This window comes from Dactylosporangium sp. NPDC006015, from assembly GCF_040614215.1.
GTDB classification, from domain to species: Bacteria; Actinomycetota; Actinomycetes; order Mycobacteriales; family Micromonosporaceae; genus Dactylosporangium; species Dactylosporangium maewongense.
Genome location: NZ_JBEXUD010000014.1, coordinates 1 through 114,540 on the forward strand (window position 1 = coordinate 1; position 114,540 = coordinate 114,540).

At 72.4% G+C, this 114,540-nt stretch carries 103 protein-coding genes, 2 tRNA genes and 3 pseudogenes (1 of these 108 only partly in view); 51 read left to right on the forward strand and 57 right to left on the reverse strand.

Features of this window, described 5'->3' with window-relative positions; all coding sequences use genetic code 11:
• The first annotated feature begins 559 nt into the window (after positions 1–559).
• The gene (locus ABZ321_RS25025; RefSeq protein WP_354895183.1) at positions 560–1,018 is read left to right on the forward strand and encodes a hypothetical protein; all 459 of its coding nucleotides are present in this window, start codon (positions 560–562) and stop codon (positions 1,016–1,018) included.
• A 280-nt stretch (positions 1,019–1,298) separates the two neighbouring features.
• Complete coding sequence (locus ABZ321_RS25030) at positions 1,299–1,850, forward strand: nucleoside monophosphate kinase (protein ID WP_354895186.1); 552 nt, start codon at positions 1,299–1,301, stop codon at positions 1,848–1,850.
• A gap of 109 nt (positions 1,851–1,959) precedes the next feature.
• Here the strand turns inward: ABZ321_RS25030 and ABZ321_RS25035 are convergent.
• Positions 1,960–2,118, reverse strand: a pseudogene (locus tag ABZ321_RS25035) (helix-turn-helix domain-containing protein); the annotation flags it as partial.
• A gap of 321 nt (positions 2,119–2,439) precedes the next feature.
• Positions 2,440–2,940 (reverse strand): hypothetical protein, encoded by a 501-nt coding sequence (locus ABZ321_RS25040; RefSeq protein WP_354895189.1) that lies wholly within the window; start codon positions 2,938–2,940, stop codon positions 2,440–2,442.
• Between the two features lie 705 nt (positions 2,941–3,645).
• On the opposite strand from ABZ321_RS25040, the gene ABZ321_RS25045 reads away from it, so the two are divergent.
• A complete protein-coding gene (locus ABZ321_RS25045; protein WP_354895192.1) occupies positions 3,646–4,587 on the forward strand; it encodes an ADP-ribosylation family protein in 942 nt (313 codons plus the stop codon).
• Positions 4,588–4,634: 47 nt separating this feature from the next.
• Here the strand turns inward: ABZ321_RS25045 and ABZ321_RS25050 are convergent, their stop codons facing one another.
• Complete coding sequence (locus ABZ321_RS25050; RefSeq protein WP_354895195.1) at positions 4,635–5,822, reverse strand: FAD-dependent monooxygenase; 1,188 nt, start codon at positions 5,820–5,822, stop codon at positions 4,635–4,637.
• 113 nt (positions 5,823–5,935) lie between these two features.
• Here ABZ321_RS25050 and ABZ321_RS25055 point away from each other — a divergent pair, with 113 nt between their 5' ends.
• The gene (locus tag ABZ321_RS25055) at positions 5,936–7,105 is read left to right on the forward strand and encodes a DUF2786 domain-containing protein (protein WP_354895197.1); all 1,170 of its coding nucleotides are present in this window, start codon (positions 5,936–5,938) and stop codon (positions 7,103–7,105) included.
• A gap of 71 nt (positions 7,106–7,176) precedes the next feature.
• Positions 7,177–7,704 (forward strand): hypothetical protein, encoded by a 528-nt coding sequence (locus ABZ321_RS25060; protein WP_354895200.1) that lies wholly within the window; start codon positions 7,177–7,179, stop codon positions 7,702–7,704.
• Here ABZ321_RS25060 and ABZ321_RS25065 read toward each other — a convergent pair.
• Positions 7,682–8,311, reverse strand: coding sequence for a DUF998 domain-containing protein (locus ABZ321_RS25065; RefSeq protein WP_354895202.1), 630 nt, complete (start codon positions 8,309–8,311; stop codon positions 7,682–7,684). The genes ABZ321_RS25060 and ABZ321_RS25065 overlap by 23 nt on opposite strands.
• Positions 8,312–8,419: 108 nt before the next feature.
• Between ABZ321_RS25065 and ABZ321_RS25070 the strand changes: the two genes are divergently transcribed.
• Entirely contained in the window at positions 8,420–9,529 is a 1,110-nt protein-coding gene (locus ABZ321_RS25070; protein WP_354895205.1) for a glycosyltransferase, read from the forward strand.
• A 228-nt stretch (positions 9,530–9,757) separates the two neighbouring features.
• Here the strand turns inward: ABZ321_RS25070 and ABZ321_RS25075 are convergent, their stop codons facing one another.
• From ABZ321_RS25075 to ABZ321_RS25085, 3 genes are all read right to left on the reverse strand, one after another.
• A complete protein-coding gene (locus tag ABZ321_RS25075; RefSeq protein ID WP_354895208.1) occupies positions 9,758–9,982 on the reverse strand; it encodes a hypothetical protein in 225 nt (74 codons plus the stop codon).
• A 949-nt stretch (positions 9,983–10,931) separates the two neighbouring features.
• The gene (locus tag ABZ321_RS25080) at positions 10,932–13,961 is read right to left on the reverse strand and encodes a hypothetical protein (RefSeq protein WP_354895211.1); all 3,030 of its coding nucleotides are present in this window, start codon (positions 13,959–13,961) and stop codon (positions 10,932–10,934) included.
• Positions 13,962–14,017: 56 nt separating this feature from the next.
• On the reverse strand, positions 14,018–16,693 hold the full coding sequence (locus ABZ321_RS25085; protein WP_354895214.1) for a CHAT domain-containing tetratricopeptide repeat protein: 2,676 nt from the start codon (positions 16,691–16,693) through the stop codon (positions 14,018–14,020).
• Between the two features lie 76 nt (positions 16,694–16,769).
• On the opposite strand from ABZ321_RS25085, the gene ABZ321_RS25090 reads away from it, so the two are divergent.
• The 3 genes from ABZ321_RS25090 to ABZ321_RS25100 all read left to right on the forward strand — a co-directional run bounded on the left by ABZ321_RS25090 (position 16,770) and on the right by ABZ321_RS25100 (position 19,993).
• On the forward strand, positions 16,770–17,939 hold the full coding sequence (locus tag ABZ321_RS25090) for a S8/S53 family peptidase (RefSeq protein WP_354895217.1): 1,170 nt from the start codon (positions 16,770–16,772) through the stop codon (positions 17,937–17,939).
• Between the two features lie 283 nt (positions 17,940–18,222).
• Positions 18,223–18,828, forward strand: coding sequence for a hypothetical protein (locus ABZ321_RS25095; protein ID WP_354895220.1), 606 nt, complete (start codon positions 18,223–18,225; stop codon positions 18,826–18,828).
• Positions 18,829–18,904: 76 nt separating this feature from the next.
• Positions 18,905–19,993 (forward strand): hypothetical protein, encoded by a 1,089-nt coding sequence (locus ABZ321_RS25100; protein ID WP_354895223.1) that lies wholly within the window; start codon positions 18,905–18,907, stop codon positions 19,991–19,993.
• Positions 19,994–20,327: 334 nt separating this feature from the next.
• Here ABZ321_RS25100 and ABZ321_RS25105 read toward each other — a convergent pair whose 3' ends face one another.
• From ABZ321_RS25105 to ABZ321_RS25120, 4 genes are read right to left on the reverse strand one after another with little or no spacing between them, the layout of a single operon-like run.
• Entirely contained in the window at positions 20,328–20,933 is a 606-nt protein-coding gene (locus ABZ321_RS25105; RefSeq protein WP_344503393.1) for a response regulator transcription factor, read from the reverse strand.
• On the reverse strand, positions 20,930–22,045 hold the full coding sequence (locus ABZ321_RS25110; RefSeq protein ID WP_354895226.1) for a histidine kinase: 1,116 nt from the start codon (positions 22,043–22,045) through the stop codon (positions 20,930–20,932). The genes ABZ321_RS25105 and ABZ321_RS25110 overlap by 4 nt, the downstream gene beginning before the upstream one ends.
• Positions 22,046–22,086: 41 nt before the next feature.
• On the reverse strand, positions 22,087–22,824 hold the full coding sequence (locus ABZ321_RS25115; RefSeq protein WP_354895229.1) for an ABC transporter permease: 738 nt from the start codon (positions 22,822–22,824) through the stop codon (positions 22,087–22,089).
• A 5-nt stretch (positions 22,825–22,829) separates the two neighbouring features.
• Entirely contained in the window at positions 22,830–23,723 is an 894-nt protein-coding gene (locus tag ABZ321_RS25120; protein ID WP_344503389.1) for an ABC transporter ATP-binding protein, read from the reverse strand.
• Between the two features lie 104 nt (positions 23,724–23,827).
• Here ABZ321_RS25120 and ABZ321_RS25125 point away from each other — a divergent pair, with 104 nt between their 5' ends.
• On the forward strand, positions 23,828–24,688 hold the full coding sequence (locus ABZ321_RS25125) for a Dyp-type peroxidase (RefSeq protein WP_354895233.1): 861 nt from the start codon (positions 23,828–23,830) through the stop codon (positions 24,686–24,688).
• Between the two features lie 47 nt (positions 24,689–24,735).
• Here the strand turns inward: ABZ321_RS25125 and ABZ321_RS25130 are convergent, their stop codons facing one another.
• The 4 genes from ABZ321_RS25130 to ABZ321_RS25145 all read right to left on the reverse strand — a co-directional run bounded on the left by ABZ321_RS25130 (position 24,736) and on the right by ABZ321_RS25145 (position 29,604).
• Positions 24,736–25,836 carry a serine hydrolase gene (locus ABZ321_RS25130; RefSeq protein ID WP_354895236.1) on the reverse strand — a complete coding sequence of 367 codons (1,101 nt, stop codon included), beginning with the start codon at positions 25,834–25,836 and terminating at the stop codon, positions 24,736–24,738.
• A 167-nt stretch (positions 25,837–26,003) separates the two neighbouring features.
• Entirely contained in the window at positions 26,004–28,118 is a 2,115-nt protein-coding gene (locus ABZ321_RS25135; protein ID WP_344503385.1) for a xanthine dehydrogenase family protein molybdopterin-binding subunit, read from the reverse strand.
• On the reverse strand, positions 28,115–29,101 hold the full coding sequence (locus ABZ321_RS25140; RefSeq protein ID WP_344503383.1) for a xanthine dehydrogenase family protein subunit M: 987 nt from the start codon (positions 29,099–29,101) through the stop codon (positions 28,115–28,117). The genes ABZ321_RS25135 and ABZ321_RS25140 overlap by 4 nt, the downstream gene beginning before the upstream one ends.
• Positions 29,098–29,604 (reverse strand): 2Fe-2S iron-sulfur cluster-binding protein, encoded by a 507-nt coding sequence (locus ABZ321_RS25145; RefSeq protein WP_354895585.1) that lies wholly within the window; start codon positions 29,602–29,604, stop codon positions 29,098–29,100. Before ABZ321_RS25145 ends, ABZ321_RS25140 begins: the two co-directional genes overlap by 4 nt.
• 117 nt (positions 29,605–29,721) lie before the next feature.
• On the opposite strand from ABZ321_RS25145, the gene ABZ321_RS25150 reads away from it, so the two are divergent.
• On the forward strand, positions 29,722–30,393 hold the full coding sequence (locus tag ABZ321_RS25150) for a class I SAM-dependent methyltransferase (RefSeq protein WP_344503382.1): 672 nt from the start codon (positions 29,722–29,724) through the stop codon (positions 30,391–30,393).
• A gap of 43 nt (positions 30,394–30,436) precedes the next feature.
• Positions 30,437–31,372, forward strand: coding sequence for a zinc-binding dehydrogenase (locus tag ABZ321_RS25155; protein ID WP_354895240.1), 936 nt, complete (start codon positions 30,437–30,439; stop codon positions 31,370–31,372).
• On the opposite strand, the gene ABZ321_RS25160 is transcribed toward ABZ321_RS25155, so the two are convergent.
• On the reverse strand, positions 31,358–31,789 hold the full coding sequence (locus tag ABZ321_RS25160) for a rhodanese-like domain-containing protein (RefSeq protein ID WP_354895243.1): 432 nt from the start codon (positions 31,787–31,789) through the stop codon (positions 31,358–31,360). The genes ABZ321_RS25155 and ABZ321_RS25160 overlap by 15 nt on opposite strands.
• A 71-nt stretch (positions 31,790–31,860) precedes the next feature.
• Here ABZ321_RS25160 and ABZ321_RS25165 point away from each other — a divergent pair, with 71 nt between their 5' ends.
• The 5 genes from ABZ321_RS25165 to ABZ321_RS25185 are packed head-to-tail and all read left to right on the forward strand — an operon-like array spanning position 31,861 to position 35,956.
• Positions 31,861–32,829 carry a helix-turn-helix domain-containing protein gene (locus ABZ321_RS25165; protein ID WP_354895246.1) on the forward strand — a complete coding sequence of 323 codons (969 nt, stop codon included), beginning with the start codon at positions 31,861–31,863 and terminating at the stop codon, positions 32,827–32,829.
• Between the two features lie 11 nt (positions 32,830–32,840).
• A complete protein-coding gene (locus tag ABZ321_RS25170) occupies positions 32,841–33,635 on the forward strand; it encodes an ABC-2 family transporter protein (RefSeq protein WP_344503378.1) in 795 nt (264 codons plus the stop codon).
• On the forward strand, positions 33,628–34,410 hold the full coding sequence (locus tag ABZ321_RS25175; RefSeq protein WP_354895249.1) for an ABC-2 family transporter protein: 783 nt from the start codon (positions 33,628–33,630) through the stop codon (positions 34,408–34,410). Before ABZ321_RS25170 ends, ABZ321_RS25175 begins: the two co-directional genes overlap by 8 nt.
• Positions 34,407–35,327 (forward strand): ATP-binding cassette domain-containing protein, encoded by a 921-nt coding sequence (locus ABZ321_RS25180; protein ID WP_354895252.1) that lies wholly within the window; start codon positions 34,407–34,409, stop codon positions 35,325–35,327. Before ABZ321_RS25175 ends, ABZ321_RS25180 begins: the two co-directional genes overlap by 4 nt.
• Positions 35,324–35,956: a maleylpyruvate isomerase N-terminal domain-containing protein gene (locus tag ABZ321_RS25185; protein WP_344503375.1), complete on the forward strand. Its 633-nt coding sequence runs from the start codon at positions 35,324–35,326 to the stop codon at positions 35,954–35,956. Before ABZ321_RS25180 ends, ABZ321_RS25185 begins: the two co-directional genes overlap by 4 nt.
• On the opposite strand, the pseudogene ABZ321_RS25190 reads toward ABZ321_RS25185, so the two are convergent.
• A pseudogene (locus tag ABZ321_RS25190) lies at positions 35,953–36,141 on the reverse strand (hypothetical protein); the annotation flags it as partial. The gene ABZ321_RS25185 and the pseudogene ABZ321_RS25190 overlap by 4 nt on opposite strands.
• Before the next feature lie 348 nt (positions 36,142–36,489).
• Here ABZ321_RS25190 and ABZ321_RS25195 point away from each other — a divergent pair.
• From ABZ321_RS25195 to ABZ321_RS25220, 6 genes are read left to right on the forward strand one after another with little or no spacing between them, the layout of a single operon-like run.
• Positions 36,490–37,455: a LacI family DNA-binding transcriptional regulator gene (locus ABZ321_RS25195; protein WP_344503374.1), complete on the forward strand. Its 966-nt coding sequence runs from the start codon at positions 36,490–36,492 to the stop codon at positions 37,453–37,455.
• Complete coding sequence (locus ABZ321_RS25200; protein WP_354895257.1) at positions 37,452–39,056, forward strand: FAD-dependent oxidoreductase; 1,605 nt, start codon at positions 37,452–37,454, stop codon at positions 39,054–39,056. The genes ABZ321_RS25195 and ABZ321_RS25200 overlap by 4 nt, the downstream gene beginning before the upstream one ends.
• Positions 39,057–39,083: 27 nt before the next feature.
• A complete protein-coding gene (locus tag ABZ321_RS25205; protein WP_354895260.1) occupies positions 39,084–40,364 on the forward strand; it encodes a sugar ABC transporter substrate-binding protein in 1,281 nt (426 codons plus the stop codon).
• Positions 40,361–41,245 (forward strand): sugar ABC transporter permease, encoded by an 885-nt coding sequence (locus tag ABZ321_RS25210; RefSeq protein WP_344503371.1) that lies wholly within the window; start codon positions 40,361–40,363, stop codon positions 41,243–41,245. Before ABZ321_RS25205 ends, ABZ321_RS25210 begins: the two co-directional genes overlap by 4 nt.
• Positions 41,235–42,065: a carbohydrate ABC transporter permease gene (locus ABZ321_RS25215; protein WP_344503370.1), complete on the forward strand. Its 831-nt coding sequence runs from the start codon at positions 41,235–41,237 to the stop codon at positions 42,063–42,065. The genes ABZ321_RS25210 and ABZ321_RS25215 overlap by 11 nt, the downstream gene beginning before the upstream one ends.
• A 13-nt stretch (positions 42,066–42,078) precedes the next feature.
• Positions 42,079–43,068, forward strand: coding sequence for a LacI family DNA-binding transcriptional regulator (locus ABZ321_RS25220; protein WP_354895264.1), 990 nt, complete (start codon positions 42,079–42,081; stop codon positions 43,066–43,068).
• 153 nt (positions 43,069–43,221) lie between these two features.
• Here ABZ321_RS25220 and ABZ321_RS25225 read toward each other — a convergent pair whose 3' ends face one another.
• Together ABZ321_RS25225 and ABZ321_RS25230 are read right to left on the reverse strand one after the other, a co-directional pair.
• Positions 43,222–43,578, reverse strand: a complete 357-nt coding sequence (locus ABZ321_RS25225; RefSeq protein ID WP_344503368.1) for an Lsr2 family protein — start codon at positions 43,576–43,578, stop codon at positions 43,222–43,224.
• A gap of 289 nt (positions 43,579–43,867) precedes the next feature.
• Positions 43,868–44,200 (reverse strand): TIGR02611 family protein, encoded by a 333-nt coding sequence (locus ABZ321_RS25230; RefSeq protein ID WP_354895268.1) that lies wholly within the window; start codon positions 44,198–44,200, stop codon positions 43,868–43,870.
• 455 nt (positions 44,201–44,655) lie between these two features.
• On the opposite strand from ABZ321_RS25230, the gene ABZ321_RS25235 reads away from it, so the two are divergent.
• Positions 44,656–45,087, forward strand: a complete 432-nt coding sequence (locus ABZ321_RS25235; RefSeq protein ID WP_344503366.1) for an SsgA family sporulation/cell division regulator — start codon at positions 44,656–44,658, stop codon at positions 45,085–45,087.
• Between the two features lie 237 nt (positions 45,088–45,324).
• Here ABZ321_RS25235 and ABZ321_RS25240 read toward each other — a convergent pair whose 3' ends face one another.
• On the reverse strand, positions 45,325–45,612 hold the full coding sequence (locus ABZ321_RS25240; protein WP_344503365.1) for a DUF4873 domain-containing protein: 288 nt from the start codon (positions 45,610–45,612) through the stop codon (positions 45,325–45,327).
• A 47-nt stretch (positions 45,613–45,659) separates the two neighbouring features.
• Here ABZ321_RS25240 and ABZ321_RS25245 point away from each other — a divergent pair, with 47 nt between their 5' ends.
• Entirely contained in the window at positions 45,660–46,559 is a 900-nt protein-coding gene (locus tag ABZ321_RS25245; RefSeq protein WP_344503364.1) for a diiron oxygenase, read from the forward strand.
• Positions 46,560–46,870: 311 nt separating this feature from the next.
• Here ABZ321_RS25245 and ABZ321_RS25250 read toward each other — a convergent pair whose 3' ends face one another.
• The 4 genes from ABZ321_RS25250 to ABZ321_RS25265 all read right to left on the reverse strand — a co-directional run bounded on the left by ABZ321_RS25250 (position 46,871) and on the right by ABZ321_RS25265 (position 50,375).
• A complete protein-coding gene (locus tag ABZ321_RS25250; RefSeq protein WP_354895273.1) occupies positions 46,871–47,515 on the reverse strand; it encodes a class F sortase in 645 nt (214 codons plus the stop codon).
• Between the two features lie 18 nt (positions 47,516–47,533).
• The gene (locus tag ABZ321_RS25255; protein ID WP_354895276.1) at positions 47,534–48,403 is read right to left on the reverse strand and encodes a DUF4397 domain-containing protein; all 870 of its coding nucleotides are present in this window, start codon (positions 48,401–48,403) and stop codon (positions 47,534–47,536) included.
• 300 nt (positions 48,404–48,703) lie between these two features.
• Entirely contained in the window at positions 48,704–49,657 is a 954-nt protein-coding gene (locus ABZ321_RS25260; RefSeq protein WP_354895278.1) for a CAP domain-containing protein, read from the reverse strand.
• A gap of 106 nt (positions 49,658–49,763) precedes the next feature.
• Positions 49,764–50,375, reverse strand: coding sequence for a TetR/AcrR family transcriptional regulator (locus ABZ321_RS25265; protein WP_344503360.1), 612 nt, complete (start codon positions 50,373–50,375; stop codon positions 49,764–49,766).
• Positions 50,376–50,483: 108 nt separating this feature from the next.
• On the opposite strand from ABZ321_RS25265, the gene ABZ321_RS25270 reads away from it, so the two are divergent.
• Positions 50,484–51,152 (forward strand): pentapeptide repeat-containing protein, encoded by a 669-nt coding sequence (locus ABZ321_RS25270; protein ID WP_344503359.1) that lies wholly within the window; start codon positions 50,484–50,486, stop codon positions 51,150–51,152.
• Here ABZ321_RS25270 and ABZ321_RS25275 read toward each other — a convergent pair.
• From ABZ321_RS25275 to ABZ321_RS25285, 3 genes are all read right to left on the reverse strand, one after another.
• The gene (locus ABZ321_RS25275; protein WP_344503358.1) at positions 51,097–51,555 is read right to left on the reverse strand and encodes an STAS domain-containing protein; all 459 of its coding nucleotides are present in this window, start codon (positions 51,553–51,555) and stop codon (positions 51,097–51,099) included. The two genes, ABZ321_RS25270 and ABZ321_RS25275, sit on opposite strands and share 56 nt — an antisense overlap.
• Before the next feature lie 73 nt (positions 51,556–51,628).
• Complete coding sequence (locus ABZ321_RS25280) at positions 51,629–52,129, reverse strand: hemerythrin domain-containing protein (protein WP_344503357.1); 501 nt, start codon at positions 52,127–52,129, stop codon at positions 51,629–51,631.
• Between the two features lie 67 nt (positions 52,130–52,196).
• Positions 52,197–52,751, reverse strand: a complete 555-nt coding sequence (locus tag ABZ321_RS25285; RefSeq protein WP_354895283.1) for a class I SAM-dependent methyltransferase — start codon at positions 52,749–52,751, stop codon at positions 52,197–52,199.
• A gap of 51 nt (positions 52,752–52,802) precedes the next feature.
• Here ABZ321_RS25285 and ABZ321_RS25290 point away from each other — a divergent pair, with 51 nt between their 5' ends.
• A complete protein-coding gene (locus ABZ321_RS25290; protein WP_344503355.1) occupies positions 52,803–53,516 on the forward strand; it encodes a hypothetical protein in 714 nt (237 codons plus the stop codon).
• A gap of 15 nt (positions 53,517–53,531) precedes the next feature.
• On the opposite strand, the gene ABZ321_RS25295 is transcribed toward ABZ321_RS25290, so the two are convergent.
• From ABZ321_RS25295 to ABZ321_RS25320, 6 genes are all read right to left on the reverse strand, one after another.
• The gene (locus ABZ321_RS25295; protein WP_344503354.1) at positions 53,532–54,785 is read right to left on the reverse strand and encodes a serine hydrolase domain-containing protein; all 1,254 of its coding nucleotides are present in this window, start codon (positions 54,783–54,785) and stop codon (positions 53,532–53,534) included.
• Positions 54,786–54,971: 186 nt separating this feature from the next.
• Positions 54,972–55,547, reverse strand: a complete 576-nt coding sequence (locus tag ABZ321_RS25300) for an ATP-dependent Clp protease proteolytic subunit (protein ID WP_344503353.1) — start codon at positions 55,545–55,547, stop codon at positions 54,972–54,974.
• A gap of 316 nt (positions 55,548–55,863) precedes the next feature.
• Complete coding sequence (locus ABZ321_RS25305; RefSeq protein ID WP_354895287.1) at positions 55,864–57,741, reverse strand: AMP-binding protein; 1,878 nt, start codon at positions 57,739–57,741, stop codon at positions 55,864–55,866.
• 10 nt (positions 57,742–57,751) lie between these two features.
• The gene (locus ABZ321_RS25310) at positions 57,752–58,030 is read right to left on the reverse strand and encodes a DUF6295 family protein (protein ID WP_344503351.1); all 279 of its coding nucleotides are present in this window, start codon (positions 58,028–58,030) and stop codon (positions 57,752–57,754) included.
• Between the two features lie 2 nt (positions 58,031–58,032).
• On the reverse strand, positions 58,033–58,782 hold the full coding sequence (locus tag ABZ321_RS25315; protein ID WP_354895289.1) for a dienelactone hydrolase family protein: 750 nt from the start codon (positions 58,780–58,782) through the stop codon (positions 58,033–58,035).
• 1,811 nt (positions 58,783–60,593) lie between these two features.
• Positions 60,594–63,170, reverse strand: coding sequence for an FHA domain-containing protein (locus ABZ321_RS25320; protein ID WP_354895292.1), 2,577 nt, complete (start codon positions 63,168–63,170; stop codon positions 60,594–60,596).
• Between the two features lie 106 nt (positions 63,171–63,276).
• On the opposite strand from ABZ321_RS25320, the gene ABZ321_RS25325 reads away from it, so the two are divergent.
• From ABZ321_RS25325 to ABZ321_RS25400, 16 genes are all read left to right on the forward strand, one after another.
• On the forward strand, positions 63,277–64,449 hold the full coding sequence (locus ABZ321_RS25325) for a S8 family serine peptidase (RefSeq protein ID WP_344503348.1): 1,173 nt from the start codon (positions 63,277–63,279) through the stop codon (positions 64,447–64,449).
• A gap of 130 nt (positions 64,450–64,579) precedes the next feature.
• A complete protein-coding gene (locus ABZ321_RS25330) occupies positions 64,580–65,149 on the forward strand; it encodes a sigma-70 family RNA polymerase sigma factor (protein ID WP_344503347.1) in 570 nt (189 codons plus the stop codon).
• Positions 65,150–65,228: 79 nt separating this feature from the next.
• Positions 65,229–65,675, forward strand: a complete 447-nt coding sequence (locus ABZ321_RS25335) for a hypothetical protein (protein WP_354895295.1) — start codon at positions 65,229–65,231, stop codon at positions 65,673–65,675.
• Positions 65,676–65,725: 50 nt separating this feature from the next.
• The gene (locus ABZ321_RS25340; RefSeq protein ID WP_344503345.1) at positions 65,726–66,133 is read left to right on the forward strand and encodes a VOC family protein; all 408 of its coding nucleotides are present in this window, start codon (positions 65,726–65,728) and stop codon (positions 66,131–66,133) included.
• Positions 66,124–66,196: transfer RNA gene (locus ABZ321_RS25345), tRNA-Ala, on the forward strand. The genes ABZ321_RS25340 and ABZ321_RS25345 overlap by 10 nt, the downstream gene beginning before the upstream one ends.
• Positions 66,197–66,217: 21 nt before the next feature.
• A tRNA-Gly gene (locus ABZ321_RS25350) sits at positions 66,218–66,293 on the forward strand.
• A gap of 35 nt (positions 66,294–66,328) precedes the next feature.
• On the forward strand, positions 66,329–67,588 hold the full coding sequence (locus ABZ321_RS25355; protein WP_354895297.1) for an SDR family oxidoreductase: 1,260 nt from the start codon (positions 66,329–66,331) through the stop codon (positions 67,586–67,588).
• Complete coding sequence (locus tag ABZ321_RS25360) at positions 67,582–68,703, forward strand: gala protein (RefSeq protein ID WP_354895299.1); 1,122 nt, start codon at positions 67,582–67,584, stop codon at positions 68,701–68,703. The genes ABZ321_RS25355 and ABZ321_RS25360 overlap by 7 nt, the downstream gene beginning before the upstream one ends.
• Positions 68,700–70,298 carry an ankyrin repeat domain-containing protein gene (locus ABZ321_RS25365; RefSeq protein ID WP_344503342.1) on the forward strand — a complete coding sequence of 533 codons (1,599 nt, stop codon included), beginning with the start codon at positions 68,700–68,702 and terminating at the stop codon, positions 70,296–70,298. The genes ABZ321_RS25360 and ABZ321_RS25365 overlap by 4 nt, the downstream gene beginning before the upstream one ends.
• Entirely contained in the window at positions 70,295–71,716 is a 1,422-nt protein-coding gene (locus ABZ321_RS25370; protein ID WP_354895302.1) for a hypothetical protein, read from the forward strand. The genes ABZ321_RS25365 and ABZ321_RS25370 overlap by 4 nt, the downstream gene beginning before the upstream one ends.
• 27 nt (positions 71,717–71,743) lie before the next feature.
• On the forward strand, positions 71,744–73,132 hold the full coding sequence (locus tag ABZ321_RS25375) for a hypothetical protein (protein ID WP_354895305.1): 1,389 nt from the start codon (positions 71,744–71,746) through the stop codon (positions 73,130–73,132).
• Between the two features lie 138 nt (positions 73,133–73,270).
• The gene (locus ABZ321_RS25380) at positions 73,271–74,458 is read left to right on the forward strand and encodes an AAA family ATPase (RefSeq protein WP_344503339.1); all 1,188 of its coding nucleotides are present in this window, start codon (positions 73,271–73,273) and stop codon (positions 74,456–74,458) included.
• 287 nt (positions 74,459–74,745) lie between these two features.
• Positions 74,746–75,921, forward strand: coding sequence for a VWA-like domain-containing protein (locus ABZ321_RS25385; RefSeq protein ID WP_354895308.1), 1,176 nt, complete (start codon positions 74,746–74,748; stop codon positions 75,919–75,921).
• Between the two features lie 65 nt (positions 75,922–75,986).
• Positions 75,987–76,667 (forward strand): hypothetical protein, encoded by a 681-nt coding sequence (locus tag ABZ321_RS25390; protein ID WP_354895311.1) that lies wholly within the window; start codon positions 75,987–75,989, stop codon positions 76,665–76,667.
• The gene (locus ABZ321_RS25395; RefSeq protein WP_354895314.1) at positions 76,664–78,193 is read left to right on the forward strand and encodes a histidine kinase; all 1,530 of its coding nucleotides are present in this window, start codon (positions 76,664–76,666) and stop codon (positions 78,191–78,193) included. Before ABZ321_RS25390 ends, ABZ321_RS25395 begins: the two co-directional genes overlap by 4 nt.
• A complete protein-coding gene (locus ABZ321_RS25400) occupies positions 78,190–78,849 on the forward strand; it encodes a response regulator transcription factor (protein WP_344503334.1) in 660 nt (219 codons plus the stop codon). The genes ABZ321_RS25395 and ABZ321_RS25400 overlap by 4 nt, the downstream gene beginning before the upstream one ends.
• 105 nt (positions 78,850–78,954) lie before the next feature.
• On the opposite strand, the gene ABZ321_RS25405 is transcribed toward ABZ321_RS25400, so the two are convergent.
• Entirely contained in the window at positions 78,955–79,884 is a 930-nt protein-coding gene (locus ABZ321_RS25405; protein WP_354895317.1) for an SDR family oxidoreductase, read from the reverse strand.
• Positions 79,885–79,967: 83 nt separating this feature from the next.
• Between ABZ321_RS25405 and ABZ321_RS25410 the strand changes: the two genes are divergently transcribed.
• Positions 79,968–80,585 (forward strand): TetR/AcrR family transcriptional regulator, encoded by a 618-nt coding sequence (locus ABZ321_RS25410; RefSeq protein WP_344503332.1) that lies wholly within the window; start codon positions 79,968–79,970, stop codon positions 80,583–80,585.
• A 58-nt stretch (positions 80,586–80,643) separates the two neighbouring features.
• Entirely contained in the window at positions 80,644–81,558 is a 915-nt protein-coding gene (locus ABZ321_RS25415) for a PAC2 family protein (RefSeq protein ID WP_344503331.1), read from the forward strand.
• Between the two features lie 244 nt (positions 81,559–81,802).
• Here ABZ321_RS25415 and ABZ321_RS25420 read toward each other — a convergent pair whose 3' ends face one another.
• The 7 genes from ABZ321_RS25420 to ABZ321_RS25450 all read right to left on the reverse strand — a co-directional run bounded on the left by ABZ321_RS25420 (position 81,803) and on the right by ABZ321_RS25450 (position 91,214).
• The gene (locus tag ABZ321_RS25420; protein WP_344503330.1) at positions 81,803–81,955 is read right to left on the reverse strand and encodes a hypothetical protein; all 153 of its coding nucleotides are present in this window, start codon (positions 81,953–81,955) and stop codon (positions 81,803–81,805) included.
• Between the two features lie 1,803 nt (positions 81,956–83,758).
• Positions 83,759–84,562, reverse strand: a complete 804-nt coding sequence (locus ABZ321_RS25425; protein ID WP_344503329.1) for a hypothetical protein — start codon at positions 84,560–84,562, stop codon at positions 83,759–83,761.
• 625 nt (positions 84,563–85,187) lie between these two features.
• On the reverse strand, positions 85,188–85,508 hold the full coding sequence (locus tag ABZ321_RS25430; RefSeq protein ID WP_354895322.1) for a hypothetical protein: 321 nt from the start codon (positions 85,506–85,508) through the stop codon (positions 85,188–85,190).
• A 965-nt stretch (positions 85,509–86,473) separates the two neighbouring features.
• Positions 86,474–87,484 carry a hypothetical protein gene (locus ABZ321_RS25435; protein ID WP_354895325.1) on the reverse strand — a complete coding sequence of 337 codons (1,011 nt, stop codon included), beginning with the start codon at positions 87,482–87,484 and terminating at the stop codon, positions 86,474–86,476.
• A gap of 292 nt (positions 87,485–87,776) precedes the next feature.
• The gene (locus ABZ321_RS25440; RefSeq protein ID WP_344503326.1) at positions 87,777–88,601 is read right to left on the reverse strand and encodes a S8 family serine peptidase; all 825 of its coding nucleotides are present in this window, start codon (positions 88,599–88,601) and stop codon (positions 87,777–87,779) included.
• A 149-nt stretch (positions 88,602–88,750) separates the two neighbouring features.
• Positions 88,751–88,906 carry a hypothetical protein gene (locus ABZ321_RS25445; protein WP_344503325.1) on the reverse strand — a complete coding sequence of 52 codons (156 nt, stop codon included), beginning with the start codon at positions 88,904–88,906 and terminating at the stop codon, positions 88,751–88,753.
• A 316-nt stretch (positions 88,907–89,222) separates the two neighbouring features.
• Positions 89,223–91,214 (reverse strand): FAD-dependent oxidoreductase, encoded by a 1,992-nt coding sequence (locus ABZ321_RS25450; RefSeq protein ID WP_354895328.1) that lies wholly within the window; start codon positions 91,212–91,214, stop codon positions 89,223–89,225.
• Positions 91,215–91,289: 75 nt separating this feature from the next.
• Here ABZ321_RS25450 and ABZ321_RS25455 point away from each other — a divergent pair, with 75 nt between their 5' ends.
• Positions 91,290–92,129, forward strand: coding sequence for a phosphoribosylaminoimidazolesuccinocarboxamide synthase (locus ABZ321_RS25455; protein ID WP_344503644.1), 840 nt, complete (start codon positions 91,290–91,292; stop codon positions 92,127–92,129).
• A gap of 58 nt (positions 92,130–92,187) precedes the next feature.
• On the opposite strand, the gene ABZ321_RS25460 is transcribed toward ABZ321_RS25455, so the two are convergent.
• The 5 genes and pseudogenes from ABZ321_RS25460 to ABZ321_RS25480 all read right to left on the reverse strand — a co-directional run.
• Positions 92,188–92,838, reverse strand: a complete 651-nt coding sequence (locus ABZ321_RS25460; protein ID WP_344503323.1) for a hypothetical protein — start codon at positions 92,836–92,838, stop codon at positions 92,188–92,190.
• Positions 92,839–92,944: 106 nt separating this feature from the next.
• Positions 92,945–94,015, reverse strand: a complete 1,071-nt coding sequence (locus ABZ321_RS25465; protein WP_344503322.1) for a D-alanine--D-alanine ligase family protein — start codon at positions 94,013–94,015, stop codon at positions 92,945–92,947.
• On the reverse strand, positions 94,008–95,120 hold the full coding sequence (gene alr, locus ABZ321_RS25470; protein ID WP_354895332.1) for an alanine racemase: 1,113 nt from the start codon (positions 95,118–95,120) through the stop codon (positions 94,008–94,010). Before alr ends, ABZ321_RS25465 begins: the two co-directional genes overlap by 8 nt.
• A gap of 57 nt (positions 95,121–95,177) precedes the next feature.
• Complete coding sequence (locus ABZ321_RS25475) at positions 95,178–95,534, reverse strand: ABC transporter permease (RefSeq protein WP_344503320.1); 357 nt, start codon at positions 95,532–95,534, stop codon at positions 95,178–95,180.
• A gap of 64 nt (positions 95,535–95,598) precedes the next feature.
• A pseudogene (locus ABZ321_RS25480) lies at positions 95,599–95,703 on the reverse strand (ABC transporter ATP-binding protein); the annotation flags it as partial.
• A 133-nt stretch (positions 95,704–95,836) separates the two neighbouring features.
• On the opposite strand from ABZ321_RS25480, the gene ABZ321_RS25485 reads away from it, so the two are divergent.
• Both ABZ321_RS25485 and ABZ321_RS25490 read left to right on the forward strand, forming a co-directional pair.
• Complete coding sequence (locus ABZ321_RS25485; protein ID WP_354895334.1) at positions 95,837–97,666, forward strand: sensor histidine kinase; 1,830 nt, start codon at positions 95,837–95,839, stop codon at positions 97,664–97,666.
• Entirely contained in the window at positions 97,630–98,271 is a 642-nt protein-coding gene (locus tag ABZ321_RS25490; protein WP_344503318.1) for a response regulator transcription factor, read from the forward strand. The genes ABZ321_RS25485 and ABZ321_RS25490 overlap by 37 nt, the downstream gene beginning before the upstream one ends.
• On the opposite strand, the gene ABZ321_RS25495 is transcribed toward ABZ321_RS25490, so the two are convergent.
• The 5 genes from ABZ321_RS25495 to ABZ321_RS25515 all read right to left on the reverse strand — a co-directional run bounded on the left by ABZ321_RS25495 (position 98,239) and on the right by ABZ321_RS25515 (position 105,024).
• A complete protein-coding gene (locus ABZ321_RS25495; protein ID WP_344503317.1) occupies positions 98,239–99,180 on the reverse strand; it encodes a WxcM-like domain-containing protein in 942 nt (313 codons plus the stop codon). The two genes, ABZ321_RS25490 and ABZ321_RS25495, sit on opposite strands and share 33 nt — an antisense overlap.
• Positions 99,180–100,145: a glycosyltransferase family 2 protein gene (locus ABZ321_RS25500; protein WP_344503316.1), complete on the reverse strand. Its 966-nt coding sequence runs from the start codon at positions 100,143–100,145 to the stop codon at positions 99,180–99,182. Before ABZ321_RS25500 ends, ABZ321_RS25495 begins: the two co-directional genes overlap by 1 nt.
• Positions 100,133–101,245, reverse strand: coding sequence for a DegT/DnrJ/EryC1/StrS family aminotransferase (locus tag ABZ321_RS25505; RefSeq protein ID WP_354895338.1), 1,113 nt, complete (start codon positions 101,243–101,245; stop codon positions 100,133–100,135). Before ABZ321_RS25505 ends, ABZ321_RS25500 begins: the two co-directional genes overlap by 13 nt.
• Positions 101,242–103,503: a hypothetical protein gene (locus tag ABZ321_RS25510; protein ID WP_354895341.1), complete on the reverse strand. Its 2,262-nt coding sequence runs from the start codon at positions 103,501–103,503 to the stop codon at positions 101,242–101,244. The genes ABZ321_RS25505 and ABZ321_RS25510 overlap by 4 nt, the downstream gene beginning before the upstream one ends.
• Before the next feature lie 141 nt (positions 103,504–103,644).
• Complete coding sequence (locus tag ABZ321_RS25515) at positions 103,645–105,024, reverse strand: hypothetical protein (protein WP_354895344.1); 1,380 nt, start codon at positions 105,022–105,024, stop codon at positions 103,645–103,647.
• A 96-nt stretch (positions 105,025–105,120) separates the two neighbouring features.
• Between ABZ321_RS25515 and ABZ321_RS25520 the strand changes: the two genes are divergently transcribed.
• Positions 105,121–106,140: an ROK family protein gene (locus tag ABZ321_RS25520; protein ID WP_354895347.1), complete on the forward strand. Its 1,020-nt coding sequence runs from the start codon at positions 105,121–105,123 to the stop codon at positions 106,138–106,140.
• Here the strand turns inward: ABZ321_RS25520 and ABZ321_RS25525 are convergent.
• Positions 106,137–106,703, reverse strand: coding sequence for a hypothetical protein (locus ABZ321_RS25525; protein ID WP_354895350.1), 567 nt, complete (start codon positions 106,701–106,703; stop codon positions 106,137–106,139). The genes ABZ321_RS25520 and ABZ321_RS25525 overlap by 4 nt on opposite strands.
• A 68-nt stretch (positions 106,704–106,771) precedes the next feature.
• Here ABZ321_RS25525 and ABZ321_RS25530 point away from each other — a divergent pair, with 68 nt between their 5' ends.
• Positions 106,772–107,671, forward strand: a complete 900-nt coding sequence (locus ABZ321_RS25530; RefSeq protein ID WP_354895353.1) for a pirin family protein — start codon at positions 106,772–106,774, stop codon at positions 107,669–107,671.
• Here the strand turns inward: ABZ321_RS25530 and ABZ321_RS25535 are convergent.
• The 5 genes from ABZ321_RS25535 to ABZ321_RS25555 form a co-directional block, all read right to left on the reverse strand.
• The gene (locus ABZ321_RS25535; RefSeq protein ID WP_354895356.1) at positions 107,668–110,574 is read right to left on the reverse strand and encodes an RICIN domain-containing protein; all 2,907 of its coding nucleotides are present in this window, start codon (positions 110,572–110,574) and stop codon (positions 107,668–107,670) included. The genes ABZ321_RS25530 and ABZ321_RS25535 overlap by 4 nt on opposite strands.
• 89 nt (positions 110,575–110,663) lie before the next feature.
• Positions 110,664–111,611: a hypothetical protein gene (locus ABZ321_RS25540; protein ID WP_354895359.1), complete on the reverse strand. Its 948-nt coding sequence runs from the start codon at positions 111,609–111,611 to the stop codon at positions 110,664–110,666.
• Positions 111,612–111,682: 71 nt separating this feature from the next.
• The gene (locus ABZ321_RS25545) at positions 111,683–112,183 is read right to left on the reverse strand and encodes a sigma-70 family RNA polymerase sigma factor (RefSeq protein ID WP_344503643.1); all 501 of its coding nucleotides are present in this window, start codon (positions 112,181–112,183) and stop codon (positions 111,683–111,685) included.
• Between the two features lie 136 nt (positions 112,184–112,319).
• Positions 112,320–112,946 carry a hypothetical protein gene (locus ABZ321_RS25550; protein ID WP_344503307.1) on the reverse strand — a complete coding sequence of 209 codons (627 nt, stop codon included), beginning with the start codon at positions 112,944–112,946 and terminating at the stop codon, positions 112,320–112,322.
• Positions 112,947–112,965: 19 nt separating this feature from the next.
• Positions 112,966–113,982: a potassium channel family protein gene (locus ABZ321_RS25555; RefSeq protein WP_354895362.1), complete on the reverse strand. Its 1,017-nt coding sequence runs from the start codon at positions 113,980–113,982 to the stop codon at positions 112,966–112,968.
• Between the two features lie 86 nt (positions 113,983–114,068).
• Between ABZ321_RS25555 and ABZ321_RS25560 the strand changes: the two genes are divergently transcribed.
• Positions 114,069–114,540: the start of a polysaccharide pyruvyl transferase family protein gene (locus ABZ321_RS25560; protein WP_354895365.1), read on the forward strand. Its footprint extends 641 nt past the window's final position; the window shows 472 of its 1,113 coding nt (coding positions 1–472); it begins with the start codon at positions 114,069–114,071; its stop codon lies beyond the right edge, outside the window.

Below are 114,540 nucleotides of genomic sequence, written 5' to 3' on the forward strand. Positions count from 1 at the left end.
GGGTGGGGGGGCCGGGGGGGGGGGGGGGGGGGGGGGTTCCCACCCCGCACCCCCCATGCTCGCTGTGCTCGCACTGCCTGCGCTTCGCGCGGCAGGACCGACGCTTCCGCGTGCCATCGTTGGGGTCCAGCTTCCTGGGTCCAGCTCGGCTGGTGACCAGGCAAGCATGTCGGCAGCCACCGACTCGTCCGGCGCCCTGGTGCCAGCGCTTCATCACCTACAACCTGGACCTGCAAGAGGCCCGACAGTGCGAAGGTTGAGATCCTGCTCGGTGACCCCGACAGCGCCCATGTCGCCCAGCGAGGGCATCGGCGACACGACGCCCAGCAAGGCGTACAACGTCCTGGCGTTCTCCAAGGACTGTCCGGCGAGGACAACGTCTCGATCTACTTCCACGACAGTCGACCTTGGTTTCTCAACCATCCTGGCTACGGTGAGTGGCACCCGATCGGCCTGGCGGCATACTCCCAATACCCGCCGAGCGTGTTCGCTCGCGACCGAACGAGCCGCGGGTGTGGGATAGGTCTCTCAGTTGACTGGGAGCCAAGGAGCACACGCCGTGGAGGCCGCCGAGTTCCGACCGGGCGATCACCTGTTGATCTCCTGCCAACCGCATCGTGCCGAGGTGGTGGACGCTGACCGGCACTACGTCTACGTACGCTGGCCGTGGCACGAACCGGACCCCGAGTCAGCCGTCCGCTGGGATGGGACCAACGCATTCGCCCGCGACCCGCAGGACCCGGACTTCGACCAACTCTGGCGACTTGACCCACCACCCGCCGAACTGCAAGCGGGTGACTTCTGCAAGGTCTTCATCCCGCCCACAGAAGTCGTCGTCACGTGGGCCGCTCACTTCGACCCGCCGAAGGACGCGGGCCGGCTTCCGCGTCCTACCGGAGCGCTGAACGTTGTGTCGGCCTTCGGGGATTCGCCTCGAGATGGAGAAGCGTCCGGCAAGGGCCTGTATCTCGACGACGCCGAGCCGGTGGAAATCAAGCGCCTGGGCCGGCTGCCGTGAGCCTCCGGCGTACACCGATCCGTCGCGATACACGCCCTGTGGCTAACGTGACAGCCGTTGCCTGGCGTCTTGAGGATCATGTCAGGCATCAAGTGGGATGCGGCTGTCAAGCATCTCCCGAGACCGGACATCTGCCTGGTCTCACATTGAAGCTTGACGAAACGGCCTCAGACGATCCTTGACACCTGGCCATGATCGAATGGGTGGCAGCCCTTCGGCTGATGGTATGGGATGTGGCGTGCGGCCGACCCGGGCTGGGTCACCCGGTTAGGAGCAATGCATGCGGAAGGTAGCCCTCGTCGGTGGGCCGGGAACCGACCGGTCGAGTCCGGCCCAGGTCCTGGCCGAAGCTTACGAACTGACCTTCATCAGTGCGGGCGACCTGCTCCGAGGACACGTGCAGCACCGGACGGCGACAGGTGAACAGATGGACCAGTACATCCGCGCTGGGAATCTCGTCCCTGAGGAATTGACGGCGACTGCCATCGCCGACGCTCTCGCCGGAGTGGACGGTGGCTGGGTGTTGTCCGGTTACCCGACCACCGTTGGTCAGGCGGAGTGCCTGACGCGGCGCGGGCATCAGCCCGACGCGGTGATCGAGTTGGTCCTGACTGAGGACGAATACGGCTTCGTCATGCGTCGCTGGATGGAGCTCGACCCACAGCAGGCCGAGCGACAGGAAGAGATCATGCTGCGGCACTCGCTCTACCAGGAGCGGGCCGAGCCGTTGCGCGCCTACTACCAAGCCCGCGGCATGTTCCAGACGACGAGTGGCTTTGGTGACTATGAAGACGTAGCGGCCAGGCTGATCACGATCGTGTCCGGTGGCTAGAGTGCGCTGACAGCGTCGTCCGGGTTGCGTCGGTGACCACTCTCGTCACGCCGTGATGTGGTGGTGGGCCTTGGTGCGGTTCAGGTTGGTCGTGCTGCGGCGGGGAACGGCTTTGATCCTCCAACGCTTTAATCCCGCCGGCGGCATAGCGAGCCAGCCAGGCGTGCACAGATTGGCGGGAAACCCCATACCGGGCCGCTACCTCGGTCTTGGGTGTGCCGCCCAGGCACTCCATCACCGCATGGAACCGTTGCTCCATAACGCTCAACTCCGCAGTCCCACCCGGTCCCTCCCGCCTGAATTCACAGGGGAAACGAGGACCGGGTCTACCGGGTGTCAAGCATCAGCCGAGGCCGCCGTGTCAACCATCAACCGGGGTCAGACACCGTCGGCGGTCCGCACGGATGAGAACTTTCCGTACGTCTTCAAGGCGGCCCTGACGGGCCGCTCGCGCGCTGCTCGGGGCACGCCGCGCCTTGCCGCTTCGCTCCCGGCGCGGCGACCCCGGCTGCGCGCGGGGTCCCGCGGACACCAAGAAGCCCAGCGGTCACCGACACCGGCGAGCCGCTGGGCTTCAGCGTTCACAGCATCAGAAGGCGAACCATTCCGCAGTGGGCACGTGGGGATGAACGTCGTGCACCCGCCTCGCGAGGAAGACCGGCCGGCTGAGCACCACGTCGCCCGCTCGTTGCACGCGACCAACCAGTCCGAGCTCCACGAGATGCGGGTCAGCACCCGGTGAGTATCGCAACGTCGCCCCGTGCAGCCCCGCATAGTCGAGCATCCACCGCTCAACCTCGGAAGGCACGCGACCGACCAGCGCCACACCGTCCACAGCCACCTGAGGACCCATCAAGCCGTCGATCGCGACACAGTGCAGGCCATCCTCCTCGGAGAAGTACGCCACCAGGTGGAGGCACCCTGCCGTGATCCCGGCTCCCGGATGCCGGCCCGATGCTTCGAGCAGCGCCCACTCCAACCCGGCGCCGAGCGCCGCTTCCGCCTCGTCGATGCTCATGCCGAACCGCAGCGGACCCACGCTGACGAACGGGACGAAGTCCCACTGTTCGCGGTCCTCGTCGCGCTTCACTTCCCAAAGGTCCACGACCCGAGCCTTTCCGCGCTCGTCGCAAGCTGACGAAAGGGTAGTCGGCGGCGCGCCGGCTCCATGCCTCCGGCCCTACGACCCGGAGCGTGCCTCCGGCGGCCAGGGCTGCGCGCCCTGGACTGCGGCGGGCCGGGAAGCCCGGGGCGGGGCTCCGAGTCCTCCCGTTGCGCACCGGAGGCAGCCGTGCCGCACCGGGAAGCCTCTCCGGGTCCGGAGTATGTTGCGGAAGCGCCGTCCAGAACCGCGTCACCCCCCCTGCTCAACGGCGGGGGCCGTTTTCGCGCTCGTCGCGTGGTGTCATCCACGCAGGCTTCGCCTGCTCCCCAGCGGGGGTTCCCACCCCCATGCTTCGGCTCGCCTCGCACTGCCGGCGCTGCACGCGGCAGGATCTGCGCTTCCGCGCGCCGTCGTCGGGGTCCAGCTTCCGGGGTGAGGTGGTTCGGCTGCCTGGCGAACCCGTCGGCGCCTTTGGCAGACCGACGGACCCGCCGAACTGTCCTACGTCCAGCAACACCTCATCGCGAATCAGGTCGCGAAAAAGTTCGTCCGGACATCTGGCGGAGGACACCTGCGCGGCTGCGTCCACCGCTTCGCCGGCCTGGCACCTTGCGCCCTCGGCGGCATTGAGCAGCGCGGCGGCATGCTCCAGGGTCAGGGGCTCGGACACTGGTCTGGTAGGACTTGCGGGTGCGTGATGACCAGCGGGCGGCGCTCGCGCTGATGGGCGAGCGCTTCCCGCTCGTCGAGGAGCGCTTCCGCCGCGTCTACAACCTTCGCCTGCCGCGCCACGTCGCGGTCTTCGCCGCCTTCTGGCACAGCCTCGACGGCGCGGAGCGATCGGCGGTTTGGGGAGGACTCGGCCTGCGCACAGGGGGCATCGCGGCGCTGTTCGCCGACGGCGGGCTGTCCCTGAGTGCGCGCGACGGCCTGGACGAGCGACTGGATCACCGCTACCGGCGCGACCCGCCCGAGCTCGTCACGATCATGGGCGGCGACTCGGACGGCCTGCACTACGGCCTGTGGTACGACGATCCCGCCGACCTGCCCACTTTCGTCGCGTACAACTGGGCCCGCGACACCGCGGAGACCTGGACGAACGGCTGGGTGACGATGCTCGGCCAGACGTACGGCCTGCTGCAGAAGGTCCGCAGCGACCGCGAGCGCGACGACCCGGCGCACTACGAGGGCGCGGAGCCGCTCGAGCCGGCCGAGGACGCGCTGAACGCCTTCGCCGACGCGGACGCCGAGGCGCTCGCGCAGGACGGTCCGCGCCGCTGGGCGACGGCCGACCGCCCGGACGGCGGCGTCACGATCGGACCGGCCCTGCCACCGGACGCCGGCGACCCGCGTGCGGGCCGCGCGGACGAGCGCATCACGTTGTACCGCAACCCGGAGACAGCGGCGTCGATCATCGCCGAGGCTCGCGCCGAGCTGGCGGCCGGCCAGCCCGCGTACGCGCTCGTCGTGGGCCGCGAGCTGCACTGGTTCGACGCCGACGACCACCGGGCCGAGGCGACGGAGCTGCTCGTGGGCGCATACCGGGCGCTGGGCCGCGACGCCCTGGCCGACATCGCCGAGGTGCACCACGCGAACCGCGATCTGCGATCGGTGGACGTCCTCGCGCCCTGAACCCTTACGCTGCAACGGGTTTCAACGAGGAGGGCGTGGGGTGGGGGTCAGGTGGGGACCTTCTCCGATTGCTGGAGGTCGGCGTGGGCGTCGTACGCGTGGATCCAGCTGACCATCTCGGGGAGGTTGGTGAGGCGTTCGTTGCGGGCCTGGGCTTCGGGGCCGTCGGGGACCTGGAAGCACTTGGCGTTGCCGCGGGAGCCGAGCTGGAGCTGGCGGGCGCGGGGTTTGCGGAGGGTCTCGTACGCGGCGAGGGCCTCGTTGACCGGAAGGTCGCGGCGCAGGAAATGGGCGAGGACGGCGACGTCCTCGACGGCCTGGTTGCTGCCCTGGCCGGCGTGGGGAAGCATCGGGTGGGCGGCGTCGCCGACGAGGGTGACGCGGCCGGTGCTCCACTGGCGCAGCGGCTCACGGTCGAAGAGGGCCCAGCGGCCGGTGTCCTCGACGGCGCCGAGCATCGTGAGGACGGTGTCGTTGAAGCCTTCGAAGGCGGCGACCGCCTGGGTCGCGTCGCCCTTCGCGGACCAGGACTCGTCGGTCCAGGCCGCGTCGCGGGTGTAGGCCACGAAGTTGATCAGCTCGCCGCGGCGGACGGGGTAGACGACGAGGTGGCTGGTGGGGCCGAGGAAGAACGTGAGGCCCATGGAGGAGCCGCCGGGGACCTTGTCGATCGGGACGAGGCCGCGGAAGCAGCTCATGCCGGCGAAGACGGCCTCGTCGGGGCCGGCGACGTGCTGGCGGACGGTCGAGCGGACGCCGTCGGCGCCGATGACGACGTCGGCGGTGGTGGTCGTGCCGTCGGCGAAGGTGATGGTGACGTCGTCGGGCGTCTCGGCGATCGTGGCGCAGCGCTTGCCGAGGTGGACCTCGCCGCCGACGGCGCGGAACGCGTCGAGCAGGACCTGCTGGAGGTCGGCGCGGTGCAGGCCGAGGAACGGGGCGCCGAAGCGGGCGGTGTACCAGTCGCCCATGGGGTGCTCGTAGAAGATCTCGCCGGTACGCCACTCGTGGAACTGGATGCGCTGGAGGTCGGAGCCGACCTCGCGCAGCGCCGGGCCGAGCCCGAGGGCGTCCATCAGCCGGGTGCCGTTGGCGCCGAGCGACACGCCCGCGCCGATAGCGCTGAAGGTGGCGGCCTGGTCGTACACCTCGACCTCATGACCATCAGCGTGCAGGGCGATCGCGGCGGTGAGGCCACCGATCCCAGATCCGATGACTACGACCCGTGACGTCATGGTGCCCTCTCGACTCGCGTCCTGCTTGTCGGTATTTGCGAAACAGCGACGGGAGCCTATCACCGCGGTGGATGAACGAAAGGCGGCCCGGGACGGCCGGGTAGCCTTGCCCGGTGCGTACGGCGGACGAACAGATCAAGGCGGTGCTCGACGGCAGCGTCGGGTACGAGCGCGGGCTCGACGCGCTGACCGTCGCGCCCGCCGCCGACGTCGACCCGGCGCTCTTCGCCGCCGTGCGGTCCGCCTGCTCGCGGCTGTTCGAGCGCGGCTGGCAGCCCGGTGAGCTGCACCGGGTCGCGGGGCGGCGCGGCACCGTGGCGCACACTCAGCTCGTGACCGACGCCGTCGCGGCGCACCTGCGGCAGTTCAAGCCCGCGCTGGTCGACCCGCGCTGGCGGGCCCAGGCCGACGCGCTCGGCGCGACCGTCTGGTGGGGCGCCGACGAGCGCTACCTCGACGGGCTCGCCGCGCGGTGGCGGGTCGACCGGGTCGAGGTGCTCGACACGGTGCTGGTGCTGCTGGGCATCCTGCGCACCCTGCCGCCGATTGAGGTGCTGGTCCCGCCGCCCGGCACCGTACAGGCGGCGGCCGCGAGACCGAGCAATGTCGACGTGCGGCTGCTGGACAGGGTGCGGGCGCTGCTCGCGAAGGCGGAGTCCACGACGTACCCGGCGGAGGCGGAGACCTACACGGCGAAGGCGCAGGAGCTCGTCGCCCGGCACAGCATCGACGAGGCGCTGCTCGTCGCCCGCGGCGCCGCGACGGACGTGGTGCCGTTCGCCCGGCGGATCGGCGTCGACCACCCGTACGAGAGCGAGAAGGCCGCCCTGCTCGACGCCGTCGCGGGGGCGAACCGCTGCCATGCGGTGTGGTCGCCGGAGCTCGGGTTCGCGACCGTGTTCGGGTTCGACACCGACATCGACGCGGTCGACCTGTTGCACACGTCGCTGCTGGTACAGGCGAACCGGGCCATGTCCGCGGCGGAGCCACCCGGGGGCAAGGCGGGGCGAGCGCGGCTGAAGACGTTCCGCCAGTCGTTCCTCGTCGGGTTCGCCGTCCGGATCGGCGAGCGCCTCAGCCAGGCCGTCGCGTCCGCCGCGCTCCCCCCGGACACCGCCTCCGACCTGCTGCCGGTCCTCGCCGCCCGGGACGCGCAGGTGCGCGAGACGATGGAGCGGGTGTTCCCGCGTACCGTCCGCGGCCGCGGCACCAGAGTGGACAGCGACGAGGGCTGGGACTCCGGCCGCGCCGCCGCCGACCGGGCGGCGCTGCACCGGAGCTGAGAGGATTCTCAGGGTCCCGCCGGGGTCGCGCCCTGATGCCGCTCGGGATCGATCGTTGCGAACCTGCCTGTATGACCCCATTGCTGGTACGCCTCGGCGCCCCCGTCCTGCTGTTCGTCTACGGCACCCTCCGGCTCATCGACGGGCGCGACGGCCACCACGACAAGGACGGCGCCCTGTGGAACGTCGGGCACGTCTGCTTCTTCATCGCGTTCGTGCTGCTGGCGGCGCTGACCGTGCACGCTTACCGGGCGCTGCGCCGGCACCGGGGGGTCGCCCTGCCGGCGGTCGCCGCCGCGCTCTTCGGCGCCGGCTGTTTCCTGTGGGTGATCGTCGGGGACATCTTCGCGTCGTTCCCCGAGCTGCCGGACGCGCTGCAGGTCGTCGGCCCGGCACTGTTCCAGCTCGGGATGCTGGCGTTGCTGGTGCTGCTGGTGCTGGCGCGGCGCGCGCCGTGGTGGAGCCCGGCGCTGGTGGTGGCGGCGTTCGCGGCGATCGGGGTGAGCCTGGACCTGATCCCGCTCGCGGCGGTCCTGCTGTTCGCGGGTCTGCTGCCGCTCGGCCGCCCCGCCGCCGCTATGCCTGCCGGTGCTGCCTGAGGGTCACCGCCGCGATCCAGTTCCAGGCGATGGCGACGCCGAGGAACAGGGTCAGTGCTCCGCCGGTGCCGCCGGTCATCGCCCACGCGAGGCCGAGCGCGAACAGTACACCCGCGAAACGCCCTGAAACGGCCCAGCCGACCTGGCCGGTCCGGCGGAACCCGGCCGCGAGCACGAAACAGAGCGCGATCATCGAGAAGAACGACACGCTGGCGCCGGCGTTGTGCACGATCATGTGGCCGCTCATCGTGGTCAGGCGACCCTCGGGGGTGCCGAGCGGGAAGCCGTCGCTCGCGTCCATCCGGAACACGGCCGCGATGAGCAGCCCCACCCCGATGGCCGCGTGCAGTGCTCTTGTGGCTTTCGCGGCTCCTGTACCGGCGGCCGCCGCCACGCTGAGCAGCCCCACCACCACGAAGCTGGTGGTCTGCACCCAGCCGAGGTCGCCCAGGGCGAGCATGCTGACGGGATGGCGGGTGATGTCGTACCCGTCGCGGGTGGCCGCCTGCACGACCGCCGCGACGGTGAACAGGGGCGCCGCGAGGATCCCGGCGTTCGCCAGGGCGCTGGGGGTGCTGACTCGGTCGGTGCTGACGGTGTCGAGCATGATTGGATCCTTCCGGTTGCGTCTTCGCTCACTGACGCGTCGAACGGCTCCCCGGTTTTTCGACACGTCCGTTGAACCGGTCCAGGCGGCGGTGCGTGGACGCGGGGTATGCGGATCCTCTTCACCGCGTGCCCGATGTTCGGCCACGTCAACCCGGTCCTGCCGCTGGTCCTCGCCGCCCGCGCCGCCGGCCACGACGTCGTGGTCGCGACCGGCCCCGACATGGCCGCCCGCCTCACCGTCCCCACCTGGGCCGTCGGCCCCTCACACCACGAGGCCGGCGGCGGCCCCGGGACGGACTGGCTCGCGTACTTCGCCTCGACCGCCCGCGCCCGCGCCGCCGACCTCGTCCCGCGCGCCCTGGACTGGAAGCCCGACCTCGTGATCTCCGAGGACACCGAGCTGTCCGGCCCGGTCGCCGCCGCCGCGACCGGCGCCCGCCACGTCGTCCACGGCATCGGCATCATGCCGCCGATCCGGCTCTGGGCCGCGTTCGGCCCCGCCCTCGACGGCCTGTCCGACCAGTTCGGCGTGCCCGGCACGAGCGCCGGTCACCGCGCCGCCACGTACCTCGAACTGTGCCCGCCGTCCCTGCGCCCCGCGGACCCCGCTGCCGAACGGATCTGGCCCACCACGCTCCCGCTGCGCCCCCTCGCCGGCACCCCCTCCGGCTCCGAACAGCTGCCCGCTTCCCTCGATTCGCTGCCGTACGAGCAGACCGTCCACCTCACCCTCGGCACCGTCTTCCACGCCAACCGCAACGTCCTGCACACCGCGATCGCCGCCCTGTCAGCGCTGCCCGTGAACGTGGTCGCCACCGTCGGCCCCGACGTCGACCCCGCCGGCTTCGGCCGCCAGCCTGCGCACGTGGTGCTCGCCCCGTACCTACCGCACACCCTGCTCCTCCCCCGCTGCACCGCCGTCGTCTCCCAGGCCGGCGCCGGCATCATGCTCGGCTCCCTCGCCCACGGCCTGCCCCACCTGGCCCTGCCACAGGGCGGCGACCAGTTCACCAACGCCGAGGCCATCGAGCTCTCAGGCACCGGCCTGGCCCTCCACCCCGCCGAGGTCACCGGCGCCGCGATCACCGACCGCCTCACCGAACTCCTGACCAACCCCACGTTCACCGCAGCCGCCGCAGCCGCCCGCACCGACCTCACCACCATGCCCGACGCCCCCACCGTCCTCACCACCCTGACCACCTCCCCCCACGGTTGATCGAGTAGCAGATCCGCCACCCCCACAGCCAGACCACCTGTCGATCAAGCCCACCCACCCAACGCCATGACCGCGCCGACCCACCTTGATCCATGGACAGATCTGGCCGCCCCCACGACCAGATCCCTCCTTGGATCGACGCCGACGGCCACCACTTCGTCGAACGCAGCAGTCGCAACGCGAACCAGCACAACCGCGCGTCCGCGGCGGGTGCGCAGGTTGGCCTGGTCATGGTCGACCAGGCGCATGTGCCCGGCTGCAGGCTGTGGGTTTCGCCGGCGCGGTCAGTTCGGCGTCGTGCTTGCGCTGGTACGCGAGGATGCGGATGACACCGTTGTCGGCGAACCGGCCGACCAGGGCCGCAACACCGAGAACTCGGTCGACGGCGGCAACACCGTGCAACTCGACCAGCCACGGACCGTCGCCAGCGCCGATGGCAAGGAACGCGGCCATTCAGCGCCGCTCGCGCGGCCTCCGCTCCTCGGTGCCGGAACACCGGACCCGGAACGATTGGTGCCCACCCAGAATCGACGAGCTGCCCGGTTGCAGCGCGACGCAAGGCGGCGGAAGACGGGGCGGCGCTGCAGCGAGGGTAACCACGCCAGCGCTCGCGGGCTGTGCGTTGAAACGGGCTGAACTGCGACGGCACGCCCGGGCAGCGGCGACGGGCTGGGAGATAGAACGCGGTCGACAGCGAGAGGGGTCACTGCGCTGGGGTCGGTAAGCGACGGCAGACGAGGAACAGAGGCACGCGCGGCGCGGGGGCGGGGGCTGCGTGGGACCAGGGCGGCACAGGGCGGGACGGGACGGTGCGGTGCGGTGCGGAGAGACTGCGCTGCGGCGGGGGTAACCGCACACAGCAGCAGCGGGCTGTGCGCGGAATGGGTTTCGACAGCACGCCGAATTGCAACAAGACGTTGGGCAGCGGTGACAGGCGGGGGACGGAGTGGGGTGGGCGGTGGGAAGGGGCTACTGCGCGGGGGTTGGGGAGCGGCGGCGGGAGCAGGAGCAGGGCGGCGCCAGTCGCGGCGAGGAGGGCGCCGGTGGTGGTGGCGGCTGGCACGGTGGGTGGGATGCCGAGGTAGACGGTGATGCCGAGGATGCGGGACAGGCCCACGGGGCGGGCGGCACGGGGCGGGCGGCACGGGGCGGGGCGACTGCGCTGCGGCGGGGGTAACCACACACAGCGGTAGCGGGCTATGCGCCGAACGGGCTGGACGGCGACAACACGCTGGGAGTGACGGCGGGCTGGGCAGTGACGGCGGGCTGGACTGCGGCTGCATGCCAAACAGCGGCAGCACGCTGGGCAGCAGCACGCCGAACAGCAGCAGCACGCCGAACAGCAGCAGCACGCTGGGCAGCGGCAGCGCGCAGGGCAGCGGTGGCAGGTGGTGGGAAGGGGTTACTGCGCGGGGGTTGGGGAGTGGCGGCGGAGCAGGAGCAGGGCGGTGCCGGTTGCGGTGAGGAGGGCGCCGGTGGTGGTGGCGGCGGCTGGCAGGGTGGGTGGGATGCCGAGGTAGACGGTGATGCCGAGGATGCGGGACAGGCCCCACGGGAGGAGGGCGAGCTGGTCGTTCCACAAGGTGAGGGCGCGCTCCAGGCCGATGGTCGTCACGAGGGCGCCGAGCAGGGTGAGGGGGGTGCCGGCGACGAGCAGCAGGGTGGCGGTGACGTGGCGGCGGCGGAGGTGGTAGCGGTCGCGGAGGACGAGGGTGGTGGCCACGAAGAGCCAGCCGAAGGCGGCGAACGCCACGCAGATGTAGACCGCCCGGACCGTGGGGGCGGTCCAGAACTCCAGCCAGTAGTGGCCGGGGCCGCGGACGGCGAGAGCCGCCAGCAGGAGCAGGGAGCGCAGGAGGGCGACGCCGCCGATGGTGGCCCACAGGTGGAAGGGGTCGCGGCGGCCGAGCAGGAGGCGGGCGGTGAGGGCGAACAGCAGCCACGCGCCGAGCGTCAGGACGAGGTGGGCGGGGGCGGCGAACCAGGTGTAGACCAAGCGGCTCAGGATCAGGGCCGCGGCGGGCACGGCCAGGACGAGGAAGCGGTCGGTGCGGGAGACCGCGGCGTCGAGGTGGGCGACGCGCCACGGGCGGGTGGCGCCGGTCCAGAGGGCGTGCAGGGCGGCCGGGCGGCGGAGGATCGCGCCGGCGACCAGGGCGGCCAGCAGGAGGACGAAGAGGGCCCTGGCCAGCCAGGCCATGAGCGGGTCGCGGTCGGCTCGGGTGGCGCCCAGGTCGGCGGCGGTGAAGTTGTAGGCGGGCAGGTCGACGTCGCCGCCGTAGCGGGTGACGTGGGCGTCGCGGGCCGACTCGTAGCGGCGCTCCGCCGCGCGCCACGCGTCGTAGGCGGCGGAGGAGCCGGTGTCGAGCCACTGGACGTGGCGCAGGACCATGGTGCGGTACGCGCCGAGCGTGCCGAACAGATCCGCCTCATAGGTCAGGGTGTCGAGCAGCTTCGCCCGCAGCACCGGATCGCGCCACGTGGCCGGGTCGGTCGCGGTGATCAGGGCGCGCATCCGCGCGGCGACCTCCACCGCCCGCTCCCCCTCGGCCACCGCCGCGTCCACGGCACCCGAGGCGGCCGTCACGGCGTAGATGCTGGTGAGGGCGGCCGAGTCGCCGGTGGCGATGTCCCACTCGAAGATCCACATCATGGGTGGCGGCTCGAGGCCCAGGGCGCGGACGGAGTGGTCGGCGTAGGCGCCGATGTAGAGGCCCTTCGTGACCGCCTCGCGGGAGAGGGCGAGCATCTCGCAGACGGCGGCGACGGTCGCGGGGTCGGACGAGAACGTCTGGCGGACCCAGTCGGCGGTCAGCTGCTCGGCCGGGGCGTCGGGGTCGTGGGCGAGGCGGCCCAGCGTGTAGGCGTTGAGGTCGTACAGCTGCCAGAAGCCGGTCCGCAGGTAGAGCGTCATCGGTCCGGCGCGCAGCGGGCCGCCGTCCTGCGTCCAGGTCCAGACGCCCTCGACGTGCGGGTTGGCGGCGAGGAAGCGGCGCAGCGCCTGCTGGTGCAGGCCGGTCAGGTCGTTGGGCAGGGCGCCGGAGCCCTCGAACTCGCGCCGCGCCTGGAACTCCACGATCCGCCGGTGCGTGCCGGTCTCCAGCGTGCCGTTGAAGGGCAGGTGGCTGTAGAAGTCGCCGAGCGTGTACTTGGTGGAGACGATGAGGTGCGGGTCGTCGATGCCGCCGAGGACCTCCTCGTAGGAGGCCGGGTTGGTGTGCAGGTCGCCGACGGCGCCGACGCCGACGGTCCAGGTGCGGAAGATCAGGTCCTTGCCGGCGGCGCCGGCGGTGCCGAGCAGGGCGCGCAGCATGGCGCGGACCGCGTCGACGCCGGTGACGGCGAGCTTCGACGAGTAGTCCCAGCCGGGCTGCCGGTAGACGTCGCCGCCCTCGCCGATGCGGACCATGAGGCCGGAGACGAAGGGCATCGCCTGGAACAGCTCGGTGAGGCCCAGCTGGTACACCTGCCAGAAGCGCGGGTCGGCGACCTTGAGCCCGCCGAACTCCCGCTCCAGGTAGCGCTCCAGCGGCGGTGACACGGCCAGCATGTCGGTGAGCAGGTAGACCCGCATGCCGAGGTCGGCGGCGTGGCGGAAGACGGGGCCGAACGCCTCGACGAGCGCCTGCGCGCGGGCGATGTGGTCGTCGCCCGCCGGATAGACCGCGTGGCCGTCGCCGACCAGGGCGAACGTCACATACTCCAGGAAGCCGGGGACGACGACGCCGTTGTAGCCCTGGGCGAGGGAGTGCTCGACGAACTGCCGGAACTGCGCGTCGATGCGGGCGACGGCGGCCTGGTCGACCCACGGCGCGGCGGGCAGCAGGGCGCCGACGACGACGTCGGTGTTGAGCGAATAGTCGGTGCCGGCGGCGAACGCGGCCGGGTCGGGCTCCCGGCCGACGGACCCGGCGTCGGTGAGCCGCAGCCCGAGCCGCGGCGCGAAGACGGCGGGGGCGCCGGTGAGATCAGGGGCGGGCAGCACCGCCGAGCCGGACCGGATCCGGTCGGCGACCGCATACAGGCCGGTGGCCGCGCCCGCGACGCCGGCGGCCTCGATCGTGATCGCCGTGCCGTCGCCGCCGAGCCGATAGGCCTCCAGCGAGCTGCCGAACGGCGCGACGCCGACGACGACCCGCAACGGCATGCCGGGACCCTCGGCGGGCTCCTGGCCGATCGCGGGCGCGGGCAGGCCGCGCCGGACGAGCGCGTCGGCGACGGCCTTCGCGGCGAGGGTGAGCCGCGGCTCGGCCGGCACGCTGATCACGCTGATCGCCGGCGCCGCGACGAGCGGGGTGGCGGGCGCGGCGGCGGCCCGCTCGACCGGCACGGACACCGGGGCGAACGACAGCCCGAGCGCGCCGCCGACACCCCACGCCACCAGCGCGCCGAGCACCAGCAGCAGGAGAGCCGAAGTCACCACCCGTCGCATGCGGCACATCGTAGAGCCCGGGTCTGACACTTCCGCCAGTCAAATGAGAGAAAAATTCACCCCGCCCCGAAGCAGACGAAGCTGCCGGTGCTCGCCCGCACCGAGGGGTCGGCCGCCGCCTGCGCCAGGGCCAGGGCGGTCGCCGGCGGGTGGCCCACGCCGAGATGGCCGTACAGGTCGCGCATCAGCAGCCGCGTCGCGCCGTCGTCGACGGGCCCGGTGCTCGCGACGACGGTGGCCGTGCCCATGTTGAGCAGCGCCGCGACCAGCCCCATCAGCTCGTCACCGGGGTGCACCTCGGCGAGGCCCGTGTCGCAGCCCGACAGCACCAGCAGCGCGGGCGGCCGGCGCAGCGCCGACAGGTCGTACACGGTGAGCGGGCCGTCGGCGAGGAGGAGGAACGAGAACAGCGGGTTGTCCACCCGGAACTCGCCGTGCGAGGCGATGTGCCCGATCGCCGCGCCGTCGAGGGCGGCGAGCGCCGGCGCCACCCGGGCCCGCTCCCCCGCCAGCACGGTCGGCGGCACGCGTTGGTCACGGGCGATCTGCGCGACCTCGGCGGCCGCCTGCGCCGCGGACGGCGCGCCGACGAGCACCGTGGGCCCGTCGGCGGGCGGCTGGGTCGCGACCCGCCACCAGATCGCCGCGGACGGCGCGACGGTGATCGACCGCCCTCGCAGCCTGGGCAGCATCGTCCACGGCATCGCGTGCAGCGCACCGGTCGGCACGAGCACGAGCGGGCCGTCGCCGATCAGGTCGGCGACAGGGTCGAGCAGCAGCCGGTCGAGCGCACCGGCGCCCCGGTCGACGCGTTCTGCGCTGGTACCGCCGTGCCCGAGGATCTCCGCGCTGAGCGCGATCCGCAGGTGCTCGAGCTCCGCGGCCACCGGCGCGATCGGCCCGACGACGCGCCGCGCGACCCGGTGCCCGCCAGCCGAGGGGAACACCACCAGCGCGTGCAGGACGCCGTCGATGGCGAGCAGCTCGAACAGCACCCGCCCGTCCAGCGCGGCGGCCAGCGACGCGAACGGCACGTCCGTGCGCGCCGCGGGCCGCGAGCCGGGCACCCGCCAGGAGCGGCGCCGGATCTCCGCCTCCAGGGACCGCTGCCGCCGCAGCAGCCGCCCCGCGCGCTGCGGGCCGGCGGGCGCCGCGGCCAGCTCGCCGGTGATACGGCGCAGCTCGGTGAGGGCCCGCGCGACGACCGGGTCGCTGGACGGGTGCGTCGGCGGCAGGGACAGCGCCGCCGACCGGCACCGCTGCGCCCAGGTGAGCGCCTCCCGCGGCCCGCCGTGGTCGAGGGCGAGCCGCAGCCTGAGCCCGGCGAGCGCGGCGGCCTCGACGCTGCCGCGCACGCGCAGCTCGGTGGCGCCGAGGCTGGCCCGGTACTCGTCGGCGATCCGCAGCCCGGCGGTCGCCGCCCGGGCCGCCTCGGCGGTCGCGCCGCGAGCGAGGTCCAGGCGGGCCCGGACGTGCGCCCACCGCACCCGCAGCGGCGCCGGGCCGAGCTTCGCCGCGGCCGCCGCCTCCTGCAGCAGGTCGGCGGCGGTGCCGTGCTCACCGAGGCCGACCGCGAGCTGCGCGGCGTCCAGCAGCGCCTCCCAGCCGGGATGGGGCCAGCCGGCGTCGACGAGGGCCCGCCCGGCGGTCCACAGGTCCCGCAGCGTCCCGCGGTGCGCCCGGCCCGACGCGACGACCGCCGCCAGCTCCGCGACCCTGGCCCGGGCGATCCACACCGCGCGCTTCTGCCGCGCGAACACCTTCCGCGCCGCCGCGGCCGCCGCCCGCGACTCGTCCGTGCCGAAAGTGCCGGAAGCGCCGGGCGTGCCGGAAGCCCCGGAAACAGGGCCGGAGCCGCCGCTCGTGAGCAGCGCCAGCCGCGCCATCATCAGGTGCGCCTGGCCGAGCACCGAGTCGAGGTGTCCGTCGGTACAGGCGGCGATCGCCGCACGGATCGCCGTGCCGGCCTCGGGCAGCAGCCGCACCGACAGCAGCAGCTCCGCGCGGTCCAGGAGGCTGACGGCGTCGACGCCGGTCTTCCACAGCCGGTCGTGCGCCCGGTCGTAGCGGGCCAGGGCCGTCGGCACGTCGCCGGCCTGCGCCGCGACGAAGCCGAGGTTGTGCTCCACCTGCGCCGCGGCGGTCGACATCCCGAGCCGGTTGTACAGCGCCTGCGCCGCCCGCAGGTCGGCCTCGGCGAGGCGGAGGTTGCCGCGGAAGCCGTGCAGCACCCCGCGGTTGGTCAGCGTGCGGGCCTCCCACACCGCGTCACCGGAGCGCCGGAACGCCCGCAGCGCATCCCGGTACAGCTCCATCGCCTCCCGCTCGAAGCCGAGCCGGCGCAGGATCAGGGCGCGCTGCATCGAGGCCCGGGCGCGGCGCTGCCCCTGCAGGTCGGCCATCGCCCGGTCGATCTCGCGCAGCGCCGCGGTGGGCCGGCCGAGATCGTCGAGGATGAGCGCGTGACTCATCCGGGACTCCGCCTCGTACTGCGTCAGCCGGTGACGCCGCGCGACCGCGATCGACGCGCGCAGATGCCGGTCCGCGCCCGCCGCGTCGTGCCGGGCCCGGGCGGCGAGGCCGAGCGTCCGCAGCGCCACCGCCTGCGCCGCGCGGTCACCGGCGCGCTGGGCGTCGCGCAACGCCGCGTCCGCGAGCATTTTGGCCTTGACGGGATCGGCCATCACAATCGGCAACAGCCGCTGCGCCAGCTCATCGGCGGTGGTGGACACCTCCGATGTGTATCACGGCGCCGCGCCGCCGTCTCTTGTCACCGGTCCGTCTCTAGCTGAGCACTGAGGAGCAAGCATGTCCGTTGCACGAGATCGTCTCGAACGGTGGCTGGCGACCCGCGACGCGCGCCTGTCCGGACTGCCGTGGCTGCGCACCGAGTCGCACGCCGGCCGGACCGTCCGGTTCGTCGCCGACGAGATCCTGGTCCAGGACGCGAGCACCGCGATCGCCCACCGCACCCTGGTCGGGCTCGGCCACCGCACCAGCGAGATCGCCGAGGACGAGCCGGCGTCCGGCCTGCGCCGCCTGCGCACGTCCGGCCTCGACGTCTCCGACGCCGTCCGCCGCCTGCGCGGCCAGCTGCCGCAGGGCTCCGTCGTCGGGGCCAACCACGTCTTCATGTCGACGCCGCACGAGCACGGCGGCCCGTTCGGCCCGCCGGTCGCGGTGGACGCCCCTTCGGCGAAGCTGATCTCGTCGGATCACGCGTCGCCGGTACGGGTCACCGTCATGGACACCGGCATCTGGCTGAACAGCCCGCTCCCGGAGGGCTGCTACACCGCGACGCCGGAGAACCACGAGACGGTCACCGACGGCGACGGAGACGGCATGCTCGACTCCGACGTCGGCCACGCCAACTTCATCGCCGGCGTCGTCGCGCAGGGCACCACCGGCGCGCAGGTCCGCATCGTGAAGGTCCTCGACAGCTTCGGCGTGTGCACCGAGGCCGACCTCGCCGCCGCGATCACCGCCCTCACCGACACCGACGTGCTCAACCTGTCCCTCGGCGGCTACTCGATCGGCGACCTGCCGCCCGCGGCGCTGTCCGCGGCCCTGCGGACGTTCCTCGCCGGCGGCGACCGGGTCGTGGTCGCGGCCGCCGGCAACAACGGCGTCGCCGACCGGCCGTTCTGGCCGGCCGCGTTCACCGCGAGCGGCGAGGCGTGGGCGGACCGGCTGCTCGCCGTCGCCGCGCACGACGGCACCGCGATCTGCGAGTGGAGCAACACCGGCCCGTGGGTGAGCGTCGCCGCGCCCGGCGCCGACGTCGTCAGCACCTACATCAACCATGACCTGTTCAGCAGCGGCTGGGCGACGTGGAGCGGCACGTCGTTCGCCACGCCGAAGGTCGTCGCCGCGGTCGTCGACCGGGTCGCGACCGCCGGCTCGGTCACCGCCGCGGCCGCCGCCGTCCGCGCCGAGGCGCAGGGCAGCATGGTGGGCGGCTACCCGGCGCTGCACTGAACCACCGGCACGACGCGGCACCGCACTTGAACCACCGGCGCGACGCGGCGCTGTACTGAACCACCGGCGCGACGCGCCACCACGCTTGAACCACCGGCGCGACGGCGGCGCCGCGCTTGAACCAACGACGCAACGGCGGCGTCGCGCTTGGACCACGGGCGCGGCGCTGAAACACCGGCGCGGTGCTTGCGACACCGGGGCGGAGCTGCGCCGACGCGCCGACGGGAACAGGGCCGCGACACCGGCCGGCGCGGCGTTGACACGCCGTGGTGCACTGTTGCCCGTGATCGAAGCGGAGGAGCCCGACCGTCCCGCGTGGCTGACCCCGGAGCGGGACGAGGAGCCGGCCGGCCCGGGCTCCCGGCTGACGCTGCTGCTCATCGCCGGCGGCGCGGCGATCCTCGTCCTCGTCGCCGGCCTGGCCGCGTTCGCCCTGCTCGGCTCGTCCTCCGAGCCGAACCGGCCGCGCCCCAGGTCGGCGGCGGCCGAGCCCGTGGTGGCGGTCGCCGCCTCGACGGCACCGGCCGGGGCCACGAGCCCGCCGGCCGCGGAGCAGAGCGCCACGCCCAAGACGTCTCCGGCCAAGCCGCACGTCACCGCGGCGCGGATCAGCCTCGAGCCGGCGAGCGTCACCGGCCCCTGCCCCCGCTCGACGAAGTACGTCAGGGTCAAGGTCACCGTCACGATCACGGTCTCCAGCCCCGACGTCCGGCTGCGGTACACCGTCGACGGCGGCAACGAGCACGGCGCCACGCTGCGGTCGAAGACCTTCACCGACAGCTGGGAGGCGGAGGTCCGGCGGGCGGCCGGCACCTCCACCACCACACTGCAGGTGATCGCGCCCAGCACCGCCTCCGACACGGCGACCTTCACGTACACCTGCAACTGAGAGTTCAGATAGAACACCAGTTCGAACATGAATGTTCGTGAATACCGCACGATTGGTTACGCTCGATGGACCAAGAGTGACGGGACTGACGAATGCCATGATCACCGAAGGCACGCTGCTGGTGCACTGCTCGGCCAACCAGGCGCTGCGCTGCGCGCCGATCGCCGAGCGCCCCGGCGCGGGCCTCGTCATCTCACCGTTTCAGCGGGACGAGGCGGGCCTGCTCGCCACCGCCGCGTACCTGCTGCGCCAACGCCACTTCGAGGCGCCGCTGCTGCTCGACGCGGCCCGCTACGCCGGACCGGCCCGGCTGCCGGCGAGCGCGCCATTCAACCCGCGCTGGCTGCGCCGCCAGCGGGAGCTGGGCGTGCCCGTGCTCACCGACTCCGGGTACGTCGACAGCGGCGACGAGCCGGGCCTCGCCGGCATCCTGCACCGCGCCGCGGTCCTGCCCGACACGATCGCCGTCCTGCCGCTGCACCCGATCTGGCTCCAGGACCGCCTGCACCGCACCGTCCTGACCGGTCACATCCGCGCCGCGGGCGGCCCTGTCGCGCTGGTGCTGGAGGCGAGCCGCGACCCTTTCGCCCTGCCCGGCGTGGTGGAAGGGCTCCTCGCGGTCCTCGGCTGCGGGGTGCCGACGCTGCTGCTGCGCTGCGACGTGTCGGCGCTCGGCGCGCTGTGCCACGGCGCCGCGGCCGCCGCGGTCGGCACCGTGGCGGGCCTGCGCCACCTGACGCCCCGGCCCGCGCCCCAGTCCGGTCCGGTGGCGCGTGGCTTCCGGCCGGCGGCACCGTCCGCGGTGTTCGCGCCGGCGCTGTCGTACCGCCGCATCAACGCCATCGCGAGGGCGCGCCGCCGCCATCCCGACCCCGGCCTCTTCGGGTGCGCGTGCACCGTCTGCGACGGCCGCGACGTCGACTGGATGGCCGAGCTGGACGACCGCGAGCGGGAGGTGCCCGCGTTCGAGCACTCGATCCGCGTCCTGCAGGACCTCCGCGACGAGCTGCTGCGCTCGGCCGACACCGCCCCGGCGAGCTGGACGGCGCACTGCACGGACGCCGTCTACCGCTCCCGCGAGCTCGGCTGGGACCCCGCCCCGATGCTCCGCCACTGGCAGCGCCACCAGTCCCCCGGCGCCACCGTCACCCGCCTGACCGCATGACCCGCACCGCCCGCCGGACCGCTTCCGAGCCCGCGCCGTCGCCCTCCACGCCGCCGGACCGCTTCCCAGCCCGCACCGTCGCCTCCGCTCCGCCGGACCCGATCCATCCGGCCGTGCGCCGGCCACCCACCGCCGACCGACCCGCGCGACGCCGGCACGCCGCCCGTTCCACGCCGCGACGCCACCCGCCGACAACGCCAGCAGGCGACGCCGCACGGCCATCGCCACACGTCGCCGCACACCGAAAGCGCCCAGCGACGCCGCACACCGAAAGCCGCACCAAGCGACGCCGCACGCCGGAAGCGCCGAGCGACGCCGCACGCCGGAAGCGGCGTCACAGCCAGCCGTTGGACTGCGCGACGCCGACGGCCTCGATGCGGTTGCGGGTGCCGGTCTTCGTGATCGCCGCCGACAGGTAGTTGCGGACCGTGCTCTCCGACAGGCGCAGCCGCCCGGCGATGTCGGCGACCGTCGCGCCGCCCGCGGACTCGCGCAGCACGTCGCGCTCCCGGTCGGTGAGCGGGTCGGGCCCGGCCGCCAGGGCCGCCGCGGCGAGCGCCGGGTCCACGACCCTGCCGCCCGCGTGGACCCGCCGGACGGCGGCGGCGAGCTCCTCGACCGGACCGTCCTTCACCAGGAAGCCGCTCGCGCCGGCCTCCATCGCCCTGCGCAGATACCCGGGCCGCCCGAACGTCGTCAGGATCAGCACCCGGCACCCCGGCACCCGGTCGCGCAGCCGCGCGGCCGCGGTGATCCCGTCGCCGCCGGGCATCTCGATGTCCAGCAGCGCCACGTCGGGCCGGACCCGCTCCGCGACCGGGACGATCTCGTCGCCGGTCGCGACCTGCGCCACCACTTCGATGTCGGGCTCCAGGTCCAGCAGCAGCGCCAGCGCGCCCCGCATCATGCCCTGGTCCTCGGCGAGCAGCACCCTGATCACAGTGGCAGTCTCGCAACGAGCGTGAACCCGCCACCGTCCCGGGCCCCCGCCTCCAGGCTGCCGCCGGCCGCGGCGAGCCGCTCGGTGAGCCCCCGCAGCCCGTTCCCCGATGCCGCTGCCCCTGGCGCCACCGCGGTGGCCGCCCCGCCGTCGTCCGCGACCCGCAGCGCCGCCGCACCGTCCACGGTGGAGATCTCGATGTCGCAGCGCTGCGCGCCGCTGTGCCGGACCACGTTCGTCGTCGCCTCCCGCAGCGCCCACGCGAGGAGCCGGTCGGCGTCGTCCGGCAGCGGGTCCGCCGTCCGCTGCACCGTCGCGGCGATCCCGGCGCTGGACAGCACCCCCTTCGCGCGGGTCAGCTCGGCGGTCAGGCCGCTCTCCCGATACCCGGTGACCGCCTCCCGGATCTCGACGAGCGCGCGCCGGCCGATGTCCTCGATGTCCGCGGCCTGCGCCGCCGCCGCGGCCGGATCCCGCTCGGCGATGCGCCGCACCACCTCGGCCTTGACGACGATCACCGACAGCGTGTGGCCGAGCAGGTCGTGCAGGTCGCGGGAGAACCGCAGCCGCTCCTCCGCGACCGCGGCGACCGCCAGCGCCTCCTGCGCCCCCTGCAGCTCGCGGATCAACCGGCCCATCTGGCGGACCGCGCCCACCAGCCCCGACGCGAGGACCGTGCCGACGATGACGCTGAGCAGCGCCGCGGTCTCCGCGTGCTGCAGCCAGCCCAGGACCGCCTCGACCGCTACCACGGCCAGCAGCACGGCCAGCCCGACCGTCATCCGGGGGCGGCCGCCATACACCGCCATGCCGCACGTCGACACGAACAGCAGCACGATCAGCCACCGCTCGCCATACGCGGCGGCCAGCGCCACGCCAAGGGCCGCGACGGTCCCGAACCCGATGTCGGCCACGCGGCGCAGGTCGTCGCGGTGGTCGAAGCCCAACGTGGTGACGGTGACGTAGAGGGCCGTGAACAGCGCCAGGCCGACCCCGGCGACCACGCCACCGTGCTGCGGTGTGATCGTGTCGATCGGGCCCAGCAGCGGAAACGTCCACACGCCGACCCAGAGCAGGCCGCCGACCGACGGCCTCCACCGCTTCCTGGGCATGCGCTCCACCCTAGCCTCCAGGCCATCCGGCACGTCTGGGCCTACAGGCCCGCGGTGCTGCGGACCGAACGGCGGAAGCCGGCGACGGCCAGAACCGTGAACACGACCAGCCACGCGGCCAGGGTCAGCACGTCGGCGCCGGTCGGCGCGCCGCCGAAGGCGACCTGCCAGGACATGTCGGCATACGCGTGGGTCGGCAGCCACCGCCCGACCGCCGCCACCCAGCCCGGCATCGCGTCCAGCGGCAGCCACAGCCCGCCGACGATCGACATCCCCAGGTACACCAGCAGGTTCAGCGGCTGCACGGTCTGCGCCGTCGCGAGATACCCCATGCCGAGCCCCAGCAAGGCGAACGGCAGCGACCCGAACCACAGCAGCGGCACGATCGCCAGCCACTGGCCCACATCGAGCCGGACCCCGTTGACGGCCACGGCGGCGGCGCACAGCGCGACGACCGGGACGATCGCCGTCGCCATCGCCGTGAGCCCCTTGCCGACGACGACGCGCACCGGCGACAGCGGCGTGAGCCGCAGCTGCCGCATCCATCCGATCGACCGGTCGACCACGACGCCCGAGGCGTAGTTGAGCAGGGCGCCGATCGCCCCGTAGCCGGCCATGCTCACCATCGTGTACGTCGCGGCGACGTCCTTGTCCTGCCCGGTCAGCCCATGCAGGTTGGTGAACAGCAGATAGCTCAGCAGGGGCATCAGCACCGCGAAGATCAGCAGTCCCGGCATCCTGCCGAGCCGCCGCAGCTCCAGTCGTACATAGGCGAACATCGCGATCACACTCCGCTGAGGTTTCCGGTGAGGGTCAGGAACGCGTCCTCCAGGCCGGCGCCGACGACCTCGAGGTCCCGCAGCAGGCCCGCGGCGGCGAGGGCGAGGACGGTCGCGTCGGAGTCGGTCGTGGTGAGCACGACCCGCCCGTCCCGCCGAGCGACGGCGACGACGCCCGGCAGCCGCTCGAACCCGCCGTCCTGCCCGCTCTCCTGGTCGGCCACGCTGACGGTGCGGACCGTGACCATCCGCTTCACGCTCGTGGCGGTGCCGTCGGCGATCACGCGGCCACGGTCCAGCACCACGATCCGGTCGGCGTTGTCGTCGGCCTCCTCCAGGTAGTGCGTGGAGAACAGGACGGTGCGGCCCTGCGCGGCGTAGCCGCGGATCGCGGCCCAGAACGCGCGCCGCGACTGCACGTCGAGCGCCGCCGTCGGCTCGTCGAGGATCAGCAGGTCCGGCCGGCCGATGACCGCCATCGCGAAGCGCAGCCGCTGCTGCTGACCGCCGGAGAGCCGCTCCACGGTCCGCCCGGCGAGCCCGTCCAGGTCGGCGAGGGCGATCGCCTCGGCGACGGGCATCGGCCGCGGGTACACCGCGTGCAGGAACTCCAGGAGGTCACGCACGCTCGACCGGGGCGGGACGCCGCCGGCCTGCGGCATCGCCCCGACCCTGCCGTCGGCGACCGCGCGGGCGACCGGCCCGCCGAACAGCTTGGCGGTGCCGGTCCGCGGCGGCAGCATGCCGAGCAGCAGGAGCAGCGTCGTGGACTTGCCGGCGCCGTTGGGCCCCAGCATCGCGACGACCTCACCGGCCTCGATCCGCAGCGACACGTCCCGCACCGCGAGGCCGCCGCCGCGGTACGCGTACGACACCCGATCCAGCTCGACTGTGCTCATGCCATGACGCTATGACCAGCCCACGCGCGGCGGCAGAGACGGCGGTACCCGATCGGCGGTGACAAAAGTACTGGTGTGGATCTTGCGCCGGTACGATCGGTGCCATGCCCCCGACCCCGCAGCCCGGCATCTTCGCCGCCGCCATGGCCGAGCACGCATACCTGGAGTTCGACCTGCGCCCCGGCACCGACCCGCGAGCGCTGCTGGCGGCGCTGACCGCGGTCGGCGAGCCGATGCCCGCGACCGGTGCCGTCAACGTCGTCATCGGCATCCGCCCCAGCCTGTGGGGCGCCGCGCCCGACGTCAGGGACTTCGACGCGCCGGTGACCGGTCCGGACGGCTTCACGATGCCGGCGACGCAGCACGACGCGTGGCTGTGGCTGGCGGGCGCCGACCGCACCGCCCTGTTCGACTACACGCGGGCCGCCCTGGCCGTGCTCGCCCCCGTCGCCGACCGCGCCTCGGACGTCGCCGGGTGGGTGTACCACCACGACCGCGACCTCACCGGCTTCATCGACGGCACCGAGAACCCGCCGCGCAGCCTCGCCCCGTCCGTGGCCACCGCCGACGGGTGCGCCGTCGCCCTGGTCCAGCAGTGGCACCACGACACCGCGGCGTTCGACGCGCTGCCCGTCGCCGATCAGGAGCTCGTCATCGGCCGAACCAAGGCCGACAGCGTCGAACTCGACGAGGACCGCCAGCCCCCGACCTCCCACGTCTCGCGCACCGTGATCACCTCGGCGGACGGCGAGGAGCTGAAGATCTACCGCCGCAACACCGCCTGGGGCACCGTCGGCGAGCACGGCACGATGTTCGTCGGCTTCTGCGCCACCCAGCACCCGCTCGCCGAGATGCTGCGCCGCATGGCCGGCACCGACGACGGCGTCCGCGACGCCCTCACCCGCTACACGACCCCGCTGACCGGCGCGTACTACGTGATCCCCCCGGTCGAGGCGCTCGGCTGACCGTCCCGGGGCCGATCATGGAAGGTGGCGTCATCCTTCGTCACCGGTCAGCCTGAACGTGCCGCCGCGAAGGCGTCCATGCCTTCGAGGTGACGGACTACGGCGTTCAGGGCGACGACCGTTTCCCGGTCGAGGTGGGGGTCTTCCTCCACCGGCCAGGCGCTGCACTTGGCAATGACGATGTCCGCATCCGGGTCGACGTACAGGTACTGCCCATAGATGCCGAGGGCGGCGAACGTGTGGCGACCGCCGCCTGTGACCGTCCACCAGTGATTCGCGTAGCCGTAGTGGTCCGGCTGCTGCCGGCCCAGCGCGCCTGCCACGAGGTGTGGTTTGACATCTCGCCAGCTGCGCTCGACCCAAGCCCGCGACACGATCCGCTGCCCTCCGATCGCACCTCTATGAGACATCAGCTGGCCGATGCGCGCGAGGTCCCGGACAGTGGCGTTGAAGGATCCGCCGCCGATCGCGCTTCGGCCGCTCTCCCTGCTGAGCCAGTAGTAGGCATCGTGGTCAGCACCTATCCTGCTCCACAGCCACCGGGATGCGAACTCTGCCAGGCTGGTGCCGCTGGCGGCCTCCAGGACCCATCCCAGCACCTGGGTGTCTATCGTCGAGTAGTTGAACGCCGCACCGGGCCGGGCGAACCTGGCGACCGACCGGACCACCGCCTCCAGGGAACCGCCCGTGAAGATCGCGTCGGTGAACCGGGCGATGTCGCTCTCGGGATCGGTCCACGACTCCACCGTCCCCGCCCCGCTCGTCATGTCGAGCAGGTGCTCGACCGACACACCGTCGTAGGCGGTCCCGGCGAGATTCGGAAGGTATTGGGTGACCATGTCGGAGACGTCGATGATCATGCGGTTGTCGAGAGCGATCCCGACCAGGATGGATGTGATCGACTTGGTGAGAGAGAACAGCTGGAAGCGCACGCCGGGTCCGGCGAACAGTCCTGGATACGACTCGTGCACCAGGTTCCCCTTGTGGAGCACGACGAATCCGGTGGAGTAGGTCCGGCGGTGCAGATGACCCAGGTCATACGTGCGGCCGTCGAGCTGGTACTCCACCTCGAGCGGCATCGTGAGTCGCCCGGACCGGGTGTAGGAAACCCCCCGCCCCACGGTCGTCGACGGGAACAACCGATTCATGTGGGTAAACGTCCACTCGCTGGTCGGCCGCTACATCATGACGCTGGCCTGACGGCGCCACAGGCGCATCAATCCGGCGAAGAATGCCGCGGATGCTCCGCTCCTGGTGCACAGCCTCCTCTGAGCACGGTCCGGGCGCACCGGCTCGCTGGTCTGCCCGGGCCACGTCAGTGGGCTCTGGGGACGAGGTGCTCCAGGCCGATGGGAAGGTCGCGGACCCGGATGCCGGTGGCGTGGTGGACGGCGTTGGCCACGGCGGCGGCGGTGCCGACGATGCCCAGCTCACCGATGCCCTTCACGCCCATGGGGTTGAGGTGGGGGTCCTCCTCGTCGAGGAAGACGACCTCGATCCGCGGGACGTCGGCGTTGACGGCCACGTGGTAGGCGGCCAGGTCGCCGGTGACGAAGTCGCCGGTGCGGGGGTCCACGACGGAGCGCTCCAGCAGGGCGCCGGACAGGCCCATGGTCATGCCGCCGATGAGCTGGGAGCGGGCGGTGGTGGGGTTGACGATGCGGCCGGCGGCGAAGACGCCCAGCAGGCGGTCGACGCGGACCTCGCCGGTGACGGTGGAGACGCGGACCTGGCAGAACTGGGCGCCGTACGCGTCGCGGGCGAAGTCCGGCCGGTCGCGGACGTCGACGGTGGTGTCGGCGCGGACGGCGACGCCGCCGTCGGGGACCGTGCCGCCATGGTCGCGGTCGATGCGCTCGCGCAGCAGGCGGCACGCCTTGGTGACGGCCCAGCCCCAGGAGGCGGTGCCCATCGAGCCGCCCGCGACGGTGGCGGGGCCGATCGCCGAGTCGCCGACGGCGATCGCGACGTGCTCGAGGGGCACGGCGAGCGCGTCGGCGGCGATCTGGCGCAGGACGGTGCGGGCGCCGGTGCCGATGTCGGCGGCGTTGACCTCCACGTCGAAGCGGTGGTCGGCGGTCGCCCGGGCGAGGGCCGTCGAGGGCCACGTGATCGCCGGGTAGGTGGAGGCGGCGACGCCGGTGCCGATCAGCCACTCGCCGTCGCGGCGGACGGCGGGGCGCGGGTCGCGGGCGGCCCAGCCGAAGCGCTCCGCCCCCGCCTCCAGACACTCGACGAGATGCCGGCTGGAGAACGGGATCCGCTCCTCGGGGTGCTCCGGCGGCTCGTTGTCGATCCGGAACCGCACCGGGTCCCAGTTCCCGGCGAACGCCAGCTCGTCGATCGCGGACTCCAGGGCGAACGACCCCGGGCACTCGCCGGGTGCCCGCATCCATCCCGGGGTCGGCACGTCGAGGGCCACCACCCGGTGCGTCGTGAGCCGGTTCGGCGCGGCGTACATGTGCCGCGACAGCACCGCGCTCTGCTCGACGAACTCGGCCAGCTGCGACGTCTGGCTGACCGCGTCGTGTCCGATGGCGAGCAGCTCGCCCTGCGCCGACGCGCCGAGGCGGATCCGCTGGATCGTCGGCGTGCGGTAGCCGCCGAGCGCGAAGACCTGCTGCCGGGTCAGCGACAGCTTCACCGGCCGGCCCACGAACCGCGCCGCCATCGCCGCGAGGATCGTGTTGGCCGCGGTCGCCGCCTTGCCGCCGAAGCCGCCGCCGACGTGCTCGTTGACGACGCGCACCGCGGACGGCGGCAGCTCGAACAGGCCGGCGAGCACGTCGTGGACCGACGTGGAGGCCTGGGTCGCGTCGAACACGACGAGGCAGCCGCGCTCCCAGAACGCGGTCGTCGCGTGCGGCTCCATCGCGCAGTGGTGCTCCGCCGGCGTGCGGTAGGTCGCGTCGACCCGCACCGCCGAGGCGGCGAGCCCGGCGTCGACGTCGCCGATCGCGGACCGGGCCGGGTAGCCGGCGTTGACCTGCACCGGCTGGTACAGCGCGGGATGGTCGATCCGCAGCACCGTGTCGGCGATGGTCCCGCCCTCGCTGACCCGCACGAGATCGGCGCCGGCCCGGGCGGCCTCCGGCGACGTCGCGACGACGACGGCGACGACCTGCCCCCGGAACGAGATGCGCGGCGACTGCAGGAGCAGCAGCTCCGGATCGCCGACGGGCTCCAGGCGGGGCGCGTTGCCGTGCCACAGGACCGCCAGGACGCCGTCCTCCGCAAGCGCCCGCGACGTGTCGACGCCGGTGACGACCCCGCGGGCGACCGTCGACTGCACCACCCACGCGTAGGCGGCGCCGGGCACCGGATGGTCGATGGCGTACGGCGCGCGGCCGGTGACCTTGTCCCACGCCTCGACGCGCGGGCTCGCCACCCCGATCGCGGGCGGCGCCGTCCTTCTCACCGCGGTGGTCACCAGCTGGCCTCCGTCATCCCCCGCAGGACCCCGACCGTCAGGTTGCGGATCAGGGGCACCTTGTACGCGTTGTCCCGCAGCGGTCTCGCCGCGGCGAGCTCCTCGTCCGCGGCCCGTTCGAAGCTGTCGACGGTCGCGGTCGCGCCGCGCAGCATCCGCTCCGCCGCGTACGCCCGCCACGGCCGGTGCGCGACCGCCCCGTACGCCAGCCGGACGTCCCGCACGATCCCGTCGCGGACGTCCAGGGCGGCGGCGACCGACCCGGCGGCGAACGCGAACGACGAGCGGTCGCGGACCTTCCGGTACGTCGACAGCCGCGCGATCGGGCTGGCCGGCAGCACCACGGCGGTGATCAGCGCCCCCGGCGGGAGGTTCGTGTCGCGTTCCGGCCGTTCGCCGGGCAGCCGGAAGAACTCGTGCACGCTCATCTGCGCGGGCCCGTCCGGCGTCAGCAGCTCGACCCGGGCGTCGACGAGGACCAGGGCGACCGCGAGGTCCGACGGGTTCGTCGCGACGCACTGCGGGGAGGCGCCGAGGATCGCGAGGTCGCGGTGCTCGCCGTCGCGGGCGTCGCAGCCGGACCCCCGCTGCCGCTTGTTGCACGCCTTGGTGACGTCGGTGAAGTACCGGCAGCGGGTGCGCTGCAACAGGTTCCCGCCGAGGGTGGCCCGGTTGCGCAGCTGCGCCGACGCGCCGGACAGCAGCGCCAGGGCGACCGCCGGGAACCTGGTCCGCACCATCGGGTCGGCGGCGAGGTCGCTGTTGGCGGTGAGCGCGCCGACGCGGATCCCGCCGTCGGGCAGCTCCTCGATGTCCCGCAGCGGCAGGCCGGTCACGTCGACGAGCAGGTCGGGCGTGGTGACGCCGAGCTTCATCAGGTCGACGATGTTGGTGCCGCCGGCGAGGAACGCGGCACCGGGGTGCGCCATCTCCGCGACGGCGGACCCGGCCTCGCCGGCCCGCTGGTAGGCGAACGGTCTCATCGCGCGGCCACCCCGATCGACGACTGGATCGCGGCGACGATGTTGGTGTACGCGCCGCAGCGGCAGAGGTTGCCCGACATCCGTTCCCGGATCTCGTGCTCGTCCAGCGTCACGCCCTCCTCCCCAAGGGCCTCCTCGAGCATGCCGACGGCGGAGCAGATCTGGCCGGGCGTACAGAAGCCGCACTGCATCGCGTCGTGCGCCACGAACGCCTCCTGCATCGGGTGCAGCGCCGGGCGCTCGTCCGGCGGCGCCGCCGTGTGGGTCGCGGTGCGGCTGCTGAGCCCCTCGACCGTCGTCACCTCGGCGTCCTGGCAGGTGACGGCGAGGATCAGGCAGCTGTTCACCCGCCGGCCGTCGAGCAGGACCGTGCACGCGCCGCACTGGCCGTGGTCGCAGCCCTTCTTCGTGCCCGGCAGCTGCAGCTGCTCGCGGAGCACGTCGAGCAGGGTCGCCCGGTTGTCGGTCCGCAGCTGCTGCGGGTGACCGTTGACGCTGAGCATGACGTCGCTGGTGAACTGGCTCTCCACGGACGACCTCCTGCCCAGCCGGGCCCCACCCATGCACGCCCCACCCTTCGGGGTCCGCGAAGTCACCCGAACTGTGGGACCGTGAGTGGTGTGAACGGCGCAGTCACCCGGGACGGCTGTCCCGTCGACCTGTATCGCCTGCTCCCGGCGACCGGCGAGCCCGCGCTCGTCCATGCGGCGGTCCCGCCCGGCGCGGAGATCCTCGAGCTGGGGTGCGGCGCCGGCCGGCTCACCCACCCGCTGACCGGCCTCGGCCATCCGGTGACGGCCGTCGACAACTCCGCCGAGATGCTCGCCCACGTGCGCGGCGCCACCACCGTCCTCGCCGACATCGAGACGCTCGACCTCGACCGGCGGTTCCCGGTGGTCCTGCTGGCGAGCCACCTCTGCAACACCCCCGACGACCGGCTGCGCGGCCGGCTCCTCGCCGCCTGCCGCCGGCACCTCGACGCGGCCGGCCGGGTCGTGGTCCAGTGGCTGCCGCCGGCGTGGTTCGACCGCGTGTTCGCCGACATGCGCCCCGTCAGCGGCCGCATCGGCGACATCGAGGTGACCGACAGCCCGCTCTCCCACGACGGCACGGTCCTGCAGGCGATGTGCACGTACCGCGACACCGGGTCGCCGGACGCCGCCGTCTGGACACACCGCTTCGCCACCCGCCGGCTGAGCCGCGCCGAGCTGCACGCCGCCCTGACCGGCGCGGGCCTGCGCTTCGAGCGCCACCTCGACCCCGGACGGCGCTGGTTCACCGCCGTGCTGTGACGCCCTTGACCTCAACGTCACTTCATGTTCGACGCTGGTGCGCATGAAGGCGATCGAGGTCGCCCGCTTCGGCGGGCCGGAAGTCCTGCAACTGCGTGAGGTGCCCGACCCGGTCCCGGGCGACGGCGAGGTGGTCGTCGAGGTCGAGGCCGCCGACACCCTGTGGCTGGAGACCCAGGTCCGGGCCGGCCGCAGCGCCTACTTCCCGGTGACGCCGCCGTACCGGCCGGGCGTCGGCGTCGCCGGCACCGTCGGCGGCCGGCGGGTCCTCGCCCGGCTCGGGCACGCCGGCGGCGGCTACGCGACCCGGGTCGCCGTCGCCGCCGCCGATCTCGTCGACGTGCCCGGCGGGGTCGGCCCGCGGGAGGCCGCCGCGGTCCTGCACGACGGCGTCACCACCCTGGCGTTGCTGGACATCGTGAAGATCGTCGCCGGCGACCGGGTGCTCGTCACCGCCGCCGCGGGCGGGATGGGCGCGCTGCTCGTCCAGGCCGCGAAGGCCGCCGGCGCGACGGTGGTGGCGGCGGCCCGCGGTGCCGCCAAGCTCGGTGCGCTGCGGACGCTCGGCGCCGACGTCGTCGTCGACTACAGCGTCGCCGACTGGACGGACGCGGTGTGGGAGGCGACCGGCGGGCTCGACGTGGTCCTCGACGGCGCCGGCGGCGACTACGGCCGCGCCGCGTTCGACCTCGTCGTGGAGGGCGGCCGGTTCTCCGCGCACGGCACCCCCGCCGGCGCGTTCGCCACCGCCGACCCCTCGGTCGCGCGGTCCCGCGGCGTCACCGCGACGGGGATCGACGAGGTCCAGCTCCCCCCGGAGCGGTTCCGCGCCTACCTGGCCCGGGCCCTGGACGACGTCGCGGCCGGGCGGCTCGCGCCCCTCATCGGCCAGGCGTTCCCGCTGGCCCGCGCCGCCGACGCGCACGCCGCGATCGAGTCGAGAACGGCCGTCGGCAAGACGGTGCTAACAGTCACATGAGACGGCCCAGCGCGGGGCGGTCAGCTCGTCGGCGGGGCGCCGGTCGGAGCCGGTCGGCGACACGAACGTGAAGCCTTCCCGCACCCAGTACTCGTAGCCGCCGAGCATCTCCTTGACGTCGTAGCCGAGCTTCGCGAACTCCAGGGCCGCCCGGGTGGCGCCGTTGCAGCCCGGGCCCCAGCAGTACGTGACGACCTGGGTGCCGGGCGGGACCAGCTCGGCGGCGCGGCCGGCGATCTGCGCCGTCGGGAGGTGCACGGCGCCCGGCAGGTGCCCCTGCGCCCAGGCCTGCGCGCCGCGCGAGTCGACGACGACGTAGTCCGGGGTGCGGGCCTCCAGCGCGGCGTGGACGTCGCTGACGTCGGTCTCGAAGCGCAGGCGTCCGGCGAAGTGCTCGATGGCGGCGGTGTTGGTCATGCGTTCATGGTGTCGCCGGCACCGGGCGGCGGAACAGTGGCGTGAATGCCACCCTCCGCTAAGATACCGCCATGCTCGACGTCTCCGTTCTGGTGTATCCGGGCATGTCGGCCTTCGAGACCGGGATCGTCACGGAGGTGTTCGGGCTGCCCCGCCCGGAGTTCGACCGGCCCTGGTATCGCCTGGTCGTGTGCGCGCCGAGCGCCGCGCCGGTGCCGATGATCGGCGGGGCGACGCTCACCACCCCGTTCGGGCTGACGGACTTCGCCGCCGCGGACACCGTCATCGTGCCGGGCGTCGCCGACGTGCACCGGGACCCGCCGGCCGCGGTCCTCGACGCGCTGCGCGCCGCGCACGACCGCGGCGCCCGCATCCTGTCGATCTGCTCCGGCGCGTTCGCGCTCGCCGCCGCCGGGCTGCTCGACGGCCGGCGCGCCACCACCCACTGGCGCTACGCGGACCTGCTACGGCGCCGGTTCCCCGCCGTCCACGTGGACCCCGGCGTCCTCTACCTCGCCGACGGCGACGTGTGGACGAGCGCCGGCAGTGCCGCCGGCCTCGACCTGTGCCTGCACGTCGTGCGCGCCGACCACGGCGCCGCGATCGCCAACGCCGTCGCCCGCCGGCTCGTCGTGCAGCCGCACCGCGACGGCGGCCAGGCGCAGTACATCGAGGCGCCGATGCCCGCCGACGTCGGCGACGACCGGATCGCCCGCAGCGTCGACTGGGCCCTCGCGCACCTCGCGGAGCCGCTCAGCGTCGACGTGCTGGCCCGGCAGGCGCACATGTCGCCGCGCACCTACCTGCGGCACTTCACCCGCACCACCGGCACGAGCCCGATCCGCTGGCTGATCCGGCAGCGGGTCCAGGCGAGCCTGGCGCTGCTCGAGTCGACGGACACGCCGATCGAGCAGATCGCGGCGGCGGTCGGGTTCGACACGCCGGTCACGTTCCGGCACCACTTCGCCGCGACCATGCGCACCTCGCCGTCGGCGTACCGGCAGGCGTTCCGGACAGAAAAGAGCGCCGCCGGCAGGTAGGGTGACGCGCTGTGCGCCTCTGGTTGACGCTCGTCGGCATCGGCTTCCGGCGATGGTCGACCTACCGGCTCGCGGCGTTCGCGGGCGCGTTCACCAACAGCGTCTTCGGGCTGATCCGCGCCGGGGTCGTCACCGCGACGGTCGCCGTGGCCGGCGGCACCCTCGGCGGCTACGACACGCTGGCGGGCGTCACCTACGTGTGGCTCGGGCAGGCCCTCATCGGCCCGGTCTACTTCTTCGCGTGGAGCGAGCTGGCGCAGCGCATCCGCTCCGGCGACGTCGCCGTCGACCTGGCCCGCCCCGTCGACCCGATGCTCGCCTACCTCGCCGCCGACCTGGGCCGGGCGGCGTTCGTGTTCCTGCCCCGCGGCCTGCCGCCGCTCGCCGTCGGCGCGCTGGTGACGGGGCTCGCCCTGCCCGGCGACCCGCTCGGGTACGCCCTCGGGGTGCTGAGCGTCGCCCTCGCGGTCGTGGTGTCGTTCGCGTGCCGCTGGCTGGTCAACCTGACCGCGTTCTGGCTGCTGGACCTGCGCGGCCCGATGACGCTGTACCTGCTGGTCACCAACATCCTGTGCGGCCTCGCGGTGCCGGTGCACTGGTTCCCCGGCTGGCTCGCCGCCGTCGCCGCCGCCAGCCCGTTCCCGTCGATGCTGCAGACCCCGATCGACGTGCTCATGGGCCACGCCGCCGGCTGGGACGCGGTGCGGCTGCTGGCCGTGCAGGCCGCGTGGGCCGCCGCGCTGCTCGCCGCCGGCCGGGTCGTCTTCGGCTTCGGCACGCGCAAGCTGGTGATCCAGGGTGGCTAACCCGTACGTGGTGCTCGTCCGGCTGCGGATGCGGGCGCAGACGGTGTACCGGGGCTCGTTCGCGGTCGAGATCCTCGCCAGCCTCGGCGCGACGGTCAGCGGCTTCGGCGAGCTCTACGTCATCTTCGCCAACGTGCCCGCGCTCGGCGGCCTCGACTTCGCCGCCGCGGTGCTCGTCTTCGCGATCGGGCACGTCTCGTTCAGCCTCGCCGACCTGGTCGTCGGGCACCTCGACGCGCTGCCGACCTACCTGCGGGCCGGCACGCTCGACGCGTTCCTGCTGCGGCCGCTGCCGGTCCTCGCCCAGCTGATCACCGCCGACATCTCGTTGCGGCGCTTCGGCCGTACCGTCGCCGGCACCGCCATCGCCGTCGTCGCCCTGGCTTCGTCCGATGTGGACTGGACGCCGGCCAAGGGTGCGCTGCTCGCGGTGACCGTCTGCTCCGGCGCGGCCCTGTTCGCCGCGTTCTTCGTCGGCGCCGCCGCCGTGCAGTTCTGGCTCGTCGAGGGCACCGAGTTCACCGCGTCGTTCGTGTACGGCGGCAACTACGCCGCGCAGTTCCCGGCGAGCGTGTTCGCCACGCCCGTCCGCGTGCTCTTCACGTTCGTCGTGCCGGCGGCGTTCGTGGCCTACCTGCCGGTGCTGACCCTGCTCGACCTGCCGGGCGGGGGCGCCCTCGGCTGGTGCTCGCCCGTCGCCGCTGCGGCGGTCTGGATCGTGGCGCTGCTCGGCTGGCGGGCGGGCCTGCGGCACTACACGGGAGCGGGATCGTGAACATCATCTCCGTGTCGAACCTGAGCCGCGCGTTCGGCGCGAAGACGGCCGTGGACGACCTCTCGTTCGACGTCCCGCGCGGCGCCGCCGTCGGCTACATCGGCGCCAACGGGGCCGGCAAGTCGACCACCATCAAGATGCTCACCGGCATCCTCAAACCCACCTCCGGCACGGCGCTGACCTGTGGCCTGGAGCCGCTGCGGCAGCGCCGGCAGCTGGCCCGCCGCATCGGCGTCGTCTTCGGGCAGCGCAGCCAGCTGTGGTGGGACCTGCCGCTGCGCGACTCGTTCCGGGCCCTCGGCGCGATCCACCGACTCGCCCCCGACGCGGTGCGCGCCCGCACCGGCGAGCTCGTCGACCGCCTGGCCCTCGGCGATTTCGTCGACACCCCCGTCCGGCAGCTGTCGCTCGGCCAGCGCATCCGCGGCGAGGTCGCCGCGGCGCTGCTGCACGGCCCGGAGCTGCTCATCCTCGACGAGCCCACGATCGGCCTCGACGTGCTCAGCAAGGAGCGCCTGCGGGTGTTCCTCACCGAGCAGCGCGCCCAGCACGGCACCAGCCTGCTGCTGGCCACCCACGACATGGGCGACGTGCGCCGCCTCACCGAGCGCATCCTCGTCGTCGACCACGGCCGGCTCGCCTTCGACGGCACCCTCACCGAGCTCGCCGGCCAGGTCGGCGCCGAGCGCATCGTCGTGCTCGACCTCACCGAGCCCGCCCCCGATCTCGTCGGCGTCCCCGGCACCCGCCTGGTCGGTGTCGAGGCCGGCGGCCTGCGCCAGCGGCTGTCGTTCGCTCCCGGCGAGACGACGGTCGCCGCTATCCTGTCCGTCGTGGCGTCGCGCGCCCAGGTGCACGACCTGACCATCGAGGAGCCTGACATCGAAGCCGTGGTGCGGAGGTTGTACGCGTCGTGACCACCCCTTCCGACGACGTCCTGGTCTCGGTGGCGCTGGCCCGGGAGGCCCTCGCCGGCGTCCCCGACGACGGCTGGGACCGCCCCGCCGGCACCCTCACCTGGACCTGCTGGGAGGTCGTCGAGCACGCCGCCGACGACCTGTTCGCCTACGCGGCCCAGATCGGTGTGCCCGACCCGCCGGTGACCGCCTACCTGCCGATCGCCTACCGCTCCCAGTACGACGGCGGCCCCGTCAGCACCGTCTTCGTCGAGCGCTCCGGCGGCACCCTCGGCCTGCTCCGCACGCTGTCCGCCTGCGCCGCGATGCTCGCCGGCGCCGTGACCCTCGCCCCGCCGTCGCGCCGGGCGTACCACCCGTACGGCGTCAGCGACGCCCCGGGCTTCGCCGCCATGGGCGTCGTCGAGGTCCTCGTCCACACCTTCGACGCCGCCGCCGGCACCGGCGTCGCCTGGACCCCGCCCGCCGACCTGTGCGCCCGGGCCCTCGACCGCCTCTTCCCGGGCCTGCCCGACCACCCGGACCCGTGGGAGCTCCTCCTGTGGGCCACCGGCCGCCGCGCCCTCCCCAACCAAGCGGCCCGCTCCGAGTGGCGCTGGGACGGCCGCCCCCTCCACGAACGCGACTAGGTCGTGTCTCTTGGATCTCTGGTGGTGAGGTCGCGGAGCCAGATTTTGATGATGGCGACGTCGATGGCGGCCAGGTACATGAAGGCACGTTTGTCGTAGCGGGTGGCGACGGCGCGGAACTGTTTGAGCTTGCTGACCGCGCGTTCGACGGTGTTGCGTTCCTTGTACCGCTCGGTGTCGAACGCGGGTGGCCGGCCACCCGCGGCGCCGCGTTTGCGGCGGTTGGCCTGCTGGTCGACGCGTTCAGGGATGGTGGCGGCGAGATCCAAGAGACACGGCCTTGGTGGCTGAGCGTCTCGCCACCGGTGTGACGCAGGCGTGACGGCTCGCCGACGGCCCTGTGTCTTCGAGATCGCGGCCACGCTCCCCGTGTCTGCCAGACCCGAACCACCGCGGGGAGTTCGCTGATAATGCGTATTAGTCACTGACGCGAACGGGTAACGAAACCTCCCCCGGCGCTTGACGGCGCCGCCCGGGCGAGCGCAGGATTCGAGCCCTGAAGGTGCTGATACGCATTAGCGAAGGGGATCGTCGTGGGGCGTCGGGTCACGCAGCGGGACATCGCGCGGATGACGGGCGTCAGCCAGGCGACGGTCTCGGTGGTGCTGAACGACCGGGCGGACAGCGAGATCCGGATCGCGCCCGAGACGCGGCAGCGGGTGCTCGACGCGATCCGCGCCACCGGCTACGTGGCGGACGTCGTCGGCCGCCGGCTGGCGGACCGCAGCAACCGGATCCTCGGGGTGTTCACCTACGAGCCGGTGTTCCCCAGCACGACCGCGGACTTCTACCACCCGTTCCTGGTGGGTATCGAGCAGCGGGCCGAGCAGGTGGGGTGTGACCTGCTGCTGTTCACGTCGGGGCCGCACCGGATGCGGCTCGCCGACGGGTGCATCGTGCTCGGGCGGTTCATCGGGAAAGAGGAGCTGGCGCGGCTGGTCGGCGAGCACCACCCGTTCGTGAGCGTCGGACGGCGGGACTCGCCGGACGTGCCGTACGTGGGGGCCGACTACGGGGGCGCGACCGCCGCGCTGGTCGCGCAGGCCGTCGCGCTGGGGCACCGGAGGTTCGCCTACGTCGGCACCGGCGGGCCCGCCGAGTCGCACCTCGACAGGCTGCGCGGGTTCGCCGACGCATGCCTGGCGGCCGGGGTGCACGCCACCCACCAGCCGCGGTGGACACCCCAGGACGACGTCACCGCGATCTTCCTGGAGGAGCCCGCCGACGCGGCCGAGCTCATCACCAACCTCCGCGACCACGGGCGGGACGTGCCCGGCGACGTGTCGGTGGTGGTGCTCGGCGAGCCGACCAGGGCCGGTGCCACTCCCCCGCCGCTGGACGTGACGAGGTTCCGCACACCGCGCAGCGAGATGGGCCGGCAGGCCGTGGACCACCTGACCGAACTGGTCAACGGGGCGCAGGGCCGGCAGACGTTGCTGGCCTGCGAGCTCGTCGCGGGTGAAACCCTGAAAACAGCAAGATCGAGGAGAGACACGTGAAGGAGATCACGGCGGACGTGCTCGTCGTGGGCGGCGGGCTCGGCGGGGTGGCGGCGGCGCTCGCCGCGCTACGGGCCGGGCGGACGGTCGTGCTCACCGAGGAGTTCGACTGGATCGGCGGCCAGCTCACCAGCCAGGCCGTGCCACCGGACGAGCACTCCTGGGTCGAGCAGTTCGGCGTGACGGCCAGCTACCGGGCGCTCAGGGACGGGATCCGCGACTACTACCGCCGGTACTACCCGCTGACCGACGCGGCCCGGCGGTGGGTGCACCTGAACCCCGGCGCCGGCGGCGTGAGCCGGCTGTGTCACGAGCCCGCGGTGGCGAAGGCGGTGCTGGAGGCGATGCTCCAGCCGTACCGTGGCGGCGGCCGGCTCCGCGTGCTGCAGCCGTGGAAGGCGACGGCCGCCGAGAGCGACGGCGACCGGGTCACGTCCGTGACCGGCAGGCACCGCGACACCGGCGAGCAGACGGTCGTCACCGCGCGGTACGTGCTGGACGCGACCGAGACCGGCGAGCTGCTGCCGCTGACCGGCACCGAGTACGTGACGGGCTTCGAGTCGCAGGACGACACGGGCGAGCCGAGCGCACCGGCGACGGCGCAGCCGGCGAACATGCAGGCGGTCTCGGTGTGCTTCGCGATCGACCACGTCGACGGCGACCACACCATCGACCGGCCCGACTCCTACGGGTTCTGGCGGGCCTACACGCCGCCGTTCTGGGGCGGGCCGCTGCTGTCGTGGCGCTCGCCGCACCCGCGGACCCTGGAGATCTCCGAGCGCAGCTTCACGCCCAACCCCGACGACGACCCCCTGGGCGTCGTGGCCGACCAGCGGCTCAACCCGGGCGACGCGAACCTGTGGACGTTCCGGCGGATCGCGGCCCGCAACCTGTTCACGCCGGGCGCGTACGGCAGCGACATCTCGCTCGTCAACTGGCCGATGATCGACTACTTCGAGGCCCCGGTCATCGACGTCCCGGACGCGGACGAGCAGCTGGCGCGCGCCCGGGAGCTGTCGATGTCGGTGCTGTACTGGCTGCAGACGGAGGCCCCGCGACCCGACGGCGGCACCGGCTTCCCCGGCCTGCGGCTGCGCGGCGACGTGACGGGCGGCAGCGACGGTCTGGCCCAGGCGCCGTACGTGCGCGAGTCGCGGCGCATCCTCGCCGACTACACCATCGTGGAGCAGGACCTGTCCCACGCGGTCCGCGGCGACAAGGGCAGCGTCACCTACGCCGATTCGGTCGGGGTCGGCATGTACCGCATCGACCTGCACCCGTCCACGGGCGGTGACACGTACATCGACGTGCCGTCCAGCCCGTTCCAGATCCCGCTCGGCGCGCTGCTGCCCCGCCGGGTGGAGAACCTCCTGCCGGCGGCGAAGAACCTCGGCACGACCCACATCACCAACGGCTGTTACCGCCTGCACCCCATCGAGTGGAACATCGGCGAGGCCGCCGGCGCACTGGCCGCGTTCTGCCTGAACGAGGGCACCACTCCCCGCGCCGTCCGGGAGGACCCGTCCCGGCTCGCCGACTTCCAGTCCCGGCTCACCGCCGACGGCGTCGAGCTCGCCTGGCCCGACGTCACCGCGTACTGAAGACACCCCCACCTTCTGGAGACCCCCATGCGACTGAAAGCATCGCTGGCAATCGCCACCGCGGCCCTGCTCGGCCTCACCGCGTGCGGCTCGGGCGACAAGGAAACGCCGAAGGACACCGGACCGGTTTCGTTGCGCATAACAATCTGGACCGCCAACGAGGCGCACCTGAAGCTGTTCAACGAGATCGCCACCGAGTACAAGGCCGCCCACCCGAACGTCACCGAGATCAAGTTCGACTCGCTGCCGTTCGACACGTACACCACCGCGCTGACCACCCAGATCGCCGGCGGCAACCAGCCCGACCTCGCCTGGATCCTGGAGAACTCCGCGCCCGACTTCGTCTCCTCCGGCGCGCTCGTCCCGCTCGACGACACGCTGAAGAAGACGCCGGGCTATCAGTTCGAGGACCTCGGCGCCAGCCCGATGAAGCTCTGGCAGAGCCAGGGGAAGTTGTACGCGTACCCGTTCTCGACCTCGCCGTTCGGCATGTTCGTCAACAATGACCTGGTGAAGAAGGCGGGCAAGCCCACGCCCGCGGAGCTCATCGCGGCCGGGAACTGGAACTGGGACACCGCGCTGCAGACCGCGTCGGCCGTCAACGCCGCCACCGGCAAGGCGGGGCTCGTCGTGCGGGACTTCGACTACAAGTCGTGGCAGAACCTGGCCAGCTTCTGGGGCGGCTGGGGCGCGCAGGCGTGGAGCGCCGACGGCAAGACCTGCGGCTTCGACAAACCCGAGATGGTCGAGGCGATGACGACGCTGCACAAGGCGATCTTCACCGACAAGGCCCTGCCGGGCCCGGGCGTCACCGCCGACTTCTTCGCCGGCGACGCGGCCATGACGATCACCCAGATCAGCCGGGCGTCGCTGCTGAAGAACCAGTTCGGCTGGGACCTGGTCCCGCTGCCGAAGGGCAAGGTCGGCGACTACGCGGTGTTCGGCCAGGCCGGCATCGGGGTGTTCAAGAAGGGCAAGCACGCCACCGCGGCGCAGGAGTTCCTCGCGTTCATGACCAGCCCGGCGAACTCGGCGAAGCTCGCCGCGTACTTCCCGCCGCCGCGCACGTCGCAGCAGACCGCCGAGACGCTCGCGAAGACCAACCCGCTGCTCAAGCCCGAGCAGCTGCAGAAGGTCGTCGTCGACGGGATCACCAAGGGCGCGGTCGGCCCCAGCCACGCCGGGTTCGCCGAGCTGTCGCAGAACGTCCGCGCGAGCCTCGACCCGCTGTGGCAGCCGCAGGCCGACGTCAAGGCGGTGCTGTCCGGCGTGTGCGCGAAGATCTCCCCGCAACTGGCGAAGCAGTGAGGCTTCGGTCAAAGACCGCGGACCGGCTGGCTGGGTGGCTGTTCATCGCCCCCCAGCTGGCCGGCTCGGCCGTCTTCGTCTTCGCGCCGCTGTGCCTCGTCCTCTGGTACAGCCTGCACGAGTGGAACGTGCTCGCCGGCAGCTTCGAGTTCGTCGGCGGCGACAACTACCAGGCCCTGCTCGACGACCCGACCCTGCCGTCGGTGCTGCGGGCCACCGGGATCTTCTCCGTCGGGCTGGTCGTGTTCAACCTCAGCCTCGCGCTGCTGCTCGCCGTGCTGCTCAACCAGCGGCTGCGGGGGCTCACGGTGTACCGGACGCTGTTCTTCTCCCCCGTGGTCGTGTCGCTCGTCGCCTGGACGATCGTGTGGGGCTTCCTGCTGCAGTCCAACGGCGGCATCAACGGCCTGCTCCAGACGGTCGGAGTCGAGGGTCCCAACTGGCTGCGGACCGGGCCGACCGCGATGGTGTCGGTGATCGCGGTGCAGGTGTTCAAGAACGTCGGGCTCAACATGGTGCTCTTCCTGGCGGCGCTGCAGGGCGTGCCGGGCGAGCTCTACGAGGCCGCCCAACTGGACGGCGCGTCGGCGTGGACCCGGTTCCGGCGCATCACGGTGCCGATGATCAGCCCCACGATCCTGCTCACGTCCATCATCACCGTGGTCGGGTCGCTGCAGGTCTTCGCCCAGATCGCCGTCCTCACCCAGGGCGGGCCGGGCACGTCGACGACGGTGCTCGTCTACTACCTCTACCAGCAGGCGTTCCAGTTCCATCACTTCGGCTACGGCTCCACCCTGGCCATCCTGCTGTTCGTCATCGTGCTCGCCCTGACGCTCGTGCAGTGGCAGCTGCGCCGGAAGTGGGTCGTCCATGAGCAATAAGGCCAAGGTGCTGGTGTACGGGCTGCTGTCGGTGCTCTGCGTGCCGTTCGTGTTCCCGACCTGGTGGATGGTGACGTCGTCGTTCAAGTCGACGAGCGAGATCTTCACGTACCCGCCGAAGCTGCTGCCCTCCGAGTGGCACTTCGGCGCGTACCGGGAGGTGTTCCGGCTGCAGCCGTTCGCGGAGCAGTACTGGAACAGCCTGTACATCGCGGCGGTCGTCACCGTGGGCACCATGGCGGTCGCGTCCCTGGCCGGCTACGCCTTCGCCCGGATCCAGTTCCCCGGGCAGAACGCGATGTTCGTGGTCGTGCTCACCGGCCTGCTCATCCCGAGCGAGGTGACGATCGTGCCGCTGTTCCAGCTGTTCAACCGGTTCGGGCTGATCGACACGCACTGGCCGCTGATCCTGGTGCCGATCTTCGGCGCGCCGAGCGTCCTGGCGACGTTCATCATGCGGCAGTTCTTCGTGACGCTGCCGAAGGAGCTGGAGGAGGCGGCGCGCGTCGACGGGCTCGGCCGGTTCAACACGTTCCGGCTGATCGCCCTGCCGCTCGCCCGCCCGGCGCTGGGGGCGGTCGGCATCTTCACGTTCCTCAACAGCTGGAACCTGTTCCTGGAGCCGGTGGTGTACCTGTCGAGCAAGGACAAGTTCACGCTGCCGCAGGCGTTGACGCAGTACGTCGACGCGTACGGCGGGCCGATGTGGGACGTCCAGCTGGCCGCCGCGTCGCTGACCGCGCTGCCCGTCCTGGTCGTGTTCGTGCTCGCCCAGCGCCAGTTCGTCGAGGGGCTGGCCCACACGGGGCTCAAAGGGTGATACACCTTCCCGCGTGAGCAGACGGGTGACGCAGCGGGACATCGCGCGGATGACGGGGGTCAGCCAGGCGACGGTGTCGCTGGTGCTCAACAACCGCACCGGTGACGACGTGCGGATCGCGCCCGAGACCAGGCAGCGGGTCCTGGACGCGATCCGCGCCACCGGTTACGTCGCCGACCCGGTGGCGCGGCGGCTCGTCTCGGGGCGGAACCGGATCCTCGGGGTGTTCACCTACGAGCCGGTGTTCCCGAGCACGGCGGCGGACTTCTACCACCCGTTCCTCGTCGGCATCGAGCAGCGGGCCGAGCAGGTCGGCTGCGACCTGCTGCTCTTCACGTCGCGGGCCGACAGCCGGCGGATCTTCCACGCCGACAGCCGGATCGGGATCGCCGACGGCACGATCCTGCTCGGGCGGCGGGTCGACCGCGACGACCTGGCCCGCCTCGTCGGCGAGGGGCACGCGTTCGTGTCCGTCGGCCGGCGCGACGACGCCGGCGGGCCGGTCCCCTACGTGGGCGCCGACTACCCCGCGGCGGTGGCGGCGCTGGTCGAGCGGGCCACTGGGCTAGGACACTCCCGGATCGGCTACCTGGGGACCGGTGGGCCCGCGGAGTCGCACGCCGACCGGCTCCGGGGCTTCTTCTCCGCCGGCCCGGCGGCAGTCGTACACCTGCCGCCGCCGTCGACCGGATGGCTGGACGCGATCGGGCGGGAGCGGCTCACGGCCGTGTTCCTGGAGGAGTACGCCGACGCGGTCGCGCTGGTGGCGGCGGCCCGGGAGCGGGGGCTGGAGGTGCCCGGGGACCTGTCGGTGGTGGCGCTCGGCGAGCCCAGCGGCCTGGCGCCGGTCGACGGGAGCATCACCGGGCTGCGGATTCCGCGCCGGGAAATGGGCTGGCAGGCCGTGGACCAGCTGACCGAGACGATCGAGGGCGGTGGTGCCGTGCAGCGGTTGCTGCCGTGCACCGTCCATCCGGGCGCGACACTTAGCCGCATATTGTGATCGAGCCGCGACCCCGTTGGGGCCGCGGCTCGTTCGCGTTTTCACCGGAATGCGACGCTGCATCGACCGGTTTCTCAACCCGTGGAAATCCAGTGCTGATCCAGTGCCGATCCAGTGCCGATCCAGTGCTGATCCCTAGCCGGTTGATCGTGTTTAGCGGCCGGCCTCGGCGTGGTAGCGGTCCACCACGTCCTGCTTGATCCGGCCCCGGTCGGAAACGTCGATACCCTTGGCCTGCGCCCATTCCCGAATGGCACGGTTCTGGTCGCGGTCGCCGCGGGTGACGCCCCGGCCGCGCACCTCGCGGCCGCGCACGGTGCTCACCACGCCGCCCCGCCCGATCTTCGTCGCGGCGGCGACGAACGGGGCGACTGCGTCGCGGAGCTTCGCCGCGTTGGACGCGGACAGGTCGATCTCGTACTGCACGCCGTCGAGCGCGAACACGATGCTCTCGGCGGCGGGCTTGCCGTCGATGTCGTCGATCAGCTCGTGGATGACGCGTTTCGCCATGAGTGGCCTTTCTTCAGGTGCTGCCAATGCGTGCCGCATCACCGACACGTGCGTGCCGCATCATTTGGACACGAACCAAGATACTCAGCGGGATAGTACGCCCCGATCGGGGCGACATTACTCCCACCGTACCGTTTTCGCTCACCCCTCGCTGAATCAGACCGTCACGAAACGCATACAACATGAAACGCGCACAATCGGTTAAGGTCGGCGAACCCGCGGCCGCCGAGTCACCCCGCCCGGATGTGCTTGCCTCATCCCCGGCGCTCGCATGATCGCTGTCGTGAAGTCAGGCGAGCATCCGGAGCGACAGCAGCAACGCCGCACCAACGACGAGCAGCAGTCCTCCGACGGAGACGATCCGCACCAGCCAGGAACCCTCCCGTACCAGGCGGGTCCAGCGCTGCAACTGCCGTTTCGTAAATTTCAACAGCCGCCGCGCCCAGTGGAACTCCATCGCCAGGATCGCCAGCCCGCCGAGGATGACGAGCCATCCCGGCCCCGGCAACGGCAGCAGCACCACGCCGACGGCGATGACCAGCGTGCCGGCGAACGCGACCACGATCTTCACGCCGAAGCGGCCGATCCGCGTCGCGTAGAGACGCTCCCGCCAGCCCAGCAACCGGTCGGCGATCCGCCGCCACCGGCCACCGGGCCCGAGGGCGCCCCGCAGGTCGGCTTCGGGCTCACTACCCGCTCCGGCGGCCAGGTCCGGCGCAGCGACACGCCGGAAGTCACCCTGGGGAGAGCCAAGCCGTCCGGAATCAGGCGTAACGCCCGACCCGTCCGCCTCACTGTCGCGCAATTTCCGTTCCCATCACTGGATAACCCGTCACTCCCACGAACCACTGGACGTTACCCGAATGAATTGACGTACGGCCCACACGTCACGTCAAGGACCCCGGTCACGCACTGAAAACCGGACATCGCGCGCACGTTGTTCGGTTGACGGCAAATCGGGCCCAGAAACACTACAGAGTGAGATCGTAGAATCACTACGCGTAACACTGGGAATCGCCTCAACATAAGAGAGGCGGGGCACGGCATGCTCCGCAGCGGTGCCGGGGGGAGTACGACATGAGCGCTATCCGACCATCGACCGTCGAGGTCGAGACATCCCTACGACTCGTCGCGCCCGACGCGACTGCTTTGCCGGTGCGAGCCAGCTTGCGCTACGACCCGAACGACCCGTACGCGGTCCACGTCCTCTTCCACGCCGAGTCGGCGGGAGGCGAGCCGGTCAGCTGGTCCTTCGCGCGTGAGCTGCTCTTCACCGGTCTGGACGAGCCCGCCGGCATCGGCGACGTCCGGGTCTGGCCCTGGAACGGCCCGCGCGGCGACTTCGTCGCACTGGCACTGTCCTCGCCGGACGGCAACGCACTGTTCGAGGTCCCACGCAGCGTGCTGGTGCGATTCCTGCGCCGGACGTACAGCGTCGTGCCGCGCGGGCACGAGACGGACCACCTGGACGTCGACAACGCCGTCAGCCGGCTGCTCGCGGGGCGCTGACCTCGCAACCGCCCACGGGCCGGCCCCGCAGTTGCCAGCGGGGCGCCCCACGGCACAGCCACCGACCGCGAACCGCACCACCGGGACCGCGTCAACCGGGCGCCACACCGACGACCACCCTCCGCGAGCAGTCCGCCAGCTGCCGAGGGCCTGGCCGTGGCGTGGCGCCCGACGTTTCCGCCGCCGTCCCATCGGGTTTCCTTCCCTGCGTTCCATGGAATTCGGGCTTCCTTCCCTTCATTCCATGGTGCACGGCGGAGCGCCGGTCCCGCTGAAGCGGACATTGCCCCACGGGTCGATCTCCAGCAGGCGGGCCGGCACGGCGTCGGCGGGCGCGCACCGCAGCAGCACGTCACGGCGGCCCGCGCGCACCAGCGCCGGCACCGCCGGACCGCCGGCCATCCGCCCGCCCCAGTGGTAGCGGCCGTCCAGCGGCTGGAAGTGCCCGCTCAGGTGCAGCTCAACGGCGTGGGCGGCGCCGTCGACGAGCAGCTCGGCCTTGACCGGTCGCGGTTCCTCAGGCATGGTACTGATGAGTACCAAGTCCTGCCGGAGCCGTCAAGGGAGCCGCGATGCCGACGACCGACACCCCTCAGGCGGCGCGCGAGGCGACCGCGGCGCGGCTGCTGAAGATCTCCGCCGGCACCTCCTACGACCCCGACGTCGACATCGACTGGCGGGCGCCGCTCGACCCGGGCCGCATGTACGCGCCCGAGCACCGGCTGTCGCTGGCCGGCACCCCGTTGTGGGACGGGCTCACCCGCGAGCAGCGCGTCGAGCTGTCCAAGCACGAGGTCGCGAGCATCGCCAGCGTCGGCATCTGGTTCGAGATGCTGCTCATGCGGCTGCTGCTGCGCCACGTCAGCGACCAGGATCCGCGGACCGGTCACGTGCAGTACGCGCTCACCGAGATCGGCGACGAGTGCCGCCACTCCATCATGTTCGCCCGGATGATCGAGGCGTTCGGCACCCCCGCGTACCGGCCCGCACCGCTGGAGCGCGCGCTGGGCAAGTACCTCGGCGCGACCGCCGGCGGCGTGCAGACCTTCGCCGCCGCGCTCATCGCCGAGGAGATCCTGGACGCCCTGCAGCGCGAGGCGATGGCCGACGACAGCCTCCAGCCGCTGGTGCGGATGGTGTCGCGGATCCACGTCGTTGAGGAGGCCCGGCACATCCGCTACGCCCGCGACGAGCTGGCCCGGCAGGTCGCCGGTGCCGGCCCGATCAGCCTGGCCTACTCGCGGTTGATGATCGGGCGGGCCGCCTGGACCGTCACCCACTCGCTGATCCACCCGGGGGCGTACGCGGCGGTCGGCCTCGACCCGGCCGAGGCCCGCGCGGTGGCGTGGCGCAACCCCGCGTTCCGGGAGACGCTGCGCTGGTCCGCCGAGCGGATCACGACGTACCTGCAGGAGCTCGGACTCGTCGCCGGCCCGGCCAGGCGCCTGTGGCGGTCCTCGGCCCTGCTGTGAGAGCCGGCATTGCCGTCTTGCTGTGGGGCCGGCCTTGCTGTGGGGCCGGCCTTGCTGTGGGGCCGGCCTTGCTGTGGGGCCGGCCTTGCTGTGGGGCCGGCCTTGCTGTGGGGCCCTGCCTTGCTGTGAGAGACGCAGATCACGGGACGGCGGGTGGTGGGCGCGCTACTGTTTGGTGAGTCGGTGTGCTGTGTGTCCCCGGGCCTCACCACACTGCCTTCACGGAATACCGTTCGGCTGGAGCCGTGATGCGCCTATCGCCGCGAGGCGACCTGGCACACCGACCTTAAACTTTCCCCACCCGCTGAGCCTCAGCTCAGCACCGCGTAGACCACCACGTTCTCGCGGTAGGAGTGCCTGGCGGTGTCGAACTCGCCACCGCAGGTGATGAGCCGGAGCTCCGGCAGCGGCGTCGGGCCGTAGACCTTGGCGCTGGGAAACCTGGCCTTCTCGTAGTGCTCGCGGGCCGTCACCTTGAATGTGAGCCACGCGCCGGCGCGCTGGACCTCGACCCGGTCGCCGGGTTTCAGCTCGTGCAGCTTGTAGAAGACCGCCGGGCCGGTGCGGGAGTCGACGTGGCCGGCGAGGACCGCGGGGCCCGGGTCACCCGGGACGGTGCCGGCGGCGAACCAGCCGGCCTCGTCGTACACCTTGGGGCTCTGCAGCTCGCCCTTCGGGTCGACCTGGAGGGACTCGAGGCCGGTGTCGACCCCGAGCGACGCGATCCGCAGCCGGGTCGGCGGCGTGTCCTGCCCGGTCCCACCCGGCAGGTCCAGGTCGATGCGGTGCGGGACGATCCAGGTCGACTCGCCCGCGTCGATGTCGATCCGGCGGCCGACGAGCGTCGCCGCGCCGGTGAAGACCGGTGCGGCGAGCGCGAGGACGCAGGCGACGAGGGTCAGGGTCCGGCGCCGCGGCGTGCGGTGCCGGACGACCCGGCCCGCGGACCTGACCATGTGCCGTTCCCCGGTGCGTCAGAGCTGGGTCGGGACCCGGTGGCGGCGGCGCAGGACCAGCAGGCCGGCCGAGGCGAGGACCACCAGCAGCGCGGCGGAGCCGAACGTCAGCCAGAGGCCGGTGCGGTCCGGGTCGCCCGCGGTGCCGCCGGCGCCCGTGTCGACGCCGCCCGCGGGCACGCCGTTGCTGGTCGCGTCGGTGCGCAGCTGGGCGGTGAGGCCGTTCTTGCCGTCCAGGACGATCAGCGAGTAGACGCTGCCGGCCTGCAGCGGGGCGGTGACCGTGGTCGCGGCGGTGGTCACGCTCGGCGGGGTGAGCCGCAGCGTCCACTTGCCGGGGTCGACCAGCTGGTAGTCGGTCGTGGAGGCGAACTGGACACCGCCCGCCACCTTCGCGCCGCCCGCGATCGACACGTCCAGGACCGGCTCCTTCACCGACGCCTGCACGACGCGGACCTTCGCCTTGCCCTGCTCCGGCAGCGCCAGGTCGTCGGGGATGACGCGCAGGCCGAGGTCGGTGAACTTGCCGACGCCCGCCACGGTGTACGCCTTGCCCTCCACGACGGTGGCCTGGGTGCTCAGCACCGGCGGGCTGTCGGCGGCGGCACCCTTGGTGCGCATCGCGACCGCGTACGTGCCGGGCGCGAGCGGCAGGTACTTCGACACCACGCCGTAACCGACCGCGTCGAACTTCTGCGTCGCCATCGACCCGCTGACCGAGCTCAGGTACACGTCGACGGCGGGCGTGTCCGGCGACAGGTGCGCGAGGCGGACGTAGCCGACCCCGGCGGCCGACGCCGGCGAGGCGCCGGCGAACGAGAGGCCGAGGCCGATGAGTGCCGCCGCGGAGAGCGCCGCGGTCCGTCGCCGCAGTGAAGCACCGATCACGATCATGTCCCTTTGCTCGATGGACCACCAGGAGGGATGGTTCGAGGGTACGTACCCGAGCGAGGGAAACTGAGTAATCCGTCCGGGCACCATAAGCACTGACCGATGTGCACGATGCCGAACGGGGCGGCGAAACACAACCGCTGGACGGTCCTTTTCCGCTACTGGGCGGTCACTGATCGGTAACGATCACTGTCTCGGCCCGCCTTGCCATCTCGGCCCGCCTTGCCATCTCGGGCCGCCTTGCCATCTCGGGCCGCCTTGCCATCTCGGGCCGCCTCACTGTCTCGGGCCGCCTCGCTATCTCGGGCTGCCGAAGTCCTGGGTCCAGATCGGGGTCTTGCCCTGGTACGCCAGCCCGACGCCGAGGTCCTTGAGGCCGCAGTTGAGGATGTTGGCGCGGTGGCCGGAGCTGTTCATCCAGGCCTTCATGACGTCGGCGGGCGTCTTCTGGCCCTTCGCGATGTTCTCCGCCGCGCCGGACCACTTGTAGCCGGCGTTCGTGATGCGGGTCGCGAAGCTGGTGCCGTCCTGCGACGTGTGCGAGAAGTAGTCGTTGGCGGCCATGTCCTGCGAGTGCTTGCGGGCCGCGGTGGCGAGCTTCGCGTTGTAGGCCAGGGGCTTGCAGCCGGCCTTCGCCCGCTCGGCGTTGACGATCACGAGGACCTGCTGCTCGTACGAGAGGTTCCCGGGCGCGGCGGGGGCGGTCGTCTTCGGCTTCGCGGGCGGCGTGGTCTGCGCCTTCGTCGGCGTGGCGCTCGGCGGCGCGGCGCTGCTGGCCGCGGCCTCGGGCGTGGCGCTCGCGTCCCCGCTCCCGGCGGCGGCGGGGTCGCCCGCGTTCGCCGGGTCGCCGGTCGCGTCGCCCGCCACGGAGGTGCGGGCCGCGTCGCCGGTGTCGCCGTCGCGGCCGAGCAGCACGGCACCGCCGAACGCGGTCGCGCCGACCACCAGCAGCGCGGCGACCCCGACGCCGACGATCACGGCGAGCCGGGTGCCGCGGCGGTGCCTGGGCCCCTGCGCGTCCGCGGCGTCGTCGCCCTGGCCCTCGCCGTACGGCGCGCTCCCGTAGCCGTAACCGTCGCCCTGGCCGTAACCGCCGCTCTGGCCGTAGCCGTCGGCGGGGCCGTAGCCGCTGCCGAAGCCGGCGTCCCGGCCGTCGCCGTAGGGCGTCCGGGGGTCGCTCTGTGGGGTGCCGCCGTAGGCGGGGCGGGCGGGTTCGGTGTTGCGGGCGTCGTACGGGCCGAACGCGGACACCAGCTGCCTCCTGAGGCACAGACGACTCAACCGCACCGAAGCCTATGAGCCGCGCCGCCGCCGGACCCAACCAGCGATGCCGATTTCACGACGATCTAAGCGAAACTTATGCCTCGGTCGCGCTGAGCAACGCCGTCACCCCGCGGCGCAGCACCCCGGTCGCGGCGGGCACGTCCAGGTGCAGCTCGTCGCGCAGCATCGACCACGACGCGAAGGTGGTCGCCACCGTGAGCGCGTGCAGGGTCTCCTCCCGGCTGTCGCCGGTGCGGTCCAGCTCCTCGGCGAAGAGCTTCTCCAGCTCGTCGCGGGCATTCGTCACGTACCAGGTCCGGTTGTGCCGCAGCGCCGCGGAGAACGGCTCCCGCAGGCGGGCCGCCCGGGCCGCCGGCGCGATGAGCTCCAGCAGCCTGGCCCGCTGCTCGCAGTACGCCTCGATCCGCCGGGGCAGGGGCAGGTCCGGCGGGACGGGCCGGTGCTCGGCGGTCTGCCGCTCCATCAGGCGCGCGCCGGCCGCCGCGAACAGCCGCTCCATGTCCTTGAAGTTGGTCCACAGGGCCCGCAGCGACACCCCGGCCCGCTCCGCGATCCGCTCCGCCGTCGGCTTGAGGTCACCCTCCTCCAGCAGCGCGAGGTGCGCGTCGACGATGGCCCGCCGGGTCCGCTCGGCCCGCAGCGTGCGCCCGTCGACCCGCCGCTGCCCGACCGCTGCCTCACTCACGCCAGCACCTCCGCTCGCCGCTCATTCGCGCCACCCCTGTTTCGCGGTCCCTGCACGGTGCTCCGTACCGCTCATGACTGATCAGCCTACGTGTGTACGGTGAGGTGCGTGGCACTGCGGACCGTGCACGAACTCGACATCGATCTCCCCGTCATCGACCAGGGTGAGCTCGAGCCCGTCAGCGCGCCGTGGGGAGGCAATCTCAACGATGCCCACGTGCAGACCGGGCGCGCCATCCGGACCACGCTCATCGACGCCCGCCTGCGCCGCTCCCACCTGGAGAATCTCGACCTCAACGGAGTCGTGTGGGAGGACGTGACGGTCTCCGGCTGCCGCTTCGAGAAGGTCGACTTCACCGCGGCGCGGCTGACCGGACTGACGTTCGAGCGGGTCCACTTCGTCAACTGCAAGCTCACCTGGGCGCACATCGCCGAGTCACGGCTCGGCGACGTGCTCTTCGAGGGCTGCCGGCTGGACGCGGCGAACCTCGACGACATCACGACGATCGGTCCGACCGGATTCGTCGGATGCGTCCTGGTCAACACCGTCTTCCGGGACTGCGTCCTGCCGCATGCGGCGATGTCCGGCTGCCGGCTGCGGCAGATGTCGTTCGAGAGCTGCGACCTGCGCGGCGCCGACCTGCGCGGCAACCAGCTGTCGGAGGTCAGCGGCGTGAGCAGCCTGCGCGGCGTGACGATCGAGCCGGCGCAGCTGCCGGGCCTCACCGACGCGGTGATGCGGGACCTCGGCGTGATCGTCCGCGGGCCGAAGGGTTGACCCGCCAGCGGGGGCGGCGGCGCTGCGGGGGGACCGGCTCGTCGACGCACGCGGCCGGCCCGCTCGCCACGACCGGGGCCGCGAGCAGGTCGCGCGGGTCCGCCTCGACCGCGCCCTCGACGCTGGCGAAGGCGGCGATCCCGTCCATCCCGGCGGCGACCTGCGCCCACGACCGGATCGCCGGCGACGGCGCGGCGAGGCGCAACTCCCCGCCGCGCTGCCAGGCGAGCTCGGCGACCCGCACCAGCAGGGCCGCGCCGGCGGTGTCGCACACCGTCACCTCGGACACGTCCAGGACGAGCCGCGGCTCGGCCGCGACGAGGCAACCGACGAGCACCGGCTCGACGGTCTCGACGGTCCCTTCCACGAGCAACCCGTGCAGGGCAAGCACCACGGCGTTCATCGCTGTCGACGGTACCGGCAGACCCCTGCCCAATCGTCTCCTTCGGTCGGATGACCCCGCCCGGGCCGTCCCGTCACCCGCGGATCGCCTCCAGCGTCTTCTTCAATGCTTTCGGTGCAGTCGGGGTCGTCGGTGCGTCCGGGCGGAGCTGCTGCATACGGGCGCCGAGCTCCTGGAGCTGGGCGCGGCTGAGCGCCTCACGGACCCTCGGGAACCACCCGTGCTCCTCCTCGTCGATGTGGTGCGTGACACTCTCGATGAGGACGGTGACCTTGGCGTCGAAGTGCTCGTGGTCAGGCTTCATCTTGGCGAGCTCCATGCACAGCACGTCGGCGACGTGATGCTCCTCGTACGACTCGAGGATCTCCTCGTCGAGGTCCGGCACCAACCGGCGGACCTCCGGATACATCACCTCGTCCTCCAGGTACGTGTGCACGGTCAGCTCGGCCAGGATCTGCTTGACGATCCGCCCCTTCGCCCCCGCCGGTCCGTGCTCGGCTGCCTGGAACTCCTTGAACAGCCGCTTGACGTTCTTGTGGTCTTCCTTCAGCACGACGATCGCGTCGGTGGACATCGGGTCTCCTCCTGGGCGCAGCCTGACTGATGTCCGCATACCCGCCCATGAGCAGCACAAACGGGTTCTACCGGCGGGTGCTGACCACCATGCCGGAGCCGTGGTCGAGCTCCACGGAGACGAGATCGGGGTGAGACGTCAGCATCCGGCGTACGCCGGCCTGGCGGGCCTTGAAGTCCTCGGGCCAGTCGTCGACGACCCGCATGTCGTCGACCACGAGGATGCCGCGCGGCCGCAACGCGGCGATGGTCAGGTCGAGCCCTTCGATCTTGCCGCCCTGGGCGTCGGCGAAGATCAGGTCGAACATGCCCACGGCGGACGGCAGGAACGCCAGCGCGTCGGCGACCCGCAGGTCCACATAGGACGGCCAGGTCTCCCCCGCCGCGACCGCCGCCACCTTCTCGTCCAGCTCGAGCGACGTCACGGTCACGTCGGTGCGCTCACCCAGGCCGGCGACGAGCCAGGCGACGCCGACCCCGGCGCCGGTGCCGAGCTCGAGGATGTGGCCGCCCGGGCGGATGCTCGCGGCGAACACGGCGAGGAGCCGGCCGACGGGCTGTTCGCAGGACATCGGGAAGCCACTGGTCTCGGCACGCTGATACGCGGCATCGACGAGATTCATGGCACCGACCCTACCGAACGGTGCCCGGCGGGCCGTGCGAAGCTGACCTCCGTGAAGTCACCCCGGATCCTCACCCTCGCCACCCTGCTGGCCCTCGCGGCGCCGGCGGCCCTCGCCGGCTGCGGCTCCTCGGGGGACTCGCCCTCCACCGGCGGCAAGGGCGGCGGCGCGCAGACCGCCACCAACGCGTTCGAGGTGAAGGACGACGTCAGCGTCGTCGAGATCGACAGCGCGGGCGGTGCGATCACCGTGAAGGTCGGCTCCGGCCCCACGATCAAGGTGACGGAGACGTCGACCTTCAAGGCCGACAAGCCCGGCCGCAAGCAGACCGTCGAGGGCGGCGAGCTGGTCCTCGCGTCGACCGGCTGCGCGAGCGGCGACTGCTCGATCGCGTACACGGTGGAGATCCCGTCGACGCTCAGCGTGCGCCTCGACAGCGCCGGCGGCACGGTCTCCCTCAACGGCCTCACCGGGATCATCGACGTGTCCACCGACGGCGGCGCGCTCACCGGGGCGGGCCTGGCCCCGCCGGAGCTGACCGCGCGCACCGGCGGCGGCGCCGTCGACGTGGCCGTCACCCAGTCCCCCGACCGCATCGACCTCGACAGCGGTGGCGGCGACGTGTCGCTGAAGCTCACCGCCGACGGCTACGCACTCGACGTCCAGCTCGACGGCGGGAAGCAGTCCGGCACCGTGAAGTCCGACGCGGCCTCCGTGCACAAGGTGCACGTCATCACCGGCGGCGGCAGCCTCACCTTCAAGTAGTTCTTGTTCAGTCTTTCAGTCGGTCAGTGCGGAGTAGATCAGCTGGCGCAGCTGCGGCCGGATCGGGTGGGTGCTCGACGGCAGCAGCTGCGTGTAGAACGCCACGGTGAGCCGCTCCGCGGGGTCGATCCAGAAGGCGGTGCTGGCCGCGCCGCCCCAGTAGTACGTGCCCGGCGTCGACGGCGTCCTGGCCGGGACGGGGTCGCGGACCACGGCGAACCCGAGCCCGAAGCCGATCCCCTCGAACGTCGTCTCGGCGAACCCGCCCGTCTGCAGCCGGTCGAGGTCGACCCCGCCGGGCAGGTGGTTGCGGGTCATGAACCGCACGGTCCGGCTGCTCAGCAGCCGCTCCCCCGCCGTCCCGTCCCGGCTCGTCGTGCCCTCCCGCAGCAGCATCGCGGTGAACCTGTCGTAGTCGGCGGCGGTGGAGATCAGCCCGCCGCCGCCGGACTGCATCGCCGGCTCCTCCAGCGCGTACTTGCCGATGGCGTCGAACCTGGTCGCCTTGCCGCTGGCGGGGCTGGGCACGTAGAGCGCGGCGAGCCGCTTCGCGTCGTCACCGTCGGGGTCCACCGACCAGCGGGTGTCGGCCATGCCGAGCGGCTCGAAGATCCTGGTCCGCAGGAAGTCGCCGAGGCTCTGGCCGGACACCACCTCGACGAGCCGCCCGAGCACGTCGGTGGACACCCCGTAGCCCCACCCGGTGCCGGGCTGGAAGAGCAGCGGCAGCGCCGCCCAGTCCCGGCTGGCCTGCGCCAGGTCCACGCCCGTCTTGGCGAGGACGTCGTACCCCGCCTTGCGGTACAGCGCGTCGACGACCGAGGTCTGCAGGAACCCGTACGTGAGCCCCGACGTGTGCGTCAGCAGGTGCCACACCCGGATCGGCTCGACCGCCGGCACGGTGAACGGCGCGGAGGCAGACCCCCGGTCGTACACCTGCGGCGCCGCGAACTCGGGCAGCCACCTGCTGATCGGGTCGGTCAGCTCGAACCGCCCCTCCTCCCAGAGCATCATCGCGGCGACCGAGGTGACGGGCTTCGACATCGAATAGATGCGCCACAGCGTGTCGGGCTCGACCGGCAGCCCGGCCTCCATGTCCCGCCACCCGTACGTCGAGGCGTGCGCCACCCGCCCGTCCCGGCTCACCACGAGCTGCCACCCCGCCAGCCGCCCGTCGTCGACGTACCTGGCGAAATGCTCGTCCAGCCCAGCCAGCCGCTTCGCGTCGATGCCGACCTGCCCGGGCGCGACCTCAGGTTCGATGCTCACGCCCGGCAGCCTAAACGCGACCTCAGCTCCGCGCGATATGCGGAACCCACACCCGAGCCGAACCGGCGGGCGGTCCCGTGCCGGCGCGGCTGGGTGGTGGACCGGTCCGCGCTGCCTCGGCCCGTTGCGCGACCTTGCCTCTGCAGGGGCGGGTCGGCGTGGGCCGAGGCGGCGACGGCTGGCGGGTCAGCTCACCGCGAGCTGCTCCGCTCCCGCGACGACCTTGTCCACGAAGCCGTAGTCGACGGCCTCCTGGGCGGTGAACCAGCGGTCGCGGTCGGAATCGGCCTCGATCTGCTCATACGTCTGGCCCGTGTGCTCGGCGATCAGGCGCTGCATGGTCTTCTTCGTAAAGAGCATCTGCTCGGCCTGGATGGCGATGTCGGAGGCGGTGCCGCCGATGCCGCCGGAGGGCTGGTGCATCATCACGCGGGAGTGGGGCAGAGCGTAGCGCTTGCCGGGGGTGCCGGCGCTGAGCAGGAACTGCCCCATCGAGGCGGCCATGCCCATCACGACGGTGGAGACGTCGTTGGGGACGAAGCGCATGGTGTCGTAGATGGCCAGGCCGGCGCTGATGACGCCGCCCGGGGAGTTGATCCAGAAGCTGATGTCCTTCTCGTTGTCCTCGGCGGCGAGGAGGATCAGCTGGCCGCAGATGCGGTTGGCGCTCTCGTCGTTGACCTCGGTGCCGAGGACGATGATGCGCTTGGCGAGCAGCCGGTCGAACACCGCGCTGTCGAAGGGGATCTGCGTGTCTGCCATGAGCGGCGTCCTTTCCCGGGGCTTTCCTCGACCGTAGTGATCGCACCCCGGGAAGGGAGCCCTGGTTCGCTGTGAGCGTGTTCGCTGTCAGCGTGCTCGATGAGTGCCAAATGCTGATATTTCCGGTTTAGCGGGCGCGCAGCGCCTGATAAACCGGAAATCCGCGGAAGCCCGCGGGAGTACAGCGCCTGGCAAGCCGGAATCGCGTGGGCTTGGAGCACCTGAGAAGGCCGGCAGTGCGCGGGCGCGGAGTGCCTGGCAGAGCCGGAAGCACGCGGAAGCAGAGTGCCCGGTGAGCCGGAGCACAACGGGACGCTCATTCGGGGCGCAGGATCGGGCGCAGGGTGTCCAGGACCGACGGGTCCTCGATCGTGGACGGGACCGCCGGGTCGGCGCCGGCGGCGATGCCGCGCATCGTCTTGCGCAGGATCTTGCCGGAGCGGGTCTTCGGCAGCGCCGGCACGACCTGCACGCGGCGCAGGGAGGCGACCGCGCCGATGCGCCGGCGTACCGACGCGACCAGCTCCTGCTCGATGACCTCGTGCTCGGTATCGATGCCCGCCTTCAGCACCACGAACCCGCGCGGCACCTGCCCCTTGAGCTCGTCGTCGACGCCGATGACCGCGCATTCGGCGACGGCCGGGTGGGCGGCCAGCACCTCCTCCATGGAGCCCGTGGACAGCCGGTGCCCGGCGACGTTGATGACGTCGTCGGTGCGGCCCATGACGTAGAGGTAGCCGTCGTCGTCGAACCGGCCGCCGTCGCCGGTCAGATAGACGTCGGGGAACGCGCTCAGGTACGACTCGACGAACCGCTCGTCGTCGTGCCACAGGGTCGGCAGGCAGCCCGGCGGCAGCGGCAGGCCGATGACGATCGCGCCGTCGACGCCGGCCGGGGCGGGTGCGCCGTCCGGCTGCAGGACCCGCACGTCGAAGCCCGGCACCGGCACCGACGGCGAGCCCGCCTTCGTCGGCATCGGCTCCAGGCCACGCAGGTTCGCCGCGACCGGCCAGCCTGTCTCCGTCTGCCACCAGTGGTCGACGACGGGGACGCCGAGGGTGGCGCCGGCCCACTCGTAGGTCTGCGGGTCGAGCCGCTCCCCCGCCAGGAACAGCGTGCGGAGCGAGTCCGTCCTGTACCGGGCGGCGAAGCTGCCCGACGGGTCCTCCTTGCGGATCGCGCGGATCGCGGTCGGCGCGGTGAACAGGGCCGTCACGCCGTGCTGCTCGATGACCCGGAAGAACGCGCCCGCGTCCGGGGTGCCGACGGGCTTGCCCTCGTACAGGACGGTCGTGGCGCCGGCGAGCAGCGGGCCGTAGACGATGTACGAGTGGCCGACGACCCACCCCACGTCGGACGCCGCCCAGAACACGTCGCCGGGCCCCGTGGCGTACACGTTGGCCATCGACCAGGTCAGCGCGACGGCGTGCCCGCCGTTGTCGCGCACGATGCCCTTCGGCCGGCCCGTCGTGCCCGACGTGTACAGGATGTACAGCGGGTCGGTGGCGGCCACCGGTACACACGCCGCCTCCGCCGCACCGTCGAGGGCGTCCTCCCAGGTCAGGTCGCAGTCCTGCAGCACGCCGGGGGCCTGCGGCCGCTGGAGGACGACGCAGCGGTCGGGCCGGTGGGTGGCCTCGGCGAGCGCGGCGTCGAGCAGCGGCTTGTACTCCACGACGCGGCTGCCCTCGATCCCGCACGACGTCGCGACGACCACCTTCGGCCGGGCGTCGTCGATGCGGGCGGCGAGCTCCTTCGGCCCGAACCCCCCGAACACGACCGAGTGCACCGCGCCGAGCCGCGCGCACGCGAGCATCGTGATGACCGCCTCCGGAACCATCGCCATGTAGACGACGACCCGGTCCCCCTTCTCGACCCCCAGCTCGCCCAGCGCTCCCGCGCACCTGGCGACCTCGTGTCGGAGTTCGCGCCAGGTGTACGAGCGGAGGGTGCCCGTCACAGGACTGTCGTAGATGAGGGCCGTCTCGTCGGCGCGCCCGGCGGCGACGTGCCGATCGACGGCGTTGTAGCAGGTGTTGAGCTCGGCGTCGGGGAACCAGCGGTAGAACGGCGGGCGGTCGCCGTCCAGCACCCGCATCGGCATGCGGTCCCAGTCGACCCCGGCGGCGGCATCCCGCCAGAACCCGTCGGGGTCGGTGAGGCTGCGCTCGTACGTGTCGCGATAGGCGCCCATCCCTCGATGCTTACACCGGAGCGCTCCGGCTGGCCAGACCTGCCGGGGCATGGTCGAGCGCGGCCTGGATCGCGGCCACCAGCGCCCTGGCCGCCTCCTCGGTCAACTCGACCGCGACCCGCGCCGCCGGCCCCCGCGCCGGGTCCGCGAAGTCGATGTTGAGCGTGTGCCCGAACGGCGCGTGGTGCGGGTGGTCGACGTACACCGCCGCCCGCGTCACCCCGAACCAGCCGTCCGGCCCTTTCGCGCTGCCCTCGATCTCGACGGTCTCGGTGTCGTACGTGCACATGCTCAGGCCTCCAGCCGCTTGCCGCCGAGGTGCCGGTCGAAGAACGCGAAGATCCGCTTCCACCCGTCGACCGCCGCCTGCTGCCGGTACCCCGGCCGGTCCGGCGAGAAGAACCCGTGCCCCGCCCCCTCGTAGCTGTGCCGCTCGAACTGCTTGCCGTGCTCGGCGAGGATCCCGGCGAGCCGCTCGACCTCCGCCGGTGCGGGGTTCCTGTCGTCGACGCCGAACAGCCCGAGCACCGGGCACCCGAGATCAGGCAGCCGATCCTTGATCGACGTCATCTTCAGCCCCGTCGACGCCGCCGGCGGCTCCAACGCGAACGCCCCGTAACAGTCCACCGCCGCGTCCAGCGGCATCGCCGTCGCGACCAGCAGCGCCTGCCGCCCACCCGAGCAGTGCCCGATCACCCCGACCTTGCCGTTGTGCCCGTCCATCGCCCGCAACGCATCCGCCGCGGTCCGCACGTCCTGGATGACCTGCTCGTCCGGAATCCCGCCCTGCCCCCGCACGAACGCCGAAGCGTCATCCGGCGACGCCCCCGGCGCCTCCCGCCAGAACAGGTTGGGGCAGATCGCGAGGTACCCGTTCACCGCGAACCGCCGCACCATCTCCTTCGTCGACTCGTCCCACCCCGGCAGGTGATGAATCACCACAACCCCCGGAAACGCCCCCGGCCCAACCGGCCGGGCCTGGTAGGCCTGGATCTTCTCGTCACCGACGTACACCGTCTCGGCACGAATCGCATCAGACATACCCCCAACGTACTGCCGCCCCCACTCACCTCGACGCCCCCGCCCAGCGTGGTGATCAAAGGAGGATTCCGGCCGCGATGACAGCCAGATCCGTCCTTCGATCTACGTCCCCACCAGCCGCCGCGACCACCGCCACCACCCAGGACGACCCGACAAACAGCCCCGCCCCAGGCCACCCTCACTCCCCCAACACAAGGCCCGGCGCATCGATCGACCACATCCCCGCAGCGAGGGCAAAATCCGGCCAAACAGCGCACTGCTCACCAAAAGGCCGAGCCAGCACGGAGCAGCACGGCCAGGGCACAGGGCAGCTCAGTGCAGGACGGCACGGATCGGATCGAAGTCGCGCAGACTCGACCCACGCGGGTGCCCTGCACCGCCTGGCCGACCCTGCGCCGAGCCACTGCCCGGGTCGGCGCCACGGAGGTCATACGCCTGCCCACGCCGTCCGGCTGGGGCGGCACGACCCGAACCTGGGCGACGCAGGTCGAAGCCGGGCACCGGTCCAGCCCATACCGCGCCCACCGAAGCGTCACCCACGAAGCGAACCACGCGGCGACCAAACCGCGCCCGGCCAGCCCCACGGCGGGGAGCGACACGGACCGCGCAGGTCGAAGTCCGGGGCGCCGGTCCGGCCAACGCCGCGTTGGGCGAAGCAACGCCGACGACGCGGCGCGACACCCAGCCATGCCACCCAATGGCAATCGACGCGGTAGCCGACCCAAGAGCCACGCACCGCCGCACCCCAGCCACGCCACGCGATGGTTGGCGAGGCAACGGCCATCGACGCGGCAGACCGGCCAAAGAGCCACGCGCCGCACCCGAGCGGCCGGCGCCAAACAGTGGGCGACGAAGCGACGCGGCACACAGCAAGTCCCGGCACACCGGAGCCGCGCAGCAGCCGGCGACGCCACGCGGCGGCCAGCTGAGCAACGCGGCGGCCGGCTGAGCAGCGCCGCACCTGGGCGGAGTTGCACGGCGGCTGCGTCCGGAGGCAGCTCACCGACCACAGCGTGGGCGGCGGGCGACGTGACGCGGCCCGCGGCACCCAGCACCGCCGCGCCAGCCACGCCATGCGGTGGTTGACGGCAGCCGGCCGAAGAGCCACGCAACGGCCAGCCATGCCACGCCCAGGCCAGAGCCACGCAGCGGCCGACGAAGCGGCCCGGCGCCCAACGCCACGCCCAGCCGGAGCCACGCAACGACCAGCGACACGACACGGCGGCCGGCTGAGCAACGCCGCACCTGGGCGGAGTCACATGGCGGCTGCGTCCCGAGGCAGCTCACCGACCACAGCGAGGGCGGCGGGCGACGTGCCGTGGGCCTGCGGCACCCAGCACCTCCGCACCCCGGCCACGTCACACGGTGGTTGGCGGGCAACGGCCATCGACGCGGCAGACCGGCCAAAGTGCCATGCCGCACCCAAGCGCCGGTGCCGAACGGTGGTCGGCGAGGCGACGCGGCACCCAGCAAGTCCCGGCACACCGGAGCCGCGCAGCAGCCGGCGACGCCACGCGGCGGCCAGCAGCGCGACGCAGCGGCCGGCTGAGCACCGCGGCCGGCTGAGCAACGCGGCGGCCGGCTGAGCAGCGCCGCACCTGGGCGGAGTTGCACGGCGGCTGCGTCCGGAGGCAGCTCACCGACCACAGCGTGGGCGGCGGGCGACGTGACGCGGCCCGCGGCACCCAGCACCGCCGCGCCCAGCCACGCCATGCGGTGGTTGGCGGGGCTGGTGAGGCGGTGCTGGGTGAGGGTCGCGGCGCGGGGGCGAGTGAAGTGGACGGGACGGGCGGCGGGTCTTGGGTTGGGGGTTACTGGCGGCCGGGTTCCAGGCGGCGGAGGGCCAGGCGGGCCAGGGCGATCAGAGCGGTGATGTGGAGCAGGAGGATCAGGACCGAGCGCCACCAGGCGCCGGTGTTGTGGGCCCAGAGGGTGTCGTTGAAGGGGATCATCGACGTGAGGTCGACGGTGGAGGCGCCGGCGGCCAGGCCCCAGCGGGTGGGGAAGAGCCAGGCGATCTGCTGGAGGACGGTCTGGCCTTCGAGCTCGAAGAGGCCGCCGGAGAGGACGAGCTGGGCCATCACGACCACGACGAGGACGGGGGTGGTCTGCTCGGTGGTCTTGGCGAGGGCGCTGACGAGCAGGCCGAACGCCATGGAGGCGAGGGCCACCAGGGCGACGGGGATGCTGATCTCCAGGAGCCAGTGCTCGGGGAAGATCAGGGGGGCCTTGGGCGGGTTCTTGCCGAGGAGGGCCAGCCAGGTGAAGAGGGCCGTCTGGCCGACGATGATGATGGAGAAGACGAAGACCTTCGAGGCGAGGTAGGCGCCGGCGGAGAGGCCGACGGCGCGTTCGCGCTTGTAGATGGTGGCCTCGTTGACGATCTCGCGGATCGCGGCGGCGGTGCCCAGGAAGGCGGCGCCGACGGCCAGCACCACCAGGAGACGCTGGGCCTCGAGGCTGATTCTGCCCGTGCCCGGGGCGAGACCGTTGTCACCGGGGACGGTGCGGGTCAGCAGGGCCAGGGCGAGCGGCAGACCCAGGGTGAACAGGGCAAGGCCGCGGTCGGCGCCGATGACCCAGAACATGCGCAGGCACAGGGTGAGGAACTGCCGGACCGGGGCCGCCGGGTGCAGGGCTCTGCTGCGCAGTGACGCACCGCCGAGCTTGACCCGCGCCCGCCCGACCGCCCGCGCCGGCTTCCCAGACGACGAACCAGACGGCGAACCAGACGGCGAACCAGACGGCGAACCAGGCGCGGCGGATGCAGCGGGGCCAGGAGCAGCGACGGGGGCAGGGGCAGGGGACGCCGGCCGCTGCGGCATGGTCTGTTCCGCGGTCTGCGAGTCCACACCGGTCTCGGACGGAGCCGGGTCGCGGGGCTTCGGGACGGTCACGCGCTCGACCGCGGCGGGCTTCGGCAGCGGCGCCTCGGCGATCTGGGCCGTCACGTAGTTCGTGTAGAGCTCCGAGCTGCGATACGTCCGCATCCAGTGGTCGGCGTTGGTCGTGACCTCGCGGAACACCTCGGCGTAGTCCTCGGCGCCGAAGAAGGAGAGCAGCTCGCCGGGCGGGCCGAAATAGCCCATGCGGCCGCCGACGGTCAGGACGAGGACGCGGTCGCACAGGTCGAGGTGCATGACGTTGTGGGTCACGACGGCCACGGTGCGGCCCTTGTCGGCGAGGTCGCGGAGCTCCTCCATGACCTCCTTGTCGAGCGCCGGGTCGAGGCCCGACGTCGGCTCGTCGAGGAACAGCAGCGACGGCTCGGTCAGCAGCTCCAACGCGACCGAGACGCGCTTGCGCTGGCCGCCGGAGAGCTTGTCGATGCGCATCTTGGCGCGCTCGGTGAGGTTGAGGGTGCGCAGCACCTCGGCGACGCGGCCGCGGCGCTCCTCGCGCGGCACGTCGTCGGCGAAGCGCAGCGCGGCGGCGAAGCGCAGGGCGCGGCGGACGGTGAGCTGGCGGTGCAGGACGTCGTCCTGCGGGACCATGCCGATGCGGTAGCGCAGCTCGGCATAGTCGGCGTAAAGGTCGCGGCCGTCATATCGGACCGTGCCCTGGGTGGCGGGCCGCAGCCCGGCGACGGCCTTGATGAGGGTCGACTTGCCGCAGCCGGAGGGGCCGATGACGCCGAGCAGGCTGCCCTCCGCCAGGGCGAAGCTGACGTCGTCGAGCAGGATCGCGTCCTTGATGCGCACGGTGAGGTCGTCGGCGATGAGGGAGGACGGGCCGGCGTCCTCGAACTCGTGCAGGCGCATCCCGTCGAAGATGAACTCGTGCCGGCCGATGGAGATCATGTCGCCGGGCTGCATCGCCTGGCGGGCGACCTGCTTGCCGTTGTGGAACGTGCCGTTGCGACTGCCGAGGTCGACGACCTCATAGCCGGTCGGGGTGCGGCGCAGCTCGGCATGGTTGCGCGAGGTGCGCAGGTCGGTGAGGACGATGTCGTTGTCAGGGCCGCGGCCGAGGCGGATCAGCGCCGCCGCGTCGTGCAGGGCGGCCTCCCGCTGCGCCGGCGGCTGGGCCGCGGGGACCGGCTCGGTGATCGTGACGACCTTGAACGCGACCTTGGGACCGTCGGCGGCGCCGAGGTGCACCGCTCCCCCGTCGACGGCGGCGACGAAGGCGGCCTTCTCCCCGTCGACATACGTCCCATTGCGGCTGCCGAGGTCGCGCAGGAACCAACCGTCATCGTTCCAGATCACCTCGGCGTGCCGGCGGGAGATCAGGGTGCCCTCGACGACCAGGTCGTTGGCCGCGTCGCGGCCGATGGTCACGGTGTCGTCGGGCCGCACCAGTGAGCGCGCCTCACCGGCGGGGCCGGTGACGGTCACTTCGAGGACGGTGAGCTCGCGGGTCACGGTCTGCTGGTCATTGCTCGCCACGGCCATCATCATGCCGCCCACGTACGACAGAAAACAGCCGGGGATTCTTGTATCAGGAAGCTGACTTCCTCCCTCTAGTTTCCAGACCACGTGAGGAGGAGAGCCCATGGCACCAGCGGACGCCCGTTCGGAGCAGTGGCGGTCGCGACGCGCCCGCAGGCTCGCCGGGCTGGGGTGGGTGCGTCGCGAGGACCGGGCGGACGGCACTCCGGTGCGGTTCGTCGCGGACGAGCTCCTGGTGCTCGACGACCACTTCGCCACCGCTCGTCAGGCGTTCATGGAGCAGGGGTTCACCGTCCGGGACATCGTGGAGGAGGGGGATGTCCCGGAGGGGTTCCGGCGGGTGCGGTTGCCTGGCCTGGACGTCGCGCGTGCCGCGAGGCGGGTGCGGGTCCAGGCCGAGGCGGCCGGTGACACCAGGGTGGCCGCCGGGCCGAATCACGTGTTCGTGTCGACGCCGTTCGAGCACGCGGGGCCGTATGGACCGCCGCGGCCGGCGGCGCCGGGGCACCTCACGGTGCGTGACCGTGCGGTGCCGGAGGTCGAGGTGCTGGTGCTGGACACCGGGGTGTGGCTCAACAGCCCGCTGCCCAAGGACCGGTATGTCACCGACGACTACGAGTCCGGCATCCAGGGCGACGAGGAGGTGCGCGACGGTGACGTCGGGCATGCCAACTTCGTCGCCGGGGTGCTGATCGCCAGTTCCGCACACGTCCGGCCACGGGTGGTGAGGATCGTCGACACGCACGGGGTGTGCCGGGAGACCGACCTGATCGCGGGGCTCCGGCAGGCGTACGACCATCAGCTCATCAACCTGTCACTGGGCGGTTACACGCTCGACGACCGGCCGCCGGTCCTGCTGACGGCGGCGCTGACGGAGTTGCTGGGCAGCGGCGACCGGGTGGTGGTCGCCGCGGCAGGCAACGACGGGCAGCACGACCGGCCGTTCTGGCCGGCGGCGTATGCGGGGACCAGCGCGTCGTGGCGGCGGCGGGTGGTCGCGGTCGCGGCGCACGACGGCCGGCGGATCAGCGACTGGAGCAACACCGGCACGTGGATCACGCTCGTGGCGCCGGGCGCCGACGTCACCAGCACGTTCGTGCACCACGAGGACTTCGGCGACGGCTGGGCGCGGTGGAGCGGGACCTCGTTCGCCGCGCCGTTCGTCGCGGCGGCGATCGCCGACGCGTTGCCCGGTGCCGGCTCGGCCCGGCTGGCGGCGGAGGCGGTCATCGCCGGCGCGTCCCGCCGGTATGGCCGCTACGCGGGGCTGGCGTGATCGTATGCGCCACGGCAGGGGGCAGCGATGCCACACCGGGAGCATTACCAGGGGGAGGGGGGTGACGGGGTGCGGCACACAGGTCGCCGCACCCCGTCACCGGCAGGTCGCGATGATAGCCTTCGAGACCATGGCTGAGCCTGAAAACGCCGAGCTCCTGAGGGCGGCCGCCACCGGCGACCAGAAGGCCTGGGAGTCCATCGTGGACAGATATGCCAACCTTGTCTGGTCGGTCGCGCGCAGCTTCCAGCTCGGCCGTTCCGACGCCGCCGACGTCAGCCAGGCGACCTGGTTACGGCTGGTCGAGCACATCGCCGACGTCCGTGACGCGGACCGGCTCGGCTCATGGCTGGCCACCACCGCCCGGCGGGAGGCGCTCGCGCTGCTGCGCCGCGGCGGGCGGGACGTGCCGGCCGGCTCGGCCACCGACTTCATCGGGATCCTCGGCGGCGCGCTCGCCGGCGAGGACGAGGAGCTCGACGCGGGGGTGCTGCGCGACGAGCGGGACAAGGCGCTGTGGCACGAGTTCCGTTCACTGTCCGGCCCCTGCCAGCAGTTGTTGCGGGTGCTCATCGCGGACCCGCCGCCGAGCTACGCCGAGGTGTCGGCCGCCCTCGACGTGCCGGTCGGCAGCATCGGACCGACCCGGCAGCGCTGCCTCGGCACGCTGCGACGCAGATTGGGCTCGACGACGACATGAGGCCACGACGGACCACACCAAAGGCACAGACGCAGGCACAGACGCAGACACAGTCACAGTCACAGGCAGGGCCGACCCGATGATCGGGGAGGAAGAGGTGCTCAGGGCATTGCGCGACATCGCGGGCCGTCACGACCCGGTGCCCGACGACGTGCTCGCGGCGGCCCGGGCCAGCATCGGCTGGCGTGACCCCGACGCGGCCCTGGCCGAGCTGACCGCCGACTCGGCCCGGGAGCGGCTCGTCGCGGTCCGTGGTGGCGGCTCGCCGCGGCTGCTGTCGTTCTTCGGCGGTTCGCTGACGATCGACGTGCAGGCGACGACCCGCGCGGGCGCCGTCGAGGTGGTCGGCACGGTGTCCCCCGCGGTGCCGGCCAGGATCGTCCTGGAGTCCCCGACGGGCAGCCACGAAACCGACGTCGACGACGAGGGGCGTTTCCGCTTCCAGGGTGTCGTTGCGGCGTCTGTACGACTGCGGTGCGAGCCGGCCGACGGTGCGCCCGTCCACACGGAATGGGTGCTGCTCTAGGAGGGGCAATTCGCCACGAGACGGACACTTCCGGCGGTACCCTGCAAGGCATGCCGATCGATCACGTGCAGATCGTGTCCATCCCGGTGAGCGACCAGGACCGGGCACGCGACTTCTACGTCAACGCGCTGGACTGGGAGCTGGTGAGCGACAACGACTCCGGCGACCGCCGGTGGGTCGAGGTGGCCCCGAAGCACGGCCAGACCGCGTTCACGCTCGTCACCTGGTTCGAGACCATGCCCCCGGGCTCGCTGCGCGGCATCGTGCTGGACACCGACGACATCGAGAAGACCTACGAGGAGCTGTCCGAGCGGGGCATCATCTTCGACGGACCGATCGAGGAAGGGCCGTTCTCGCGGGTCACGAGCTTCTCCGACCCCGACGGCAACACCTTCGTGCTGCACCAGCTCTACCAACCGCGCACGAGGGTACTAAGCTACCCGCCGGCAGGGTCGTAGCGCAGAGGTCGTCGCGCCCGCACAGCACGCTGGAGGACGTCGGTTCGATTCCGACCGGCCCTGCCCCTCTATGCTTGTCCCCGGTGGGCCGTAGCGCAGAGGTCGACGCACCGCTTTGCCAGAGCGGAGGACGCCGGTTCGATTCCGGCCGGTCCACCCACACGCTTCCTTGCGGACAGGGGCTAGGCTCTGCCGGTGCCTCGTCTGGACCCCTCCGACGTCGCGGCGTGCCTGCGTGTGCTCGCCGCGCTCAACGGCGCGGACGACGACGACCCGTCGGCACAGGCGGTCCGTGAGGCGGTCGTCAGCTCGTACAAGAGCCGCAAAAAACACCAGAAGAGCGCACGCAAGGCGGAAAGCGCCGCCCACGACCTGCAGGTGCTGACCAGGGCCACGGAGCAGGACGAGGAACTGCTGCGGGCCCGGCGGTGCTACGTGTGCAAGCGGCACTACCGCACGGTCAACCGGGCGTACCCGCTGATGTGCCGGCCCTGCTCGACCGGCAACACGGCCCGCCGCACGGCCCGCTGCGACCTGCGCGGCCGGCGCGCGATCGTCACCGGCGGGCGGATCAAGATCGGCTACCAGACGGCGCTGAAGCTGCTGCGCGACGGCGCCGACGTCATCGTCACCACGCGCTTCCCGCACGACGCCGCCCGCCGGTTCGCCGCGGAGAGCGACTTCGCCGACTGGCGCGGCCGGCTGCGGGTGCACGGCGTCGACTTCCTCGACCTGCCCGCCGTCGTGGGCCTCGTCGACGCGGTCACCGAGCAGTGGGGCCACCTCGACATCCTCGTCAACAACGCGGCCCAGACCATCTCCCGGCCGGCCGAGTACTACCGTGCCCTGCGGGCCGCGGAGACGGCGGCGCTCGGACCGGGCACCCCGGAGCGGGTCCCCGCCATCAGGTCCACAGTGGACTTCTTTCCACCCGGCATGGTGGATGAGACCGGTGAGCAGCTCGACCTGCGCCCCGTCAACAGCTGGGTGCTGCACCTGCACGAGGTCACCCCGCGGGAGTGGATGGAGGTGCAGGTCGTCAACGCGTTCGTGCCGTTCCTGCTCACCGCCCGGCTGCGCCCGCTGATGCTCGCCTCACCGCACCCCGACCGGTACGTCGTGAACGTCTCGGCGATGGAGGGCAGCTTCAGCCGCCGCAACAAGACCAGCCGGCACCCGCACACCAACATGGCCAAGGCCGGCCTCAACATGCTGACCCGCACGATCGCCGAGGACTACGCCCGCGACGGCATCCACGTCACCAGCGTCGACACCGGCTGGGTCACCGACGAGCGGCCGCAGGGCACCAAGGAGGCCTTTCACGAGGCCGGCTTCCGGGTGCCGCTGGACGTCGTCGACGGCGCCGCCAGGGTGTACGACCCGATCGTCCGCGGCGTGCACGGTGACCGGATCTCCGGCGTCTTCCTCAAGGACTACCAGGTGGTGCAGTGGTAGACACCCCAGAGATCGCGTGCCCGGTGCTGACGGTGCCGGCGGTGCCGCAGGCCGACCTCGCCGACCTGTCTCCCCTCCTCCAAAGGCTGCGCGACCCCGAGCCGGTCCGGGAGACCGAGCGCTTCCCGCTCGGCACGCTGCAGCCCGACGGCCGGGTCGACCTGTGCAAGCAGGGGCTCGGCGCGGCCGGCGTCACCCAGGTCCTCGACCGGGTCGTCGGCTCCCCGCACGCCGTGCACCTGCTGCTGGGCACCAACGGGCTCGGCGCACCGGGGACCGCCGCCCTCGCCGAGGGCCTGCCGGAAGGGCACCGGGTCGAGACGCTGTACCTCGGCTGCAACGCGATCGACGCGGCCGGCGCCGCACCGTTGTTCGAGCGGCTCGCCGCCGACGACCGGGTGCGGGCGCTGTGGCTCAAGCGCAACCCGCTCGGCGACGAGGGGGTCGCCGCGCTCGCGGAGACGCTGCGCCGCAACACGACCATCGACACCGTCGACCTCGTCAACACCGGCCTGACGACCGCGGGCCTGGCGGTGCTCGTCGACGCGCTCGCCGCCCGGCCCGCCCCGGTGACCCGGGTGTTCCTCGGCGGCAACGGCCTCGGCCCGTCGGCGGGTCCGCTCCTGCGGCGGCTGCTGCGCGACGCCGGGGTCCGCGGCCTGTTCCTGGCCGCGAACCGGCTGGGCGACGACGGCGTCCTGCCGGTCGTCGAGGCGATGCACGGCGGCCACATGACGCTGGGCCTGGGCGGCAACGGGCTCACCACGGGCACCGTCGCCGCGCTCGCGCCGCGGCTGCACCTGCTGGACAGCCTGGACCTGAGCCGGCCCCAGTCGCTGCGGGTGCTCGGCGCCACCGACAACCTGGTCGGCGACGACGGTGCCGCGCTCCTCGCCGCCGCGCTGCCCGGCACCCGGCTGCGCCGCCTCGACCTGCGCCACACCGGCGTCGGCGGCCGCGGCGCGAAGGCGCTCCTCGCGGCGCTCCCCCAGACCGCCCTGACCCGCCTCGCGCTCGGCCCGGACGTCCCGCGCCGCGTGAAGCGGGCCATCAGCGCGCTGCTCCCGGCCGCCGACAGCCAGCCGGGCAGCGAGATCGTGAGCGTGTACCGGTGACGACCCTGACCCGAGCGGGCGCCGGCAACTGGCGGCGGATCCGGCGCTGGGCGACGCCCCCGTCGATGATCCGGGCGGCGACCCAGGCCCGGCTCGCCGGCGACTGGCGGGCCGCGTGCGCCGCCGCCAACGTCGACGTCGAGCTCGACGAGGGCCAGGCGAAGCTGTTCGAGGACGACCTCGCCCACTTCGCCCCGGACCTGCTGCGCTGGCACCTGCCGCGCAAACCGGCCCGCGGCGACACCCACCTGGACGCCCGGCAGGTCGTGCACCTGGCCGGCGACGGGCCGGCGCTGTACGTCGGCGGCACCCGCCTCGGGTTCGGCTCGCAGCGGCTGCGGCTGTTCGCCACCGACGAGCCGCTCGACAGCGACGACTGGGACGACTGGGAGTGGGACGACGGCCCGCGGCCGTTCCACGCGCTGCACGACTACCGGACCCGCCGGCACCTCTGGGACGCCCGCGAGTCCGGCCGGCTCCTCGAGGGCTGCGGCTGGACGCACCTGCCGTTCCACGACCCGGCCGGCCGCCCCCTGCCGGAGGCGGCGTGGGGTGCCACGGAGCGGGTCCTGGCGCTGCACGACGCCGGGCGGTTCCGGGAGGCGTGGCAGGCCGCCGGCGCCGACGTGCCCGAGCTGCCGGACGACGGCAGCCACTGGAACACGCGGATCCTGCGGCGGCTGTGGCGCGGGTTCCTCGGCGAGCACCTCGCCGTCCTCGACGCCGCCCGCGCCCGCGGCACCGACGCCGTCGGGATCGTCTTCGGCTGGAACTACGTGCTGAAGCTGACCGGCTTCACCGACCAGCGGCTCACCGGCGAGTGGGTGGGCACCGGCTACCGGGACCGCGACGCCGACTGGCACCTGGACACCCGACCGTACGAGCGGCCCATCGACGCCGAGCTCGTCCGCACCGGCACGATCCCCGCGTCGTGGCTGCACCCGCTCGTGCACGCCGCGTTCTTCCCCGAGGCCGTGGCCCCTTCGCCGCGGGTGGGCGCGACGGCGGTGCCCGAGGCGCGGCTGCGCTGCCGTGACGGCGCGTGGCATCACGTACGGATGGCCGGCGGCCGCTTCGAGATCCCCCACTCCGACGAGGAGCGCCGCCGCGAGCAGGCCCTCCTCGCGCTCGGCGGCGAGGTGCACGGCTGCATCGCCGCCGAACGGAACTGGCGCGAACCCCACGCGAAGCTCCCCCGCGCCCTGCACGAGCTGCGCCGCGACCTCATGCTGCGGGCCCAGCAGGGCGACCTGCCCGGCGTCGTGGAGCTGCTCGACGCGGGCGTCGACCCGCACGCCCGCGACCCGCACGGCCGGACGCTGCTGCACCACATCAGCGGCCTGATGGCGGCGCCGGACGACCTGACCCTGTTCGACCGGCTGATCGGCCTCGGGCTCGACGTCCACGCCCGGGACCGGCGGGGCATGACGCCGCTGCAGACCGCCGTGTACGACACCGGATCCGCCGAGCTCGTCCGCGCCCTGCTCGCCGCCGGGGCCGACCCGGACGGCGAGGACGACAACGGCGTCTCCGTCGCCGACACCCTGGACCGGTTCGGCCGCCCCGAACTGAAAACCCTGCTGCAGTCGGGGTGAGGACGCTGCGCACGGCGCGGCGGTTCGCGGTGCCCCGCTGGATGATCGAGCGGGCGACGCGGTGCCGGCTCGCCGGGGACTGGCGCGGCGCGTGCGACGCGGCCGGCGTCGACGCCGGCCTCGACCTGGCCCGGATCGGGCGCGACCACGGCGCCGCGGTCGCCGCCGCGGTCGAGGACGACCTGCTGCACCTCGCGCCGGACCTGCTGCGCTGGCACCTGTTCCAGGCGCCGGCGCCTGGAATGGGGGCCAGCCCGGTGACCCTCGCGGTGCACGGGCGGCACGCGCTGCGGGTCCGGTGGCGGCACCCCGGCACCCCCAGCCAGCGGCTCGAGCTCGAGTTCGCCGGCCTGGACGGCGACCAGCGGTTCGCGTTCGACGGGGCCCGCGAGCGGTGGGACAGCCGGCGCACCGGTGAGCTCCTCGACCGGTGCGGCGGCTACGACGGGCACCTGCCGTTCCTCACCGCGTCCGGCGACCGGCTGCCGGAGGCGGCGTGGGGCGGCCCGGAGCGGATCATCGCCCTGCAGGACGCCGGCGACTGGGCCGCCGCCTGGACGCTCGCCGGGTTCGACGTCGGGCCGCTGCTCGCGACGACCGGCAAGGGGTACTGGGTCGGCAGGGCGCTGCGCGACCGCCGGCACGACCTCACCGGGCTGCGGACCGCCGTCGCCGCCGTCTTCGCCGGGGGACGGCCCCGGGCCGGCGTCCCGCTCGGGCTCTCCCCGGACACCTCGCTGACCGTCGACGCCGACCTGCGGGTCTGGTACGGCACCTCGTCGCCCCTGCCACCGATGGTGCCGGTCGTGCGCGCGGAACGGGCGGTGGACTTCGACCTCGTACGCCACGGGATCCTGCCGCTGGAACACCTCCACCCGCTCGTCGGCGACGCGCTCTTCCCCGGCCTCGCCGGGCTCTTCGACGGGCCGCCCGAGACGGTCCCCGACATGGCGCCGGTCCGGGTGCGGTGCCAGGGTGAGTGGCACATCCTCGGCGGGCACGAGCACACCCCCGAGGAGACCCGGCGGGAGCTGGCGCTGCGGGCGCTCGGCGGGGCGCCGCTGCGCGGGTGCTTCGCCGCCCGGGCCGGCTGGCGCGACCCCGACGCGTGGACGCCGAAGGCGCTGCGCCTGCGCCGCCGCGACATCGTGCTGCACGCCGTCAACGGCGACGGGCCGGCGATCGCCGCGTGGCTCGACGCCGGGCTCGACCCGCACCTGCGCGACCACCACGGCCGCACGCTGCTGCACCTGCTCGCGTGGCTGCCGGACCCCGCACCGGTCGTCGCACGGCTGCGGCACGCGGGCCTCGACCCGCACGCCCGCGACAAGACCGGCCTCACCCCGCTCCGGCACGCCCTCGACCTCGGCGGCACACCCGCGGCGATCCGGGCCCTGGAGGAGCTGGGCTGCACATGACGCGGGCCCTGGTGGGGGCGGTGTCCGATGTGGCGGCGTGAGCTGGCGGCCGCGCGGTGGACGCGGCGGGTCGGGGTGCCCGCGTGGATGATCGAGGCGGTGGCCGAGCGCCGGGACGCCGGCGACTGGCGGGGTGCGTGCGCGGCGGCCCGGGTCGACATCGACCTCGACCTGGCGGGGATCGGGCGCGGCGACAGCCGGGACGTCGCGGCGCGGGTCGAGGACGACCTGCGGCACGTCGTGCCGGACCTGCTGCGCTGGCACCTCGACCCGGCGCGCCCCGACACCGTCCTGAACGGTTACGGCGCCCGCGCGCTGATCGTGTCGCGGCGCGAGCCCGAGCGGCTGTCGCTGCGCTACGGCGCGGTCCCGGCCGGCTCGTCGCGCAGTTCGCTGATGTACAGCCGGGCGCTGTGGGACGGCCGGTGCACCGGCACCCTCGGCGGCGGCAGGCCGGTGCCGTTCCTCGACGGCGCGGGGAACCGGCTGCCGGCGGAGCGCTGGGGGCTCGCCGAGCACGTCATCACGCTGCAGGACGCCGGGGACTGGATCGGGGCGTGGCGGCTCGCCGGCTTCGACCTCCAGCCGCTCCTGCAGCGCCGGGCCGACCTGCGCGCGTCGGTCCGCACGCCGTCGCGGGGGCCGGCCCGCAGGACGTGGCGGCTCGACCTGACCGGCCTGCCCGCCGCGATCCGGTCGGCCGGGGCCTCGGAGGCGCTCATCGACCACGTCGACGGGGCGTACACCACCCTGATCCGCGACACGACGGTCAGCGGCTCAGCCGAGGCGGCAGGGCTGCGGCTGCCGGCGCCGCTCGTCGAACGCCCCGTCGACGCCGACCTCGTCCGCCTCGGGATGCTGCCGGCGAGCGCGCTGCACCCGCTGGTCGGCGCGGCCCTCTTCCCCGGGCTGCGGTGCATGCCGCCGTCGCCGGTGCCGGACACGGGCCCCGTCCGGGTCCGCCGCGACGGCGCCTGGCGGCTCACCGACCCCGCGGACGCGGGCTGGCACGACCCCCTGGCGGCGCTGCCGAAGCAGCTCCGGTTGCGTCATGCGGCGTTGGTACGACTGGCGCGTCACGGCGACGCACCGGCCCTGTCGGCGTGGCTGGCGGCGGGCGGCGACCCGTACTTCCGCGACGGCAACCGGCGGACGATGCTGCACCTGCTCGCGTGGGTTCCGGACGCCGAGACGCTGCTCCTCGACCTCCTCGCCGCCGGGCTCGACCTGGAGGCCCGGGACGCGGCGGGCATGACGCCGCTGCTGTTCGCGGTCGGGCACGGCGGGCCCGCCGGGACGGTCCGGGCGCTGGTGACGATGGGCGCCGACGTGCACGCCGTCACGTTCGCCGGTCTCGGGTGGGCCGATCTGGCGCGGGCCTCGGGGCGGCTCGACGAGCTGTCGTTCCTGGGGTGATTGGGTCGCTCGGTTCCTGGGTTTTTGGTCGTGCGTTCCTGAGGTAACTGGGTCGTGCGTTCATGGGGTAAATGGGTCGTGCGTTCATGGGGTAAATGGGTCGCGGAATTGTCGTACCCGGCGGATACCGTGTCGCGCATGACCGCAGAACCAACGGCGCTGACCCTGCTCGCCGCCGCCGACGAGCTGCTCGCCGCGACGCGCTCGACCCGCGTGGAGCGGCGCGACAACACCCAGCTCGAGGCCCTGGCGCTGGCCGTCTCCGCCAACCTTCCGGTCCTGCTCTGGGGCGAGCCCGGCATCGGCAAGTCCTCGGCGCTGCAACAGCTCGCCGACCGGCTCGACGTGCCGATGGAGACGGTCATCGCCAGCATCCACGAGCCGTCCGACTTCGCGGGCCTGCCCGTCGTCGGCGACGACCCCGCCACGCAGGGCGTGCCGATGGCCCCGCCCGACTGGGCCGTCCGGCTCGCCAAGCGCGGCTATGGTCTGGTCTTCTTCGACGAGCTGTCCTCCGCCCCGCCCGCCGTGCAGGCCGCGCTGCTGCGCGTCGTCCTGGAGCGGCGCGTCGGCAGCCTCGAGCTCCCGCCCGCGGTCCGCGTCGTCGCCGCCGCCAACCCACCGTCGAGCGCCGCCGACGGCTGGCACCTCAGCCCACCCCTGGCCAACCGGTTCGTCCACCTGCACTGGACCCACGACCCCGCGGTCGTCGCCCGCGGCCTCGCCGGCACCTGGCCCACCGCCGACATCCCCCGCGTCGACCCGCGCAAGGGCGCGTCGGCGCTCGCCAGGGCCCGCGGCACGCTGTCCGGGTTCCTCACCGCCCGCCCCGGCCTCGCCCACCACCTGCCCGCCGACGCCGAGGCCCGCGGCGGCGCCTGGCCGTCCCCGCGCACCTGGGAGATGGCGCTGCGCCTGCTCACGTTCGGCATGGCCAGCGACGCCACCCGCGCCGCCCTGTCCACCGCCCTCGTCGGCGCCATCGGCGACGGCGCCGGCCTCGAGCTGGTCAACTACCTCGACGAGCTCGACCTCCCCGACCCCAACCGCGTGCTCGCCAACCCCGACGCCTTCCAGCTCCCCGCCCGCGGCGACCGCCAGCTCGCCTTCCTCACCGCCGTCGTCTCCGCCGTCCAGAGCAACACCACCCGCGAGCGCTGGGAAGCCGGCTGGACCGTCCTGAGCAAGGCCGTCGAGGCCGGCGTCCCAGACGTCGCCGCCCGCGCCGCCGCCGACCTCGCCGCCATGCGCAAACCCGCCTGGCCCGTGCCCGCCACGATCGACGCCTTCATCGACATCCTGAGCCTCTCCGGCGCCCTCCGATGACCACCCCACCCCCAGAGGGCGCGGTGGACCCACCGCTCCCATCGGGCGCGGCCGGTCCCCCACCTCCAGCGGATGCGGTCGGTCCTCCATGCACCGCGGTGGTCGAGCCGGGACACCCTGACCCGGCGCCACCGGCATCCAGCTCCCCTACACACGCGCAACCTGTGCCATCCGCACCCGCCCAGACGCCCCTGCCCGCGGCGACACAGCCACCACCGTCCGCGCCCGCAACGCCGCAGGCGGCACCGTCCGTTCCTGCTGGGCCGTCGGTCGGGGCGGCGCAGGCGTTGGATCGGACGAAGCTGCTCGCGGCGCGGTACAAGGCGGCGATGCTGCGGCCGTATCTGGCGACGGCGTTGTACGCGTTGTCGGTCGTGCCGAGCCGGCACCTGGCGACCATGGGGGTCGACCGGCGGTGGCGGTTGTACGTGTCGCCGGAGTTCGTGGACGGGCACGGTGTCGAGGAGCTCGCCGGGGTGTGGGTGCACGAGGTGGCGCACCTGCTGCGGGACCATCACGGGCGGGCGGACCGGCTGCCTGCGGGCGACCGCGGCGACCACCTGCGGGTCAACCTCGCGCAGGACTGCGAGATCAACGACGACCTGGTCGCGGACAAGCTGGTGCTGCCGGCGTCGCGGGTGGAGCCGGCGACGTTCGGGCTGCCGGAGGGGCGGCTGTTCGAGGAGTACCTGGCCGGGATACCGCACACGCACTCGCACGACGTGCAATGCGGGTCGGGCGCGCACGGCATCCCGGTCGCGGGTGAGGTCGGTGACGCCGCGGGGCCCGGCGTGCGGGACGTGGAGGCGGTGGCGATCCGCCGGCAGACCGCCGACGCGATCCGGGCGCACGTGCGGTCGCGTGGCACCGTGCCCGGGGGCTGGCAGCGGTGGGCGGACGAGATCGCCGAGCCGGTCGTCGACTGGCGGCGGCTGCTGACCGGGGCGCTGCGGCAGGCGGTGGCGTGGGCGAGCGGCGCCGTCGACTACACGTACGCGCGGCCGGGGCGGCGGACCGGGGCGATGCGCGGGGTGGTGCTGCCGAGCCTGCGCCGGCCGCTGCCGCGGGTCGCGGTGGTCGTCGACACGTCGGGCTCGATGGGCACCGACGACCTGGCGGCGGCGCTGAGCGAGGTGACGGGCGTGCTGCGGACCGTCGGCATCCGCGGCAACCGGGTCACCGTCGTCGCGTGCGACGCCGACGTGCACGCGGTGACGCGGGTGGTGAAGACGGAGCAGGTCGAGCTCGGCGGTGGTGGCGGCACCGACATGCGGGTCGGGATCGCGGCGGCGCTGCGGTCGCCGGACAAGCCGCAGATCGTGGTCGTCCTCACCGACGGCGGCACGCCGTGGCCCGACGAGCCGACGGGGTGCCGGCTCATCGCCGGGCTGATCGGGCCGAACCCCCCGCTGCCGCCGTCGTGGGTGGAGTCGGTGCACATCACACCGACCAATGGCGGCTGATCCAGGTGGACGCGACAACTTTCGGAGACTGTCCCGCCACGGTCCGGCTGCCTACCGTGAGGTGTATGGCTGAACACGAGCTGGGGCTGTCCCGCACCGACAAATGGCTGATCGGCGCCGGGTTTCCGCTGGTCGGGGTCGCGGTCGGCTGGGCGCTGCCGCTGCTGGCGCGCTGGCTGCTGAGCCTGCCGTGGGTGCCGTTCGGGGGGCCGATCCGGCTCGTGGCGGCGCTCGACCACGGGGTCGGACAGGTCGCGATGATGGCCGCCGGGCTCCTGCTCGGGGTGGTGTTCGTGATCGTCGCGGTGCACGAGACGCTGCGGGTGACGGTCGCCGACAGCGAGCTGCGGCTGCGGCTCGGCGACGCCGCCTGGGTCGTGCGCCGGGAGGACGTGTCGGCGGTGTTCGTCGACGGGCGGCTGCTCGTCGTGCTGGACCGGGACTCGCGGCAGGTGGTGCGGGAGCGGCTGGAGCGGGCCGGTGACCGGCAGGTGGCGGAGGCGTTCCAGGCGCACGGCTACCCGTGGCAGAAGCAGGACCCGTTCGGGGAGCTGTTCCGGCGCTGGGTGCCCGACCTGCCGGACCTGCCGGGCGCGGTCAACGCGGTCCTCGCCGCCCGGGCGGCGGCGCTGACCAGCAAGAGCACCACCGACGCCGCCGAGCTGCGCGACGAGGTCCAGAAGCTGGGGTACACGGTCCGCGACGACGGCACCACGCAGCACTGGCGTCCCCTGGTGCGCTCGTGAAGGCGCGCAACCTCGTCGTCGACGCGACCGTCTTCGTCATCTCGGCACTGACGATGGTGGTCGCCGCGGCGTCCGGCCTGGACAGCGGCGCCCTCAGCGACGAGCGGTGGCTGCTGTCGACGGCCGTGACCGTGCCGGCGTTGGTGCTGATCTGGTGGCGGCGGCGGTGGCCCGTGCAGGTGGCGCTCCTGCTGCTCGTCCCGGCGGCGCTCACCGACTTCGTCGGCGGGGCGGCGATGATCGCGGTGTTCACGGTCGCGGTGCACCGGCCGTTCCGGGTGGCGCTCGGGGTCGCCGTCGCGCACCTGCTGGTGCCGGTCCCGCTGATGATCCGCTATCCGGACCCTGACCTGCAGGTCGTGGGCAACGCCACGGCCGTGGCGCTGATCACGGGCATCGTCCTGGCGTGGGGGTCGACGGTGCGGGCCCGGCGGGAGCTGATCGCGTCGCTGCGGGACCGGGCCGTGCGCGCCGAGGCGGAGGCCGAGCAGCGCGCCGACCTGCTGCGCGGGCTGGAGCGGGAGCGGATCGCCCGCGAGATGCACGACGTGCTCGCCCACCGGATCTCGCTGATCAGCCTGCACGCCGGCGCCCTGGAGATCCGCCGCGACCTGTCGCAGGAGCAGGTCGCCGAGGCGGGCGGCACCATCAGGGCGAGCGCGCGCCAGGCGATGGAGGAGCTCCGGGAGATCCTCGGCGTGCTGCGCAGCAGCGACGACGACGAGCTGCGTCCGCGCCAGGACCTCGCCGACCTGGACGAGCTGATCGAGGAGGTCCGCAGGGCCGGCACCCCCGTCGACCTCGACAACCGGCTCACCGCCGGCGGTGACGCGGGGCCGGAGACGCTGCCCGCGGCGGTGAACAGGACCGCGTTCCGCCTCGTGCAGGAGGGCCTGACCAACGCCCGCAAGCACGCTCCCGGCGCCGCCGTCGCGGTCCGCCTCGACCGCACGAGCCAAGGTGAGCTGCACGTGTGGCTGCGCAACCCGCTGCCGGCTGTCCCGGTGCGGCCCGCGCTGCCGGGGTCGCGGTCGGGACTCGTCGGCCTGGCCGAGCGCGTCACCCTGGCCGGCGGCCGCCTCGAACACGGCCCCCGCCGCACGACCCCGCCCCCACGGCACGCCACGGCGCCACAGCCCGGCGCGGCCCAGCAGCTCGGCAAGGCACAACAACCCGGCAAGGCCCAGCAGTCCAGCGCGGCTCAGAAGCTCGGCAAGGCACAACAGCCCAGCGCGGCACAGCAGCCCGGCGAGGCACAACAGCCCAGCGCGGCGCAACAACCCGGCGAGTCACAACAGCCCAGCGCGGCGCAACAGGCCAGCGCGGCGCAACAGGCCAGCGCGGCACAGCAGGCCAGCGCGGCACAGCAGGCCGGCGGAGTCCGGCAGGCAGGCTCTGATCCGCGGGCCGGTGGCGGGCACTGGCACGGCGGGTCGGGGGACGGTGGCGGGCACGGGCACGGCGGGTCGGGGGACGGTGGCGAGGTCGGGTTTCACCTGGAGGCGTGGCTGCCGTGGCGGGGATGATCCGGGTCGTGGTCGTCGACGACGACGCGCTGGTCCGGGCCGGGCTGGCGATGGTCCTCGGCGGGGATCCTGAGCTGGAGCTCGTCGGGGAGGCGGGCGACGGCGTGGCGGCCGTCCAGGTGGTCCGGGCCAGCCACCCCGACGTGATCCTCATGGACATCCGGATGCCGCGGATGGACGGGCTCGCCGCGCTCGAGGCGCTGCGGGCCGGCGGGGTGCCGGGGGCCGTGGTGGTGCTGACGACGTTCGACACGGATGAGCACGTGCTGCGGGCGCTGCGGCTCGGGGCGCACGGGTTCCTGCTCAAGGACACGCCGCCGCTGGCGATCCTGGACGCGGTGCGGCGGGTCGCGGCCGGCGAGCAGATGCTGTCACCGTCCGTAGTACGGCGGCTCGTCGACCACGTGGTCCGCGACGACACCGCCGAGCGGCGCGCGGTCGCTGAACGGGCCCTGGACGCGTTGACCCCGGCGGAGCGCAAGGTCGCCGACGCCGTCGCCGAGGGCCGCTCCAACGCCGAGATCAGTGCGGCGCTGCTGATGAGCGTGGCCACCGTGAAGACGTACGTGTCGCGCATCCTCGGCAAGCTCGGCTGCACCAACCGCGTCCAGATCGCCATCATGGTCCACGAGACACGCACGACCCGCGGCAGCTGACCACCCGCGCCCGCGACCGCACGGCCGGCGACCGTCCGGGTCGCGACCGTCCGGGCGGCGGGCACGCCGGGCGTCGGCGGTCCGTCGCGGAAGGCCGCGTGAGGATCAGCGGTGGTAGCGGTCGGCGATGAAGCCCGGAGTGGGTGGTTCCGCGGGCGCGCCCGTGGCGGGCAGGCCGTGGGCGGTGTTGGCGCCGAAGCCGCGGCGCAGGGTGCGGACCTGCTCCTCCATGGCGGGGACGCTGGTGCGCGCCTGGCGTTCGATGACGCGTTCGGACAGGCGGCTGTTGAGGAAGGTGCGCAGCCAGTACACGACGGCGACGCTGCGCGGGACGAAGACCTTGCGGCGGCGGTGTTCGAGGGCGGAGACGAACGCCTCGGCGCAGCGCTCCACCGACGTGGTCGAGCCCAGTGGCGGCGGCAGCTTGCGCAGCGTCTCGCGGAAGGTTGGCATGTCGTCCTGGGCGTCGCGGACGAGGTCGGTGTCGATCCACGACGGGTGGGCGGTGCCGACGCGGACGCCGTGGTGGGCGACCTCCAGGCGCAGGGCGTTGCCGAAGTGCTCGACGCCGGCCTTCGACGCGCAGTACGGCGCCATCCCCGGCAGCGCGGCGAACGACGCCGCCGACGCGACGATGAGCAGATAGCCGCGGGACTCGATGAGGTGTGGCATGACGGCGGCGGCGGTGCGCATGACGCCGACGAGATTGACCTCGACGGTCCGTACCAACGCCTCGATGTCACCGGTGGCGACGGTGCCGCGGCTGGCGACGCCCGCGTTGGCCAGGACGGCGTCGATGCGGCCGTGGGCGGAGACGGCGCCCTCGACAGCGGCTGCGAGACTGGACTGGTCGGTGACGTCGCAGGGGAACCAGGCCGCGTCGAGGTCGGCCGCGACGGCGGCGAGGCGGTCGGGTTCGAGGCCGGCGAGGACGACCTTCGCGCCGCGGGCGGCCGCGATGCGGGCGGTGTGCTCCCCGATCCCCCTGGCGGCACCGGTGATGAGCACCACCTGGCCGGACAAGCTGTGCTGCACCGTGGGCCTCCCGTCGGCGGTACCGTCCAGTACCAGGCAAACTAACACCCACGGACATTCTGGCGAAAGGCCGAGGCAGGCGCATGACGAGCACGAGAACCGCCGAGGAGGTCCGCGAGGCGCTGACCGGCGGGCTGGCGGCGGCGATCGCGGACAAGGGCTACGCGGCGACGACGATCGCCGACGTGGTCATGCACGCGCGGGTGTCGAAGCGGACGTTCTATGAGCACTTCACCGACAAGGAGTCGTGCCTCATGGCGCTGTACGAGCAGGGCTGCGTGCACCTGCTCGCCGTCGTGCGCAGCGCCGCTGGTGGTGGCGGCGGCAGCTGGAAGGCCATGGTCAACCACGGGGTGACCGCATACCTGAACGCGTTGGAGAGCATGCCGGCGGTCACCCGCACGCTGCTCGTGGAGATCCAGGCGGCCGGCCCGAAGGCGTACCGGCTGCGGCAGCAGATGCAGCGCCGGTTCGCCGATACGCTGGTAGAGGTGGTCGATGCGGCGCGGGCCGCCGACCCGGCCATCCCCGAGCTGTCCCAGCTGCTCGCGATCGCGCTGGTGGGAGGGGTGCACGAGATGATGCTGCAGGTCTCCGACCCGTACACGGGCGCCGGGCCGTCGTTCACGTCCCTGGCGCCGGCCGTTGACGAGTTGGTCTACGCGATCCTCACGAATCCCTGGTCCGCCGGGATGGAATGATCGAGCGCACCCACGAGTTGCGTTTCTTGCAATCGTTGTTCAAGGAGGCTGCGTTCCGGTGCTCAACCCCAGCGAGCTCTACACGCTCACCGAGGACCCGCCGGCCGTCGACCGGCCGGTGCTCGTGCACGCGCTGACGGGCTTCGTCGACGCCGGCAACGCGAGCCGCCTCGCCCGCGAGCATCTGCTGACGATCGGCTCGCCGCGCACCGTGGCGACATTCGACCTCGACCAGCTCTACGACTACCGCAGCCGGCGCCCGGCGATGCTGTTCGTCGAGGACCACTGGGAGCACTACGAGCAGCCGCGCCTGCTCCTGCGCGTCCTGCGCGACGCGACCGGCACCGAGTTCCTGCTGCTCGACGGCCCCGAGCCGGACCTGCAGTGGGAGCGGTTCACGGCGGCGGTCATCGAGCTGATCGAGCGCTTCGACGTGCGGGCGACGGTCGGCCTCACCGCGATCCCGATGGCCGTGCCGCACACCCGCCCCACCGGCGTGACCGCCCACGGCACGAGCCGGGACCTGATCGCCGGGTTCGAGCCGTGGCTGCAGCGCGTCCAGGTGCCCGGCAGCGTCGGCAACCTCCTCGAGTTCCGCATCGGCCAGCAGGACCGCGACGCCTTCGGCTTCGCCGTGCACGTGCCGCACTATGTGGCGCAGGCGGAATTCCCTTCGGCGGCGGAGAAGCTGCTCTCCTGCGTCTCCGAGGCGACCGGCCTGCAGCTGCCCACCGAGGAGCTGCACGCCGCCGCCGAGTCGGTCCGCGCCGAGATCGACGTGCAGATCGCCCAGGCCGACGAGGCCGCGTCGCTGGTGCGGGCGCTGGAGGAGCAGTACGACGCCTACACCCGCGGACGCCAGGGCAACAACCTCCTGGCCGACTCCCCCGCCCCGCTCCCGACCGCAGACGAGATCGGCGCGGAGCTGGAGCGTTTCCTCGCCGAACAGACCCGCAACGACGAGAACCCGTAGCCCCTCCGTCACGGTTCGCAACGCCCTCCCCCGCCGTTCCGCCCCTGGTGGAAGCCCGGAAACTACGGTCCGTCACGACCCCGGAGATCGATTTGTTGGGCGGGGTTAGGGTTGCTTTGCAGCGGTCACCCCGGCACCCAGCGGTCGAAGCCGTGCCCGCCAGGGTCAGAAGCCATGCCCACCAGCGGCGAGAAGGTCCAGCCGCCGGCCGCCAGCGATCAGGCCCGGACGAACCCGCCCGCAGTCACGCGCGGACAAACCCGGCGGCGTCGGCGATGAGGTAGCCGCTGGTCTGCTGCCCTGGCAGGAACGAATTCTGCCTGGCGCGGATCAGGCAGGCGTGGGCCACACGAGTCCGGGAGGCCAGGCAGGTGCGCATCAGGTAGGTGCGGATCAAGTGGGGTCCGGGACGAGCGGGTGCAGGACGAGCTCGCCTGCGAAGGCGGGCCCACCAGTCGGCCAGAAGTCCAGCCGCCGGCCACCGCGGGTCGGGCACAACGAATCCGCCGGGTGGTCAGGCACCGACAAATCCGGCGGCCATGACGTGCCTGTTGGGTCTGCCCCGGTGCGGATCAGGCGACGACGCGGCCGTTGAATTGCCCGGCGCGGATCAAGCGGCTGAATTGCCCAGCGCGGGACGAGGTCGGCAGCGGAGGGGTGTAGCGTCCCATGATCAGTGACACATTCTCGGCATCGATGGCATCTGAGTGGCACACACGCAATTGACGTGAGATCAGGCGGCCCGTCGTCGGGTCCTGCCTCAGCAGACTGGCGGCGTATCATGATCTTCGGATGCCGCTGCTGGCTCTCGACTCGCATTGTGCTACCGGAGCGTGGTCCCTCGTCGGGGTGAATTACACGTCGGCAGTCTTGGCTTGTGCCGTTGGATCAGACACCTTGACTCACCACCGGTGAGACGGATCGTTGGAGGCGTCTGGCTTCGTGTCTGATCGTCGTACCTCGTGGACGTTGCCGCGATCGCCGCCATGATCCCGCCGCCCTGGGATGGCGGGTGATCAGACGGCTGCTGCGCCCGTTGGACGACGCAAGCGCCGCACTCGACGGCCCACCCACCCCGCACCGCCTGCGGGCGAACAACGACGCCGTTGCGGTGCTGCTGCTGCGATGCGCCGGGTCCGGCCGATCCTTCTGGCACTGGACCGAACAGGAGTGGACCGCCATCCTCGGCGAGGACCAGCAGGGCTTCCGCGCCGCCGCCCCCGACCGGGCCGACGACGCCGTGCGGCCCCATTTGGCTTCACCGCGTTCCTGCCCGGCGGCTTCACCGCGTTCCACCGGCTCGGCAGCTTCAGCCGGCTTGTCCTGGCCTGGCGCGCCTTCGGCCGCGACCGCGTGGACAGCGAGATCCGCCGGATCCGAGCCGTACTCGCCGAGAGGGGCTACCGTCCCGGGCGTGACGAGGACAAGCTGCTGCCGATGGTGACCTGTCAAGTGTTCCTGCTCAACCGCAGCACGCACATCGATGCGTTGAGCACCGGCCTGTGCGGCCGCATCCGGTGCGAGCAGCTACCCGTAGCTCACCGTGAATGCGACGGTAGCCCCTTCCGCTGTTCTCTTGCGCGAGTCGCAGCACCAGCGCGCGGATCGACTGGACCGTGGGTGGCCGCCCGGCACGTTTGGGGCGAGAGACGCGGGCGTGCCGTCGGGCGACCAGGTCACGGTGCCAGCGCAGCATGGTCTCAGGGCGTACGAGCAGCCGGACCCGCGGCAGCACCTCGCGGGGGAGTCGGCGCAGCAGCGCGACGAGGAAGGCTCAATCAGCAGGCTCGAACCGCACCTTCGCGCCATGCAGCTGCCGTTCGAGGACTATGATCTGGTGCCGCAAGGCGAGGATCTCGGCGTCTTGGCCCGGTCGCTCATGGGCAGCAGCAGCCGCAGCATCGCCAGCGCGTTCGTCACACCCAGGTACGCCAGTCGCAGCAGCACGGTGAGACATCATCACCCAGTTATCGGCAGCGGTCCGAAGCGCGAGAGAACGTCGACAGATACACGATCCTTCGGTGGCATCGAGCTGGGCCGCGACCAGGACGGACGACAAATTCGGCACCCGCAGGGTCCACCGGTGGTCGACGGTGTCGTAGGGCAGCGCCCGCCGCGGGCTTGGGCTGGTTGTAGCAACATCCGTTTCTGGCCTTCGTCATGATCGACAGGACGGCAGTTGCACTGGGACCGGACAGACTCAGATGTCCACGACGAGACCGCGGATGGCCGCCGACATCTCGGCCAAGCCGTCGGTGTAGTCCTGACCGATCAGTTCCCGTGGCTCACCTGGCAGTTCGGTCGCGTCCAGCACGGGATGAGCAAGTCCGGTGTCAAAGGGCTCCAGCAAATCACTGGCGCCGTCCACGATGCTCGCCGCCAAGGCTTCCAGGGCCGGGCTGGGCGCCTGGGGCGATTCACCGACAGTGTCGCGGTAGAATTGCTGCACGTCGGCGAGCGAGACGCTGTTCCAGTCCAAGCCCAGTTCGTCGCGAAGCACGGCCCATGCCTGGTTAACTTCCGAGACCAGCGACGCCAGAGCATCCTGATGGGCGGCGACGATTTCCGCATTTTGCCTTACCGCTTCGGCCTGAGAGGCTGCGGCGTCGGGGTCGCCTGCTGCTGCAGCGCCGTCGTAGCGCTCGAGTGACCACAGGAGTGCGTACAGCCCATCGCAGACCAGTAGTTGCTGAGCGTTGAAACGGTAGAACAGACGCTCGCGGCTGTCCTCGCCGGGTAGTTGACCTTCATCCACGTGCGCACCGCTTATCCAGACCTCAGTGAAGTCGTCGCGCGGCGGGTCGTTCGCGATCGCCTGTCGATAGTTTGCGCACAACCAGAACAACCCGGAGCCGATACCGAGCACTATTCCATGTGCTGGTGAGACGAAGCTCACGACGCCGCCAGCGACCGCGAGACCCGCCGCTAGGTTGTTGTCCGTCAGCGCCGCTTGCGTCGCTTGCTGCTTGACGGCTTGCTTCTGTTCAGCGTTGACTTCCGGCACTTAGCGTCGCCTCCGCGGGATTCCGGTCTTTGATGGCGCCAGAAGTTCTTCCCCGGGGCAACCAAATCATTTTCCCCACCCCGGGTGAGCTGATGTTACGTCGCGCGATTGTGACGAATCTTCAGCACTATGTGGCACGCGGGCACGACCTCGATCCACGGGTACCGGAGTGGCTTGAGCAGTAGGCGCGCTTGCCGCGACTGCGGCCGTCGGCGGTGAACGTGGTCCAGCAGATCGGGCAGGTGCGGGGTTCAGGTGGTCGGGCCGGCCACCGCCTTCCGCCGGCTCGCGCCGTGGGGGTCTGGCGGGCCCGCAGTCGGCAGGACGGATCATCGACGCCGACCGGCGCAGCAGCCGGTCGAACGCCACCGAGACCCGTCCTGGCACCGGCTACGCGACCACCTGCAACGCCCGCACCTGGCCACATTCGCCGGCAGCGCCGGCACCTACCGCCAGGCCAGCGAGCCGACCAGACCCCAACGCGACATCCGCACCGCGCGCCGATCACACCAGACAGCGAGAGGCGAACCACGCCGCCACACCGTACGAGTCACAAACCAGAGACCACCAGATTGATCAACTTAGGCTAAGTGGCATTGCCCTCCGTCGCCAAACGGCGCGCGCTCTAACTTAATACTTCGTACGTAATGATGTAGTCGGAGTCGTCGCCTGTCAGGGAAACAGATCGCTCGCCCGTGCCAGCCTGACTTCTGTTCACCCAGAAGGTTCCGATATGATCGTTGTCGGAGCCGCTGTCGAACTCCCAGACGTCAACACGACCCCTAACGTTGAAGTCGAGCTCAGCCTCCATCTGGTGAGTCTGGCCTGCATCCACCAAAGTAGTTCCCCATACCCTTATCCCCTGGAAGTTGATGAATATGTCATCAGCGCCCATGCCGTCGGAGGTTTCATTGCAGACCAATGAGTGAATGACTAGCTTTGTCATTTTCTTCACACCCTTCTCTAGTTGTGCTGATATTACGATCAATCACATTGTGGGCATTCTCTAAACGCAGACAAGCCAGAGTGGGTAGAAAATCTCAACCTCTAGACGCACTCGTATGACCCAGTGCTTGCGTTGAATTGACATGCCCCATTGGGGCAGCAAATTACGTCCTCACAGCAGGATTTCCCTGGGGGGCATGAGACATTGTTTTCGCAGCACTCACCCGGAGGGCAACACCCCGTATAGCTCGAACAGCTCCAGCCTGGTGGGCAACACTTGACGACTCCGGCGTCAGGTCCGCCCTCAGGGCCGGGGCATGCAACCTGACCGGCCGGGCAGCAGCCCGTGGGCGTGAGCCGATTCGGCGGGCAGCAGCCCTGGGGCGTGCATTTCTCTTCCGGCTCGCACCGCCGGTTGTTGCAGACGAGATCCGGCTTGGTGCACCCGTCCAGGGTGCAGACGTAGCCAGCGGTGCAGCACCTGCCGTCGCAGATCGGATTGCCGGGTGGGCAGAAGCCGTCCTGGGTGCATTCCTGCTGGCCGGGCACGTAGCAACCGTACTTGAAGCAGCATTTCTGGCCGGGCGGACAGCACTGCAGTTTGTAGCCGTCGCGGGTGGCGTTGAGGACCGCGCAGCACTCGTTGTCCTCGGGGCAGCAGTGCGGTTTGAACCCGGTCCTGAAGCACAGCTTGGTCCCGGGCTCACACGGCCACGGGCCCTGGTGGCAGCTGGTCTGGCACTGCGGCTTGCACTCGGCGCGCAGCAGTTGCGTCGGCAAGCCCGAGTCCGCGCTGGCGGCGACGCAGTCGGCGATGCAGTCCTCGACACAGTCCCCCGCCGGCTGCACACCCGCCTCCGGCAGGAGCCAAGTGGCCTGTGAACGGTACTGGTGACGCGTCCTGTACAGCGAGTACTCTGCGGTAAGCCCAGGTCCTGACATCGCCACTCGCTCCTTCGGCCGAGATTATCGATCGTAGTAAGGCGACAGTTTGGTCACGAGGAACGGGAACTCCTCTGTGACGTCGACACGGACGAAGAACTTCTCGGTGACGTCGGTCTGCCGGCTGGTGTAGGAGAAAATGACATCCAGAATGCGGCGCACTCCACTCAGGCGTGAAGGGCGCGTCTCGATGGCGGTCAGTGAGGAGCCGGTGGCGAACGCCTCGGCGCTCTTGGCATAGATCGCCGGATAACGCACTGCCAGATAGTTGAGCGCGCGGTGCTCGTCAGTGGCGCCAGCGTTGTCGGTGAGCTGGGTCAGCCGCTGCAGCATCTCCTCCGATGCAGACACGAAGGGCTGTTCCTCGATGTGTGCCGGCTTGGGCAGGGCGCGGACCAGGGAGTCGGTGGTGAACGCGTAGATCTGGTCGAAGGCGACCATCGGCAGCATCAGCCCGTTGCACAGCTCCGGCGGCGCCACTGGCCCTCGGAGGCCGATCACGACGTGCAGGTCCGACGGCTTCGGCGGCGAGCCGAGGATCTCGATGAGCAATTCGAAGTCCGCGGGGTCCCGGGGCTGCAGGATGTACGTCTCCAGCCCTTGGACGCTGAGCACGTAACATAGCTGGCGGCTCAGGTAGCGGTTCTGCGGATCGGATAGCACGGTGCCGAGTGCCTGCCGGTCTGTCAGACTCGCCGTTTCGGCACGCCCAGTAGCCTGTGCAAGCTCCTTCTCGATGGCGAGGCTTGGGAAACGCGCCTCGATGCGGCCCAGCGCATACACGTACGGCGGGGTGATACCGCCACGGCTGCCCGGGCGCTCGTACGCGGCCTCGTCCCTGGTGCACGAGGCGCAGGAGTGACCTGCCGGCTGCCGGGACGGCGGTTCGGCGGCCATGCTGCGCTGATCCACCGGCAGCGTCGGCAACGCGCGACCGAGGGACGCGGGCAGGGATTCAGCTGACTCCTGCGACTCCTGCGGGATTACGCCTTGCTCCATCTGGTCGATGCCCCTTGTCCGATCGGACGCTTCCATACTCACTCCTGGTCCCGAAGACCGTCATTGACCATTGACAGGGCCGGTCGGCGACTCAGCGCCCCCGGCCACCCCTGCCGGTGAAGGCCAGCCACCTGTTGAGGGCGGCGGCCCGCCTCTCGCATCCGGCGCATGGCTTCACACCGAATAGGCTCGTCACCCGTTTCACCACGTCGCCCAGTCCGACGTCCTCGTCGTTGACGAACCCCGGCATGCGTAGCCGCGGGCCCGTCCGCTCCGGGTTGTCCGGAGTCCGAGTCGCCGGTTTGTCGTCGGCCATGGAGCGTCCTCCCTATCGCATACTCCGCAGCAGTTCGGCCGCCGACCACGCGTTGAATAGCGGCGGAACGACGGACGTCCGCCTAGCCATCGATCTGGTCACGGCGAACAGCAGTTCGGCCGCGCCGGCTCCGGGGAACAGCGACAGCAGTAGGCCCACGCCTCCGGTCACGAATGCCGCCGCTGCGCTCGTGCCACCGAACGCGCGTCTGCCGCCGTCCGCGGACAGCCCGGTCACGCCCTCGCCCGGGGCCCCCGCGCCACGACGGCCGGTCGAGTGCGCGAAGTTCGAGCCCGGCAGTGGGCGCCCATGGAGGTCGTAGGCGACGACAGGGATCACCGCGTGATGGCGGGTGATCACGGAGCTGCCGATCGTCGCCTGGTTCCCGGTGGCCGCCACGACGATCGCCCCACGCTGGAACGCGTAGTCCAGTGCATCCGGCAGCTGGTTGTCACCGGCCTGCGCGGCAGGCGGCATCAGGCAGAGGCTCAGATTGATCACACGCACGCCGGCGTCGACCATCTCGACGATCGCCGACGCCAGCTCGGCCGGTGGCACGGCTCCGGCGCCGCGCACCGCCGTGAAGATCGCACGGACGAGGAGAGTGGCGTCGGGGCAGATACCAGGGTCGGCAGTATCGCGGCCCGCCACCAGGATCCCGGCGATGGCGGTCGCGTGATCGTATGCCGCGCCATGCCCCGTACCGGACGGAGCCGACAACTGGCGGATCGTGGCGGAGGCGAGGTCGGGATGGTCAGTCCTGACGGGCCCGTCGATAATCCCGAGGACGGTCTCCGGATGACCAGTGGTCGACGCCATGAGGCGTGTCAGCGACACCAACCGCAACGCGGGAAGATTGGCGCCCCTCGCTGGCCGTGCCCCAGCGACCAGCGCCGGTTGGTGACCGTCCATTGATCGAGCCCTTCCCGCCATTCGCCATGTGACCAATACACCCTTCCCGATGCCGGCTGTCGGTTGAAAGTCCTCTACCCGGTGAAGCTCGCCCTTAACTCGCGCGGCAGGCCGGCCGGGTCCGGATCGGAGTGCAGTACGACGGCGAACAGCACGCCGGCCTGCTCGACGCGGGTGATGTGCCGCCATCCATCGGGGTGTCCGCCGGGGCGTACCGCACCTGCAGGCATGGCGGTCGACGGTCGGCGAGGACGGCCGCGGCGGTGGCAACCGTGCTGGGCCTCAAGCGCATCGTGGTAGGGCTTCGAACCGGCCAGCTTCCGGGAGCTTGTCGCAGATCCACCCTCATGGGGGAGCGGAATCTTGACCTCGTCCGGCGGCTGAAAGCGAACCCATCGGTTGCGTCAACCTTGCCACAGACTGTGGAGCTAATAGCCTGCTCGGCGATTCCGCCTACACTGCACCCGCGTTCGGTCAGCTGTTACCCCCGAGCATCACTATCTATTGGTAGTTGCGGTCCGGTTCCTCCGCGAAATCCGGCAGGGGTCAGGCGCGGACGAATCTGGCGGCGTCGGCGATGACGTAGCCGTTGGTTTGTTCGGTGCGGATCAGGACCGAGCCGGCGCTGCCGGCGGTGAACTGGAAGGTGCCGAGGGGCACCCACTGGCTGCCGGAGGTGCGCTGGTCGACGGTGTGCGTGGTGACGCCGCCGGTGTGGACGACGTCGACCGGGACGTTGCTGGCCCGGTTCGCGTGGGCCGTCCAGCGCAGCTGGACCGTCCAGGCGCCCGCCGACGGCAGTGACGGGGTGAAGCGGAGGCGGTTCACGCCCTTCGCGGTGTTGTTGTCGTGCTCGTAGTCGCTGCCGTAGTAGCCGGCGATCGAGGTGCTCGGGAGCCAGGTGCCGGCGCGGGTCACGCCGGTGCCGTGGGAGTCGATGATGACCTCCGAGCCCGCGGAGATGTCGATACGCTGGCTCAGGTCGCGGAGCAGGGACTGCAGCGTGGAGATGTTCACCTGCTGGACGGGCACGCCGGTCGTCAGGGCGAGCCGGGCCGCCACCGCAGCCGACTGGCCGAGGACCATGAAGACGGGTTCCATGCGGATCGAGCCGTACGCGATGTGGCTCGCCGACAGGCAGACCGGGACCAGCAGGTTCGCGCACTGCGCCTCCACCGGGACGATCGAGCGGAAGCTCACCTGGTACGGGCCGGGAACACCCACCTGCACGTCGCCCTCGTTCTTCGCGACGCCGGAGACCACGAGCCGCTGGCAGTTGTGCGAGTCCATCGTGTAGCTGGCGAGGCCCACCGAGTCGGGGACGGTCGCGGCGCCCCGGCAGTTGTGCTCGGTCATGACGTACGAGGAGACCATCCGGCGGGCCTCCCGCACGTACAGCATGGGCGGCCAGAAACCGGTCGCGCCGAACTCGTCCGGTGCGGGGCCCCAGGCCGCCGTGGCGGAGCGGATCGTCGCCGGGACGCGGGGGTCGTTGGCCAGGAACCACATCAGGCCCTGCTGGTAGGTGCGGTGGTCGGCGACGATGGCGTCCCGGACGGCGAACGAGGCCGTCGGATAGCTCCACGAAGCACCGATGTGGTCGGTGGAGAAGGCGCCGTCGTTGTTCGAGTCGGTCTTGCCGCCGCCGACGTCGACCGTGTTGAAGAAGGGTCCCGCGTAGCCGGCCTCGATGTAGCGCAGCAGCAGCGCGTAGCGGCCCGCGTCGTAGCCCGCCGGGCGCTGCCACGGGAGCCGGTCCGCGGCCCTGGTCAGGCACATGCGGAAGTTGTACGCCTGGATCCGGCCGTCGGCGGTGCCGTTCGGGGCGAGGGCCCCGGCGGAGACGCCCGGGAGCAGCCCGCTGCCGGGGTTTCCCGGGGTCACGTACGGGTCGACCGGCTTGACGAACTGGTGCTTGTCGCGCAGCTGGACGCCGTTGATGCTCTCGCCGTAGGCGGCGTTGCCCTCGCGCCCGAGGGTCGTCGCCACGCCGGCCTTCGCCATCAGGTCGCCCTCGTAGCTGGCGTCGACGTACATGAGCCCGCGGTACACCTGACCGTCCTCGGTGGACAGTTCGACGATGCGGTTGCCGGCCTTCGTGACGGTGGCTAGCTTCCGGCCGAGCTGGACGGTGACGCCCGCCTCGGCGAGGAGGTCGGCGAAGACGGCGGCGGCGACGTGCGGCTCGAACTTGAACCGCGCCGGCGACGTCGGCGTGACCGGCGTGCCGGCGTACTTGGCGTGCACGCGGCGGTAGAACTCGTGCGACAGCCCGCCGATCGCGGCCGTGTTGCCGGTGTCGGTGGCGCCGAGGCCGGCGGTGGTCATCCCGCCGACGTGCGTGCCCGGGTCGATCACGACGGCGGTGCCGCCCGACCGGCGGAACTGGACGGCGGCCGCGAGTCCGCCGGGCGTCGCCCCGTAGACGACGAGGTCCGCGCTGACGACGGCCGCGGACGCGCGGACGCCGGGGCCGAGCACCACGGCACCGGTGCCGAGCGCGCCGGCGACGATGAGCTGGCGACGGGTCTGCGGCATGACAGGGCTCCTCCGGGCAACCACAAACGGAGGGGTCGCCGCACCCCTGAGATCGAAGGAAGTCTAGACGTTAGGCTGGCGGACGTGAAGTTGTTGCATTCGGGCAAGGTCCGCGACGTCTATCTCGACGGCGACGACCTGGTCCTGGTCGCGTCCGATCGCATCTCGATCTACGACGTGGTGCTGCCGACCCCGATCCCCGACAAGGGCGCGGTCCTCACCCGCCTGTCGCTGTGGTGGTTCGAGCAGCTCGCCGACATCGTGCCCAACCATGTGCTGTCCGCGACCGACGTGCCCGCCGAGTTCGCCGGGCGGGCCATCCGCTGCCGGCGCCTCGACATGGTGCAGGTCGAGTGCATCGCCCGGGGCTACCTGACCGGCCTCGGCCTCAAGGAGTACGTCCGCGACGGCGCCGTGAGCGGCGTCACGCTCCCGCCCGGCCTGGTCGAGGCCGACCGCCTGGAGCAGCCGATCTTCACGCCGACGACGAAGGAAGCCGTCGGGGTGCACGACGAGTTCATCACGTTCGACGACGTGGTCGAGCAGGTCGGCAAGGAGCAGGCGGAGGAGCTGCGCGACCTGACCCTGCGCGTCTACTCCCGCGGCCGCGACATCGCCGCCGAGCGCGGCATCATCGTCGCGGACACCAAGCTCGAGTTCGGCCGCACCGCCGACGGCACCCTGATGCTCGCCGACGAGGTCCTCACGCCCGACTCGTCGCGCTTCTGGCCGCTCGACGAGTGGGTGCCGGGCCGCACCCAGTTCTCCTTCGACAAGCAGTCGGTCCGCGACTGGTCCCGCGACGCCGGCTGGGACCAGACGGCGCCCGGTCCGGAGGTCCCCGCCGATGTCGTCGAGCGCACCCGTTCGCGATATGTCGAGGTGTACGAGCGGCTGACCGGCCTATCCTTCTGAACCTTCCGCAAGGCCACGGCTCGCGAACGGACCGTGGCCTTGCGGCGAGGACGGCAGGTCAGTCGTCCGTGCGGACGCCGCAGATCATCCAGTCGCCGTCCTCTTTGACGAGGGTCACGGAGATGTTCACCGACTGGGTGCGGTCCGATTCGGGGTCGTGTAGCGTCACCCGCGCGCGGACCTCGGCGGAGTTGCGGCCCTTGGTCTCGCTGAGGATCTTCCAGTCGATGGTGGTCTTGTCGTCGTCGTCATCGACGTAGTCGTTGCCCCGGACCGCCTTGGGTCGCTCGGAGGAGCACACCATGTCGACGACGGCGGCACGGTCGCGGTCGTTGACCGCGTCGAGGTAGCGCTCGGTCACGTCGGTCGGGGAGTCGACGAGGACCCGCTGGACGAAGAACCAGCCGCCGACGACCACGACGAGCAGCGCGAGGAACGCGCCGGCGATGAGCAGCACCCACTTGCCGGACCCGGACTGCTGACCACCGGCCCCAGCAGGCTGGAACTGCCCGGTAGGCGGCTGGAACTGCGCGGGCGGCTGGAACTGGCCGGTCGGGTCGTAGCCCTGGTACTGCGCGGGCGGCTCGTACGGACCAGGCGCCGGCTGGTACTGCGCGGGCGGCTGGTAGGGCTGCTGCGGCGACGGGTACTGCGGCGGTGACGGCGGCTGGTAGGGCTGCTGCGGATCTCCAGCTGGTGGATACGTCACCGGCACTTGCCTCCTAGAACCGTCAGACAAACCGTCACAACGCCCGTCGACACCATGGGACGGCCATCGTATCGAGGCCGTCCCACCGCCGCCGACCCGGAAAGGCTCAGGACTCCAGCGCGGGCTTCGGCTGCCGGGCCAGTGCGGTCGCGATGAGGACGTCGAGCAGCGCCGGATAGTCCAGCCCAGCGACGCGGAACATCTGCGGGTACTGCGAGACGGCGGTGAAGCCCGGGAACGTGTTGACCTCGTTGATGACCGGCTCCGTGCCGTACCGCAGGAAGAAGTCGACCCGCAGCAGCCCCCGGCATTCGAGGGAGCGGAACGTGCGCACCGCGAGGTCCTGGAGCCGCTCGATGATCGCCGGCTCCAGCTTCGCCGGGATGTCGAAGATGGTGGTCGGGTCGAGGTACTTGGCCTCGTAGTCGAAGAACTCGTGCTTGTCGGGGAAGCTGATCTCCAGCGGCGGCCCGACCTGCAGGGAGCCGTCGGGGTGCTCCAGGACGCCGAGGTCGACCTCGCGCCCGTGCACCATCTCCTCGACGAGGACCTTCGCGTCGCTGGCGCGGGCCTCGGCGAGCGCGTCGTCGAGCTCGGCCCAGTCGTCGACCTTGGACACGCCGAGGCTCGACCCGGCCCGGGACGGCTTGACGAACACGGGCAGCCCGAGCCGCTCGCGTTCGGCGGGCGTCACGGTGCCGGTGCCGCCGCGCAGCACGACGCCGTCGGCGACGGGCAGGCCGTCGGCGACGAGGAGCCGCTTGGTGAACTCCTTGTCCATGCCGGCGGCGCTGGCGAAGACCCCGCTGCCGACATACGGCAGGCGGACCATCTCCAGGACGGACTGGATCGTGCCGTCCTCGCCGTACGGGCCGTGGATGGCGGGGAAGACGACGTCGCACTCGCGCAGCGCCCCGATCGCCTCGGCGAGGCTCGCGAGGGCCGGCACGTCGGTCTCCTTGGTCAGGTCGAGCAGCCCTTCCAGGTCGAGGGCCTCCGGCGAGCCGGCGTCAGGGCCGAAGACCCACGTGCCGCCGGGGGTGATCCGCACGGGCACCACGTCGTAGCGGGACCGGTCGAGGAACCGCACGATGCTCAGGGCCGACTTGCACGAGACCTCGTGCTCGCCGCTGCGCCCTCCGAAAACGACGGCGACGCGGACGCGAGGATCAGCCATGCACGTGCTCCTTACCGATGTACGTTCGCGGGACGCGGGCGCCGATGCCCGTCAAGATCTCGTGCGGGTTGGTCTGCGCCCAGGCCGCCCACTCTTCCACGGTCGGCTCGGCCCCGTCGCCCGGGCCGAACAGCACGATCTCGTCACCGAGGGCGACGTCGAGGTCACCGGCGTCGGCGACGAACTGGTCCATCGCGACCCGCCCGGCGATCGGGCACCGCCGGCCGCCGATCGCGACGGCGCCGCGGTTGCTCAGCAGGCGCGGCACCCCGTCGGCGTATCCGGCCGGGACCAGGACCATCGTGGTGTCGCGGTCCGTCACGTACTGGTGGAGGTAGGACACGCCGGTGCCGGGCGGGACGCGCTTGACGTTGACGGCGCGGGCCCGCAGCGTCATCGCCCGCCGCAGTCCTGCGGTCACCCCGTCGATCGGCTCGACACCGTACAGCGCGAGCCCGGCCCGCACGAGGTCGTAGTGGGTGGCGGGCAGGTCGACGATCCCGGCGGAGTTCGCGAGGTGCCGCAGCTCCGGCTCCAGCCCGGCCTTCGCGGCGACGGCGAGGGCCTCGTCGAACCGTTCGAGCTGGAGCGCGACCGACGGGTTGCCGGGGTCGTCGGCGGAGGCGAGGTGCGACCAGATCCCGCGGACCCGGATCGTGCCGCGCCGCTCCAGGTCGGCGGCCCGCGCCACCAGGTCGGGCCAGTCGGCCCAGGCGACCCCGTTGCGGGTCAGCCCGGTGTCGACCTTGAGGTGGACGGCGGCGCCGGCCGGCATCGCCTCCAGGTGCCGCGGCGTCGACACGGACAGGTCGACGTCGTTGCGGACGGCCCACGCGAAGTCGTCGCCGGTGCCATACAGCCAGGCGAGCGTCGGCGCGCCGATCCCGCCGTCGCGCACCGTGCGGGCCTCGGCGATGGAGGTGACACCGAGCCAGGTGGCGCCGCCGGCCAGTGCCGCGCGGGCGACCGGTAGCAATCCGTGACCGAAGCCGTTCGCCTTGACGACGGCCATCGTCTGGGCGCGCGGGGCGGCGAGACCGGAAAGGAGCCGCGTATTGTGCGCCACGGCGTCGAGATCGACGACCGCCTCTGCCACTGGTTGCACCCGGCACCCCCTTGTCCCGCCGATCATAGTGGTCACCGTGCGTCACCGCAGTGTCGGTTAACTGGCACGGTACAGGCGGACGGACAGTCCACCTGCGATCAGGCAGGTGGCGGCGAGCACGGCCAGGTGCAGCGGGCGCGGGGTGTCGCCGGCCCACGCGGCCTGGACCGCCTGCCGGAACGCGCCCAGCGGCGTCCAGTCGCCGATGCGGCGCAGCACCGGCGGGAGCTGCTCGACCGGCACGTACAGGCCGGCGAAGAACGCGGACGGGAACCACAGCACGAAGGCCCAGCCGGTCGCGGTCTTGGGGCTGCCGGCCGCGGCGGCGACGAGCAGCCCGACGGGGAACAGGCCGAGGACGCCGAGCAGCAGCACGGGCAGGACCAGCGACAGGTCGGGCAGCCGCATGTCCATCATCCACCTTGGAGAACGACTCCGACGAGCGCAGGCCCTCCGCCGAGACTCTCTACGCCATCGCCAAGGCGCCGAAGATCTCGCCGGGCTCGACGGTGAACGACACGTCCCGGACCGCGTGCCGGTCGCCGTAGCGCTTGCGCAACTGGTGGACCTCGATGACTGCCATGTCGTCGATCGTGCGGAAGCGGGCGGGCGGGCAGAATGACGCTGGGCACCGGACGGGGGTGCACCTAGCCCCACCCCGGAGACGGCGGCCAGGGCCGATGTGGGAGGCGGACCGTGACACGAGACTGGGCGGCATGACCTGGGTGAGAGGTGTGACGCGCAGCGGGGTGCTGCTGGGTGTCGCCGTCGTCGTGTTCGTGCAGTTCCTGCTGTCGCTGGTGATGCTGTTCCCCGGGGTCCTGCTGGGCCTGGTCTTCCTGATCCCGCCGCCCGTGCTGTACGGGCGGCGCCTGACCAACCGGTGGCGGGCGATGTTCGCCGCGTGGACCGGGCGGGCGGTGCCGGAGCCGTACCGGCCGCCGCCGGCGGACCCGGAGCCGGACGCCGACGGCATGTACCGGCACGACGCGACCCTCTACAAGACGCCGCGCTTCCCGAGGTTCTTCCAGCGCCTCGACTGGCTGATGAAGGACCCGGCGACGAAGCGGGACCTGACGTGGCAGCTGCTGTTCCCGTTCGTCGTCGTCGCGCTCGTGCCGGTCGGGCTGCTGGTGGCGCCGTGGACGGTCCGCGCCGTGGGGGTGTGGTCGGCGTGGATGCTGACGCCGATGGACCCGGCCCGGGCGGCCAGGAAGCTGACCCGCGGTGCGCGCACCCAGCGGCGGCTCCTGGCGTGGGGGCGGGCCGGGCTGCTGGTGTGCTGCGCCGCGCTCGAGGTGGTGCTGCTGGCGTTCAGCCTCGCCTGCTTCACGCTCGGTTTCGGTCTCGGGTTCATCTTCACGATCCCCGTCGCGGTCTCGCACTTCCGCTGGATGGCGAACCTGCGCCGGCAGTTCGCGCAGTGGGGCGGGGTGGAGGTGCCGCGCCCGTACGAGCCGGAGCTGCGCCCGCACCGGCGCCCCGACGGGATGCTGCAGGTGCGCAACAACCTGTACAAGACCGAGTCGATGGCCGGGTTCAACGCCCGCTGGCTGTGGTTGTGGCACGACGTCGCGTCGTGGCGGGACCTGGTGTGGCTGGCCGTCGACCCGGTCGTCACCGTCGTGCTGCTCGGGCCGCCGGTCGCCGCCGGGGCCTACGGCGCGTTCGGGCTGGCGCTGCCGTGGCTGTGGACGACCGTGTTCGACGCGGAGTGGTCCGCCTGGTACGGCGCGTGGGACGGCGACCGGACCGCCGGCCTGATCATTGGGGTGTGCCTCGTCGCGGTCGCGCTCGTCACCGCCGGGCAGCTCGTCACCGTCCACGCGCGGTGGACGGCGCTGCTGCTGCGCCCGACCCGCGAGGCGGCGCTGCGCCGCCGGGTGGAGCAGCTCACGCGCAGCCGTGCGGACGCCGTCGACGCGCAGGCCGCCGAGGTCCGCCGGATCGAGCGGGACCTGCACGACGGCGCGCAGGCGCGGCTGATCGCGGTCGGCCTCACCCTCGGCGCGATCGAACGGCTCATGGACACCGACCCGGCCGCCGCCAGGCGCCTCGTCAAGCAGACGAAGGAGACCGCGGCGGCGGCCCTGGAGGAGCTGCGGGACCTGGTCCGCGGCATCCACCCGCCGGTGCTGTCGGAGCGCGGCCTCGCCGACGCGGTGCGGGCCCTCGCCCTGGACCTCAGCACCGACACGGCCGCCGACGTGACCGTCACCGGGACGCTGCCGGGCCGGCCGCCGGCGCCGGTGGAGTCGGCCGCCTACTTCGCGGTCAGCGAGCTGATCGCGAACGCGACCCGGCACGGCGGCGCCGCGAAGGTCACCGTGGACCTGGGCCACGAGCACGGGCTGCTGCGGGTCGTGGTCACCGACGACGGCACCGGCGGCGCGGACCCGTCGCGGGGCACCGGCCTGCGCGGCATCGAACGCCGGTTGGGTACCTTCGACGGGACCCTGGCCCTGCACAGCCCACCCGGCGGGCCGACCGTCGCGACGCTGGAGCTGCCGTGCGTGTTGTCCTCGCCGAAGACCTCTACCTGCTGAGGGACGGCATGGTCCTGCTGCTGCAGAGCCACGGTTTCGAGGTCGTCGCCGCCGTCGACACCGGCCCGGCGCTGCTCGCGGCGCTGCTGGAGCACCGCCCGGACGTCGCGGTCGTCGACGTGCGGCTGCCGCCGAGCTTCACCGACGAGGGGCTGCAGGCGGCGCTCGCCGCCCGCCGGGAGGTGCCGGGCCTGCCGGTGCTGGTGCTGTCGCAGCACGTGGAGCAGCTGTACGCGCGGGAGCTGCTCGCCGACGGCACCGGCGCGGTCGGGTACCTGCTGAAGGACCGCGTGTTCAACGCCGACCAGTTCGTCGACGCGGTCCGCCGGGTCGCCGCCGGCGGGACCGTGATGGACCCGACGGTCATCGCGAAGCTCGTCGCCCGGCCGTCGCCGGCGACGGGCACGCTGACGCCGCGGGAGCGGGAGGTGTTGACGCTGATGGCGGAGGGCCGCTCCAACGCCGCGATCGGCAAGCAGCTGTTCCTCAGCGACAGCGCCGTCGGCAAGCACATCGCCAGCATCTTCGCCAAGCTCGACCTGCCGGTGTCCGACGACGACAACCGGCGGGTCCTAGCCGTGCTCGCTCACCTGCAGAGCGGCTGAGACGAACTCCGCGTGGTCGCGGATGTAGTCGGCCGCGTCGTAGTAGTGCGACGCGAAGACCAGCAGCGCCGCGTCCGGCGAGTAGCGGAACTGCGTCGCCCAGGTCATCGGCGGCAGGTACAGGCCGGTCGCGGGGCTGTCCAGGAGGAACTCCTGCCGGACGACGCCGTCGTCGGCGACGACGCTGCAGCGGCCCTTCACGCAGATCAGGAACTGGTGGCACTCGCGGTGCGCGTGCTGGCCGCGGACCTTCTCGTTCGGCACGTCGAAGACGATGAAGTAGCGCTTCACCGGGAACGGGATGTCCCGCTCGAACTCCCCCACCGACAGGTCGCCGCGCAGGTCGTGCACGTAGTCGAGGCGGTGAACGGTGACCCCGCGGACCTTGGTCGAGTTGACCCGCTCGCCGGTCTGGGTGTCGTGCGGCTCCGCCGGCACCGGCGCGGCGTCGACGTAGCCGGTGAGCCGCGCCGGGTTGCCGACGACGATCGCGTACGGCGGCACCGACCGCGTGACGACGGCGCCGGCGCCGACCATCGCGTGCCGGCCGATGGTGACCCCCGGCAGGATCGAGGCGTTCGCGCCGATCGACGCGCCGGTCTCGACCGTCGTGCGGGCGAAGGCCTCCGGGTACTGGCGGCTGCGCGGCATCCGGTCGTTGGTGAACGTGACGTTGGGGCCGACAAACACGTCGTCCTCCAGGGCCACGCCGTCCCACAGCTGCACGCCGCACTTGACGGTGACCCGGTCGCCGACGACGACGTCGTTCTCGACGAACACCCCGTCGCAGATGTTGCAGTCGGCGCCGATCCGCGCGCCCGGCAGCACGTGCGCGAACGCCCAGATGCGGGTGCCGTCGCCGATGGCGGTGCTCTCGCACAGGGCGTTGGGGTGGGTGAAGTACGACATCAGCGCTGTCCTCCCTGCCGGACCACGATCTTCTGCGCGCCCGCGTACTGCAGCTCCCACGCCACGACGGCGAGGGGGCGGCGTTTCGTGTTCTCGTAGCCGCGCCACGCGTAGGAGCCGACGACGCCGAGGCCGAGCGCGTTCACGCCGCCGAAGAACAGCACGACGAGGATCGTGGCGGCGTAGCCTGGCACGTCGAACAGGCCGGCGAGGCGCGCGGACAGCACGACCGCGCCGAGCACCACCGACACCAGCAGCCCCAGCACCCCGGCCGCCATCAGCAGCCGCACCGGCAGGTCGGTGAACGCGAAGACGCTGTCCATCAGGTACGTGACCTTCTTGCGCAGCGTCCAGCCGGAGCTGCCGCTCATGCGGGCGCGCCGGGTGTAGGCGACCTGCTTGCGGCGGAACCCGAGCCAGAACAGCATCGCGACGAGCGACGTGTTCGCCTCCTCGCAGGCCAGCAGGCAGTCGCGGAACGCCTGGTTGCAGCCGAACATGTCGACGCCGCCGCTGGGCATCTCGCGCACGACCATCCGCCGGTACAGGCCCCAGAACAGCTTCGACGCGATCCTGCCGCCGAGCGGGTCGGCGCGGCCCTCGCGGGTGCCGACGACGACGTCGAACTCGTCGGTCGCGAGGGTCCGGAAGAACTGCAACGCGAGCTCCGGCGGCTCCTGCAGGTCGGCGGCCATGACGGCGAAGTACTCGCCGGTGGCGTGCTGCAGGCCGACCCGGATCGCGGCGAACGACCCGAAGTTGCGCGACAGCAGCACCAGCCGCGCCGGGAACCGCTGCGCGGGCAGCAGCGACTGCAGCAGCTCCGCGGACCGGTCGGGGCTGCCGTCGACGACGAAGACCGCCTCGAGCGCACCGCCCAGCGCGTCGTGCAGGTCGCCGACCGCGGCGAGCAGGTCGTGGATGGTGCCCTCGTTGCGGTACACGGGGATGATCAGGGAGTACACGGCTGGCCCTTCCAGTTCTCGGTGCCGGCGCCGAACGCGTTCACGGCGGCGGCGACCCGGTCGACCTGCTCGGCCGGCAGCTCCGGGTGACACGGCAGGCTCAGCACCTCGGCGCACAGCCGCTCGGTGGCCGGCAGCTCGAGCCCGGCGAACCGGTCGCCGTGCACCGGCTGGCGGTGGTCGGGCAGCGGGTAGTGCACGTCGTGCGCCACGCCGTGCGCGCGCAGGTGCGCCGACAGCGCGTCCCGGTCGGCGCAGCGCAGCACGTACAGGTGGCCGACGTGTCCTGGCGCGTCCACCTCCGGCAGGGTCAGCTTCGGGTGCCGGATCGCGGCGCGGTACCGGGCGGCGACCGCGACCCGCGCGGCGTTCCAGCCGTCCAGGTGCGGCAGCTTCACCGACAGGACCGCGGCCTGCACCTCGTCGAGGCGGCTGTTGCGGGCCGGGCCGGTCACCTGGTGGTACTTGCGGTCCCAGCCGTACTGCCGCAGCCGCCGCACCCGCTCGGCCACGCCGGCGGAGGCGGTGACGACGGCGCCGCCGTCGCCGAGCGCGCCGAGGTTCTTCGTCGGGTAGAAGCTGAACGCGGCCGCGTCACCCCACGAGCCGGCGCGCCTGCCGTCCCGGGACGCGCCGTGGGCCTGCGCGCAGTCCTCGACCACGGGCGCGCCGTGCCGGGCGGCGACCTCCAGGATCGCGGGCAGGTCGGCGAGCCGGCCGTACAGGTGCGTGACGAGGACCGCGTCGAACGTCTCCCGGTCCAGCAGCGCCGGGTCGAGGGTGGCGGTGTCCTCGTCGACGTCCACGTAGACGGGTTCGGCGCCGAGGGCGAGCAGCGCGGTGGTGCCGTAGCCGCCGGCGTTGGCGACGAGGGCGACCCGGTCGCCGCGGCCGACGCCGACCCCGGCGAGGGCGAGCTCGATCGCGTCGGTGCCGTTGGCGACACCGACGGCGTGCGGGACCCCGCAGTAGGCGGCGAACGCCTCCTCGAACCCGGCGACCTCCCGGCCGAGGACGAACCACCCGCTGTCGATGACCCGCCGGACGGCGTCGGTGAGGGCGCCGGCGAGCGGCGCGTGGTGGGCGGCGAGATCGTTCATGTCACCTCATAGACCGTGAGCTTTCCGGCCCGGAACCGCTCCTGGGCGTGCGCGCCCAGGAGGCCGACCGGTCCGGCGGTGGTGTCGGCGACCAGCCAGCGGACCTGGTACCGGTCGCGGAGGACCCCGATCGTCGCGGGGCCGGGGTCGGTGAACGCGGCGTCGTTCCCGGCGAGCCGCGCGGGGTCCCAGAAGGCGGCGAACCAGGGCAGCACCCCGTCGGCGGCGGCACGCTCGTACGTGCTGTTGGTGAAGCCCCAGCCCTCGACGAGGACCCGGTGGCCGCTCGCCGCGGCGAGGGCGAACCGCCGGTTGTCGCACAGGCCGCCGGCGGGTGTCACCCCGAAACAGTGCGCGTTGGTGGCGAGCAGGTCGCCGGGCGCGGCGTGGCGCCGCAACCAGCGGCCGGCGTTCCACGTGTCGCGGTCGATGGCGCTGGTACGGCCGTCGGGCGCGACCTGCTCGGAGAGGGGGACGGCGCGCCAGCCGCCCCGGGCGGTGTCGGTGACGACGGCGGCGGTCTGGTCGTAGGCGGTGGGCAGCCCGAACCCGGCGCACATCGCGATCGCCACCGCCAGGATCCGCCCGTCGCGGCGGATCAGCCCGGCGGCGACGACCACGACGGCGAGGGCGGCGAGGACGGCGTACGGGCGGCCGAGCTCCCACCCGAGCCGGTCCCCCGCCGGCCGGGCGCCGTCGACGGTGCGCAGCAGGAGGACGACCGTGGTGCCGGCCACCGCGGCGAGCGCGAGGAGCCCGCCGCGCGCCCAGGTCATCGTCCCGACGACCGCGGCGAGCCCGGCGACGGCGGCGAGCGCGAGGTACGGCCGGGCGGACACGATCAGGTAGGACTGGGAGCCGCCGGGGTGCCCGAACAGCAGCACGCCGGCCATGCCTTCGGCGCCGATCGCGGCGAGCAGCAGCACCGGCGCGTCCAGGACCCGCCGGCCGAGGGCGAGGCCGCCGCCCCAGATGAGCAGCCAGCACAGGACGGTGATCCCGGCGGCGACCCAGGCGTGCGCCGCCGGGGTGCCCGGGCCGGTGTAGCCGGTCCAGGTGCCGGCGACGGTCGCGAAGCCGCTCATGGTCGCCAGGGGCTCCACGACGAGGCTCTGGTTGGCGCCGCCGCCGTACAGCAGGACCGTCGAGGCGACGGTGAGCACGCCGGTCACGACGGCTGCGAGCAGCGCCGGCCGGTGCAGGCCGCGGCGGGCGGCGAGCTGGACGGCGACGACGAGGACGAGCGCGCCGGTGAGCAGCGGCAGGTACGGCGCCTTCGCCCCGGCGAGCCCGGCGAGCAGCAGCACGAACAGCGCCCACCGGCCCTTGGCGGAGCCGCCCTGCCCGACATCTTCAGCGCCGTCGAGGATGTCGAGCAGGAGCAGGACGGCGGCGGCGAAGAGCAGGGCGCCGAACGTCTGCGTCGGGCTGGTCCAGGCGATCAGGCGGTAGACGGAGCCGTCCTCGTAGGGCCCGAAGCCGAACCATCCGTCGGGGTGCGGCCAGCCGTACGGGTCGGGGGCGAGGACGAGCATCGTGACGACGGCCGCGGCCGGGCCGGTCCACCAGCGGCCGACGATCCGCCGGGCGAGGACCGCGACGAGCAGCAGCGTCCCGGCGAACATCGGCAGCGGGGTGAGCCGGACCAGCAGCGCGAGCGGGTCGATGCCGGTCACCCAGCTGGTGGCGGCCATCTCCGGGTAGACGAACCAGTGGTAGACGAGCGGCTCACCGGACACCCAGGGCGCCTGCATCGGCATGTGCTGCTTCGCCTCGGCGATGAGCGCCAGGTGGAACGGGGTGTCGGCGTCGAGCGGGCCGCTGACGGGCCAGCCGAGGCCGTGTGAGCGGAACATGCGGACGCTCCGCAGGCAGAACAGGCCGACGACGGCCAGCATCGACCAGGACCACAGCGCGGGGGCGCGCTCCCCGGAGCCGCGCCAGGCCTTGCGCAGCCGCGGCACGAGCAGGGACGCGCCGATCATCCCGGCGGGCCAGGCGAGCACCAGCAGCGGCACCCCGGCGGCGCGGGCGGCGACGTACGTGAGGACCTCGGCGACGTAGCCGACCGCGGCGCCGGCGACGACGTCGGCGACGAGCCAGCCGGACCGGCCCAGCAGCGTCCGCCACAGCAGCAGGCCGGGCAGCACGACCCCGGCGGTGAGCCAGCCGGCGAACGCGAGCGTGGTGGGCAGCGCCACCCCGTAGAACCGCAGCGTGAACGCGATCCCGGTGAGGCCGGCGGCGAGCGGGAGCAAGGACGCCAGAGCGGCGCCGCGCGGCCTGCGGCCGGGGGGCGCGGATGGCTCGTCCGGACCTGCGGCCGGGTCACGTATCGCGTCCAATGTCGTGGTCACTGCACCGCCCAACGCGGCGGGCGCCGGGCGCGTCGCGCCGTTTCACCCGTTCGCGGCGCACACCGCCGGGGTCGCCGGCCCGGGCGGCAGCGGGTGCGCGACCCCCAGGGCCGCCACGGCGGCCACGGCGGCCGCCAGGACCAGCACGACCGCCACGAACCGGATGACCCTCGGGCGCGACTCGCCGGCGACCCCGGCCGGGCCGGTCACCAGCGCGCAGCCGGCCACCGCGAGCAGCACGAGGGGCAGCGCGAAGCGGGTCTCGGTGGCCGACGTCATCAGCGACGCGCAGACACCCGCGGCGAGGATCGCGAGGGTCCGTGCCCCCGGTGTGCGGCACGCGGCGACGATCCCGGTGGCGACGATCAGCACGACCGGCACGGTCAGCTCGTAGTGCTCGGCGCTCGCGGCGGCGCTGTACGGCGTCGACCACGACCAGGCCAGGGCGGCGGCGACCTTCTCCGCGAGGAACAGCGCCGACTCCGGAAGGTTCGTCAGCAGCGCCCGGACCAGTCCGCCGGTCGAGGCGGCCAGGCGCCCGTCGACCGCCGCCGCCATCGACGGGTCGCAGTAGAACTGTTGCGGTGCCCCCACCGCCGGTTCGATCGTGTCGTAGCGCACGATGTACGACGCGTAACCTGCCTGGAACCCGGCGAGGTCCGCCGTGCCCGGCGGCGTCGGCCCCGGCACCGATCCGCGCAGCGCGTTGAACGTCACCTGCGGCAGCGACCCGGCGACCACCCCGGCCGCGAACCACAGCGCCGACCGCCGGCGGGTCACCACGACGATCCCGCCGAGCGCGGCCAGGGGCAGCAGGTAGGCGGGCCGCAGGTTGACCGTCGCGCCGGCGGCCACCCCGGCGAGCCCCAGACACCACGCCGTGCCGAACCGCAGCGGGCCGGAGCGCAGCAGGCCGGAGCGCAGCGGGTCGGGCCGCGGCGGGTCGGGTCGCAGCGGGTCGGAGCGCGGCGGGTCGGGTCGCAGTGCCAACCACACCGCGGTCAGAAAGGCGGCGACGGCAGGCAGGTCCATCAGTGGAAACGGCGCGAACCTCGCCGCGACGAGCCAGGTCAGCGGCGCGCACACCCACACGGCGGCCGGGCGGGCGGCGATCCGGGGCAGCAGGAACCCGCCGACGAGCGCGACCAGCAGCGCGTTCTCCAGCAGGACGGCGTACCGGCCGGCGCCGGTGACCAGGTGCTCGGCGAGCGCGGCAGGAGCGTAGACCAGCGGTGTCAGGGCGCCGCGGAAGTCGAGGTCGCCCACCCGGACCGTGTCCGCGCCGGTGAAGAGGGCGAGGGAGCCGTCGAAGTAGTGGGCGGCGTCGTAGACGAACCCACCGGCCGGCCCCTGCGCGACGGTCGCCGCGAGCAGCGCCGCCGCCGGCCACCACCTGACGAGGTGCCCTTGCCGCTCCAGCACCGCCATGAGGATCCGAACGATCGAGGTGCCCGCCGGGTCACGGGGTGCGGTACCGTGTTCGCCGCTGACGTTCGATCCCGGTGAGGAGCACGATCGATGGGCACGGCAGAGGACTGGGTCGTCGTCGGCCTGGACAACGGCGGCACCGCCAACAACGCCACCGTGCTCTCCCACGACGGGGCGTTCCTGGTCGACGGACTGGTCGAGGTCCCGAGCCGGGTCCTGGAAGGGCCGGCGGTCGCGGTCGAGGCCCTCGCCGGCGCGTTCGACAACATCCTCGCGGTGACGAAGATCGACCGGTCGCGGGTCGCGGCGGTCGGCCTCGACACCCCCGGCCCGGCCACTGCCGGTGGGGTCATCTCCTCGAAGGGCTCGACGAACTTCTCCCAGCAGGCCTGGTGGGGCTTCGACTTCCGCGGGGCCCTGGAGCAGCGGCTCGGGCTGCCCGTCGTCTACAACAACGACGGCAACGCCGCCGCCCTCTACGCGCACCACGTGCACTTCGGCGCCGACGCGACGCGGCGGTCGTCGGTGTCCGCGATCGTCGGCACCGGGCTCGGCGGCGGCGTGATCGAGCAGGGCAACGTGGTCAAGGGTGCCGCCGGGATGGCCGGCGAGCTCGGCCACGTCCACATCCCGATGCACGGCCTGCTCGAGGAGGGGCAGCCGCTGCCGTCGTGCGGCTGCGGGTTCCTGGGCGACGTGGAGAGCGTCAGCTCCCTCACCGGCATCGTGCGCAACCTGCTGCCGTACTGGCTGACCCGCTTCCCGGACCACCCGCTGCACCGGGCCGACTCGATGAAGGCCGCCGCGAAGCAGGTCCGGTCCTTCGCCGAGCAGGGCGACGAGCTGGCGCTGCGCATCTTCGACCAGCAGGCGATGGGGCTGGGCCGGCTGTTCACGATCGCGGCGAACTTCACCGACCCGGACTGCTACTTCGTCGGCGGCGGCGTCGTCGAGGCCGCGGCGCACTTCCGCGAGTGGTTCCTGGCGCGGGTGCGCGAATACACGCTGCTGCGCGAGGAGCAGGCGGCGGTCGCCACGTTCGCCCTCGTGCCGGACCGCGACATGGCGGGCGCCCGGGGCGCCGCGATCGCGGCGGCGGCGAGCCTCTAGAGCTGCTCCACTGGGGCGGGCGCGCGGGCCACGTCGGCCCCGACCTGGTTGAGGACGCCCTTGTCGTCGCGCTGCCAGCGGCGGCCCCGGCTGTCGGTGAAGCGCAGCTCGACGTGCATGTCGGCGGACGGGGCGAGCCGGATCGTCCCGTCCTCGTTGATCCGGTCCCGCTCGACGGGCCCGTCGGTGTTCTCCTCGTCGAACCCGGCGTACACCTCGGGCTGCTCGGCCGGCGGCACGATCCGGACCCGTCGGATCGCCGTCCAGGCGGCGGGCGGGTCCCGGAACACGATCTCCAGGTCGTAGACGGGCGTCTGGCCGGCGTTGCGGATCGCGGCGCCGACCACGCCCCGCGTGATGATCTTCTCGAACGTCTCGCGCTCGCTGACCGCCCACGCGCAGACCCGCTCGGCGTCGGCGCGCGCCTCGGCCAGCTGATACGCGGCGAGCAGGCCGGCGGCACCGGCCACCGCGCGCTGGACGCCCCGCAGCGCCTGGAAGGCGACGAACACGGCGGCACCAGCGGCGAGCGCCGCCAGTACCGCCGCCAGTACCGCCACCACCAATGCCATCACATCGGACAAATTACCCGTCCGTGGTTGCCGCCGGGCGCCGGAGGGAGAATCGGACGATGGAACTCCTCGAAGGCCGGGACGTGCCGCTGGGCCGCTACTCGGTGGTGCGGCGGACGCTGCCCAACAAGGTCCGGCGGACCGTCGGCGCGTGGTGCTTCCTCGACCACTTCGGGCCCGAGGAGGTCACGGGAAAGCCGGGGATGCGGGTCCCGCCGCACCCGCACATCGGGCTGCAGACGGTGACCTGGCTCTTCGACGGGGAGATCCGGCACCGCGACAGCCTCGGCTCCGACGTGCTGATCCGCCCCGGCGAGCTGAACATCATGACGTCGGGGCGCGGCATCGCGCACTCGGAGGACTCCCCCACCGAGAAGCCGCCGCTGCTGCACGGGGTGCAGCTGTGGGTGGCGCTGCCCGACGGCGCGCGGTGGCAGGAGCCCCGGTTCGAGCACCTGGAGGATCTCCCGGTCGCGGAGGCGGCAGGTGTACGGATGACCGTCGCGGTCGGTTCGCTGGGCGGGGTCACGTCGCCGGCGGCGGTGCACAGCGAGCTGGTCGGCGCCGAGGTGCGCCTCGATGCCGGTACACCGGCGGAAATCGCGATCGATCCGACCTACGAGCACGGGGTGGTCGTCACCGACGGCGGCGCGCGGGTCGAGGGGGTCGACGTGCCGCCCGGCTCGCTGCTGCACCTGCCCGAGGGCCGCTCGTCGCTGCGCCTCGCGTCGGAGGGCGGCGCGCGGCTGTTCCTCGTCGGTGGCGTGCCCCTCGACGAGGACCTGGTCATGTGGTGGAACTTCGTCGCGCGCTCCCACGAGGAGATCGTGGAAGCGCGCGACGAGTGGCAGGCGGGATCGTCACGGTTCGGGGTCGTGCCGGGTGGTCAGGAGCCGCTGCCGGCGCCCGCGTTGCCCACCACCCGGCTGCTGCCCCGGCCGCGCGCGCGAGCGAGCTAGAGCAGCCGCCACAGGTGGTCGGCGGTGCCGTTGTCGTCGAACTGCACGACCTGCGCCGAGTTGGCCGTCGACATGCCCGAGACGCCGAGCACCTTCATGCTGTGCTGCACCTGGATGCGCACCCAGCCGTCGCCGTTGTCGATCAGCCGCCACAGGTGGTCGGCGGAGCCGTTGTCCTCGAACTGCTGGACGAGCGCCGAGTTTGCCGTCGACATGTTCTGCACGGCGAGCATCTTGCCGCTGTTCTGGTTCACGATCTTGAACCAGCCGCCGCCGGCGTCGACGAGGCGCCAGTTGTGGTCGGCGGTGCCGTTGTCGTCGAACTGCACGACGTTGGCGCTGTTCGCCGTCGACATGCCGTCCACGCCGAGGACCTTCAGGCTGTTCTTGTTCTGGATCCGCTTCCAGGTGATCGGGGCGGTGCTGCCCTCGACCCGCATCTCCAGGATGCCGCCGGAGACGCCGGCCTTGAGCTGCACGACGACCCGGATCGCGGTGGTGGTGACGCTGGTGAAGGTGACCCGGTTGAACGTGTTGAGCGCCGTGCCGGCCGCCGACGCGCCGGACACCGCGACCCAGGCGCCGCCGGCGTTGCGGTACTGCACCTGCCACGACTGCGGGACCCGGCACTGGCCGGTGCCGGTGTCGTCGAACCAGTACACCGACACGGCGTTGGTGGTGATCGCGCTGGAGTAGGTGAGCTGCGCCCACTCGCTGGTGCCCAGATGGTTCCAGAACGTCAGCCGCGGGATGCTCCCGTCGGCGGAGCTGCTCGGGACCTTGCCGTCGTTGAGGGCCGCGACGGTGTCGCCGGGGTTGCAGTACGACGCGGACGGCGTGGCCGGGATGACCCAGTCGACCGCGTCGGCGCCGTCGCCGACCCGCGGGAACGTGGTGATCCTGACCCGCTGCGCGCCCATCGGCAGCAGCTGCACGGTCTCGTTCGGCTGGGTGGAGCGGGCCGGGCTCTGCTGCAGCGTGCGGACCACGCCCTCGGCGTCCGCCTGCCAGTTGGGGATCTTCCGGGCGGTGACGCTCAGCGAGATGGGCGCGCCGTCGCGGGTGAACGGGTTCGCCGCCAGCGGGCCCGGCTTGCGGGTCACCGTCACCTGCGGGTTCGCCGGGTCGATGAGCAGGCCGTAGTTCCACGGCGAGTTCGCGTACACCTCGTTGGTCGGCCACGCGTCGGTGCCGCCGATGCGCTGCCAGCGCTCCGCGATCGACAGCGAGAACGTCAGCGGGCCGTTGTCGACGCTGACCGCGTTGCCGTTCTTCGCCCAGGTCCGCACGGTGGTGCGCATCGGCAGCGTGACGGTGACCTTGTCGCCGTTGTTCCAGGTCTGGTCGACGATGACGAACGAGCCCGCCTCGACCGTGCCGGTGACCACGGTGCCGTTCACCCGCACGACCGCGCCGGTGCTCCACTTCGGGATCCGCAGGTACAGCGGGAACGCCACCGCACCCGGGGTGCCCATGGTCAGCGTGATCGTGTCGCTGAACGGGTAGTCGGTGTCCTCGGTGACGGTGACCGTGGTGGCGTTGGCGCCGACCTTCGCGGTCACCTGCGAGTTGCCGTACATCGCCGCGCACAGGCCCTTGTCCCAGGTCGCGAACCACAGCTCCTGCGCGTAGTACGGCCAGCCCATGCCGTAGTTGTGCGGGCAGCAGCGGTAGTTGTGGATGCCCAGCATGTAGGCGAGCATCGGGAAGCCGTTCTGGAACTGGCCCTGGGTCAGGGTCGCGTTCGTCAGGCCGATGCTGTTGGCGCACGTGATGTAGTGGATGCCCTGCTGCGCCGGGTCGAGCGAGGCGGGCAGCAGGTTGAACGCGAGGTCCTCGCACCGGTCCAGCCAGATCGAGTCGCCCGTCATCCGCGCGAGCATCTGGTGGCTGTGCATGAACTCGACGATCCCGCAGGTCTCGAAGCCCTGGCGCGGGTCGGTGTACCCGGGGCGGCAGTTCTCGTCGCCGGCGAACCCGCCACCGGGGAAGTTGCCGTACAGCCCCATGACCGTGTCGTAGTCGCGGTACGTGGCGGCGGGGAACTTCGGGTCCGGGTCGAGCAGGCCGAACTGCGCCGGCTCGCGGAAGCCCTGCGCCAGGTTCACGTTGTGCCAGTTGGGGATGCCGTTGGTGTAGTCCGCGGAGCCGGCGTGGATCTTCCGCACCAGGTCGAGCAGCCAGGTCTCGCCGGTACGGTTGAACAGCCAGTACACGCTGTCGATGTTGTCGCCCCAGCGCAGGGCGGCCCAGCTGCGGTTGAACACGGCGGCGGGCTGCGCGTTCTGGAACTGGAAGTACTTGCGCATGAACGTGTTGACCCGGTTGTCGGGCGTGCCGTTGCGCTCGTTGTACTCGGCGTGCGAGCGGATCGCGTCCAGCAGCGGCATGTGCGGCCAGAAGTCCGGGCCACCCTCCAGGCTCGTCCGTAGCGCGTTCGGCCCGAAGAAGCCGTCGGCGGCCTGGTTGGCGATGATCCCGTCGATCCACTGGCGGGCCAGGGTCAGGATCCGGGTGTTGCCGGTGACATAGCCGAGGTCGCCGAAGCCGCGCAGCCAGTAGGGCAGCTCCTCCCAGGCGCCCTTGGTCTTGTCGACCCAGCCGTTGCCGGAGTACTGCAGGTAGTCCGACACCTCCGTCATCCGGCCGCAGAGACCGTCGGCCTCGATGTTGAGCTGTGTGCGGAGCCAGCCGCGGGGCTGGACCGCGCCCGGTGGCAGTTTCAGGAACGCGGTCGCCTTCAGCGGGGCGAGGTTCGGCCAGTAGTGGCCGCCCCGGGCTCCGGGCGTGACGGTTTTCGCCGTGCGCACCGCTGCGCCGGCGGGGCTGGCAACTGCGGTGGACAGGGCGATCGCGCCGCCGGTGAGGGCGACACCGCTCGCGACGAACGTTCTGCGGTCCATGGACCGGACTCCTTTGCTCCTGGCGGGGAACATCGATGCCCGATTATGCGCAGTAACGCGCCTTTATGAAAGAACCCGTTTGATTTTGTTTACTTATCGTCTTCGCTTGTGCGGTCTTTTACCGGCGTCCTGTACCAGCTCGTCGCGCCGCCGGCCATCAGCCCGAGACCGCCGGCGAGCGCGGTGGCGACCGCCCACCTCGACCAGCCGGGGCCGGCGAGGCCGCCGTTGCTGAACACGCCCGCGTCGGCGAACCCGGTCATCACCGCGAGGCACGCCCCGCCGATGGCGGCCACGAGGTTCGCGGCGCTCCTCCTCAGCGCCAGCAGCCCGGCCGCCGCGAGCACCCCGACGCCGGTGAGCAGCGGCCACAGCCTGGCCAGGAGCTGGGTGCCGAGGTTCTCGGCCGGCGACGTGGCCAGCTGCGCGCTCACCACGATCCAGGCCACCACGACCGCGCCCGCCACCCCGGCGACGACCGCCAGGGCGATCCGTGACCTAGGCGTCGCCAACCCGATCGCCACCGCCGCGAGCAGCGCGCCGGACCACCACCAGCCGGTCGCCGGCGGCTCCGCCTTGGCGATGACGCCGCGGATGATGCCGGGCGTGGTCCCGTCGATCTCGAGGGGGACGCTCCACGCCCTGGCCGGCAGCTCCCGCGCCCGCTCGTCGTGCCAGCGCACCGTGCGCTGCCGGGACACCTGGTGCCACTGCGGCGCCGCGGTCGCGGCGCCTTTGACGGTGCCGGTCAGGGAGCGGCTGGCGGCCCAGGTCGGGGAGCCCCGGTTCTCGGCCACCCCGTCCCCGGAGATCCTGAGGAACGGCTCGCCCTGCATGCCGAGCACGACGACCGTGCGGTCCGAGGCGCTGCGCAGCTCCAGGCGGGCCCCGCCCTCGACGGCCCGGACGGTGACCCCCGGCTCGGACACCGAGTCGACGCGCACCACGTAGTCGACGGCGGCAGGGGCGTCGGCACCGTGCGCGCCGGCCGGTGCGACGTACCCGAGCGCGGCGAGGACCCCCAGCACCACGGCCACCGCCGCTCGTGCCGCCGTTCGCGTCTTCTGCCTGCCGTTGCTGTGTGTCATGGCCTTACCGGTGCTGCGTGTCATCCGGCTCGGGCGGCGGCGATCGCGGCGACCAGGTCGGCGCGGGCACGGGCGACCCTGGACCGGATCGTGCCCACGGGGACGTCTTCGATCTCGGCCGCTTCGGCATACGACAGCCCGAGCACCTGCGTCAGCACGAACGCCACCCGCCGCTCCGCCGGCAACCCCGCCACCAGGTCGGCGGCCGCGTGCAGTCCCGCGTGGTCGCCCCCGGCCAGCTCCTCCGGCTCCGCCGCGACCCGCGCCTCGAGCCGCCGTCCCCGCACCGCGGCCCGCACATGGTCGGCACACGCCCGCCGCGCGATCGCGAGCACCCACGTGCGCGCGCTCGACCTTCCGGCGAACTCCGGCAACGCCCGGAACGCCCGCAGGTAGGTGTCCTGCGTCACGTCATCGGCATGCCCCACCCCGACCAGCGCGGCGACGAACCGCCACACCTCCGGCTGCGTCAACCGGACGAACGCCCCGGCCCCGCCCCGGTCACCGCCACGGGCCGCCAGCAGCGCCGCCGTCGCCGGGTCCGACGCCGGGTCAGCTGCGTCCACGCCGGCCTCACCAGTCACGCGAGGAAGCGTAACGCCCTTTCCCGCCAACGCCCCCACCGCCTCGCCCACCGTCCCACCCAGTGACCATCGTCTACGTCTTCGTCCTACCTCGGCGCCGGCGCACCACCTCGGCCCCGATCAGCCCCGCGATGCCCAGCACGGACAGGGTGACCCACAGCGGCGCAAGACTCCCCGCCGATGACCCCGCGTCGCCACCCTGGCCGTCCGCCGTGCCACCGGTCGCCGGAATCAGGCAGGCCACCTCAACTGCCTGCACACTGGCACCGGTACTGCCGGCCGACGGAACAAGCGCCTGGCAATGCCCCTCAACGGGCGCCCCGAGGTCGATCGCGACCCGCCACGTCCCAGCGGGCAGCACCCCACTCCACGTCTGCGTCCCCCGCTCGTCCCCCGTCTGCGTCAGCCGCTCCCCCACGATCGCCGACGCCGGCCCGCTCCCCGGAGCCCCGGCCGACGCCCCCGCAGGCCCAGCGGACAGCGTGACCACCATCGGCTCGTTGATCGGATGCCCGTCCTGCCACTGAGCGGTGATCCACACCGACCCCCGCCCATCCGAGTGAATGGTGACGGACGCCCCACCATGCGCCCCAGCCGGCGAAGCCCACCCGAACACCAGCACCGCCGCCAGCACCACCCCCGCCAGCAGCCTCCGCCCCACCGAACGCCCTCGCCCCATCCCCATCGCGAGCACCCTCATCAGATCCCGACCGGCAGGGTCACGGCATTGCGGGGACGGCCTGGGGGCGGTCGTCGCGGACGTAGACGACCATGTCGCCGGTCTGGATGGTGGTGCCTTCGGGGTCGGCGAGGGAGAGGACCTTGCCGCGGCGGAACAGGGCGATGACCAGCTCGGTCAGCTCGCGCGGCGAGGAGCCGACCTCGTCGCGGCGGGCGGAGCGCATCGCGAGGGCCATGCCCTGGCCGGGGGTGAGCAGGTCCTCGACGACCTCGATGAGCGGCGGGGCGGTCGTCGACAGGCCGAGCAGCCGGCCGGCGGTGGCGGAGGAGACGATGACGTGGTGGGCGCCGGACTGGCGGAGCAGTGGCGCGTTCTCCGCCTCGCGGGCGGCGGCGATGATGGAGACCTTGCCGGCGGTCAGCTGGCGGACGGTGAGCGTGACGAGGACCGACGCGTCGTCGCTGTCGGTGGCGATGATGATCGCCTTGGCATCCTCGACGCGGGCCTCCTTGAGCACCGTGGAGCGGGTCGCGGAGCCCTCGACGACCACGAGGCCGTCGGCCTGGGCCTGCCGGACGGCGGCCGGGTTGGTCTCGACGACGACCACCTGCGCCCGGTCCAGCCCGTTCTCCACCAGGGTGCCGACGGCCGCTCGGCCCTTCGTGCCATAGCCGCAGACGATGACGTGGTTCTTCACGCGCTTCCTCCACCGCTGCAACCTGAGGTTGGTGCGGTACTGCTCGGTCAGGACTTCGAGGGTGGTGCCGACCAGGATGATCAGGAAGAGCACGCGGGCCGGAGTGATGATCAGGATGTTGGCGAGGCGGGCGGTCTCCGACACCGGGGTGATGTCGCCGTAACCGGTGGTGGAGAGGGTGACGACCGCATAGTAGAAGCAGTCGAGGAGCGTGAGACCGTCCTCGTTGACATCCCGGTAGCCGTCGCGGTCGACGAAAATGACCAGCACGATCGCGGTGACGAGCAGGACCGCGAAGCCGAGCCGGGCGCTGATCGCCCGCAGTGGCCCCCGCCGCACAGCCGGAAACTGGATCACGTGCTTCGCTCCACGGATTGCCCGAATGGTCGAAACCCACCATACGGGCCAGGTATGACAGAACCATGCCTGGGTAGCGAGGCGCAATGACGAGAGTGGGCGTGCTCGGCTCGTACGGTGGCTGCAACCTCGGCGACGAGGCCATCCTCACGAGCGTCCTCGCCGACCTGCGGGCCCGCCGCCCGGACGTCGACGTCCTGGTGTTCTCGCGGGAGCCCGGACACACGGCGGCGGCGCACCCTGACGTCGAGGTCGCCCCCTGGGAGGGCGTGAGCCGGGACCGGACCGCGGCCGAGCTCCGGCGGCTCGACCTGCTGATCCTCGGCGGCGGCGGCATCCTGTACGACACGGAGGCCCGCCGCTACCTCAGGGTGGTGCGCACGGCGCAGGAGCAGCGGGTGCCGGTCTTCACGTACGCGCTGGGCGCCGGCCCGCTGACGGAGGAGATCGACTGCGCCATGGCCCGCGACGTGCTCGCGCAGGCGGTCGAGGTGACCGTCCGGGACGAGGAGTCGAAGGTCGCGCTCGAGGAGGCGGGGGTGACCTGCCGCGTCTCCG

What these genes read in the sequence shown, in the direction of transcription:
- ABZ321_RS25030 (WP_354895186.1), top strand. Translation starts at nt 1,299, where the DNA reads ATGCGGAAGGTAGCCCTCGTCGGTGGGCCGGGAACCGACCGGTCGAGT.
- ABZ321_RS25050 (WP_354895195.1), bottom strand. Translation starts at nt 5,822, where the DNA reads ATGACGTCACGGGTCGTAGTCATCGGATCTGGGATCGGTGGCCTCACC.
- ABZ321_RS25060 (WP_354895200.1), top strand. Translation starts at nt 7,177, where the DNA reads ATGACCCCATTGCTGGTACGCCTCGGCGCCCCCGTCCTGCTGTTCGTC.
- ABZ321_RS25065 (WP_354895202.1), bottom strand. Translation starts at nt 8,311, where the DNA reads ATGCTCGACACCGTCAGCACCGACCGAGTCAGCACCCCCAGCGCCCTG.
- ABZ321_RS25070 (WP_354895205.1), top strand. Translation starts at nt 8,420, where the DNA reads ATGCGGATCCTCTTCACCGCGTGCCCGATGTTCGGCCACGTCAACCCG.
- ABZ321_RS25075 (WP_354895208.1), bottom strand. Translation starts at nt 9,982, where the DNA reads ATGGCCGCGTTCCTTGCCATCGGCGCTGGCGACGGTCCGTGGCTGGTC.
- ABZ321_RS25080 (WP_354895211.1), bottom strand. Translation starts at nt 13,961, where the DNA reads ATGCGACGGGTGGTGACTTCGGCTCTCCTGCTGCTGGTGCTCGGCGCG.
- ABZ321_RS25090 (WP_354895217.1), top strand. Translation starts at nt 16,770, where the DNA reads ATGTCCGTTGCACGAGATCGTCTCGAACGGTGGCTGGCGACCCGCGAC.
- ABZ321_RS25110 (WP_354895226.1), bottom strand. Translation starts at nt 22,045, where the DNA reads ATGCCCAGGAAGCGGTGGAGGCCGTCGGTCGGCGGCCTGCTCTGGGTC.
- ABZ321_RS25115 (WP_354895229.1), bottom strand. Translation starts at nt 22,824, where the DNA reads ATGTTCGCCTATGTACGACTGGAGCTGCGGCGGCTCGGCAGGATGCCG.
- ABZ321_RS25120 (WP_344503389.1), bottom strand. Translation starts at nt 23,723, where the DNA reads ATGAGCACAGTCGAGCTGGATCGGGTGTCGTACGCGTACCGCGGCGGC.
- ABZ321_RS25125 (WP_354895233.1), top strand. Translation starts at nt 23,828, where the DNA reads ATGCCCCCGACCCCGCAGCCCGGCATCTTCGCCGCCGCCATGGCCGAG.
- ABZ321_RS25130 (WP_354895236.1), bottom strand. Translation starts at nt 25,836, where the DNA reads ATGAATCGGTTGTTCCCGTCGACGACCGTGGGGCGGGGGGTTTCCTAC.
- ABZ321_RS25140 (WP_344503383.1), bottom strand. Translation starts at nt 29,101, where the DNA reads ATGAGACCGTTCGCCTACCAGCGGGCCGGCGAGGCCGGGTCCGCCGTC.
- ABZ321_RS25145 (WP_354895585.1), bottom strand. Translation starts at nt 29,604, where the DNA reads ATGCTCAGCGTCAACGGTCACCCGCAGCAGCTGCGGACCGACAACCGG.
- ABZ321_RS25155 (WP_354895240.1), top strand. Translation starts at nt 30,437, where the DNA reads ATGAAGGCGATCGAGGTCGCCCGCTTCGGCGGGCCGGAAGTCCTGCAA.
- ABZ321_RS25160 (WP_354895243.1), bottom strand. Translation starts at nt 31,789, where the DNA reads ATGACCAACACCGCCGCCATCGAGCACTTCGCCGGACGCCTGCGCTTC.
- ABZ321_RS25165 (WP_354895246.1), top strand. Translation starts at nt 31,861, where the DNA reads ATGCTCGACGTCTCCGTTCTGGTGTATCCGGGCATGTCGGCCTTCGAG.
- ABZ321_RS25205 (WP_354895260.1), top strand. Translation starts at nt 39,084, where the DNA reads ATGCGACTGAAAGCATCGCTGGCAATCGCCACCGCGGCCCTGCTCGGC.
- ABZ321_RS25215 (WP_344503370.1), top strand. Translation starts at nt 41,235, where the DNA reads ATGAGCAATAAGGCCAAGGTGCTGGTGTACGGGCTGCTGTCGGTGCTC.
- ABZ321_RS25225 (WP_344503368.1), bottom strand. Translation starts at nt 43,578, where the DNA reads ATGGCGAAACGCGTCATCCACGAGCTGATCGACGACATCGACGGCAAG.
- ABZ321_RS25235 (WP_344503366.1), top strand. Translation starts at nt 44,656, where the DNA reads ATGAGCGCTATCCGACCATCGACCGTCGAGGTCGAGACATCCCTACGA.
- ABZ321_RS25240 (WP_344503365.1), bottom strand. Translation starts at nt 45,612, where the DNA reads ATGCCTGAGGAACCGCGACCGGTCAAGGCCGAGCTGCTCGTCGACGGC.
- ABZ321_RS25245 (WP_344503364.1), top strand. Translation starts at nt 45,660, where the DNA reads ATGCCGACGACCGACACCCCTCAGGCGGCGCGCGAGGCGACCGCGGCG.
- ABZ321_RS25250 (WP_354895273.1), bottom strand. Translation starts at nt 47,515, where the DNA reads ATGGTCAGGTCCGCGGGCCGGGTCGTCCGGCACCGCACGCCGCGGCGC.
- ABZ321_RS25275 (WP_344503358.1), bottom strand. Translation starts at nt 51,555, where the DNA reads ATGAACGCCGTGGTGCTTGCCCTGCACGGGTTGCTCGTGGAAGGGACC.
- ABZ321_RS25280 (WP_344503357.1), bottom strand. Translation starts at nt 52,129, where the DNA reads ATGTCCACCGACGCGATCGTCGTGCTGAAGGAAGACCACAAGAACGTC.
- ABZ321_RS25285 (WP_354895283.1), bottom strand. Translation starts at nt 52,751, where the DNA reads ATGAATCTCGTCGATGCCGCGTATCAGCGTGCCGAGACCAGTGGCTTC.
- ABZ321_RS25300 (WP_344503353.1), bottom strand. Translation starts at nt 55,547, where the DNA reads ATGGCAGACACGCAGATCCCCTTCGACAGCGCGGTGTTCGACCGGCTG.
- ABZ321_RS25305 (WP_354895287.1), bottom strand. Translation starts at nt 57,741, where the DNA reads ATGGGCGCCTATCGCGACACGTACGAGCGCAGCCTCACCGACCCCGAC.
- ABZ321_RS25310 (WP_344503351.1), bottom strand. Translation starts at nt 58,030, where the DNA reads ATGTGCACGTACGACACCGAGACCGTCGAGATCGAGGGCAGCGCGAAA.
- ABZ321_RS25315 (WP_354895289.1), bottom strand. Translation starts at nt 58,782, where the DNA reads ATGTCTGATGCGATTCGTGCCGAGACGGTGTACGTCGGTGACGAGAAG.
- ABZ321_RS25325 (WP_344503348.1), top strand. Translation starts at nt 63,277, where the DNA reads ATGGCACCAGCGGACGCCCGTTCGGAGCAGTGGCGGTCGCGACGCGCC.
- ABZ321_RS25330 (WP_344503347.1), top strand. Translation starts at nt 64,580, where the DNA reads ATGGCTGAGCCTGAAAACGCCGAGCTCCTGAGGGCGGCCGCCACCGGC.
- ABZ321_RS25335 (WP_354895295.1), top strand. Translation starts at nt 65,229, where the DNA reads ATGATCGGGGAGGAAGAGGTGCTCAGGGCATTGCGCGACATCGCGGGC.
- ABZ321_RS25340 (WP_344503345.1), top strand. Translation starts at nt 65,726, where the DNA reads ATGCCGATCGATCACGTGCAGATCGTGTCCATCCCGGTGAGCGACCAG.
- ABZ321_RS25375 (WP_354895305.1), top strand. Translation starts at nt 71,744, where the DNA reads ATGTGGCGGCGTGAGCTGGCGGCCGCGCGGTGGACGCGGCGGGTCGGG.
- ABZ321_RS25380 (WP_344503339.1), top strand. Translation starts at nt 73,271, where the DNA reads ATGACCGCAGAACCAACGGCGCTGACCCTGCTCGCCGCCGCCGACGAG.
- ABZ321_RS25390 (WP_354895311.1), top strand. Translation starts at nt 75,987, where the DNA reads ATGGCTGAACACGAGCTGGGGCTGTCCCGCACCGACAAATGGCTGATC.
- ABZ321_RS25400 (WP_344503334.1), top strand. Translation starts at nt 78,190, where the DNA reads ATGATCCGGGTCGTGGTCGTCGACGACGACGCGCTGGTCCGGGCCGGG.
- ABZ321_RS25410 (WP_344503332.1), top strand. Translation starts at nt 79,968, where the DNA reads ATGACGAGCACGAGAACCGCCGAGGAGGTCCGCGAGGCGCTGACCGGC.
- ABZ321_RS25430 (WP_354895322.1), bottom strand. Translation starts at nt 85,508, where the DNA reads ATGACAAAGCTAGTCATTCACTCATTGGTCTGCAATGAAACCTCCGAC.
- ABZ321_RS25435 (WP_354895325.1), bottom strand. Translation starts at nt 87,484, where the DNA reads ATGGAAGCGTCCGATCGGACAAGGGGCATCGACCAGATGGAGCAAGGC.
- ABZ321_RS25445 (WP_344503325.1), bottom strand. Translation starts at nt 88,906, where the DNA reads ATGCCTGCAGGTGCGGTACGCCCCGGCGGACACCCCGATGGATGGCGG.
- ABZ321_RS25450 (WP_354895328.1), bottom strand. Translation starts at nt 91,214, where the DNA reads ATGCCGCAGACCCGTCGCCAGCTCATCGTCGCCGGCGCGCTCGGCACC.
- ABZ321_RS25465 (WP_344503322.1), bottom strand. Translation starts at nt 94,015, where the DNA reads ATGGCTGATCCTCGCGTCCGCGTCGCCGTCGTTTTCGGAGGGCGCAGC.
- ABZ321_RS25475 (WP_344503320.1), bottom strand. Translation starts at nt 95,534, where the DNA reads ATGGACATGCGGCTGCCCGACCTGTCGCTGGTCCTGCCCGTGCTGCTG.
- ABZ321_RS25485 (WP_354895334.1), top strand. Translation starts at nt 95,837, where the DNA reads ATGACCTGGGTGAGAGGTGTGACGCGCAGCGGGGTGCTGCTGGGTGTC.
- ABZ321_RS25495 (WP_344503317.1), bottom strand. Translation starts at nt 99,180, where the DNA reads ATGTCGTACTTCACCCACCCCAACGCCCTGTGCGAGAGCACCGCCATC.
- ABZ321_RS25505 (WP_354895338.1), bottom strand. Translation starts at nt 101,245, where the DNA reads ATGAACGATCTCGCCGCCCACCACGCGCCGCTCGCCGGCGCCCTCACC.
- ABZ321_RS25520 (WP_354895347.1), top strand. Translation starts at nt 105,121, where the DNA reads ATGGGCACGGCAGAGGACTGGGTCGTCGTCGGCCTGGACAACGGCGGC.
- ABZ321_RS25530 (WP_354895353.1), top strand. Translation starts at nt 106,772, where the DNA reads ATGGAACTCCTCGAAGGCCGGGACGTGCCGCTGGGCCGCTACTCGGTG.
- ABZ321_RS25535 (WP_354895356.1), bottom strand. Translation starts at nt 110,574, where the DNA reads ATGGACCGCAGAACGTTCGTCGCGAGCGGTGTCGCCCTCACCGGCGGC.
- ABZ321_RS25550 (WP_344503307.1), bottom strand. Translation starts at nt 112,946, where the DNA reads ATGAGGGTGCTCGCGATGGGGATGGGGCGAGGGCGTTCGGTGGGGCGG.